General features: G+C 37.4%; 105 protein-coding genes and 2 pseudogenes (2 of these 107 cut by a window edge). 59 read left to right on the forward strand and 48 right to left on the reverse strand.

What is annotated here, in order from left to right; translation table 11 throughout:
• From mqo to ACY45D_RS10645, 6 genes and pseudogenes are all read left to right on the forward strand, one after another.
• Positions 1 to 310: the end of a malate dehydrogenase (quinone) gene (gene mqo / locus ACY45D_RS10620; RefSeq protein ID WP_463106721.1), read on the forward strand. 1,334 nt of this gene lie to the left of the window's left edge; only the last 310 of its 1,644 coding nucleotides appear in the window; its start codon lies off the left edge, out of view; the stop codon is at positions 308 to 310.
• A gap of 340 nt (positions 311 to 650) precedes the next feature.
• On the forward strand, positions 651 to 1,097 hold the full coding sequence (locus ACY45D_RS10625) for a PAAR domain-containing protein (RefSeq protein WP_463106722.1): 447 nt from the start codon (positions 651 to 653) through the stop codon (positions 1,095 to 1,097).
• A pseudogene (locus ACY45D_RS10630) lies at positions 1,090 to 1,377 on the forward strand (PAAR domain-containing protein); the annotation flags it as partial. The gene ACY45D_RS10625 and the pseudogene ACY45D_RS10630, both read left to right, overlap by 8 nt.
• A 770-nt stretch (positions 1,378 to 2,147) precedes the next feature.
• A complete protein-coding gene (locus ACY45D_RS10635) occupies positions 2,148 to 2,600 on the forward strand; it encodes a hypothetical protein (protein WP_463106723.1) in 453 nt (150 codons plus the stop codon).
• Between the two features lie 62 nt (positions 2,601 to 2,662).
• Complete coding sequence (locus ACY45D_RS10640; RefSeq protein WP_463106724.1) at positions 2,663 to 3,007, forward strand: DUF7079 family protein; 345 nt, start codon at positions 2,663 to 2,665, stop codon at positions 3,005 to 3,007.
• Between the two features lie 23 nt (positions 3,008 to 3,030).
• Positions 3,031 to 3,756 (forward strand): hypothetical protein, encoded by a 726-nt coding sequence (locus ACY45D_RS10645; RefSeq protein ID WP_463106725.1) that lies wholly within the window; start codon positions 3,031 to 3,033, stop codon positions 3,754 to 3,756.
• 86 nt (positions 3,757 to 3,842) lie between these two features.
• On the opposite strand, the gene ACY45D_RS10650 is transcribed toward ACY45D_RS10645, so the two are convergent.
• On the reverse strand, positions 3,843 to 4,058 hold the full coding sequence (locus ACY45D_RS10650) for a hypothetical protein (RefSeq protein ID WP_463106726.1): 216 nt from the start codon (positions 4,056 to 4,058) through the stop codon (positions 3,843 to 3,845).
• A gap of 119 nt (positions 4,059 to 4,177) precedes the next feature.
• On the opposite strand from ACY45D_RS10650, the gene ACY45D_RS10655 reads away from it, so the two are divergent.
• Positions 4,178 to 6,127 carry a hypothetical protein gene (locus ACY45D_RS10655; protein WP_463106727.1) on the forward strand — a complete coding sequence of 650 codons (1,950 nt, stop codon included), beginning with the start codon at positions 4,178 to 4,180 and terminating at the stop codon, positions 6,125 to 6,127.
• Between the two features lie 60 nt (positions 6,128 to 6,187).
• On the opposite strand, the gene ACY45D_RS10660 is transcribed toward ACY45D_RS10655, so the two are convergent.
• From ACY45D_RS10660 to ACY45D_RS10675, 4 genes are all read right to left on the reverse strand, one after another.
• Positions 6,188 to 8,827 carry a bifunctional aconitate hydratase 2/2-methylisocitrate dehydratase gene (locus tag ACY45D_RS10660; protein WP_463106728.1) on the reverse strand — a complete coding sequence of 880 codons (2,640 nt, stop codon included), beginning with the start codon at positions 8,825 to 8,827 and terminating at the stop codon, positions 6,188 to 6,190.
• Between the two features lie 306 nt (positions 8,828 to 9,133).
• Positions 9,134 to 9,403 (reverse strand): hypothetical protein, encoded by a 270-nt coding sequence (locus ACY45D_RS10665; RefSeq protein ID WP_296278135.1) that lies wholly within the window; start codon positions 9,401 to 9,403, stop codon positions 9,134 to 9,136.
• A 131-nt stretch (positions 9,404 to 9,534) separates the two neighbouring features.
• Positions 9,535 to 9,909 carry a hypothetical protein gene (locus ACY45D_RS10670; protein ID WP_463106729.1) on the reverse strand — a complete coding sequence of 125 codons (375 nt, stop codon included), beginning with the start codon at positions 9,907 to 9,909 and terminating at the stop codon, positions 9,535 to 9,537.
• 482 nt (positions 9,910 to 10,391) lie between these two features.
• Complete coding sequence (locus ACY45D_RS10675; protein ID WP_463106730.1) at positions 10,392 to 11,156, reverse strand: glutathione S-transferase family protein; 765 nt, start codon at positions 11,154 to 11,156, stop codon at positions 10,392 to 10,394.
• Between the two features lie 378 nt (positions 11,157 to 11,534).
• On the opposite strand from ACY45D_RS10675, the gene ACY45D_RS10680 reads away from it, so the two are divergent.
• From ACY45D_RS10680 to ychF, 8 genes are all read left to right on the forward strand, one after another.
• Positions 11,535 to 12,740: an SfnB family sulfur acquisition oxidoreductase gene (locus ACY45D_RS10680; protein ID WP_463106731.1), complete on the forward strand. Its 1,206-nt coding sequence runs from the start codon at positions 11,535 to 11,537 to the stop codon at positions 12,738 to 12,740.
• 43 nt (positions 12,741 to 12,783) lie between these two features.
• The gene (locus tag ACY45D_RS10685) at positions 12,784 to 14,028 is read left to right on the forward strand and encodes an SfnB family sulfur acquisition oxidoreductase (RefSeq protein ID WP_463106732.1); all 1,245 of its coding nucleotides are present in this window, start codon (positions 12,784 to 12,786) and stop codon (positions 14,026 to 14,028) included.
• Positions 14,028 to 15,494, forward strand: a complete 1,467-nt coding sequence (locus ACY45D_RS10690; protein ID WP_463106733.1) for an LLM class flavin-dependent oxidoreductase — start codon at positions 14,028 to 14,030, stop codon at positions 15,492 to 15,494. Before ACY45D_RS10685 ends, ACY45D_RS10690 begins: the two co-directional genes overlap by 1 nt.
• A 201-nt stretch (positions 15,495 to 15,695) precedes the next feature.
• Positions 15,696 to 16,559, forward strand: coding sequence for a MetQ/NlpA family ABC transporter substrate-binding protein (locus ACY45D_RS10695; protein ID WP_463106734.1), 864 nt, complete (start codon positions 15,696 to 15,698; stop codon positions 16,557 to 16,559).
• A 112-nt stretch (positions 16,560 to 16,671) separates the two neighbouring features.
• Positions 16,672 to 17,742, forward strand: a complete 1,071-nt coding sequence (locus tag ACY45D_RS10700) for a methionine ABC transporter ATP-binding protein (protein WP_463106735.1) — start codon at positions 16,672 to 16,674, stop codon at positions 17,740 to 17,742.
• The gene (locus ACY45D_RS10705; protein WP_463106736.1) at positions 17,723 to 18,382 is read left to right on the forward strand and encodes a methionine ABC transporter permease; all 660 of its coding nucleotides are present in this window, start codon (positions 17,723 to 17,725) and stop codon (positions 18,380 to 18,382) included. Before ACY45D_RS10700 ends, ACY45D_RS10705 begins: the two co-directional genes overlap by 20 nt.
• 165 nt (positions 18,383 to 18,547) lie before the next feature.
• Positions 18,548 to 19,249, forward strand: a complete 702-nt coding sequence (locus ACY45D_RS10710) for a haloacid dehalogenase type II (RefSeq protein WP_463106737.1) — start codon at positions 18,548 to 18,550, stop codon at positions 19,247 to 19,249.
• Positions 19,250 to 19,403: 154 nt separating this feature from the next.
• A complete protein-coding gene (ychF, locus tag ACY45D_RS10715; RefSeq protein ID WP_463106738.1) occupies positions 19,404 to 20,495 on the forward strand; it encodes a redox-regulated ATPase YchF in 1,092 nt (363 codons plus the stop codon).
• Between the two features lie 105 nt (positions 20,496 to 20,600).
• On the opposite strand, the gene ACY45D_RS10720 is transcribed toward ychF, so the two are convergent.
• Positions 20,601 to 21,131 carry an Mpo1 family 2-hydroxy fatty acid dioxygenase gene (locus ACY45D_RS10720; RefSeq protein WP_463106739.1) on the reverse strand — a complete coding sequence of 177 codons (531 nt, stop codon included), beginning with the start codon at positions 21,129 to 21,131 and terminating at the stop codon, positions 20,601 to 20,603.
• Positions 21,132 to 21,247: 116 nt separating this feature from the next.
• Between ACY45D_RS10720 and ACY45D_RS10725 the strand changes: the two genes are divergently transcribed.
• Together ACY45D_RS10725 and ACY45D_RS10730 are read left to right on the forward strand one after the other, a co-directional pair.
• Positions 21,248 to 21,943, forward strand: a complete 696-nt coding sequence (locus ACY45D_RS10725) for a Crp/Fnr family transcriptional regulator (protein ID WP_463106740.1) — start codon at positions 21,248 to 21,250, stop codon at positions 21,941 to 21,943.
• A 187-nt stretch (positions 21,944 to 22,130) separates the two neighbouring features.
• Positions 22,131 to 22,445 (forward strand): annotated as a pseudogene (locus ACY45D_RS10730) (hypothetical protein); the annotation flags it as partial.
• A 187-nt stretch (positions 22,446 to 22,632) separates the two neighbouring features.
• Here ACY45D_RS10730 and ACY45D_RS10735 read toward each other — a convergent pair.
• Positions 22,633 to 23,115, reverse strand: a complete 483-nt coding sequence (locus ACY45D_RS10735) for a hypothetical protein (RefSeq protein ID WP_463106741.1) — start codon at positions 23,113 to 23,115, stop codon at positions 22,633 to 22,635.
• Between the two features lie 102 nt (positions 23,116 to 23,217).
• Between ACY45D_RS10735 and ACY45D_RS10740 the strand changes: the two genes are divergently transcribed.
• The 6 genes from ACY45D_RS10740 to dapC all read left to right on the forward strand — a co-directional run bounded on the left by ACY45D_RS10740 (position 23,218) and on the right by dapC (position 30,487).
• Positions 23,218 to 23,955 (forward strand): AzlC family ABC transporter permease, encoded by a 738-nt coding sequence (locus ACY45D_RS10740; RefSeq protein ID WP_463106742.1) that lies wholly within the window; start codon positions 23,218 to 23,220, stop codon positions 23,953 to 23,955.
• Position 23,956: 1 nt separating this feature from the next.
• Complete coding sequence (gene ygaH, locus ACY45D_RS10745) at positions 23,957 to 24,298, forward strand: L-valine transporter subunit YgaH (RefSeq protein ID WP_463106743.1); 342 nt, start codon at positions 23,957 to 23,959, stop codon at positions 24,296 to 24,298.
• Positions 24,299 to 24,380: 82 nt separating this feature from the next.
• A complete protein-coding gene (locus ACY45D_RS10750; RefSeq protein WP_463106744.1) occupies positions 24,381 to 24,770 on the forward strand; it encodes a tautomerase family protein in 390 nt (129 codons plus the stop codon).
• Between the two features lie 140 nt (positions 24,771 to 24,910).
• The gene (gene purT / locus ACY45D_RS10755) at positions 24,911 to 26,131 is read left to right on the forward strand and encodes a formate-dependent phosphoribosylglycinamide formyltransferase (protein ID WP_463106745.1); all 1,221 of its coding nucleotides are present in this window, start codon (positions 24,911 to 24,913) and stop codon (positions 26,129 to 26,131) included.
• Positions 26,132 to 26,215: 84 nt separating this feature from the next.
• Positions 26,216 to 28,882, forward strand: a complete 2,667-nt coding sequence (glnD, locus tag ACY45D_RS10760) for a [protein-PII] uridylyltransferase (RefSeq protein ID WP_463106746.1) — start codon at positions 26,216 to 26,218, stop codon at positions 28,880 to 28,882.
• A gap of 435 nt (positions 28,883 to 29,317) precedes the next feature.
• Positions 29,318 to 30,487, forward strand: a complete 1,170-nt coding sequence (gene dapC, locus ACY45D_RS10765; protein WP_463106747.1) for a succinyldiaminopimelate transaminase — start codon at positions 29,318 to 29,320, stop codon at positions 30,485 to 30,487.
• Positions 30,488 to 30,743: 256 nt separating this feature from the next.
• Here dapC and ACY45D_RS10770 read toward each other — a convergent pair whose 3' ends face one another.
• Positions 30,744 to 31,115, reverse strand: coding sequence for a DUF4345 domain-containing protein (locus ACY45D_RS10770; RefSeq protein WP_463106748.1), 372 nt, complete (start codon positions 31,113 to 31,115; stop codon positions 30,744 to 30,746).
• 227 nt (positions 31,116 to 31,342) lie between these two features.
• Here ACY45D_RS10770 and ACY45D_RS10775 point away from each other — a divergent pair, with 227 nt between their 5' ends.
• The 3 genes from ACY45D_RS10775 to ACY45D_RS10785 all read left to right on the forward strand — a co-directional run bounded on the left by ACY45D_RS10775 (position 31,343) and on the right by ACY45D_RS10785 (position 38,145).
• Positions 31,343 to 32,554, forward strand: coding sequence for an efflux RND transporter periplasmic adaptor subunit (locus ACY45D_RS10775; RefSeq protein WP_463106749.1), 1,212 nt, complete (start codon positions 31,343 to 31,345; stop codon positions 32,552 to 32,554).
• Between the two features lies 1 nt (position 32,555).
• Positions 32,556 to 35,729, forward strand: a complete 3,174-nt coding sequence (locus tag ACY45D_RS10780) for an efflux RND transporter permease subunit (protein ID WP_463106750.1) — start codon at positions 32,556 to 32,558, stop codon at positions 35,727 to 35,729.
• Positions 35,730 to 36,087: 358 nt separating this feature from the next.
• Positions 36,088 to 38,145 carry a TonB-dependent receptor domain-containing protein gene (locus tag ACY45D_RS10785; RefSeq protein ID WP_463106751.1) on the forward strand — a complete coding sequence of 686 codons (2,058 nt, stop codon included), beginning with the start codon at positions 36,088 to 36,090 and terminating at the stop codon, positions 38,143 to 38,145.
• A gap of 133 nt (positions 38,146 to 38,278) precedes the next feature.
• Here ACY45D_RS10785 and ACY45D_RS10790 read toward each other — a convergent pair whose 3' ends face one another.
• From ACY45D_RS10790 to msrB, 4 genes are read right to left on the reverse strand one after another with little or no spacing between them, the layout of a single operon-like run.
• Complete coding sequence (locus ACY45D_RS10790) at positions 38,279 to 38,905, reverse strand: LysE family translocator (RefSeq protein ID WP_463106752.1); 627 nt, start codon at positions 38,903 to 38,905, stop codon at positions 38,279 to 38,281.
• 48 nt (positions 38,906 to 38,953) lie between these two features.
• On the reverse strand, positions 38,954 to 39,832 hold the full coding sequence (locus tag ACY45D_RS10795) for a helix-turn-helix domain-containing protein (protein WP_463109477.1): 879 nt from the start codon (positions 39,830 to 39,832) through the stop codon (positions 38,954 to 38,956).
• On the reverse strand, positions 39,832 to 40,314 hold the full coding sequence (locus ACY45D_RS10800; RefSeq protein WP_463106753.1) for a glutathione peroxidase: 483 nt from the start codon (positions 40,312 to 40,314) through the stop codon (positions 39,832 to 39,834). The genes ACY45D_RS10795 and ACY45D_RS10800 overlap by 1 nt, the downstream gene beginning before the upstream one ends.
• Positions 40,311 to 40,730 carry a peptide-methionine (R)-S-oxide reductase MsrB gene (gene msrB, locus ACY45D_RS10805; protein WP_463106754.1) on the reverse strand — a complete coding sequence of 140 codons (420 nt, stop codon included), beginning with the start codon at positions 40,728 to 40,730 and terminating at the stop codon, positions 40,311 to 40,313. Before msrB ends, ACY45D_RS10800 begins: the two co-directional genes overlap by 4 nt.
• A 229-nt stretch (positions 40,731 to 40,959) precedes the next feature.
• On the opposite strand from msrB, the gene ACY45D_RS10810 reads away from it, so the two are divergent.
• Together ACY45D_RS10810 and ACY45D_RS10815 are read left to right on the forward strand one after the other, a co-directional pair.
• Positions 40,960 to 42,390: a pyridoxal phosphate-dependent aminotransferase gene (locus tag ACY45D_RS10810; RefSeq protein WP_463106755.1), complete on the forward strand. Its 1,431-nt coding sequence runs from the start codon at positions 40,960 to 40,962 to the stop codon at positions 42,388 to 42,390.
• A gap of 441 nt (positions 42,391 to 42,831) precedes the next feature.
• The gene (locus ACY45D_RS10815) at positions 42,832 to 43,890 is read left to right on the forward strand and encodes a type II asparaginase (protein ID WP_463106756.1); all 1,059 of its coding nucleotides are present in this window, start codon (positions 42,832 to 42,834) and stop codon (positions 43,888 to 43,890) included.
• Between the two features lie 84 nt (positions 43,891 to 43,974).
• On the opposite strand, the gene ACY45D_RS10820 is transcribed toward ACY45D_RS10815, so the two are convergent.
• Positions 43,975 to 45,327, reverse strand: coding sequence for an esterase-like activity of phytase family protein (locus ACY45D_RS10820; protein ID WP_463106757.1), 1,353 nt, complete (start codon positions 45,325 to 45,327; stop codon positions 43,975 to 43,977).
• A 336-nt stretch (positions 45,328 to 45,663) separates the two neighbouring features.
• Positions 45,664 to 46,674 (reverse strand): tRNA (adenosine(37)-N6)-threonylcarbamoyltransferase complex transferase subunit TsaD, encoded by a 1,011-nt coding sequence (gene tsaD / locus ACY45D_RS10825; RefSeq protein ID WP_463109478.1) that lies wholly within the window; start codon positions 46,672 to 46,674, stop codon positions 45,664 to 45,666.
• A 146-nt stretch (positions 46,675 to 46,820) separates the two neighbouring features.
• On the opposite strand from tsaD, the gene rpsU reads away from it, so the two are divergent.
• A complete protein-coding gene (rpsU, locus tag ACY45D_RS10830; protein ID WP_001136722.1) occupies positions 46,821 to 47,036 on the forward strand; it encodes a 30S ribosomal protein S21 in 216 nt (71 codons plus the stop codon).
• Between the two features lie 38 nt (positions 47,037 to 47,074).
• Positions 47,075 to 47,521, forward strand: coding sequence for a GatB/YqeY domain-containing protein (locus tag ACY45D_RS10835; protein WP_463106758.1), 447 nt, complete (start codon positions 47,075 to 47,077; stop codon positions 47,519 to 47,521).
• Between the two features lie 142 nt (positions 47,522 to 47,663).
• On the opposite strand, the gene ACY45D_RS10840 is transcribed toward ACY45D_RS10835, so the two are convergent.
• The 14 genes from ACY45D_RS10840 to ACY45D_RS10905 form a co-directional block, all read right to left on the reverse strand.
• Positions 47,664 to 47,909, reverse strand: coding sequence for a GNAT family N-acetyltransferase (locus ACY45D_RS10840; protein WP_463106759.1), 246 nt, complete (start codon positions 47,907 to 47,909; stop codon positions 47,664 to 47,666).
• A gap of 237 nt (positions 47,910 to 48,146) precedes the next feature.
• Entirely contained in the window at positions 48,147 to 48,506 is a 360-nt protein-coding gene (locus ACY45D_RS10845) for a hypothetical protein (RefSeq protein ID WP_463106760.1), read from the reverse strand.
• A 106-nt stretch (positions 48,507 to 48,612) separates the two neighbouring features.
• Positions 48,613 to 50,058 carry a M48 family metalloprotease gene (locus tag ACY45D_RS10850; protein WP_463106761.1) on the reverse strand — a complete coding sequence of 482 codons (1,446 nt, stop codon included), beginning with the start codon at positions 50,056 to 50,058 and terminating at the stop codon, positions 48,613 to 48,615.
• Between the two features lie 95 nt (positions 50,059 to 50,153).
• Positions 50,154 to 51,122 carry a 2-hydroxyacid dehydrogenase gene (locus ACY45D_RS10855; protein WP_463106762.1) on the reverse strand — a complete coding sequence of 323 codons (969 nt, stop codon included), beginning with the start codon at positions 51,120 to 51,122 and terminating at the stop codon, positions 50,154 to 50,156.
• Between the two features lie 53 nt (positions 51,123 to 51,175).
• Positions 51,176 to 51,976 carry a hypothetical protein gene (locus tag ACY45D_RS10860; protein WP_463106763.1) on the reverse strand — a complete coding sequence of 267 codons (801 nt, stop codon included), beginning with the start codon at positions 51,974 to 51,976 and terminating at the stop codon, positions 51,176 to 51,178.
• Positions 51,977 to 52,028: 52 nt separating this feature from the next.
• On the reverse strand, positions 52,029 to 53,918 hold the full coding sequence (locus ACY45D_RS10865; RefSeq protein WP_463106764.1) for a M48 family metalloprotease: 1,890 nt from the start codon (positions 53,916 to 53,918) through the stop codon (positions 52,029 to 52,031).
• A gap of 139 nt (positions 53,919 to 54,057) precedes the next feature.
• A complete protein-coding gene (purF, locus tag ACY45D_RS10870) occupies positions 54,058 to 55,602 on the reverse strand; it encodes an amidophosphoribosyltransferase (protein ID WP_463106765.1) in 1,545 nt (514 codons plus the stop codon).
• Positions 55,603 to 55,626: 24 nt separating this feature from the next.
• The gene (locus ACY45D_RS10875; protein ID WP_463106766.1) at positions 55,627 to 56,220 is read right to left on the reverse strand and encodes a CvpA family protein; all 594 of its coding nucleotides are present in this window, start codon (positions 56,218 to 56,220) and stop codon (positions 55,627 to 55,629) included.
• Between the two features lie 4 nt (positions 56,221 to 56,224).
• Positions 56,225 to 57,229 carry a quinone-dependent dihydroorotate dehydrogenase gene (locus tag ACY45D_RS10880; protein ID WP_120383840.1) on the reverse strand — a complete coding sequence of 335 codons (1,005 nt, stop codon included), beginning with the start codon at positions 57,227 to 57,229 and terminating at the stop codon, positions 56,225 to 56,227.
• A 90-nt stretch (positions 57,230 to 57,319) separates the two neighbouring features.
• On the reverse strand, positions 57,320 to 57,799 hold the full coding sequence (gene gspM / locus ACY45D_RS10885) for a type II secretion system protein GspM (protein ID WP_463106767.1): 480 nt from the start codon (positions 57,797 to 57,799) through the stop codon (positions 57,320 to 57,322).
• On the reverse strand, positions 57,799 to 58,941 hold the full coding sequence (gene gspL / locus ACY45D_RS10890) for a type II secretion system protein GspL (RefSeq protein WP_463106768.1): 1,143 nt from the start codon (positions 58,939 to 58,941) through the stop codon (positions 57,799 to 57,801). Before gspL ends, gspM begins: the two co-directional genes overlap by 1 nt.
• Positions 58,942 to 58,979: 38 nt before the next feature.
• Positions 58,980 to 59,435 (reverse strand): SixA phosphatase family protein, encoded by a 456-nt coding sequence (locus ACY45D_RS10895; protein ID WP_463106769.1) that lies wholly within the window; start codon positions 59,433 to 59,435, stop codon positions 58,980 to 58,982.
• Between the two features lie 93 nt (positions 59,436 to 59,528).
• Positions 59,529 to 60,602: an NAD(P)H-dependent glycerol-3-phosphate dehydrogenase gene (locus ACY45D_RS10900; RefSeq protein WP_463106770.1), complete on the reverse strand. Its 1,074-nt coding sequence runs from the start codon at positions 60,600 to 60,602 to the stop codon at positions 59,529 to 59,531.
• Positions 60,603 to 60,676: 74 nt separating this feature from the next.
• Positions 60,677 to 61,252 (reverse strand): nitroreductase family protein, encoded by a 576-nt coding sequence (locus tag ACY45D_RS10905; RefSeq protein ID WP_463106771.1) that lies wholly within the window; start codon positions 61,250 to 61,252, stop codon positions 60,677 to 60,679.
• Positions 61,253 to 61,486: 234 nt separating this feature from the next.
• Here ACY45D_RS10905 and ACY45D_RS10910 point away from each other — a divergent pair, with 234 nt between their 5' ends.
• Complete coding sequence (locus ACY45D_RS10910; RefSeq protein WP_089605524.1) at positions 61,487 to 61,867, forward strand: putative periplasmic lipoprotein; 381 nt, start codon at positions 61,487 to 61,489, stop codon at positions 61,865 to 61,867.
• 84 nt (positions 61,868 to 61,951) lie between these two features.
• Here the strand turns inward: ACY45D_RS10910 and rhlB are convergent, their stop codons facing one another.
• Both rhlB and ACY45D_RS10920 read right to left on the reverse strand, forming a co-directional pair.
• On the reverse strand, positions 61,952 to 63,103 hold the full coding sequence (rhlB, locus tag ACY45D_RS10915) for an ATP-dependent RNA helicase RhlB (protein ID WP_463106772.1): 1,152 nt from the start codon (positions 63,101 to 63,103) through the stop codon (positions 61,952 to 61,954).
• 106 nt (positions 63,104 to 63,209) lie between these two features.
• Entirely contained in the window at positions 63,210 to 63,422 is a 213-nt protein-coding gene (locus ACY45D_RS10920; protein WP_004822370.1) for a cold-shock protein, read from the reverse strand.
• Positions 63,423 to 63,802: 380 nt separating this feature from the next.
• Here ACY45D_RS10920 and ACY45D_RS10925 point away from each other — a divergent pair, with 380 nt between their 5' ends.
• The 6 genes from ACY45D_RS10925 to ACY45D_RS10950 all read left to right on the forward strand — a co-directional run bounded on the left by ACY45D_RS10925 (position 63,803) and on the right by ACY45D_RS10950 (position 67,513).
• Positions 63,803 to 64,042, forward strand: coding sequence for a sulfurtransferase TusA family protein (locus ACY45D_RS10925; RefSeq protein WP_463106773.1), 240 nt, complete (start codon positions 63,803 to 63,805; stop codon positions 64,040 to 64,042).
• A 138-nt stretch (positions 64,043 to 64,180) separates the two neighbouring features.
• Positions 64,181 to 65,050, forward strand: coding sequence for an RNA polymerase sigma factor RpoH (gene rpoH, locus ACY45D_RS10930; RefSeq protein WP_463106774.1), 870 nt, complete (start codon positions 64,181 to 64,183; stop codon positions 65,048 to 65,050).
• 159 nt (positions 65,051 to 65,209) lie between these two features.
• Positions 65,210 to 65,575 carry a DUF423 domain-containing protein gene (locus ACY45D_RS10935; protein ID WP_463106775.1) on the forward strand — a complete coding sequence of 122 codons (366 nt, stop codon included), beginning with the start codon at positions 65,210 to 65,212 and terminating at the stop codon, positions 65,573 to 65,575.
• A gap of 45 nt (positions 65,576 to 65,620) precedes the next feature.
• Positions 65,621 to 65,818: a sulfur carrier protein ThiS gene (gene thiS, locus ACY45D_RS10940; protein ID WP_463106776.1), complete on the forward strand. Its 198-nt coding sequence runs from the start codon at positions 65,621 to 65,623 to the stop codon at positions 65,816 to 65,818.
• A 14-nt stretch (positions 65,819 to 65,832) separates the two neighbouring features.
• Positions 65,833 to 66,618 carry a thiazole synthase gene (locus ACY45D_RS10945; protein WP_463106777.1) on the forward strand — a complete coding sequence of 262 codons (786 nt, stop codon included), beginning with the start codon at positions 65,833 to 65,835 and terminating at the stop codon, positions 66,616 to 66,618.
• 190 nt (positions 66,619 to 66,808) lie between these two features.
• Entirely contained in the window at positions 66,809 to 67,513 is a 705-nt protein-coding gene (locus ACY45D_RS10950; protein WP_463106778.1) for a hypothetical protein, read from the forward strand.
• Between the two features lie 69 nt (positions 67,514 to 67,582).
• On the opposite strand, the gene ACY45D_RS10955 is transcribed toward ACY45D_RS10950, so the two are convergent.
• The 3 genes from ACY45D_RS10955 to ACY45D_RS10965 form a co-directional block, all read right to left on the reverse strand.
• Positions 67,583 to 67,903, reverse strand: a complete 321-nt coding sequence (locus ACY45D_RS10955) for a putative quinol monooxygenase (protein ID WP_463106779.1) — start codon at positions 67,901 to 67,903, stop codon at positions 67,583 to 67,585.
• Between the two features lie 60 nt (positions 67,904 to 67,963).
• Complete coding sequence (locus tag ACY45D_RS10960; protein ID WP_463106780.1) at positions 67,964 to 68,545, reverse strand: NAD(P)H-dependent oxidoreductase; 582 nt, start codon at positions 68,543 to 68,545, stop codon at positions 67,964 to 67,966.
• Between the two features lie 237 nt (positions 68,546 to 68,782).
• A complete protein-coding gene (locus ACY45D_RS10965; RefSeq protein WP_463106781.1) occupies positions 68,783 to 69,394 on the reverse strand; it encodes a glutathione binding-like protein in 612 nt (203 codons plus the stop codon).
• Positions 69,395 to 69,879: 485 nt separating this feature from the next.
• Here ACY45D_RS10965 and ACY45D_RS10970 point away from each other — a divergent pair, with 485 nt between their 5' ends.
• The 3 genes from ACY45D_RS10970 to ACY45D_RS10980 all read left to right on the forward strand — a co-directional run bounded on the left by ACY45D_RS10970 (position 69,880) and on the right by ACY45D_RS10980 (position 74,539).
• Entirely contained in the window at positions 69,880 to 70,572 is a 693-nt protein-coding gene (locus ACY45D_RS10970) for a LuxR C-terminal-related transcriptional regulator (protein ID WP_463106782.1), read from the forward strand.
• The gene (locus tag ACY45D_RS10975; protein WP_463106783.1) at positions 70,518 to 72,464 is read left to right on the forward strand and encodes a sensor histidine kinase; all 1,947 of its coding nucleotides are present in this window, start codon (positions 70,518 to 70,520) and stop codon (positions 72,462 to 72,464) included. Before ACY45D_RS10970 ends, ACY45D_RS10975 begins: the two co-directional genes overlap by 55 nt.
• A gap of 344 nt (positions 72,465 to 72,808) precedes the next feature.
• On the forward strand, positions 72,809 to 74,539 hold the full coding sequence (locus tag ACY45D_RS10980; RefSeq protein WP_463106784.1) for a sensor histidine kinase: 1,731 nt from the start codon (positions 72,809 to 72,811) through the stop codon (positions 74,537 to 74,539).
• A 60-nt stretch (positions 74,540 to 74,599) separates the two neighbouring features.
• On the opposite strand, the gene ACY45D_RS10985 is transcribed toward ACY45D_RS10980, so the two are convergent.
• The gene (locus ACY45D_RS10985; RefSeq protein WP_463106785.1) at positions 74,600 to 77,059 is read right to left on the reverse strand and encodes an ExeM/NucH family extracellular endonuclease; all 2,460 of its coding nucleotides are present in this window, start codon (positions 77,057 to 77,059) and stop codon (positions 74,600 to 74,602) included.
• A gap of 188 nt (positions 77,060 to 77,247) precedes the next feature.
• Here ACY45D_RS10985 and trmB point away from each other — a divergent pair, with 188 nt between their 5' ends.
• Positions 77,248 to 77,967, forward strand: coding sequence for a tRNA (guanosine(46)-N7)-methyltransferase TrmB (gene trmB, locus ACY45D_RS10990; protein WP_463106786.1), 720 nt, complete (start codon positions 77,248 to 77,250; stop codon positions 77,965 to 77,967).
• Positions 77,968 to 78,046: 79 nt separating this feature from the next.
• On the opposite strand, the gene ACY45D_RS10995 is transcribed toward trmB, so the two are convergent.
• The 6 genes from ACY45D_RS10995 to ACY45D_RS11020 all read right to left on the reverse strand — a co-directional run bounded on the left by ACY45D_RS10995 (position 78,047) and on the right by ACY45D_RS11020 (position 84,645).
• Positions 78,047 to 78,835: a fatty acid desaturase family protein gene (locus tag ACY45D_RS10995; RefSeq protein WP_463106787.1), complete on the reverse strand. Its 789-nt coding sequence runs from the start codon at positions 78,833 to 78,835 to the stop codon at positions 78,047 to 78,049.
• A gap of 131 nt (positions 78,836 to 78,966) precedes the next feature.
• Positions 78,967 to 79,743 carry a Rossmann-like and DUF2520 domain-containing protein gene (locus ACY45D_RS11000; protein ID WP_463106788.1) on the reverse strand — a complete coding sequence of 259 codons (777 nt, stop codon included), beginning with the start codon at positions 79,741 to 79,743 and terminating at the stop codon, positions 78,967 to 78,969.
• Positions 79,744 to 79,976: 233 nt separating this feature from the next.
• Positions 79,977 to 81,521 carry an OmpA family protein gene (locus ACY45D_RS11005; protein ID WP_463106789.1) on the reverse strand — a complete coding sequence of 515 codons (1,545 nt, stop codon included), beginning with the start codon at positions 81,519 to 81,521 and terminating at the stop codon, positions 79,977 to 79,979.
• A gap of 193 nt (positions 81,522 to 81,714) precedes the next feature.
• Complete coding sequence (locus ACY45D_RS11010; RefSeq protein ID WP_463106790.1) at positions 81,715 to 82,950, reverse strand: dihydroorotase; 1,236 nt, start codon at positions 82,948 to 82,950, stop codon at positions 81,715 to 81,717.
• Between the two features lie 16 nt (positions 82,951 to 82,966).
• Positions 82,967 to 83,983, reverse strand: a complete 1,017-nt coding sequence (locus tag ACY45D_RS11015) for an aspartate carbamoyltransferase catalytic subunit (RefSeq protein ID WP_463106791.1) — start codon at positions 83,981 to 83,983, stop codon at positions 82,967 to 82,969.
• Between the two features lie 302 nt (positions 83,984 to 84,285).
• Complete coding sequence (locus tag ACY45D_RS11020) at positions 84,286 to 84,645, reverse strand: hypothetical protein (protein WP_463106792.1); 360 nt, start codon at positions 84,643 to 84,645, stop codon at positions 84,286 to 84,288.
• Between the two features lie 451 nt (positions 84,646 to 85,096).
• Here ACY45D_RS11020 and rlmKL point away from each other — a divergent pair, with 451 nt between their 5' ends.
• Positions 85,097 to 87,301, forward strand: coding sequence for a bifunctional 23S rRNA (guanine(2069)-N(7))-methyltransferase RlmK/23S rRNA (guanine(2445)-N(2))-methyltransferase RlmL (gene rlmKL / locus ACY45D_RS11025; protein ID WP_463106793.1), 2,205 nt, complete (start codon positions 85,097 to 85,099; stop codon positions 87,299 to 87,301).
• On the opposite strand, the gene ACY45D_RS11030 is transcribed toward rlmKL, so the two are convergent.
• From ACY45D_RS11030 to epsC, 3 genes are all read right to left on the reverse strand, one after another.
• The gene (locus ACY45D_RS11030; RefSeq protein WP_463106794.1) at positions 87,298 to 87,771 is read right to left on the reverse strand and encodes a hypothetical protein; all 474 of its coding nucleotides are present in this window, start codon (positions 87,769 to 87,771) and stop codon (positions 87,298 to 87,300) included. The genes rlmKL and ACY45D_RS11030 overlap by 4 nt on opposite strands.
• 297 nt (positions 87,772 to 88,068) lie before the next feature.
• Complete coding sequence (gene clpB, locus ACY45D_RS11035; RefSeq protein WP_463106795.1) at positions 88,069 to 90,648, reverse strand: ATP-dependent chaperone ClpB; 2,580 nt, start codon at positions 90,646 to 90,648, stop codon at positions 88,069 to 88,071.
• A 403-nt stretch (positions 90,649 to 91,051) separates the two neighbouring features.
• Positions 91,052 to 91,960, reverse strand: a complete 909-nt coding sequence (gene epsC / locus ACY45D_RS11040) for a serine O-acetyltransferase EpsC (RefSeq protein WP_463106796.1) — start codon at positions 91,958 to 91,960, stop codon at positions 91,052 to 91,054.
• 329 nt (positions 91,961 to 92,289) lie between these two features.
• On the opposite strand from epsC, the gene ACY45D_RS11045 reads away from it, so the two are divergent.
• The 3 genes from ACY45D_RS11045 to ACY45D_RS11055 all read left to right on the forward strand — a co-directional run bounded on the left by ACY45D_RS11045 (position 92,290) and on the right by ACY45D_RS11055 (position 95,872).
• A complete protein-coding gene (locus ACY45D_RS11045) occupies positions 92,290 to 92,778 on the forward strand; it encodes a rhodanese-like domain-containing protein (RefSeq protein WP_463106797.1) in 489 nt (162 codons plus the stop codon).
• 177 nt (positions 92,779 to 92,955) lie between these two features.
• The gene (locus ACY45D_RS11050) at positions 92,956 to 93,888 is read left to right on the forward strand and encodes a family 2A encapsulin nanocompartment shell protein (protein ID WP_120383806.1); all 933 of its coding nucleotides are present in this window, start codon (positions 92,956 to 92,958) and stop codon (positions 93,886 to 93,888) included.
• Positions 93,863 to 95,872 (forward strand): family 2A encapsulin nanocompartment cargo protein cysteine desulfurase, encoded by a 2,010-nt coding sequence (locus ACY45D_RS11055; RefSeq protein ID WP_463106798.1) that lies wholly within the window; start codon positions 93,863 to 93,865, stop codon positions 95,870 to 95,872. The genes ACY45D_RS11050 and ACY45D_RS11055 overlap by 26 nt, the downstream gene beginning before the upstream one ends.
• Positions 95,873 to 96,103: 231 nt before the next feature.
• On the opposite strand, the gene ppsR is transcribed toward ACY45D_RS11055, so the two are convergent.
• On the reverse strand, positions 96,104 to 96,940 hold the full coding sequence (gene ppsR, locus ACY45D_RS11060; RefSeq protein ID WP_089605552.1) for a posphoenolpyruvate synthetase regulatory kinase/phosphorylase PpsR: 837 nt from the start codon (positions 96,938 to 96,940) through the stop codon (positions 96,104 to 96,106).
• A gap of 155 nt (positions 96,941 to 97,095) precedes the next feature.
• Here ppsR and ppsA point away from each other — a divergent pair, with 155 nt between their 5' ends.
• The 13 genes from ppsA to dnaB all read left to right on the forward strand — a co-directional run bounded on the left by ppsA (position 97,096) and on the right by dnaB (position 111,473).
• Positions 97,096 to 99,474: a phosphoenolpyruvate synthase gene (gene ppsA, locus ACY45D_RS11065; protein WP_463106799.1), complete on the forward strand. Its 2,379-nt coding sequence runs from the start codon at positions 97,096 to 97,098 to the stop codon at positions 99,472 to 99,474.
• 88 nt (positions 99,475 to 99,562) lie between these two features.
• Entirely contained in the window at positions 99,563 to 100,327 is a 765-nt protein-coding gene (locus ACY45D_RS11070; RefSeq protein ID WP_463106800.1) for an RDD family protein, read from the forward strand.
• Positions 100,328 to 100,633: 306 nt separating this feature from the next.
• Positions 100,634 to 101,695, forward strand: a complete 1,062-nt coding sequence (gene cyoA / locus ACY45D_RS11075) for a ubiquinol oxidase subunit II (RefSeq protein ID WP_463106801.1) — start codon at positions 100,634 to 100,636, stop codon at positions 101,693 to 101,695.
• Positions 101,696 to 101,698: 3 nt separating this feature from the next.
• Positions 101,699 to 103,690 carry a cytochrome o ubiquinol oxidase subunit I gene (gene cyoB, locus ACY45D_RS11080; RefSeq protein ID WP_463106802.1) on the forward strand — a complete coding sequence of 664 codons (1,992 nt, stop codon included), beginning with the start codon at positions 101,699 to 101,701 and terminating at the stop codon, positions 103,688 to 103,690.
• A 4-nt stretch (positions 103,691 to 103,694) separates the two neighbouring features.
• Positions 103,695 to 104,315: a cytochrome o ubiquinol oxidase subunit III gene (gene cyoC, locus ACY45D_RS11085; RefSeq protein ID WP_120383799.1), complete on the forward strand. Its 621-nt coding sequence runs from the start codon at positions 103,695 to 103,697 to the stop codon at positions 104,313 to 104,315.
• A complete protein-coding gene (gene cyoD, locus ACY45D_RS11090) occupies positions 104,312 to 104,638 on the forward strand; it encodes a cytochrome o ubiquinol oxidase subunit IV (RefSeq protein ID WP_171407784.1) in 327 nt (108 codons plus the stop codon). The genes cyoC and cyoD overlap by 4 nt, the downstream gene beginning before the upstream one ends.
• A gap of 6 nt (positions 104,639 to 104,644) precedes the next feature.
• The gene (gene cyoE, locus ACY45D_RS11095) at positions 104,645 to 105,523 is read left to right on the forward strand and encodes a heme o synthase (RefSeq protein WP_463106803.1); all 879 of its coding nucleotides are present in this window, start codon (positions 104,645 to 104,647) and stop codon (positions 105,521 to 105,523) included.
• Positions 105,524 to 105,648: 125 nt separating this feature from the next.
• Positions 105,649 to 107,748, forward strand: coding sequence for a hypothetical protein (locus ACY45D_RS11100; protein ID WP_463106804.1), 2,100 nt, complete (start codon positions 105,649 to 105,651; stop codon positions 107,746 to 107,748).
• A 15-nt stretch (positions 107,749 to 107,763) separates the two neighbouring features.
• Positions 107,764 to 108,507 carry a DUF3142 domain-containing protein gene (locus tag ACY45D_RS11105; protein WP_463106805.1) on the forward strand — a complete coding sequence of 248 codons (744 nt, stop codon included), beginning with the start codon at positions 107,764 to 107,766 and terminating at the stop codon, positions 108,505 to 108,507.
• A gap of 243 nt (positions 108,508 to 108,750) precedes the next feature.
• On the forward strand, positions 108,751 to 109,137 hold the full coding sequence (rpsF, locus tag ACY45D_RS11110) for a 30S ribosomal protein S6 (protein ID WP_010115947.1): 387 nt from the start codon (positions 108,751 to 108,753) through the stop codon (positions 109,135 to 109,137).
• A gap of 11 nt (positions 109,138 to 109,148) precedes the next feature.
• Positions 109,149 to 109,376, forward strand: coding sequence for a 30S ribosomal protein S18 (gene rpsR / locus ACY45D_RS11115; protein ID WP_004719336.1), 228 nt, complete (start codon positions 109,149 to 109,151; stop codon positions 109,374 to 109,376).
• A gap of 9 nt (positions 109,377 to 109,385) precedes the next feature.
• Positions 109,386 to 109,832 carry a 50S ribosomal protein L9 gene (gene rplI / locus ACY45D_RS11120; RefSeq protein ID WP_463106806.1) on the forward strand — a complete coding sequence of 149 codons (447 nt, stop codon included), beginning with the start codon at positions 109,386 to 109,388 and terminating at the stop codon, positions 109,830 to 109,832.
• A gap of 195 nt (positions 109,833 to 110,027) precedes the next feature.
• Positions 110,028 to 111,473 carry a replicative DNA helicase gene (dnaB, locus tag ACY45D_RS11125; RefSeq protein ID WP_463106807.1) on the forward strand — a complete coding sequence of 482 codons (1,446 nt, stop codon included), beginning with the start codon at positions 110,028 to 110,030 and terminating at the stop codon, positions 111,471 to 111,473.
• A 48-nt stretch (positions 111,474 to 111,521) separates the two neighbouring features.
• Here dnaB and ACY45D_RS11130 read toward each other — a convergent pair whose 3' ends face one another.
• Positions 111,522 to 111,944 (reverse strand): DUF4259 domain-containing protein, encoded by a 423-nt coding sequence (locus ACY45D_RS11130; protein WP_463106808.1) that lies wholly within the window; start codon positions 111,942 to 111,944, stop codon positions 111,522 to 111,524.
• A gap of 299 nt (positions 111,945 to 112,243) precedes the next feature.
• Here ACY45D_RS11130 and alr point away from each other — a divergent pair, with 299 nt between their 5' ends.
• On the forward strand, positions 112,244 to 113,317 hold the full coding sequence (gene alr / locus ACY45D_RS11135) for an alanine racemase (RefSeq protein ID WP_463106809.1): 1,074 nt from the start codon (positions 112,244 to 112,246) through the stop codon (positions 113,315 to 113,317).
• Positions 113,318 to 113,363: 46 nt separating this feature from the next.
• On the opposite strand, the gene ACY45D_RS11140 is transcribed toward alr, so the two are convergent.
• From ACY45D_RS11140 to ACY45D_RS11150, 3 genes are all read right to left on the reverse strand, one after another.
• Complete coding sequence (locus ACY45D_RS11140; protein WP_463106810.1) at positions 113,364 to 113,786, reverse strand: BLUF domain-containing protein; 423 nt, start codon at positions 113,784 to 113,786, stop codon at positions 113,364 to 113,366.
• A gap of 133 nt (positions 113,787 to 113,919) precedes the next feature.
• Positions 113,920 to 114,654, reverse strand: coding sequence for a peptidase (locus tag ACY45D_RS11145; protein ID WP_463106811.1), 735 nt, complete (start codon positions 114,652 to 114,654; stop codon positions 113,920 to 113,922).
• 107 nt (positions 114,655 to 114,761) lie between these two features.
• Positions 114,762 to 115,343 carry the 3' portion of a transglutaminase family protein gene (locus tag ACY45D_RS11150; RefSeq protein ID WP_463106812.1) on the reverse strand. It continues 198 nt past the right edge of the window, so 582 of the gene's 780 nt are visible here — the last part of the coding sequence; its start codon lies off the right edge, out of view; its stop codon occupies positions 114,762 to 114,764.

Below are 115,343 nucleotides of genomic sequence, written 5' to 3' on the forward strand. Positions count from 1 at the left end.
TACTGAAATTTTTGCTTCTAAAGATGGTTCTGTGACTGCATTGCTTGGTGCTTCTCCGGGTGCTTCTACTTCTCCTTATATTATGTTGAGTTTAATGGAGAAGGCTTTCCCTGAACAAGTGAAAGGTAAGTGGAATCCGAAGTTACATGAAATCGTTCAATCTTATGGGCAAGATTTGGGAACCAACCCTGCTCTGCTTGATCAAGTGCGTACTTATACCAGTGCGACTTTGGGTTTAAATTATACGCCTACTCGTAAAGCTGCAAATGATGCAACGGCAACAGCTCCTGCTGTAGCGAATGCGAATTAATCAGAATCTTGTGAGATAAAAAGATGAGTTATTGTGCTCATCTTTTTTATGATTTAGATTTCATTTAGACAATTTTTCATAGTTCTTTGCATAAAACTCCCTACATAATCATCAAATAAAAATGCTTTTTCCATTAATATAATCAAGAATATTATTTATTTTATCTACACTATTCATTATATATCCCCTATATAACTATCACCAAATAATTGAAAAATACCAGCAAAAAGCAATAAAACTACTTTTAAAACTGCCTGAAACTAAAATCCACTTATACCATAAGTGTGTATTTTATAATCATATATGTTAAGTTATTCTAAATTATATAGAGAGTATAAAAATGACCAAGCCTAATTTCTTACATGAATTACCCATTGAACAATTACATCAAATGTCTCAAGAGGATATTGATCAAACGATAAAAGCTGAACAACTTTATTGGCAACATAGACCTAAAACACTTTATTACCTCGCTGTAAATGGTGCTAAAACTAAAAATGGTGGCTTGGTTAAAGCAAGTACAACAGCATGTTTTATTGGGGGACTTGCTGTCGCTCGTGTAGGTGACGATGTGATCTATGCCGATGGAACAACATCTAAAATTGTTTCAGGTTCTGGTAAAGCTTGTCTGCTTGAAGGTATTTCTGTCGCACTTGTAGGAAGCCATGTAGAAAATGGCGATGAGATTGTAGATAGTCCTAATCATGCTGTAGCGATGAGTGTTTTTAAAGGTGATACACCACCTGATGGTTTTCTAGTTTTGCGTGGGGTTCACAGCAATGGCTAAAGGTTTTGCTATTCATAATGCGCCCACAACGCATGGCGGAAGAATTCCATCTACGCAGCAAAGAAGTTCTCAGATGGGGAATCTTTTTGTTCGGGCTGGCGATGGGCATTATTGCCCTCAATGTCAATGTTGGTCTACAGTCATTAAAAGCCATGATCACATCATTTTTGATGGTAAAGCTGTTGCTTATGCAGATGACTTATTGACTTGTGGAGCAAGGATTCTACCGCAACAAAGTCATGTTGTCGGTGATAGTCAGGGTACTTATTACAATCGGAGTTCTGCATTATCATCTAATTTGCAAACACTGAACCTGCAAGAAAATTTAACTGATAGTGCTGTTGACCCAAATAGTAAAAATAAAACCTATAAAATTTATACAATTACTAAATATTTAACAGCTAAAAAAATGGATGAGCTTAATGCGAAAAAATTAGGTGACGCACACTCACTTTCTGAAAATAAATTTTATATTTACAGACGAAATAAAGGGCTATCTGTTGTTTCAGAAGAAACCTTAAAACGTATAAATAAAGAAATAACTGTAAATAATAAATATTTAGAACAAGGTTTTGCGGTAATGAATGAGTTGTCACTTAAATATTATCCCAATTTCCAAGACAATGTGTACTTAGAATTCTGTGATAAGTTATTTTGTAATTCTTTGGAAAATATAAAAGACATCAAAACAGCAAAAAATGTTATTGATGAAATTAAAAATATTTATGGCGTAAATGTTGCTAATTCAGTACCTGAAACATATGCTCTTTATCATATTTATGAAGCTTTAGTTCCTAAAACAAATAAAGGGTATGGATATGATAAAATTCAACATTTTACTTATAATGTACATTCTCAATTCCATAAAGGATATATACCAACTAAAATAGCTCAGTGGACTGGAGAAGTTGTAGATATTGTAAAAGGAAAAGGGAGTAAAGAAATTCGTATAGATTCAGGCAATGATATGGATGCAAATAATGCGGGATTGGCATATGGAGCAAAGTTAGCGAAAAAATACAATGAAGGTATCCCTTATAGAGACAAAAAATGAAAAGTAAGATACAAGTTAGTTTGAGTTATACCATCATTGTAATTTTAACTCTTTATTGCATAGGTCATGAACATAGTTTGTATGAAGTATATACCGATTTAATGCTTTCTACTATTAGTGTAAGCAAGGCTTTTGATTCATTAGTTTTGTTATCTATTTTTTCGGTTTTTATACTTTTTTTGATTACTATTTTAATTATTTTTTTAATAAGAAAAGAGTCATTTAATTGGTTTCTAGGAGGAACCTTTCTAGTTCATCTTTATATTTATGGAAAAATTATTTTAGATCATCACCGATTGAAAATAAATCCAAATGATGGATTTACCTATCAACTGATATTTGAAAAATATGGTCAATTAATTGACATCATTTTGTTCATTCCATTATTAAGTACATTGATTTCTATAGTTATTGTATTAGCTTTTATCAGTCAAAAAGTGAAACTATGAATCATAATTATTTTAAGAGATATAGCCAGTGATACATTTGAAGAAGAAACAGAATTTATAAGATGGAAACTTATATAAATATTGAGGATTTATGGTTTTCTTTATCATTTTTATTTGTCGATAATGACATTGACTATGAAAAGATAGCAAGTGAAATATCACTATTTAGTATTGATATAATTGAATTTAATTTATTTTACAATGTTGCTCCTGCATGTGCCAATAATATAGAACAAACTATCCCTATTATTTGGTTTAGTTTTGATAGAAAAGAATTAATAGCTGATATAAAAAAACATGGCATCATGAGTAAAAATCAAATTACATTAAAAAGAAAACTCTCAGCGACATTATATAAATACAAATATAGGAATGATTGGAACGCACTAAGAAGCTATTTGAAATAGAATTTTCTCTACAGGCTCAAAAAATGAAAAATAAGATACAAGTTAGTTTGAGTTATGCCATCATTGTAATTTTAACTTTTTATTGCATAGGCCATCAACATAGTTTGTATAAGGTATATACAGATTTAATGCTTTCTAACATTAGTGTAAGCAAGGCTTTTAATTCGTTAGTTTTGTTATCTATTTTTTCAGTTTTTATACTTTTTATGATTACTATTTTAATTATTCTTTTAATAGGAAAAAAGTCCTTTAATTGGCTTTTAGGAGTACCAATCATATTTTTTTCGCTATCAAATGCTCATGCCAAAAATTTGTCTAACTGTATTAAGTCAAATAAAAACAAGATCTGTATTAGTGAAGCTGAAAATAGTTATGGAGAATCTGTATATCATTTATATGTAAATAATAGGAAATATCCTGAAATTTCTTATTATGACAATGCAACCATTCACAAAGTTGATTCCAAAAGATTCAAAATATTTTCCAGTTTTTCATCACAAGGAAATACAGGTATCACGACTACCCTTTCTTTAAAGAATGGAAAACCATTTATTGAGCGAATAAATACAGTTGTTAAACTCAATGAATCACCAGCAGGTGCAATAGAAAAGTGCCAAGTGAAGTTAAATAGTTATTTTTTGAAAAATATTAATCTCTATGTGGATGAATTAATTTTCGACCTTGAAAAAAGTGAAAGGCAGAAAAAATGCGCTAAAACAGTTAACACAACTACCCAAAAGCTGCTGTAGCGAAAGCGAATTGGCTATAAACTTGTAAAAAAAGATGAGCTAGTACAGCTAAGTGCTCATCTTTTTAGTCTTTTAGAATATGACCACTATTCTATGTCATAAACCCAATTTCTAGCTTGCTGATCTGTCGTAGTTTCACAAACATAGTAATCATGATCCCAAGCGTCTTGGTTAAAAATTTCCTTTTTAAAATAAGTCACTTGTTTTCTATTTTCAACACAAACAAAGCTGTCGCCTTGATCTTTGACTTGTGTTCCGTTAAGGAAGCCACCTATACAGAGGAATCGGGATTGTTTGGGCATTTAATAAACTTAATAATACATATCAAAAGCATATACTATAATTATTAAACTTAAGATTAAATAAGTCATTATAATAAAATCATCACATAACACCATGATCTCAAAATTAGTGAGCAAAAATGAATCAAGCCATTGAAAGTGAAATTAATTTTAACACCTTTTCATTTTATAAAAATCAGATAAAAAATGCCTTGGATATTTATAATGATAGAACATCTAACTTATTTTTGTTAAGAGACCCAATTTATAGTTTCTTCAGTGGACAGGAACTAGCTACAGAATGTTTTAACAAATATAAACCGACTGTCTTATCAGAGGGGCACCTTTACGAATTTTTAACACATAAAGATTTTAATAATTTTATTAGAAAAAATTATGAATCTTTCCATATATGGTTACGAGCTTGTTACTATTATTGGACAGCTCATGATCCTATGTGTAAACTAGGATCTTTAATTTTTCCATTAATCCAACATTTTATTAAGCCTTCTCAAACTATTACCTACCTTTTTCAATTACACACCTTACAATCTATAATTCATTATTTAATTGAGTACAAAGATCCTCTTTTAGATAAAGCTCATCAAATTCTTATTGAATATTTTCCTTCGGAAGAGGAATATGAAAATAAATTACAATGGGAACTTCCAATTTTACTTACACAAGATCTTATTTTATCCCGAAAACCAAATACTAAAGAAAACAATGACATACGCACAAAAAACATTCAGAGTATCAAAACTATATATGACGAAGGATCCGAAAATCTCACCAATGAAGGAAAAATTCAAATTTTACTCAAATTATTCTTCCATGAGCAATATTACGAGCACTCTTATCAGGCGATAATCAAAATTCTAACTGAAGAGGATATAATTAATACTATTAAATCAGGAAATACAGAATTTATTAAAAATATTTTCGCAACAGTTTTTGAAAAAGGAGATTATTCTAAATGTGTAACATTATTAAATTTAATTAATCAAAATGAAAATCAAGCCTCTTTTAGGAGTCAGCATGGAATCTTAATTCCAAATTATCAAAAATTTTCTTTATTGACAAACAACGAACAACTTAATTATTTTTCCCTAAATCAATACCCTAAGTACCAAAAACTCATCGGTATAGAAAATCGAGCTTTAACCTTATCTACAGTTTTAAAAGACGGCCCTTTAAATGTACTTTATGAAAATGTAGGAAAACCATATGGTTTTCCTAATAACGAATTTGATTTCTCTGAGTTTCTAGATTCAACTATTGATTGTTACTCTCTTAATTCAGATATTTACGATCAGCTCAACTACTTAACAATAGTGCCTTCTCATAGTCATCCACTTCAAGCTTCTCTCAACCATCTCGGCAAGTTAGCACCCATCATAAATTATTCTTTAAAAGAAATGAAGGAATTCCATCACAGCAAGAAATTTGCATTTTTGTTAAGTGAGAACGATTTAATGCCAGATTATGAAAAAAACTTCATTAAAGCTTATTTTAATGAAGATATACTCATCATTGAAAATCCTTCAGAATCTGAAATAAAAGAAATTCTTAATGACATTACCTTTACACACATATATATATCTGCACATGGAAACTATGAACACTCATCAAGACAAATAGATAGCTTAGAATTCAACCGAGGAAATATAATACCTGTCTCGGTTTTTGATAATCTTGATAATTTCAGTGAATACCAGCGCACTATTATTCTGAATGCATGTTCAGGGGCACATCAAGGAATTAATTTAAACTTTTTCCATAAAGGCATTGCATCAAATTTGTTAAAAAATCAATTCGTAGTTTTTTCAAACTTATGGCCAATTTCTTCCCAATATGCAGTAATTCTAGGAATTCTTTTAATATTTAATTTACACAACAATGATGATTTACGAGAAGTTTATCATAGTACTTTAAATACTTTAAAATTAGATAACTCAGTTATTTCTGAAACTTTAAAAATTTTACATCCTGCTTTTGAAAGTATTGTAAAAAAGATATCTGATAAAGATAAATCATTCGTAAAATTAAATGATTTTAGAAACTTAGGCGCATTTTGTCTATATAACTAAAAAATAAGGGCTGATTACTCAGCCCTTATTTTTACCTCAATTAATTTATTTTTCAATAAATTAGCTTAATTGAGCAGCAGCAATTTTCTTAGTATCAATGTCTTTAGCAGCATCTGTATACTCGCCCATCTTGTCGAAGTTCAAGTATTGGTAAATGTCAGCAGACATGCTGTCGATTTGAGCAGCATATTGCTGATATTCTTCAGGAGAAGGTAATTTACCCAATACCGCTGCTACAGAAGCAAGTTCAGCAGAAGCTAAGTAAACATTTGCACCTTGACCTAAACGGTTCGGGAAGTTACGAGTAGACGTCGATACACAAGTAGTGTTCGGTGCTACACGTGCTTGGTTACCCATACATAATGAACAACCTGGCATTTCAGTACGCGCACCAGCTTTACCATAAATGTTATAGAAACCTTCTTCCATCAATTGGTGCTCGTCCATACGTGTTGGTGGAGCCAACCATAAACGAGTAGACAATGAACCACCTGGTACTTTATCTAGTAACTTACCAGCAGCACGGAAGTGACCAATATTCGTCATACATGAACCAACGAATACTTCATCAATCTTAACGCCTTGAACGTCAGAAAGAAGTTTAGCGTCATCTGGATCGTTCGGGCAGCAAAGAACAGGTTCTTTGATGTCTGCAAGATCGATTTCATACACTTTCGTGTATTCAGCATCAGCATCAGCTTTAAGAAGTGATGGATTCGCTAACCATTTTTCCATGTTCTCAACACGGCGCGCCATAGTACGAGCATCGCCATAACCTTGAGAGATCATCCACTTCAACATAGTGATGTTAGAGTTCAAGTATTCAGCAACTTTCGCTTCAGAAAGTGTGATTGAACAACCAGCAGCAGAACGCTCAGCAGAAGCATCAGAAAGTTCGAATGCTTGCTCTACAGTTAAGTCAGTTTCCATTTCTGTTAAGTCGATTTCTAAAATACGACCAGAGAAGATGTTTTTCTTACCTTTCTTCTCTACAGTTAAGTCACCTGCTTTGATTGCATAGTAAGGAATTGCATGTACAAGGTCACGTAAAGTGATACCAGGTTGCATTTTACCTTTGAACTTCACAAGAACAGATTCAGGCATATCTAACGGCATAACACCAGTCGCAGCAGCAAATGCTACAAGACCTGAACCCGCAGGGAAAGAAATACCGATTGGGAAACGTGTATGTGAGTCACCACCAGTACCAACTGTATCTGGAAGAAGCATACGGTTTAACCAAGAATGGATAATACCGTCACCTGGACGTAAAGAAACACCACCACGGTTCATGATGAAATCAGGAAGCGTGTGTTGCATTTGAACGTCAACTGGTTTTGGATACGCAGCAGTGTGACAGAAAGATTGCATAACAAGGTCAGCAGAGAAACCTAAGCAAGCCAAGTCTTTCAATTCGTCACGTGTCATTGGACCAGTGGTATCTTGCGAACCAACAGTCGTCATCTTAGGTTCACAGTAAGTGCCTGGACGAACACCTTGACCTTCAGGAAGACCACAAGCGCGACCTACCATTTTTTGAGCTTGAGTAAAGCCTTTACCTGTGTTTTCAGGTTGAACTGGAACACGGAATAAATTAGATGGTGCAAGACCTAAAGCTTCACGCGCTTTAGTGGTCAAACCACGACCAACGATCAAGTTGATACGACCACCAGCACGAACTTCATCAAGAAGAACTGGAGTTTTCAATTCAGATTCAGCGATTTGCTCGCCTGCTTTGAACGCAGTCACTTTAGCAGCAGCGTGATCAATCTTAAGAACGATTTCGTCGCCCATGTTCATGTTCGCAACGTCGATTTCTACAGGTAACGCACCTGCATCTTCCATTGTATTGAAGAAAATCGGCGCGATTTTAGAACCTAAGCAGTAACCACCGTCTTTTTTGTTCGGGATGTGCGCAATGTCATCACCAAAGAACCAAAGCACAGAGTTCGTTGCAGATTTACGAGATGAACCTGTACCAACAACGTCACCTACGTAAGCAACTTGGTTGCCTTTCGCGATCAATTCTTTGATTTGGTTCAATGGACCAACTTCACCAGGAACTTCTGGGTTGATACCATCACGTACGTTTTTCAACATTGCATTTGCATGTAATGGAATATCTGGACGGCTCCATGCGTCTTGTGCAGGTGACAAGTCGTCAGTGTTGGTTTCGCCAGTCACTTTGAAAACTGTAAGTTTAATTTCTTCAGGAACATCTTTGCGGCTAGTGAACCATTCAGCATCAGCCCAAGATTGCATCACTGCTTGTGCATTGGCATTACCTGCTTTTGCTTTTTCAGCAACGTCATGGAACGCATCAAATACAAGAAGTGTTTTCTTCAATGCTTCTGCAGCTAGACCAGCAAGCGCAGCATCATCAAGTAATTCAACTAAAGGTGCTACGTTATAACCACCAAGCATAGTACCTAGTAAGTAAACCGCACGTTCTTTAGAAACCAATGGAGAAGTTGCTTCGCCTTTAGCGACAGCTGTTAAGAAAGCAGCTTTAACGTAAGCAGCTTGGTCAACACCAGCAGGAACACGATTTTCAAGCAAATCAACTAAAAACGCCTCTTCGCCTGCTGGTGGATTTTTTAATAATTCAACCAGTTCAGCAGTCTGAGCATCATCAAGTGGCTTCGGTGGGACTCCGAGTGCGGCACGTTCTGCAACGTGTTGGCGGTAAGCTTCTAGCACGGTGTTATTCCTCTTTTTAAAAAAATTACCTGTGAATTCCAGCTTGTCAAAAGCTTCACGGGCAATATGGACTGTCAAATTTTACTAAAAATCAAGTCAAAAGTTAATGCATACTTCGTGTTTATTCGTGATGACCATTATTTTGTAAATAAATATCTGTCACTCATGTTCAACACTTATTCCAGATTTAATGTCATCATATTTTATAATCTAACACCAAATCAGCTTTACTTTTAACGACATTTTGTAGGCATAAAAATGGCAACCTAAATGTTGCCATGCTTTTATCTATGAGAATATTCAACCTTAGTGGACTGTTGTGGTATTCATATAGTTCTGAAAATCATTACGGCATCCTTCAAACTTCATTTGCACTTCATCTTCATGCATCATGGCATGTTCTGCACAAGCAAAGGAAATTTTAACTTGGTACAGCTTTGCTTGCTCATCGATTGCTTGTTGAAAAAAGACCTGATCACCTAAGCTTAAGACATAGTGGCTTCCACTGATGACCACAACACCCTGTTCATCTTCTAAGAGCAAGTCCGCATTATGTAAATATGCTACTACTTCCATTTTACCGCTCCTTTGCTACTTTTTATTTTCTATTTCTATATTTTATATATGCTTTTCACTTTTTATGCTAATCATTTTTTGTGACTAAAGATATGTGATTTTTCATGATCTATAATATAAAAAACCGTTCATTAGAACGGTTTGTAATCGGGCATTTTTTTCGGGTCATGGGGTGTATTTAGACACTGTTCGAAAGCTTGTTGTTTAAATTTGCTTTGTACCGCATCTTTATCTGCTTTGAGCTCAGCATCAGGCATTGCATAGATTTTTTCTAGATATTTCGTCACAAACTGCTTGGTCATAGGGTCTGTAACTTTATTGGCATAATCAACAGCTTCTTTATGGGTAATACCATTCTGACGATCAAGTGTAATTGAACGCGCAGCATTACCAATACTGGTGCAATAACCCTTCCAAATTTCTTCAGGAGTTGCAGGTTTTTTCTCAGCACAACCTGCCATGAGTAACACTGTGCTAATTGCACCTAAAATTACGAACTTCTGCATTAAAAAATCTCCAAATCAGCCCTATCATACTTAATTTCTAGCGAATTTGAAGATTTTCTTACTCATCATCACAGCTTTAACTGATGGTGAATTTAATTTTTACATTAAAAAACAACTACTTAATACAATATCAACATAATATGTTCCCAACTATATGATACACGGAAACGTCAGTCGCATTGTTCGAGGCAGGACTACATCTGCAATATACTGTTTTTGCAATATATTAGATACTTGAAAATATTTGTCGAGTTGGCGACTGACAAATGGTTTTGCCTACTTTTCCCGTAAGAAAAGTAGGTCGAACCGAAGGTTAATCCTTACATCTGACTTTCAACGGTAAGACTCCGCTGTGCCTGATCTATCTTTTCAATAACGTACATCAGAATTTATCCCGAACTGACGTTACTTATTAAAATTCTAAATCACAATACTCACAATTCAGCAAAGGCTCGAACAATCTCTAAAACACCACGCCAGCTTTAAACACCACGCCAGTCAACACGTGCATTGCGTTCTGTTGTATATACTCTTTTGACGTACTGCCCCAATGGCAGATCTAATAAGTATTGCGTATATGCGGAGACTTCACTCGAAGTGGTTTCAGAGTACTCTCTTTCCCATGGTGTTGTAGGTAATTCTAATAATGGTGACAACATTGAACACACGGCAATATCTGCAAGTCCTAAACGATCACCGACTAAATATCGGCATTCATTTTCAATCAGTTTTTGATTTAGATCGACAATAATTTGATCCATAATCAGTTTTGATTCTTCAACTTTTTCTTTATTGAGTTGATAACTTTTCGACACTAAGGTTTTTAAAATCGGCTTTGAAAATTTCTCAAATTGGCGTAAATAGCCTTTTTCACCAATCATAATATCTAAAGATTCATCACTTTCAGCCAAAGCATGGGCAAGTCCCCAACGGCGTACATGTAATCCTAATTCATTGGCAATATGGTTGATTTTTAAAGCTTGTTCACGTAATACCGTATCTGAACGAAGTAAACGATGTTCGGGATAAATATCATCAAGATACAACGCAATTTGTGTTGAATCTGCAATGTATTGTTCGCCATCTTTAAGAATAGGGAGTTTATTTTGCCCTGTTTTTAATTGAGCAAATGCACGATGTACACCAGGAATTAAATTCTGCGCAACATAATCCAACTCTTTATGATCCAACAACCAACGTGCTTTTTCACAGAAGTGTGATAGCGGAAATTGGTACAACGTGCGCATGTAGTCTCCAAATTATTTTTTTAATCAGAACGTTAGAAAATTCCTAGTAATTCCGTGTACTTTAGACATTCATTGCTTAAATTACAATGTCCTTTTTATCCATTTACCGTGTCACTTGTTCAAAGATTTTATGCATTTTATATATCAGTTTATTTAAACGATATGCAGCAATGTGATAATCAACAGTATTACCCTGCTTCTTACATGCTATTAATTTTAAATAAATTATTAAAAATCATCATCTTAAATTATCATAATTTTTGAAATGATTTGCACTTTTTATTTTTTGATCATTTTTAGATAAGTAAAGCACAATACTTCGTTTAATTTTTACCGCAATATTGCTTAGCGTTTTGGTATCAACTGAATGGTGCCAATATGTCTAGTTTAAACTCATCTCAGCAAGCTTTTGTGATCGAAAACGATCAGCAGGCTTTAAATGCAGCTTACCAAGTTGCAGATTTTGCTTTGATTGAACGCAATCAACGTGATCAACTTCGTATTTTACCTAACGATGTGATTGAACAGTTTAGCCTAAAAGGATTAGGCGGAATTCGTATTGCCCAAAAATACGGTGGCGCTGCTATTTCCAATGTGACCTTGGCGCATGTTTTTCGTATTTTATCGAAAGCAGATGCCAGTGTTGGGCAAATTCCTCAGAATCAGTTTGGTCTACTCAATGCGATTGAAAGTATTGCCAATGAAAAGCAAAAACAATTTATTTATAACGAAATTTTAAAAGGTAAACGTCTTGCCAATGGCGGGCCAGAGCGCAATACAAAAGACAGTAAAACCATTGCCACACGTTTAGATCAAATCAATGGCCAATATCTGTTAAATGGTGAAAAGTTTTATTCTACAGGTGCATCTTTTGCGGATTGGCTTGCTATACGTGCCATCGACGCGATGGGTAAAACGGTTCTAAGTATTATCGATGCAAAAGCTGAAGGGGTTGAAATCGCCAATGATTGGGACGGTTTTGGACAACGGACTACAGCAAGTGGAACAGTCAAACTTAAAAATGTAGTGGTCAATCCTGAGTTAATTTTAGATGAAAAACCATTGGCTGACCCTCGTAAATATCGTGGTGCATATTCTCAACTGATCCAAGTTGCAATCGATGTCGGCATTGCTGAGGCAGCATTTGCAGACACCTTATCCGCAATTCATAAAGCACGTCCAATCGTGGATGCCAATGTCGAAAAAGCCAGTTTTGAAGCTTATACCCTACAAGAGGTAGGCAAACTCGATATTTTGCTCAATGCCGCAATCCTACTACTAGATGAAGCTGCTAAATATCTTGATCAACTTGATTCACAAGACATTGTCAGTCCAGAACAAGCCAGTAAAGCCTCGATTATCGTGGCCGAAGCCAAAGTCTATGCCAATGATGCAGCACTACAAATTTCAGAAAAACTTCTGGAATTAGGGGGTAGTCGCTCCAGTTTAGAAATTCACAATTTAGATCAACATTGGCGTAATGCACGTGTGCATACCCTGCATGATCCTGTGCGCTGGAAACACTACGCAATTGGTCATTTTTATTTGAATGGCACGCAAGATCAAAGACATGCGTGGATTTAATCGTCAGATTAAACAGACAAAACAAACATTCAAGGAAAATAACATGACAACTTATCAAGATATTCATAAAGTTCTAGATGCTGAAAATACAGCTTTTGCTCAAGCACATATTATCCAGTCCGATGCAGAAGCATTGGAAATTGCAGAACAGCTCAGTCAGCAATTTAAACTAAATGCAGTCTCGCGTGATACCGCACGTGAACTTCCTTTTGAAGAAATTGAAGCATTTAGCCAATCTGGTTTATGGGCAATCACCGTTCCAAAACAATACGGCGGTGCCGATGTATCCAGTCATACTGTTGCAAAAATTATTGCCCTTTTTAGTGGTGCAGATGGCTCAATTGGGCAAATTCCACAAAATCATTTTTATGCATTAGAAGTATTGCGTAATACAGGTACAGATACGCAAAAACAAAAACTCTACAGCGAAGTATTAAAAGGTGCGCGCTTTGGTAATGCATTATCAGAGTTTAAAACTAAGACTGCAGCTCAAAAGCATACGCAAATCACTCAATCTAAACGCAACAATACGCAAGGTTTTGAAGTGAATGGAGAAAAGTTTTATTGCACAGGTAGTCTTTTCGCACATCGTATTCCCACCCTTGTACGAGATGCCGATGATCGTGAATATTTAGCATTTATCCCATCCGATGCGCAAGGCTTACAACGCATAGATGATTGGTCTGGTTTTGGGCAAAAAACCACAGGCAGTGGCACGGTAAAATTTAATCAAGTTTTTGTAGCTGCAGAAGATGTGATTGTCTTTGATACAGCATTTTCAAACCCAACACTGGTTGGGCCTTTTGCGCAAATTATGCATGCAGCAATTGAAACAGGGATTGCAAGAGCTGCATTTGAAGAAACGCTTCAACATGTCAAACAAGCGCGTGCATGGATTGATGCCAATGTGGAACGTGCCGACCAAGATCCTTTAACCATTTATGAAATTGGAAAAGTGGCTGCGGATGTGCGTGCTAGCGAAGTGCTCTTAAAACAAGCAGCACAGTCTATTGATGCAGCAAAACCAGATCCTACTGCTGAAAATATTGCCAAAGCCTCTATAGATGTTGCCAAAGTCCGTGCGCATAGCACCGAAACAGCCTTGAAAGCCTCATCAAAACTGATTGAGTTGGCAGGTAGTCGTGGTAGCCAACGTGCAGATGGCCTAGACCGTCATTGGCGTAATGCACGTGTACATACACTGCATGATGCTTCTCGCTGGAAATATTATTTTATTGGAAATTATGTCTTGAACAATATTCTTCCACCACGTCGAGGAACATTGTAATGAGTAATAATATTCAAAATACTGAAATTCATACAGAAACGAACACAGAAATAAACAATTCCAAGAAAAAGATCCTGCTAAATGCTTTTGATATGAACAGTGTGGGCCATATCAATCATGGTTTATGGGCACATCCACGAGATGAGTCACATCGTTTTAATGAGTTGAGTTATTGGACAGATTTGGCCAAAACCTTAGAACGTGGTCTGTTTGATGGTTTGTTTATTGCAGATATCACAGGGACTTATGATGTCTATCAAAATGGTATCGATTTAACCCTTAGAGAATCAATTCAACTCCCAAGCCACGACCCTGCTACTTTGGTTTCTGCTATGGCTTCTGTCACAGAAAATTTAGGTTTTGGGATAACGGTGAATTTAAGTTATGAAACGCCTTATCAGTTTGCACGTCGTTTTGGCAGTTTAGATCATCTGACTCAAGGACGTATTGGCTGGAATATTGTCACAGGTTACTTAGACAGTGCTGAACGCTTAATCGGTCAAAAAGGTTTAAAAGACCATGATTTACGCTATGAACAGGCTGAAGAGTTTTTAGAGCTTTGCTACAAGTTTTGGGAAGGCTCTTGGGAAAATGATGCTGTCTTAAAAGATAAACAAAAACGTATTTTCACAGATCCACGCAAAGTGCATTCAATTCAGCATCATGGGCGGTTTTACCAAAGCGAAGGCGTATTTCAAGTTTCACCTTCTCCACAACGAACACCTGTACTCTTTCAAGCAGGCGCTTCACCACGTGGATTAGCTTTTTCAACACGCCATGCAGAATGTGTTTTCATTGGTGGAGATCACCCTGAAAAAATTAAACAGCAAGCCGATAAAATCCGTGAACTTGCAACTCAACAAGGTCGTAATCCTGAAGATATAAAAATCTTTGTTGGAATTACCGTTGTGACTGCTGAAACAGATCTCTTGGCTCAACAAAAGTTGGCTGAATATATCCGCTATGCAAGTCCTGAAGCAGGTTTGGCACATTACTCAAGCTCTGTGGGTATTGACCTATCTAAATATGCCGATGATGAAGCCATTCCTTACCAACAGACCAATAGTATTGCCTCTGTCAATCACAAGTTTAAGGAAAATAAAATCACACCTAATGACCTAAAAGCACAACATATTTTAGGTGGTCGCTACCCACTGATTATCGGTAGTGGTGAAACCGTCGCTAAACAGCTGATTCAGTTGATAGATGAAACGGGTATTGATGGTTTTAACCTAACACGTACCGTTGCACCTGAGTCACATCATGATTTTATTGATTTTGTTATTCCTGAATTACAGCAACGCGGTCGATTTAAAACAGAATACCACCAAGGTTCTTTGAGAAATAAAATCTTTAAAAATGGGGATCATTTAACGACGCAGCACCCTGCTGCTCATTTCCGATGTCAAAACGATAAAGATAAGCAACACATCGTAAGAGAAATAGCAGATAAGCAAAGTGCTTAATTGGTCTAAAAATAATTTTATTCACATTCATTTGTAAACGAAATTAGTAATTAATTCTCAATGAAAGTTCCCTCTCCTTTATTAAAGGAGAGGGTTAGGGAGAGGATTCTTAAAAGCCCCTCATCCTAACCTTCTCCCAAAGGGAGAAGGAATATATTGAACATCATTTTAAGGTAAAAATTAAATTTTAAGGGGTTATAGATGACTCAAACCAATTCAACTACTAACAATGCATCAAAGAATAAATTCATTATTCTTGGCATTGTCATTATTGCCGTAATTGCAGGGCTTTTCTACTGGAATCAACATAAAAAATCAGGCTCAGAAATCATCACCATTGGTATAAGCCCTCCCTTTGCAAAACCATTGCAAGTGGCTGTGGACGAAGCAAAGAAACAAGGGATCAATGTCAAACTGGTTGAATTTTCCGACTGGAATACACCGAATATTACGCTAAATCATGGTGATATCGATGCTAACTATTTTCAACATCAACCCTTTCTAAGCAACGCCTTAAAAGAGACTGACTTTAAACTTAAGCCACTCAATGTAGGTGTGGCAACACATGTCGGTTTGTATTCTAAAAAATACAATTCATTGGATGCTGTACCTGAACATGCTCGTGTGGTTATTCCCAATGATCCTGTGAATCAAGGCCGTGCCTTACTTTTATTACAACAAGCGAAATTAATCACATTAAAAGACCCAAACAACCATTTATCAAATCTGCAAGACATCACTGCTAACCCTAAAAACTTTAAATTTATTGAAGTTGAAGGCCCACAAACGGCTCGTGCTGTTGATGATGCTGATCTCGTGTTTAGTTACCCGCTGTACCTACGTCTTGCTAAAACCATCGATCCAAATAAAGCATTGTTATTGGATGATAATACCAATACTCGCTATGCCATTTTATTTGTCGTGAAAGATGATTATGAGCAAAAGCATCCTGAAAAAGCCAAGCATTTACAAGAATTTATTAAAATTTACCAAACTTCTGACAAAGTAAAACAAGCTTTGAATAGTGATATTGGTGCAAATCTTTGGTTTGCAGGCTGGAAGTAAAGATTAGAAATCATAGCTTCATGCCTTTCATTCATTCTGTACAGCTCTGTAATACAAATACGGAAAATAAAAGAGTGAAAGGTATTTAAACGAATAAATAAGGATAATTAAAATGGCGAGTTTCGGGTCACAGGTCGATTTTTCAGTCCCACATATCAAAATTCGTAATTTGAATAAATATTATGATGGGCAAGATCAACAGATACATGCATTAAAGAATATTAGTCTCGATATTCCGCAGGGTAAGATTTTTGGCATTATTGGAAAAAGTGGTGCAGGAAAATCATCGCTTATTCGGACATTAAATGGTTTAGAAAAAATTTCTGAGGGCAGCATTCACATTCATCAACAGGATTTATCTGCATCCAATCACGCTGAGCTTATTCAAATTCGGCAAAAAATTGGCATGATTTTTCAGCATTTCAATTTAATGTCTGCCAAAACGGTGTGGGAAAATGTCGCCCTTCCATTAAAAATAGCCAATGTCGATAAAGCTGAAATTGAAAGCCGTGTAAATGAAGTTTTGCAATGGGTTGGATTAGGCGATAAAGCACACAACTACCCTTCGCAACTTTCTGGTGGTCAAAAGCAACGTGTCGGTATTGCCCGTGCCTTGGTACATCATCCTGAAATTTTACTCTGTGATGAAGCCACCTCAGCACTTGACCCTGAAAGCACCTCAGTCATTTTAGCTTTATTGAAAAAAATTAATCACGAATTGGGCATTACCATTGTTTTAATTACCCATGAAATGCAAGTCATTCGTGAAATCTGTGATCAGGTTGTAGTGATTGAACAGGGTGAAATTGTGGAATCTGGGCAAGTTTGGTCTGTATTTTCTCGTCCTGAACAGAAAATTACCCAAGAGTTGTTAAATCTAGAACAACTTGATCTACCTTTTTCTGTAGATACTGAATTACAGGATGATTCAACGCATAGCATTTTAAAACTACGTTATGAAACGGATCCGAGACATTCACCAGACTTAACGCAAATCTTTCAAATTTTTGAAAAATCTGTACATCTGTACCAAAGCCATATCGACAATATCCAAAATCATGTGATTGGTCATTTGATCATTGCTACAGCACAAACAGATTTAGATATCCAATCGCTTCGAGAAAAATTAAAACATCAAATTGCACAGATAGAGGTATTGGGTTATGCACGACCAACTCATTGATTTACTGTTGACTGGTACGATTGATACCTTATTGATGGTCGGTGTATCTGCCTTTTTTGCTTTTTTAATTGGTTTGCCTTTGGCCGTGATTTTGGTGAATACATCTGAACAAGGTATCTATCCTTCTCAGAAAATAAATCATATTTTAGGCTCTATTATTAATATTACACGCTCTGTTCCATTTTTAATTTTAATGGTTGCCCTCATTCCTCTAACACGTTGGATTGTAGGAACAAGTTATGGGGTTTGGGCGGCTGTAGTGCCTTTATCACTTGCTGCCACACCTTTCTTCGCCCGCATCGCTGAGGTTAGTTTACGTGAAGTCGATCAAGGTTTAATTGAAGCAGCTCAGGCGATGGGATGTAATCGTAAGCAAATTATTTGGCATGTGCTGTTACCTGAGGCTTTGCCGGGTATCGTGGCTGGATTTACAGTCACCATTGTTACCATGATTAATTCGTCTGCGATTGCGGGTGCAATTGGTGCAGGTGGTTTAGGTGATATTGCCTACCGTTATGGATATCAGCGTTTTGATATGCAAATCATGTTTGCCGTTATTGTGGTCTTGGTTGCATTGGTCATGATCATTCAAGCTTTTGGTGACCATTTAGCAAGCCAGTTAGATAAAAGGAAGGTTTGAGTAATTTAAGATCTTTTTTAGAAGCAAAGCCATGTTTAAAATAAACCAGTTTTTTATTTTAAACATCCGCTATTCCCATAAAATAAAAAACGCTATATTCGATGTAGATAAATACCCCCTCTTCTTACTTAATATCAAAATTAAAAGATAATTGGATAAAAAATTATGCGAAATTTGAATGATATCAAAGTACTTGCTTTTGATGTATTTGGTACTGTAGTCAATTGGCATTCATCTATTGTTCAAGAAATCGATAATTTAAATTTAGAGATTGATTCAAATCAGTTTGCATTAGATTGGCGTGCTGGCTACCGCCCTGCAATGGATAAAGTGTTTTCAGGCGAACTACCATGGACATCTATAGATGATTTACATCGTTTAATTTTAGATGAATTATTGGATAAATATCATATTCATAGTCTAACTGAAGCACAAAAAGTTCATCTTAATCATGCATGGCATCGCCTAACACCATGGAAAGATACTGTTTCTGCATTAGAACAACTCAAAGAAAAATATATTATTTGTACACTTTCGAACGGAAATATTCGCTTACTCGTCGATATGGCGAAAAATGCAAAACTACCATGGGACTATATATTCTCAGCTGAAAACTTCAAAGCGTACAAGCCCTCACCTCAAACCTACCTAGGTGTTGCCGAATTACTTGATGTCTTGCCTAGTCAAGTGATGATGGTTGCCGCACATCATTCTGATTTAGAAGCAGCACGTTCATGTGGACTATTCACAGCTTATATTGAAAGACCTTATGAGTATGGCTCATCCCAATTAAAAGACATCAGCCCTTGCGCTGAAAATGATCTGCATGCTACAGACCTTTTAAACTTGGTTCATTTATTAAAATAATAATGACCCAATGAATAAACCCATGGATACCAAATCAGCAATTTAAACCTAGATCATGACGATCCATTTAAAACTTGTACCTTAGACCTGACTTTGTCATGGCTTTCATGTAAAATCAGCGACAATTTTTATATAACACGTTGTGAGTTACTTCATGGGTTTTAATTGCGGTATTGTCGGCTTGCCGAACGTTGGTAAATCTACACTTTTCAATGCATTGACTAAAGCTGCTATTGCTGCGGAAAACTTCCCATTCTGTACCATTGAACCAAATACAGGCATCGTACCTGTACCTGATCCACGTTTAGACAAATTAACAGCCATTGTAAAACCGCAACGTGTCATTCCAACCACGATGGAATTTGTAGACATCGCAGGTTTAGTTGCAGGCGCATCTAAAGGTGAAGGTTTGGGTAACCAATTCCTTGCAAATATCCGTGAAACTGATGCTATTGCTCATGTTGTACGTTGTTTTGAAGATGAAAATGTTATCCATGTGAATGGTAAAATTGATCCATTAGATGACATCGCAACAATCAATACTGAACTTGCACTTGCAGACTTGGAAACTGTAACCAAGGCAGTCACACGTTTAGCTAAATCAGCAAAAAGTGGTGATAAAGAAGCGCTTGCGACTAAAGCTGTATTAGACAAAATCTTGCCATTACTAGATGAAGGCAAACCTGCTCGTGCTGCTGATTTAGATGATGATGAGCGTAAATTGGTTCGTGGTTTTGGTTTAATGACTTTAAAACCAACCATGTATATTGCGAACGTTGCAGAAGATGGTTTTGAAAATAATCCACATTTAGACGCTGTTAAAAAATTAGCTGCTGAAGAAAATGCGATTGTTGTTCCTTTATGTAACCAAATCGAAGCTGAAATTTCACTACTTGAAGATGAAGATCGTGCAGAGTTTCTTGAAGCTTTAGGAATGGAAGAACCAGGTCTAAACGTGGTGATTCGTGCAGGTTATTCATTGCTTGGTCTGCAAACTTACTTCACGGCTGGCGTACAAGAAGTACGTGCTTGGACAGTTAAAGTTGGCGCAACTGCACCTCAAGCAGCGGGTGTGATTCACACTGACTTTGAAAAAGGCTTTATTCGTGCTGAATGTGTAGCTTATGATGACTTCATTCAATTTAACGGCGAATCTGGTGCAAAAGAAGCTGGTAAATGGCGCTTAGAAGGCAAAACTTACGTGGTTCAAGACGGCGACGTTCTACACTTCCGTTTTAATGTTTAACTCTTAGATAAATCTTTTCAATAGATTTGTGAGATAAAACAGAAAAAAATGCCCTGATCATTCAGGGCATTTTTTTAATCTTTGCATAGCATTTGAATCACCAGTTTATACATGTGCTACTTTGGCATCCATTTCAGCACGTTGCTTCTTCGCAGCTTCTAACATTCTCGCTTGTAAATCTTTACGCAAACCCAGTAGGAATACGAACTCAGCCAAAACAAATAAAGGGCCAATGGCTAATCCAACAAGATCATCAACAAATGCAGGTTTTTTCTTTTCATAAAAATGCCCAACAAATTGGAAGACCCAACCCACGACAAAGATGCCAATACTTAACATTAGCCAAGTACCCGTACCCATCTGAGCAATTTTATATGCAAATGGATACGCAATCGCAAAGATAATCAACATGAGAATACCGAAGATTTTATCGAGGCTTAAATAATAAATTATACTTGCCACAATCAACACTAAAGCAAGTGTGAACTCAAAACCTGCAACCACGATCCCTGCTCTAGCGGTTAAACATATAATTGAAAATACAATCATAGGAATACCAATAAAATGTGTCATCACATTTTTATGATCTAGATGGTACGCAGCATATTGACTCAGTAACTGCTCAAGCTTTGACATTTCAATCGTCCTTGTAAAATACTTTTATTCAATATATAAAAAAAACCAGATGTAAGTTGTCGGCTAAGTGACAATTACAAATAATTGATTTTTAAGACTCACCATAAGGATTGAATGTGCTCACGGAAACGGAACTCAGCGTCTTACAAAATAATGTATGGTACTCACAACTACCGAGTCTATTTCAAGATTTTATTGTCAAACACGCAACACACTTATATGTAGAACGCGATCAAGCTATATTTCATCATGGCGATACTTTTGATGGGATTTACGCTGTCATTCAAGGCAAAGTCCGCTTAGGTTATATAGATATAGAAGGTAATGAATCCATAGCAGCCATTGCTGAACCGATTATGTGGTTTGGTGAAATTTCACTGGTTGACCAGCAACCTCGCTCACACCATGCAATTGCATTAGAAAAAAGTACCATTCTAAAAATTTCGAGTATCGCTATTGAGGAAATACTTAGACAGCATCCACAGTTTTGGTTTCATATTGCACAATTAACCAGTCAAAAATTACGTATCGCCTTTCTTGAACTGATTGCGATTCAAACCTTAAACATCAGTCAAAGACTGGCTCAACGACTGCTTTTTATTTTGAATGGCTATGGCAATCATGTGCAAATTGAAAACCATATTATTCATCTATCACAAGAGCAATTGGCCCAAATGCTGATGTGTTCAAGACAAACCATTAACCAAGAATTACACTTATTGGAACAACAAGGTATTTTAAAAATTGCCTTTAGAAAAGTAGAAATCCTTGATATTCAAAAGCTTCATTCATTGGCGTATTCAGCAATGTAAGTATTGAAAATAAATCACGCGAAAATTATTCTATTAAAAAATGATGGTGAACATTAAACCAAGCTTAAATAACTGGAATTTATAATCATTTTCATCATTAAAATATACAAATGATCTATTCCGCTTTACATAAAATAGATTTATATTTTTGTTTAGGCGCCGATGCCATGATACCAAAGATGAAAATATGAAAAAAATCACAACACTTGTTACCGCTGGACTTTTCACACTACTGAGTGCTTCAGCTTTTGCATGTCCGAAAGGTACAACGCTGGTTGGTGGAACTGGGCCAAACCATAAAGGTGGCTCATGTGTAGCGGCAAATGGTGCAACTCAGAAAGCGAAAACCGAAACAACAAAAGCCAAAGCTGATGCAACAAAGGCCAAAGATAAAGCAACAACCTCTACAAAAACAGCAACAGACAAATCTAAAGAAACTGCCCTGAAAGCAAAAACAGAGACAACGTCTAAAGTGAAAACTGAGGCTGATGCAAAAACCAAAGCAGCAACCCAAACAAAGGCAAAGGTAGAAACAAAAACTCAAATGACCAAAGATGCAAAAGACAAAGCTGTAAAAACTGCTTCAACAAATCCTTTGAAACCTTGATTAATATAAAATCAGTGATCAAATAAAATGGCGAAATTAGAATTTCGCCATTTTTAAAATCAATAAATAAGAAAACACAAAACTAGAAAAGATTAGTATTGGCTTTGGTATTACCTAAACTCGGGTGATCTATTGCATCTTTACACTGTGCTTTGTCACGTTCATATTCTTGTTGAGTTTTGACAAGTTGTCCATCTTTTTCCAATGTCGCTCTCGCCCACGAATCTAAACTGGTCAAAGCTTTACGACACAAAGCATATTTTCCTTCAGTCACAGAATCCGTCATTTTGACATTGATACGCCAGTCTGTACTGAGCTTACGCACAGGTTTACGTACATTTTCCTGAATCAAATTTAATTGTTTACGATATACAAATGGATCAACTTGGTTCATTAGTTTCCAAGCTTCATTGGCATACGTCGTTGCATCATTGGTCAGTTTAGGCGCAGTTTTAATCTCGACTTTCTCTTTAGGTTCAGTGGATGAATTACCACAAGCTGATAAAGTTATCGCACTAATCACCAAGCTCATACTCAATAAAACTTTCGACTGAATTGCGAACATCAAGTTACGCCTAAATAAACATTTCGGCACTATGCTATTAAATTCAGGTAAAATACACAATCTTGATTTCGTTTTTGTTTTATTCCCTCGCTTAGGTGTATCGTGTCCAAACACAATTCTCCAGTCGTTGCTGCTGGTTTTTGGCAAGGCGCTAAAGATAGTCAAGCCATTATCTTTACATATTTACCTGTGTCTTTTGCTTTTGGCGTTTCTGCAACACAATTCGGTTTTAGTGCATGGGAAGCTTTATTTCTATCCTGTTCGATGTATGCAGGAGCAAGCCAATTCCTAGTCGTTGCACTTTTAGGCAGTGGTACTTCGATTTGGATGACAGCACTCACTGTGATTGCTTTAGATATTCGTCACGTTTTATATGGCCCTGCATTGCAAAATTTAATTCAAGACCGTTTAAATATGAAGAAAACGGCGATTTGGGCGTGGGGACTTACCGATGAAGTTTTTGCTGCGGGCATGATTAAACTGTCACAACGTCGCCAAGAATGGTCAGAATCATGGATGCTTGGACTGAGTCTATTTAGTTGGCTATCATGGGCACTCGGTTCATTTTTAGGTGGTTTATTTGCAGATCAAGTCAGTCATCTACCGCAATTTTTACAAGCCGCTTTGGACTTCTTACTGCCTGCTTTATTCCTAAGCTTCTTACTTGCAGCCTTTGAGAAAAAATATACTTTTGTGGTTGCTGTATCTTTAATCGTTTCAGCGATCGCATGTTATTTTATCAATATGTCTGCTGCAATTTTTATCGGGATTGCGTCGGGTATTTTGGCAGGGTTATTTAAATATTATGTCCTCAAACAACATGATGAAGTGAGTGTTTAAGATGGATTTACACATTATATTGGTTGGGATATTGGTCGGTATTGCAAACTTTGCTTCACGTTTTGGGCCATTCTACGTGATTCAAAAAACGCAAAAAAATACGCAGAACCGTGGTGCAACGTGGTTAAGAATCGCTTTAAGTAGTATTGGCATTGCAGCGATTAGTTCGATGCTTATTGTTGCGACCCTGCCACCTTTAATTGAAACACCGAATAAAAGTGTCGCAATGTTGGTTGGGTTTATTGTCCTCACTGGACTGTATTTTAAGTTTAAACGTATTGTTTTAGCGACGTTAACAGCAGCTTTGGCCTATGGTTTGGTTTATACCTATATACCGCTGTAATCAAATAAAGTCTTTCGTTACTATTTTCAATTTAAAAAGCATGAGGGATAATAGGTATTGATTATAAATAAAGAAAAATATCATGTCACAAATCAAAATTTATGCATTAAATGAAACAATTGCACAACTTAGAATCAAACTTTCAAATGCCATTCATGAAGCACTTGTCGAATCTTTGGCATACCCAAAAGAGAAAATATTTCAACGTTTCATTCCTTTAGAAAAAGAGAACTTCATTTATCCTGCTGATCGAAATGATTTATACACCATCATTGAGATATCAATGTTCGAGGGTCGTTCTAAAGAAGCAAAGAAAGCATTCATTTTAAAATTGATTGAAAATATACACTTACAATGTGGTATTGGTATCAATGATATCGAAATTACTATTTTTGAAACACCCAAAGAGAATTGGGGAATACGGGGTCAAAATGCGGATGAACTGGTATTGAATTACAAAGTGAATGTCTAAACAGAACACTATTTTTAAATGCAATTACTATATCTACTCTGCTGTTAGACAATATCAAGATTTTATCTCAATTCCCCCTTAACACTCGCCCTAGTTCTGCTATGCTTAAACCTTATAAATTCTAAGCATGGAAGAATCGCATGAGCGTCACAATTGGTACTCCACTTCAACCTTCAGCTTTTAAGGTCTTGCTTTTGGGATCGGGTGAATTAGGTAAAGAAGTGGTCATTTCCCTACAACGTCTTGGTGTCGAAGTACACGCTGCCGATCGTTATGAAAATGCACCAGCCATGCAAGTTGCGCATTTCTCTTATGCCTTAAATATGGCAGATCCTATAGAATTAAAAGCACTCATAGAAAAAGTCAAACCTGATTTAATTGTTCCTGAAATCGAAGCCATTGCAACTCAAGTGCTTGTTGAAATAGAACAACAGAACATTGCGACCGTCATTCCTTCTGCAAAAGCGGTTAATCTCACAATGAACCGTGAAGGTATTCGTCGTTTAGCAGCTGAAGAATTAGGCTTACCGACATCTGCTTATCGTTTTGCTGATACCTTAGAAAGTTTCCGTGCTGCATGTGATGATATTGGTTATCCTAACTTTGTAAAACCAGTGATGTCTTCATCGGGTAAAGGTCAATCTCGCGTTAAAGAATTTTCTGAAGTTGATGCGGCATGGGAATATGCTCAAACAGGCGGTCGTGTCAATCAAGGCACCGTCATTGTTGAATCACAAATTGATTTTGACTTTGAAATCACACTGCTCACAGCCCGTTCTAAAAATCCTGAAACAGGTGTAATTGAAACCTCATATTGTGACCCTATTGGACATCGTCAAGATGCAGGCGATTATGTTGAAAGCTGGCAGCCTCAACAGATGACCGAAGCAGCGTTAACTGAAGCAAAACGTATTGCCAATAAAGTGACTGTGGCACTGGGTGGCTGCGGTATTTTTGGGGTAGAACTGTTTGTAAAAGCAGATAAAGTATGGTTTAGTGAAGTATCTCCTCGCCCACACGATACAGGTTTAGTCACGCTTGCATCACAATTCCAAAGTGAATTTGAATTACATGCACGTGCAATTTTAGGTTTACCTGTAAATACACAACGCCATAGTGTTGCTGCGAGCGCAGTCATCTATGCGGGAGTAGATGCAAGTAATCTTTCTTATTCTGGCTTGAATTTTGCTTTGCAAAATCCAAATACAGATTTACGTCTTTTTGGAAAACCTGAAGGCTTTAAACGTCGCCGTATGGGCGTAGCAACTGCACGCGCTGAAAATACAGATAAAGCACGTGAACTTGCTTTTGAAGCTGCATCAAAAGTGACTGTTCATTTAGGCACTGCTGACATTTCATAAATGCTTTGCATTATTGGCTAAAATTGAAATGATTTTAGCCAAACGCCCAAAAGAATTAACCCATAATTTTCGGACAATATCTCCATGATCAACACCTCTCCTCTGTTGGAATATGTAAACGATAATCACGACATTCAAGGCATTACCCAATGGCGTAGCATTGTCGAACAACAGTTAAATGAGGCTTTCGATCATGGTTCTCCAATCCGAGATATTATTCGCACACGATCAAACTTGATCGATCAGGCTTTAACTTTTCTTTGGAATCATGCTGAGCTTGATCAAGAGGAATTTGGTCTTTTTGCAGTGGGTGGTTATGGGCGACGTGAGATGTTGCCGTATTCCGACGTCGATATCATGGTGCTTTCCAAAGATGAATTGACCAAAGCACAAGAAAAAAAGGTTACCTCATTTATCTCATCACTTTGGGATGTGGGGAATTTCAAACCGGGGATCAGCGTTCGCTCAATTCCGTCATGCTTTGAACAAGCCACCAATGATTTAACCGTTGCAACAACCCTGATCGAAGCGCGTTTAATTACAGGTGATCAACATCTTATTAAATGGCCTAGACGAATTGTTTCACAAACGTGGACAGATCGAACATTCTTTGATGCCAAGATGGATGAGCAAGCTCGTCGTTATGCTCAACATAACAATACCGAAAGCAACCTAGAACCAGACATTAAAAATGCACCGGGTGGTATTCGAGATATTAATCAAATTGGTTGGATTGCCAAACGACATTTTCGTGTTAATCGCATTTATGACCTCGTCCACTTAGGTTTTATTTCAGAATTTGAATTGAGTGTTTTAGAAGATGCTGAAAATTTCCTTTGGGAAATTCGTCACCATTTACATCGTTTAACCAAACGTGATGAAAATCGTTTATTGTTTGATTATCAACGTGATATTGCTGCAAAATTTGGTTATAACCGTGAGGATGACCATCATCCAAACTACCCAATTGAACAGTTCATGAAACGTTACTATCGAACTGCGCAACAAGTCAGCACACTCAATGAAATGCTATTGGCATATTTCAATGAATCAGTCATCACACCACGTTTGCCTAACTATGAACGTAAAATCGAAAGTATTAATGAACATTTTAAATTGGTTGATGGCAAACTTGCCGTTCAACATCATAAAATTTTCTCTGAAAATCCAAGTGCAATTTTAGAAATTTTCTATTTATTGGCGAACCGTCCTGAAATTGAAGGAATCCGTGCACGCACTTTAAGATTGTTGACTTTAGCTGCAAAACGAATCGATCAATCTTATCGTGCGAACCCAGCCAATCAAGCTCTATTCATGGCGATTATTCGTTCACCGCATCGTTTATATGAAACCATGGTTGCAATGAAACGCTATGGTGTATTGGGCAATTATATTCCTGCTTTTGGTCAGATTTTGGGGCTAATGCAATATGATTTATTTCATATTTACACAGTAGATGCGCATACTTTATTACTGATTCGAAATTTAAATCGTTTTAAAGAACCTGAATTTGCAAAAGATTACCCTGTCGTAAGTTCAGTCTTTCAACGTTTAGTCCGTCGTGACATCGTATTTTTAGCCGCATTATTTCATGACATTGCCAAAGGCCGTGGCGGAGACCACAGTGAGCTAGGTGCAGAAGATGCAATTGAATTCTGTCAGGCACATGGCTTTACTGAACGTGAATGCAACTTGGTTGCATGGCTGATTCAAAACCATTTATTGATGTCGATGACGGCGCAGAAAAAAGATATTTCAGACCCAGATGTTGTTAAAGCATTTGCTGAAAAACTCGGTGATATGGAGCATCTAGACTATCTCTACACTTTAACAGTGGCCGATATTAATGCGACTAATCCAAAACTTTGGAATACATGGCGCTCTTCTTTGATGCGTCAATTGTACACACATGCTCGTGATGTGATTCGTTCAGGTCTAGAACGCCCTGTCGATTATCAAATGTTAATTGAAGATACCAAATTCTCTGCAAGTGAAGTACTGGTCAATGAGTTTCCACTAGAGCAAGTTGAAAAAGTTTGGCAAGAACTTGGGGATGAGTATTTCCTCAAAGAATCGGCAGATGAAATTGCATGGCATACTCGCGCCATTTTACAGCACGGCGACAACCCTGCACCATTAGTACTCATGCGAGCGCACCGCAAAGCAGCACAAGATGCTGTACAAATCTTTATTTATACACAAGATCAACCCAACTTATTTGCGACCACTGTTGCAATCTTGGATCGTATGAATTTGGATGTACAAGATGCACGTATTATCACAGCAACCAAAGCCTTTAGTTTAGATACTTATGTGGTTTTAGACCGTTTTGGTACACTTCTCACTGATCCAGAACGTGAACAAACAGTAAAAACAGCTTTAGTCAAAGCGATCAGTGAATCTGATAAATATCCGGGTTTAATGCAACGTCGTATTCCACGTCAATTACGCCATTTTGACATTGAAAATACCGTTGATATCACACTCAATGAAGCCTTGGGTCAAAATATGGTGGAAATTTCGACACTAGACCAACCCGGCTTGTTAGCACGTATTGGTGGGTTGTTTATGATGCAAGGATTGGATATCCACTCTGCTAGAATTGCCACACTCGGTGAAAAAGCAGAGGATATTTTCTTTGTCACTAAAAAAGATGGTAAACCACTGAATGATGAAGAAGTCGAAGTCTTTGCTGCAAAATTAAAAGCAGCATTGGATGAAGCTTCTAGTCAAATTTTTGGTCAGCATTAAAGCTTTTTAATTCAAACTTAATAAGCTTATAAATAAATTTCGATACGCGTAAACGTCATTCGCAACTTGTTTAAGACATGAGGAATATATTCCGCAAGATTTGTAATAGTATGTTTCTACGGTACATTAATCAAAAGATGGTAGTGAACGAGCTTTGCGGTGAGGAGCAATGTTCCGCAAGACGGTTTTCTTGCGAAGCTCCACTTCTCATTTTCCGAAAGTCTTGCGAGATATTATCTCTCAGGTCGAGCCTGAACAAGATTGAAATATATTTCAGGCGAAGTGCAAGACGAAGTGGGCTAATCCCTTCATTTAAACGTTAGATGTAAGACTCCGTCGCAAAATATCTAATTTTCCTTCGAACTTGATGGATATTCTTTAAATAAGTAATATCGATTAATTTCATAATCAAACATTAATCGTGGTAATTGTTTCATGAACTCGAGTTTGTCTTTATTACATCCTTACCCTTTCGAAAAGTTAACTCAACTTTTTAAGGATGTGCAACCTGCAGATTTACCACTTATTCCATTATCGATTGGTGAACCAAAGCACCCTGCGCCTGAGTTTGTTAAACAAGCGATTATTGAGAATTTTCAACATCTTTCCACCTACCCCAACAGTAAAGGCTTACCTGAACTGAGACTCAGTATTGCCCATTGGTTAACACGTCGTTTTAAACTCAATACCATAAGTGCGGAAGATCATATTCTCCCTGTTACAGGTACACGTGAAGGAATTTTCTCTTTTGTACAGGCTTTGATTAATCGTGATGATGCGCCTTATGTGGTCATGCCAAATCCTTTTTATCAAATATATGAAGGAGCAACGCTTTTAGCAGGTGCTCAACCGTATTTTATTAATTGCACTGAAGAAAATCAGTATCTTGGCGATTTTGACTCAGTTCCTGCTGAGGTTTGGGAAAAAACAGCATTATTATTTGTTTGTACGCCGGGGAATCCTACAGGTGCGGTACTTTCAAAAGAACAATTAAAAAAGCTAATTGCACTTTCAGACCAGTATAATTTTGTTATTGCTTCTGATGAATGCTATTCAGAATTATGGTTTGATGAGGCACCTATAGGCTTACTGGAGGTCTGTGCTGAATTAGGACGTGATGATTATAAAAACTGTATCGTTTTTCATTCTCTATCAAAACGTTCTAATCTACCTGGTATGCGCTCTGGTTTTGTTGCAGGTGATGCAGCATTACTCAAACCTTATTTAAAATTCCGTACTTATCATGGCGCGGCAATGCCAGTTCAACATCAATTGGCTTCAATTGCTGCATGGGATGATGAAACACACGTTGAAGAAAATCGTAAGTTATACCGTGCCAAATTTGATTTATTTCAAAATGAATTAGGTGGTTTATTGCCTTTACAAAAGCCTGATGCAGGTTTTTATTATTGGTTAAAAGTAGATCACGATGAAAACTTTGCAAAATTGTTACTGGAGAAAGCCAATATTAAGGTTTTACCGGGACGCTATTTATCACGTGATACTGAACAAGGTAATCCGGGTGAAGGTCATGTGCGTATGGCTCTGGTTGCAGATATTGCGCAATGCGAAGAAGTTGTTAAACGCTTAAAAGCGATTTTATAGTGCTTATTTTGATTGTCTAATTCTGAAAATAGGTTGACACTCATTTTCAATAAAACGCTCGATGTACCTCATTGGGCGTTTTCTATTTAAATCACTTGTTTATCACCAAGCAGTAACGCATATACCAACTAAACGTCCACCCCATAATAATAAAATGAATATGTACTCACATACTTTTTATTAGACCGTTTGACTGCCTTCATCGACACATACTTAATTATTTCAATGCTATTCAATAACTTGCTATTTTTTAAAACTAAACCTCATCATTTATACTGTAAATTAATGTCCCTGCTAAAACGGTTTCCAACGCACAAAATAATAGTGGCACTTGTGTTTGCGGCTTTTCAATCAAGAAAGAAATCACTCGCCCCGATGCCATACCGACTAAACTCGTTGCAATTGTCAATTTTATACCTTTTTCGATTTGTGGGTAATGCTGACTAGCCATCAATAGACCGGCGACTGTAACACCAAAACCACCATAAACTGCTCGGACTTCATTCCGCATATCCGCATCAATATATTTTAGCCCAAAAGTGTTTACAATCATTGTAGGCTTAACTAAAGCCACAACACCCATACCTGCAAAGAAACTGGCATTTAACAAACAGAATTTCTTTTTCATAGGAAGAATATCCTTTTTATAAATTAGAGTATTTACTCTAATTTAATGTTTAGATAATTTTTTGTCAATTTTTTTAAAAGCATATCGTTACCATAGCAGCACAACAATCTTTTCTGATTGGGTAAAACCTACATTTGTATAATTTTTTTTTGTTATCAATTGCGCTTTCACCATTCGTTTAAATCTTCGTCTATACTTAGCCATCAATTTAAATTGACTATGGAAAGATGGCTTCTCAAACTCCCAAGAAAATAAAGAAAAAGGTTTGGTTCATTTTGGCAATCGCGATTGTATTGCTGCTTGTTGGATTACTTCTGTGGAAAACAGGTTCTTCAAACAAAACAGCTGCATCAGAAAAACCAAAGAATACAGAAACAACAGAACAAAAAGCTGCACTGACAGTAACCGTCATACAACCAGAACAACAAAACTGGAAGCAAAATTTTACTGCAAATGGCAATATTGCTGCATGGCAAGAAGTCGTCATTGGAAGTGAACTTTCAGGACAGAGAATTAGCAAAGTCTATGTCAATGTCGGGGATCAAGTTAAACGTGGTCAAGTTTTAGCTGAAATTAACAGTGAAAGTATTCGCGCAGATCTCGCTACAGCTAAAGCCAATTATGCAGAAGCTCAAGCTGTACTTGCAGATGCCAGTGCGAACAATAAACGCTTTCAGCAGTTGAAGAATACTGGTGCAATTTCAGCTCAAGAAGTCACTCAATATCAGACCTCACAAAATACTGCACATGCTCGCTTAGATGCTGCCAAGGCCCAAATTGATAGCAATCAGTTACGACTGACTCAGACTCGAGTCATTGCACCTGATCATGGTGTGATTTCTGCTCGTACTGCGACTGTCGGTTCATTGGCGCAAACAGGACAAGAAATGTTCCGTTTAATTCGTGATGATCGTCTGGAATGGCGAGCAGAAGTTACGTCAACAGATTTATATAAACTCAAACAAGGCATGACTGCTCAAATCATTTCACCAGATCCATCACAACCGACCGTCACAGGTACTGTACGTATGATCGCCCCGGTGATTGATCCGCAAACGCGTTATGGATTGGTTTATGTTGATCTTCCGACTACAGATGCAGTTCGTATGGGGATGTTTGTCAAAGGTTCCTTTGATTTGGGTGAAAAGCCTGCTTGGACGCTCCCGCAAACGGCGTTACTGTTACGTGATGGTTTTTCTTATATTTTTATTGTGAATAAAGACAATCGTGTTACACAACAAAAAGTAACGGTTGGACGACGTTTAAATGATCGTATAGAAATTCTGGATTTGCCAAGCAACAGTACAAACAATAATACAAACATCAACGTTGTTGCATCTGGTGTCGGTTTCCTAACAGATGGTGATCTCATCACAATTGGTCAAAATATTCCAGATACGCCACTCAGCAAGCAACTTGTGAATACTCAGGAGAAATAAGATGAATTTCTCCGCTTGGTCAATCCGAAATCCAATTCCGGGTATTCTACTTTTTATCATGTTGGGGCTTGCTGGTTTATTATGCTTCCATTGGATGAAAATACAGCAATTCCCTGATATTGAATTGCCCATGGTCACCGTAACCGCAGCTTTACCGGGTGCTGCTCCACCACAACTTGAAACTGAAGTTGCCCGTAAAATTGAAAATTCAATTGCGACTTTACAAGGTTTAAGAAATCAATACACCAATATTCAAGATGGCGTGGTAACCATTACTGCCGAATTTCAGCTTGAAAAACCATTACAAGAAGCTGTTGATGATGTGCGAAATGCAGTATCACAAGTTCGCTCAGACCTGCCTGCTGACTTACGAGACCCGATTGTCAGTAAGATCAATCTTTCAGGTTCTCCTATTTTAACCTACACCATTCAATCCCCTCGTATGGATGAAGAAGCGCTGTCTTGGTTTGTAGATTACGATATTTCACGTGCCATGCTGCAAGTCAAAGGTGTCGGTGCAGTTGCACGGGTTGGTGGCGTAACGCGTCAAGTTGAAGTCGAATTAGACCCTGAAAAACTATTGGCTTTAAATGCAACAGCCACCGATATCTCGCGTCAATTACGTCTAGTTCAACAAGATGCTTCTGGTGGTCAAACTAAAATTGGGGGCAGTGAACAATCTATTCGTACCATTGCAACGGTAAAAACAGCCGCAGAAATTGGGGCAATGGATATTGCACTCAGTGATGGTCGACACATTCGCCTAGATCAAGTTGCAAATATTCGTGATGGTATCGCTGAACGTCGTTCTGCTGCTTTATTGAATGGCGTGCCTGTCATTGGCTTTGAAATTACACGGAGTAAAGGTGCAAGTGAAGTTGATGTTGAAAAAGGTGTCACTGTTGCTTTAGAAAAGCTCAAAGACAGCCACCCTGACATTAAAATTGATGAGGCCTTTAACTTTGTCAATCCTGTGGTCGATAATTATAAAGGCTCGATGTCTTTATTGTATGAAGGTGCCCTTTTAGCCATTTTGGTGGTTTGGCTATTTTTACGTGATTGGCGTGCAACATTGATTGCAGCGACGGCACTGCCATTATCAATATTACCTGCTTTGATCGGTATGTATTACTTAGGTTTTACCCTCAATACAGTGACATTACTAGCATTGTCACTGGTTGTCGGGATCTTGGTCGATGATGCCATCGTTGAGATTGAAAATATTATACGGCACTTACGCATGGGTAAAACACCCTATGCTGCCGCCATGGAAGCTGCTGATGAAATTGGTCTAGCCGTAATTGCAACAACCTTTACATTGATTGCTGTATTTCTACCGACTGCATTTATGAGTGGTATTGCTGGCAAATTCTTTGTGCAATTTGGTTGGACTGCTGCTTTGGCCATTTTTGCTTCATTATTGGTCGCACGATTACTGACGCCAATGATGTCAGCCTACATTCTCAAACCATGGATTAAAAAAGAACAACTTTCTGAAAATGATCAGATTTTAACTGAGCAAAGTACAGCCCCCTCTCAAGATGCAGGTGCAATAGCATTGGCACATGACCGTGCCCATGATGGTCGAGTGATGAGCACTTATATGCGAATGGTCACGTGGTGTTTAAACCATCGCTGGATCACCATTTTAAGTGCAATTGCATTTTTTATTGGCTCTGTGATGTTGATTCCATTGCTACCAACAGGTTTTGTTCCACCACCTGATACTGGACAAACTCAAGTCAGAGTTGAACTCACTCCCGGTTCACAGTTTGCAGATACTTTAAAAGCAGCAGAATATGCACGCGTGTTAATTAAAGATCATCCTGAAATTAAGAGTGTGTATACTACCATTGGAGGTGGTTCTGCTGGTACAGATCCATTTGCAGGCGGTGCTTCTAGTGAACCTAGAAAAGCCACTTTGACCATTCAAACTACAGATCGCTCAGACCGCTCACTCAGTTTACAAGAAATTGAGAATGAAATAAGACAGCGCTTAGCACCCCTTCCGGGCGCTAGAATCCAAGTTGGAATTGCGGGAAATAATAGCCAATATCAAATTGCACTTTCAGGTGATGACCCTGATGCATTGGTTGCGACTGCTCGGCAACTTGAACGTGAAATTCGCACAATTCCAAATATTGGCAGTATTACTTCAAGTGCTGCATTAATCCGCCCTGAACTGGTGATTCGCCCAGACTTCGCGAAAGCGGCAGATTTAGGGGTCACCACTTATGATATTGCTGAAACATTACGTATCGCTACAGCTGGTGATTTTGATCAGAACTTAGCCAAGCTTAACTTGTCTCAACGTCAAATTCCTGTCGTGATTAAGCTTCCCTTGTCTGCACGTCAGGATCAAGATTTAATCAAACGCTTGATGGTGAAAGGCAGTCAAGGTCCTGTGATGCTAGGCACAATTGCTCAAGTAAATATTGAAAGTGGCCCGTCTCAAATTGACCGTTTTAACCGTTTACGTAATATTAATTTTAATATTGAATTAAATGATCAACCACTTGGAGATATTGCAGCTAAAGTCGATCAATTGCCGACCATGCAAAAATTACCACCAACTGTGAAACGAACCAATATTGGTGATGCTGAAGTGATGCAAGAACTTTTTGCAAGTTTTGGTTTAGCGATGTTGACCGGTGTACTATGTATTTACGTGGTTCTAGTCTTATTATTTAAGGACTTTTTACAACCCATTACCATTCTTGTTGCCCTACCTTTAGCTTTGGGCGGTGCATTTGTACTGTTACTTTTGGCAAAAAGTAGTTTTTCGATGCCAAGTTTGATTGGCTTGATTATGCTGATGGGAATCGCCAGTAAAAATTCTATCCTATTGGTGGATTACGCCATTATTGCAAGAAATGAAAAAGCTTACTCGCGTATGAATGCCCTGCTGGATGCTTGTCATAAACGTGCTCGCCCGATCATTATGACGACATTGGCAATGGGTGCGGGAATGTTACCGATTGCTTTAGGTATTGGAACAGATCCTAGCTTTAGAGCACCAATGGCTATTTCTGTGATTGGTGGTTTGATTACCAGTACATTCTTGTCGTTGTTGGTGATCCCTGTGGTCTATACATTTATTGATGACATTAACCAAAAGATTCATCACTTAAGAAAACCTAAATCTGATTTACAAGCTTCAGCCCATGAGTCTTAGTCTTTGTGAATAATGGCTTAGGTTAGAAACGCTCAATCACAATACCAGTCAATCCATTGGCTGGTATTTTTTAAATTTCACATAAAAAATAACTATAAATTTACCGTATTAAATCTTGCTATTTTCAATTCTAATGTTTGCTTTTTAACAGTCTCCTTTAGCGCATATAAGCTTCATCATCTCGTTAATTTTACCTTTTATAAAAAATAATCAATTGATTTATATAATCTAATGAAAGAATTTTTAATAAATTAATATTGATAATTATTATCATTATCAATTGCATTTATATTTTTACCTCGTTACAATGCGCAACAATCTCTCCACAATCCACTCGTAATTTAAGTTGCGTATTAACATGAATAAACAATTAATATTTAAAACATTGTCTATCTCAGTAATCACTGCGATGTCCCTTTCTACCCATGCAAATGAGACAACTGAGGATGCTGTGCAGTTGCAGACCATCGTTGTAACAGCAAGCAGCCAAGCTGTAGATATTAAAAAAGCACCTGCAAGCATTAGTGTGATTACAAGTGAAGATATAGAGAAACAACCTGTAGGTAGTCTTGCAGAATTGTTGAGTAAAGTTCCCGGTGTAACAGGTGGAATCAGCCCCTCTGGTGATGGTTCTAAAATTAAACTTCGTGGTTTACCAGACAATTACACGCTTATTTTAGTCGATGGTAAGCGTATGGGTTCTTCAAGAGATACCAACTATCGTCCAGATTTAGGTCGTCAAGATTTAAATTGGATTACACCTGATATGATTGAGCGAATCGAAGTTGTTCGTGGCCCTATGTCCTCTTTGTATGGTTCTGATGCAATGGGTGGTGTTATTAATATTATTACCAAGAAAATTCCGGATGCTTGGGGAAGTCATGTCACTTTAAACTACACTCAACCAACCACTTCTTCTGATTTAGGTTCTTCTTTTCAAACAGGTTTAATGGCTGCTGGTCCTTTAACAAACAGTCTTGGTTTACGTCTCACTGCAGGCATAACTGAGCGTGAAGCAGATAAAAAATATGAGGCAGGTAAAGGTACAACAGGCGCTCAAGACCAAAATTATAATGCAATGCTGCATTATCAACCGAGTGATCAACACGCATTTAGTTTAGAGCTTGGTCATAGCCTACAAAAAAATGAAAAGGGTTCAAGAATCAATGCAACAACAGGTGCAGAACAAACAACAAGTTGGGGCGCCAATGAACTTGAACATAACTCGTATAGTTTATCCCATGAGGGTAAATGGGCAATTGGTACATCTAAGCTCAATGCCTATTACAACGATTATGACTCAAGTGTCTCCGACTCTACGACTAAATCGAATGAAATGATTGTTGAAGGTAATTTAACCATACCTTTTAAATCTATATTTGAACAGGTTGTAACGGTGGGCGGACAATGGAAAAAACAAGAATTGACCAATACCGATACGATTGGAACTTTGCCTAATGGAAGCTGGAATGGCATCAGTTATACCGATCCTAAAGTTGATAATAAAAACTGGGCAATATTTATTGAAGACAATATTTCGCTCTTAGACAATCTAACGTTAACTTTGGGCAATCGCTTGGACCATGACGATAAATATGGTACCAAGAATAGTCCACGTGGTTATTTGGTTTATAACCCGACAGATGATTTGGTCATTAAAGGTGGTGTTGCAAAAGGTTTCCGTGCACCTACAGTCAAAGAATCATCTCCTGGTGCAGCAACTCAGTCTGGCGGAAATGGTTGTAATGGCTTAAAAGGTCAGACTTGGTATGATGAAAATGGTAAACCACATATCTATACCAGTGGTGGTTGTTATATGACTGGTAACCCAGACCTCCAACCTGAAGAAAGTACCAACTATGAAATTGGAGTCAATTATAGCGGTTTCGGTAGTGACTTAGGTTTAACGCTATTCCATACAGATTTCAAAAATAAGATTGCTTATTCTCCTTTAGGTTATTATCACGGGACATGGTTTACTCGTAATGAGAATATTCAAAATGCAGTGACCCGTGGTCTTGAAATGGTTGCAAACTTCCCTGTTCTAGACAATCTAAAATGGAATAATAATGCAACATATTTCTTGAAAGCCAAAAACGAAGATACAGGCGCTGTTTTAATCAATACGCCGAAATTAACCGTGAATTCAGCATTGAATTGGCAAGCTATAGATTCATTAAATATTGAATTAGCTGCCCAATACTTAAGTAAGCAGTATTTAACAGAGACGACAAAAGTATCTACCATGCAAAAAGCGCATACCATTGTCAATTTATCGAGTAACTATCAAGTAAATGATAAATTAACGGTTCGTGGCGGTTTTACAAACCTATTCGACAAGAAATTGTCAAATGGTGGGGATGCCTATCTTGTTGAACGTCAGAAAATATTTGTTGGTGCAACGATTAAGTTCTAAAGCTTTTATCACATATATTATGATTGAGTATCCATTTAATCATGCCATTCAAGTAATTAGTTGAATGGCATCAAAACTAAAAAAATAAATTTTAGATAAATACATTTAAAAGCCATGAATTAAAAATGATTTTCTAATTAGAAACAAATAACACGATTGAAAAAGTTAAAAAGCAGACTCCTGAAAGGCAATATAAATATTTAATATATCGTTTCAGCCAAAGCATATAGGATTCCAAGCTTAATAACTTAACAATACCTAAGTTCCAAAACAGCACAACCGCAACCATCCACACACTCACAGATAAATTCTGTACTAAATTATATTGGGGATAAATCAATATCACTAATGTGCAATAAAACATAATATTTTTTGGATTTAGCAAACTTGAACCCAAACCAAGCAATAAACTTTTCCAATGTGCAGTCTCGACTGCACAAGTAACAGACTGACTCAAATAATCGTCTGAAATACTTTTAAACCGTGTCGCATAAAAACATTGAAGTGCCAAATAGGCTAAATATAAAGCTCCCGCATACTTTATATACAGCAAAATTCTCATATCAATTTTACCCAATAAAAATAAGCTTAAATAAATACTTAATAATATTATAGCATTACCACATGCAATGCCGATGCAAACCAACTTTGCAGCATTCGTCCGTTTTTGCATCAATGTTTTCAGAATGAGGAAAAAATCGACCCCAGGTGTGAGTAATGCTATAAAATGGGTCATCACTATTGTTAAAAATAATGTCATAAACATTCCCTCTACGTTGGGAATAATTTAGATAATCTTTGTTTTAAATTATTGTATAAAATTGCGTGAGCTAATTATTTTTGAATATTTCTTGGGTGTTACACCTGTAAATTGTTTAAAAACGCGATGGAAGTGACTTTGATCAACAAACTCCAACTCATACGCTAATTGAGCGATATTATAATTATTTTTCAGTAACTTTCGCGCATAATTTATTTTCTTATTGAGCTGATATGTATGCGGTGTTAATCCAAAATAATGTTTAAATAAACGAATTAAGGTATATCTACTCATATTCATTTTTGCAGACAAAGTCTGTAATGATAAGTTTTCAATATCTTCTTCAATACATTCAATGAATTTAAGTAAAAATTGCTGATAATAGCCTGAATGATCTATTTTCTCCAAGTCAAAACTGGGTAATAAAATACTGATTAAAATTTCAATTAAATATTGTTCTTTCTCAATGATAGAAATTTTTGGATTAAATAACATCGTATTTAAATTGGTAAATGCATTATAAAGCAATGAATTATTGATAATAATGGGTTTTAATTGCGGTATTGACGTATTAAGCAAGGGGCTAACTATTTGATGATCAATAATAATGTCTTGTTTTAACTCCTGTAAAAGCTGAGTTAACCATTCTGCATCAAGATGCATCATTTGGTAGCTCCAAGCTTTGTTTGGTAATGGATTGCAACTATGCTCTACATGTGCAGGGATCACAACAAGACTACCCGCTTCTATTTTTTGATCTTTTGCAAAAAAGCTAGAAAAGTGACTTATTCCACAATCAACTGCACCAATAGAAAACGTCGAATGACTGTGCGATTTATAACAAATTCGACTTTGGCATGCCCTACGTGTTTCGACATAGGGCATTTCCAAATCATTCCAAAATTCAACAATGGAATCCAAATCAATTATCCAGCTAAAGCATTTTCAATATCTTTTTCAATATCTTCTGGCTTCGTTGTAGGTGCATAACGATTAATCACTTCACCTTTTTTATTAATCAAAAACTTAGTGAAATTCCACTTAATTCCATTACCTAATATTCCTTTACTGTTATTGGTTAGGTAGCGGAAAATCGCATGTGCCTCAGGGCCTTTTACATCAACTTTGGCAAACATTGGGAATTTAACCCCATAATTACGTTGGCAATATTCTCCAATTTGCTCATTTGAACCTGGATCTTGCCCGCCAAATTGGTTACAAGGAAAGCCAAGCACTTCAAAGCCTTGGGTATTATATTTTTCATGAAGCTTTTCTAAGCCTGCAAATTGGGGGGTAAATCCACATTTACTTGCAGTATTTACGATCAATAAAACTTTTCCATCATAATCAGAAAAAGATTTATTTTCACCCTCTAACAATTCAGCTTCAAATTGGTAAATATTGGTCATGGATAGGTTTCCTCATCGCCTTTTTCTTCTGTTTTTAAGTCTAAAGAAGCTGAATTTACGCAATAACGTAAACCCGTAGGTTGCGGGCCATCTTCAAAAACATGCCCTAAATGTGCGTCACAATGATGGCAAATAATTTCCGTTCTTTGCATACCATGTGATGTATCGTCTTGTTCTTCTACAACCGCAGAATTAACAGGTTTATAAAAACTCGGCCAACCACAACCGCTGTCATATTTATTTTCTGAGGAAAATAATTCTGTACCACAACATCGGCAAACATAAGTTCCTTGTTGCTTGGTGTTCCAATATTTACCAGTAAAAGCAGGTTCAGTCCCCTTTTGTCGAGTGATCTTAAACTCTTCTGGTGTTAACTCTCTTTGCCATTCTCGGTCTGTTTTATTAAGCTTTCCCATGACTACTTCCCTTTCTATCTTGCTATTTAAAATAGGATAATTCCATATTTACGTGATTCATCTTAAAATTTCTAGTCTTTCGTTAACAATTTACAAAAGATTAATAATTCTCATAAAAGCAAAAAGTAAGCAAATATACAAAAATTGGTAAGCATTTTTATTCATCCGATGCTTTTTTGTGAGCAAGTTTAATGTTACTCTTATTGGCATTCTTGCTTAGGATTAAAAAATGTCGCAAAAAAAGAGCGTTATTTTTAAACATCTACTGCCTGTGATTAAACAATATCAACAGGTAGGATATACGCATGAAAAAATTGTTGCTTTACTCAGAGATGAACATGATCTCGATCTTGTAACAACTGAAACATTTAAAAGTTATTTATACCGTTATGCAAAAGTGACCTCCACTCTTTCCGAGAACATCAAAATGCCGAACACTCTCCAAACCCCACGCGAAATAAAAAAATCGTCTAAGCTCGAGCATGTTTGCTACGACATTCGTGGTCCTGTGTTACGAGCAGCCAACGAGATGGAAGAAGCGGGTCATAAAATTATTAAATTAAATATTGGGAACCCTGCCCCGTTTGGTTTTGAAGCGCCTCAAGAGATTATTAATGATGTGGCTTTAAATTTACCCAATGCTGTAGGCTATACAGATTCTAAGGGAATTTTCCCTGCACGTAAGGCAATTTGCCAGTACTATCAACAAAAAGGCATTTTAGATATGCACGTCAATGACGTGTATATCGGCAATGGTGTTTCTGAACTGATTGTGATGGCAATGCAAGGTTTATTGGACGATGGCGATGAAATGCTGGTTCCAATGCCTGATTATCCACTATGGACTGCCGCAGTAAATCTTTCAGGTGGTACAGCTATTCACTATAAATGTGATGAAGAAAACTTCTGGTATCCCGATATTGCTGACATGGAAAGTAAAATCACACCCAATACTCGCGGTGTTGTGATTATCAATCCAAATAACCCAACAGGTTCTGTTTATCCACGCCATGTCCTTGAACAGATTGTTGCTTTGGCAAAAAAATATGATTTAATTTTATTTGCTGATGAAATTTACGACAAAATTATCTATGACGGTATTGAGCATGTTTCTGTAGCGGCTTTAGCTGGCGATCAACTCTGTGTTTCTTTCAATGGCTTATCTAAAGCATACCGAATTGCAGGTTATCGCTCAGGCTGGATGGCAATTACTGGTGATAAATCACGTGCTGTGGATTATATCGAAGGTTTAGACATGCTGGCTTCAATGCGCTTGTGTGCTAACCATCAAGCCCAGTATGCGATTCAAACAGCGCTCGGTGGTTATCAGTCTATCAATGATTTAATTCGTCCGGGTGGTCGTCTATATGAACAACGTAATATCGCTTGGGAAATGTTGAATGATATTCCTGGCGTTTCATGTGTAAAACCTGAGGGAGCGATGTATTGTTTCCCAAAACTTGATCCTGAAATTTATCCAATTGAAGATGATGAAAAATTTATGTTGGATTTTTTAAAGGCAGAAAAAGTCCTTCTTGTTCAAGGAACTGGTTTTAACTGGCCGACACCTGATCATTTCCGTGTGGTGTTCTTGCCTGCTGAAAATGAATTACGAGAAGCAATGAACCGCTTAAGTCGATTCTTGGCAAAAATTCGTTAATGGCTTAATCCGCTTTAAAGTGAAAAATACATAAAAATAGAGAAAGGCATTCAATTGGTTGGATGTCTTTTTTTATGCAGAATAACGTATAAATTATGGGAAAATAATATTATTCTTAGCCCACGCAAATTACAGCTCATTGATATAAGTATTTTAAATTGAGCGCTTTTTATTTTATAACTTTAGAAAATAACTTGGCCATAAAGCTATAAACCATTCACATCTTCAGGTATTTTAAAATAATCAATGCCTTTAAATACAAACGCTGCTTATAAAACACGCAATTTAAAATCACGAAAACTACTACATTATAAATTTGAATGATTAATAAAAAAATTACATTTTCAAATCAGTATAGGCAATTAAATACACTTTATATTAAGTTAAAAGTGGAACAAAAATTGCTTAAAAACAGCAATAGATTTCTTTTAAGGATGATTTATGAAAAAAACATTTACGGCTCTCGCCCTTTCTATCGGTTTAATCTTACCCATTTCATCATTTGCTAAGAGCAATGTTGTGGTAGTTGCTACAGGCGGTACGATTGCAGGTGCTGGTGCAAGCTCAACCAATAGTGCAACCTATACTGCGGCAAAAGTTCCAGTAGATGCACTACTCAATGCTGTGCCTCAAATTCAAAATCTTGCAAATGTAACAGGTGTACAAGCCTTACAAGTTGCATCTGAAAGTATTACAGATAAAGAATTACTGACGATTGCCCGAAAGGTCAATGAACTGGTTAAAAAGCCTGATGTAAACGGTGTGGTGATTACTCACGGTACAGATACCTTAGAAGAAACGGCTTATTTTTTAAGCTTGACTGTGCATACTGATAAGCCGATTGTTGTGGTCGGTTCAATGCGTCCACCTTCAGCACTTTCTGCTGATGGCCCTTTGAATTTGTACAGTGCAGTTGCACTAGCTGCTGCTGATAGTGCAAAAGGCAAAGGGGTGTTTGTGCTGATGAATGATGACATTTTCGCAGCACGAGATGTAAGCAAAACCATCAATATTCATACGGATGCGTTTGCAAGCCAATGGGGTGCTTTAGGAACATTAGTTGAAGGTAAGCCATACTGGTTTAGAAATGTTGCTAAACGTTTTAATAATAACTCTGAGTTTAATATTGAAAATATTCAGGGTGATGCACTACCTTTAGTTCAAATTGTGTATGGCTCGGGCAATATGCTGCCAGATGCATATACAGCTTATGCAAAAGCTGGTGCTAAAGCGATTATTCATGCTGGAACAGGTAATGGTTCTGTTGCCAATTATATCGTACCAACACTGAACGAATTACAACAGCAAGGTGTTCAAATCATTCGCTCTTCACGTGTCCCACAAGGTTTTGTATTGCGTAATGCAGAACAACCTGATGACAAATATGGTTGGGTGGTTGCACATGATTTAAATCCACAAAAAGCTAAACTTTTAGCCGCTTTAGCACTGACCAAAACCAAAGATGCCAAAGAAATTCAGCGTATTTTCTGGGATTACTAAGCCCTGATTAATTCAATTTATTTGGATTGAAAATACACAAAAACCGTTCATGGATATGAACGGTTTTTTAATTCAGCAGAAAAACTATTCGATAGATGTTAAATCTAAACGATCAATAATATAAAGCGTATTCGCATCAATCACTTTTTGATCACGATCCAAATACTTTTGCTCAAGAACACCATCTGTCTCAGAAAATGCATAGTCATCATCATTTAAAATTGCTAAATGCTGTTCATCAATGACCCATAAACCTTCAACTTTATCATGCGGATATTGTAATCGTTCGACCAAATCTACAACCAGTGCTTTAGCGACCGGATAAATATCATATTGCGCAAGACCTTCCCATCCTTTTTCTAAGACATACTGCTCTAAAGTTTGCCCTTCTATTAGCAATCCTAAATGCTCATCCTGTTTTAATTGTTCAGTTTCTTGCACAGATTCAAGCTCAGTGGCTTGCTTTAAATCAATTTTATAAACACGTTTAAACGCTTGCGGATTATCTTTATAGAAATCATCATCGCGCTCTGAGACTAAAAAGCTGTTGTTATTGAGTGCCACTATTGCGGTATTGGAGTGCACTGTTGTATTGGCTTCTTGACGATATAAATATTGCGAGGCCTGTTTTGTTTCAAGATCAATCGCAACTATACGTGTTAAATCTGAATGGATTACAGATTTATTGGGATTACTCATCGTAGATTGCATAATACCGACCAACTTTTTCTGATCAGGGGTAATGGTTAAACCTTCCATTCCTCGATTTTGACGTCGATTGGCATATTCTAAAGGTAGTAAATAACCAGATTTGCGACGACCATCCTGTTCATAAGCATTAATTCGATCTATTTCAATACCTTCAGCATTAAAATGTACAATATGTGGACCATATTCATCACTCACCCAAAAAGTACCATCTTTTAGTGCGACCAAACCTTCTGAGTCTAGGCCAAATTCATCTGTTCCATTTTGCAAAATTTGACCATTTTGATCATAAGCAATTTCTTTGGTTGCCCCAAAATGTTGATTTGGCAAACCTGTAATGGTTTTACCTGTCGGATCTTTAAGTAGAATTTCTTTTATTTTGTAAATACTGCCATCTGCCTGTAACTCAAACAAACCAATCTTAGGGATATAGCTTGGATCTAAAAATATTTTTCCATGATCTCCATTCACATCATAAGTTGTATTTGGCCCACGGTCTGTCAATGCATAAAATTGATGTTTTTCAGTTGGGTGTGCCGAAATTTCCGAACCAAAACCACCACAATGAATTTCAATAAAATGACCTGGTTTTGCACCATCTGGGATATTGTGAATGTTTAAAATATCGTAAGGAAGACGGACACCTTGAGAAAATTTTTTATATAAATTGTCGGATGGATAATTTCCAATGTCTTGCTGATTCATTTGATCGAATTCTGAATTTTTCATTGTTTACTCTAATTTAATTTTAATCTTTTTTATCATATATAAATCTAACAACAACCACACTTGTACATTTGTGAATACATCTATAAAAAAGGAGGCTTTCGCCTCTTTTAATAAAATTTTTTAATAGATATCTTGAAAAGTCAAAAATGATCGAAAATTCCTTCTCCCTCTGGGATGAGGAATATTGTTCCGCAAGAGGATGAGGGAGATTTATCATATAAATCCTCACCTTCTTGCGCGTAATAACGCTTATCCTTTTAAATGAAAGAGAACTTCCATTATAAATAAATGTTCAGCACAACTCACCCTTATGCGAAACCAATCAAAAGTTCAATATTACTCAGGTTTAGTTAACTCAGTCATCGGCCAACGTGGTGTAGTCGTTACAGACAGCCCATCATTTTGCCCTGCTTTTAAACGTTGATACCCTGCAAATGCAATCATTGCACCATTATCAGTACATAAAGCAGGTTCAGCATAATAAACTGTACCTTTAATCTTTGCCAAATCAGCTTCTAGGCGCTCACGTAACCTTTTATTGGCACTCACACCACCTGCAATAACCAAACGTCTTAAACCTGTTTGTTTGAGCGCTTTTACAGACTTTTTCACCAAAGTATCAACCAAAGCTTCTTGGAATGAAGCTGCAATATCTGCATCCCGTTGTTCTTCGCCTAATTTTTTAAGTTGCACTGAAACTGCAGTTTTTAAGCCACTAAATGAAAATTCTAAACCTTGATGCAACATGGGACGTGGGAATTCAAAAGCCTCTTTATCACCTTGCTCTGCTAATTTTGAAATATTTGGCCCGCCCGGATACGGCAATTTCAACATTTTAGCAACTTTATCAAAGGCTTCACCCGCCGCATCATCAATTGATTCACCGAGAATTTCATACTCGCCAATGCTATGTGCCGCCATCAATTGTGTATGCCCACCAGATACCAACAAAGCGACAAACGGAAATTCTGGAGGATTTGCAGATAAAAGTGGCGCAAGCATATGACCTTCCATATGGTGTACACCAATTGCAGGTTTATCCAATGCAAAAGCCAACGTACGACCAAATAAAGCACCTGTCATCAGCGCCCCCATTAAACCTGGTCCTCGGGTATAGGCAATCGCATCAATCTCAGATTTCTTTACACAACTTTGCTCAAGTAGTTGATTCATTAAAGGAATTAGCTTACGCACATGATCACGTGATGCAAGCTCAGGTACAACACCACCATATTCTGCATGCAATTTAATTTGACTATACAGCACCTGTCCTCTTAAGCCGACTTCACTATCATAGAGCGCCAATCCTGTTTCATCACATGAAGTTTCTAAGCCAAGAACGATCATTAAACTGCCTTTTACACATTTGGAAATATTGCTAACAGCATTATAGACTTGTGGTATGAGATGTAAATGAGTAAAATACTGCACTTCACTTGTGATCTTGGGTAATTCGACCCGAGATCTTATCCATAACTTAATGAGGATTCTTCATGCCACAAGTTAAATTGAAAGAAGGCGAACCAGTTGACGTAGCTATCCGTCGTTTCAAACGTTCATGCGAAAAAGCGGGTGTTTTAGCAGACGTTCGTAAGCGCGAATTCTACGAAAAACCAACTCAAGAACGTAAACGTAAAAAAGCTGCTGCTGTTAAACGCTACCAAAAGAAATTGGCGCGTGAATCAGTACGTACTACTCGCCTTTACTAAGATTAATTTGTGATTGATTGACTAACTGGACCATAAAAATGACTACTTTAAAAGACCAAATTACTGAAGTTTTGAAAGCAACAATGCGTGCTAAAGAAATGGATAAGTTAACGGTCATTCGTAGTCTCCAGGCAGCAATCAAGCAAATCGAAGTCGATGAGCGCATAGAGCTTGATGATAGTCGAGTTCTTGCGGTCATTGAAAAGCAAGTCAAACAACGTAAAGAATCGATTAAAGCCTTTGAAGGTGCTAATCGACAAGACTTAGCTAGTAAGGAACAAGCCGAGGTTGAGATTTTATCTCAATTTCTACCAGCAGCTATGACTGAGGAAGAACTTGATTCAATCATTGCGCAAACAATTACTGCGCAAGAAGCTACTAGCATGAAAGATATGGGTAAGGTGATGAATTCTCTACGTCCGATCATAGCCGGACGTGCCGATCCTGCACAAGTTTCTGCGAAAATTAAAGCAAAACTTGGCTAAGCCCAGATTATAAAGTCTTTATTTGTTTGGTTTGGTCTGTTTAATTTTTCATTTAAAACTATTTTGCAATGAAATGGTTTAGAACGATTAAATAGTCCAAATTATCTCAACATACTCCTTTCTATCTACTCTCCTATCTATTTTATTTCTTTTTATTTTCAATTACATAATAACAGATATCTTTCCATGTACCATCTATTGGGTTTTGTACAGATTGATATTCAATGTCTAATAATTCAAAATTTACTCGTTCACACAAATGACGCGCTGGACTATTTTCCAGATCCACATACGCTTTTAATTGTTTAAAAGACCATCTTATAAATAATGCATCTACAAATAACGAAAGCGGATGTCGCATATAAGCCCTACCCTTGATAATGGGCATTCGCCCAAAAACCGATAGAGGCTTTATTTTCATTCAATTTATTTTATGAATATCAATTACACCAATAAAAGCATTATTTTGTTTTAAACGGATTGTGAATACAAAATTCTCATTCATCAGTAGTGTCGATATCAATATCTTTGGCATCAGATTTTTGAACAATACTTAGAATAATCTGTTCATTTTCAATTTAAAATTGTGTTAAATCCATAAGGTCACACATTTATGGTTTAGCTTTTAGTACAGATTACACTGAATATTATATTTTTTAAGAATCTGCATTTCAGGTGAAACCATCACTTTATCAATAATATTTTGCTTCGTCACAGCCATGAGAGATGGGGGTAAATCTGCACGATTTGCATCTGTCGTCTTATACATATCATCGACATATTTTTGAATCATTCCGCAGAATTGGGACTGCTGTTGTGGACTAAATTGATTGGTTTGCGGATCTAAACTACGTAAAAAAAACTTCATGTCTGCATTGTATTGGTTTGAAATTCTTTCTACATCACGTACATAACGCTCAGATACGCCCGCCATGATTTGACTTGAAGAGAATACCAATATCATTGCCACAAAGATTTTTTTCATTTTCAATCAATTACATTCAACAAATATATCGAATAAATTTTAACTTTTTAATTTCAAAATAAACAGTTAAATTTGTTTAATTGGTCAATATTACAGATAAAGAGCCTTAGATTTTTAACCGACGTTCTTGTTGCATCGTTTTTAATCGCACATCTATCTTAGCACTCATCGCATTGTTCTCTTTGGCCAACCGTTGCGCATGCAATAAAGACTTAATTGCATTTTCTTCATCCCCTGTCCAATATTGAACTTCAGCTCGATTACGCAATACATTCACCGTTCGCATTGGATTGGTTTTATCTAAATTGGCAGCTTGCTGTAACAATTGCCACCCACTGATATCCCGATCATTTTTATGAATAAAGCGACTCACCAGTTGCTCTGCTTCTTTAGGTTTATTTTGGCGAATATACACGTCAGCCAATTTATAGCTGAGCGCACGATTTTCTGGTGTTACTCTTTGTTTAGATATGATGGTTTGATATGCCTCATTGACTTTATTCTGACCTAAATAAATATCAGTTTGTATCAATGTCGTTAAAGTATGTTCCGAATTGATCTTTTTGGCTAAATTAAGCTGAATTTGAGCATTGGTATAATCGCCCTGTTTTAAATAAAACTCACTTAATGCCAGTATTCCAGCAAAATAATTTCTCTGTGCTAAAACCTGTAACTCTCGCTCATTGGTTTGATCTGATACCACAGCGGTATACCATTTGATGGTTTCAAACTCTTGCTGATCATGACTATACGGCACTCGAGGGAGTTGATTAGCACGTAATCTCGCCTCACTCATACGTTCTGTAGTCAGTGGATGCGTTAACCAAAAGTCAGGTAAAAAACTTAAACGGCTGGTGGAACGATGCATGGTTTCAAAAAAATCTGCCATACTTTCAGGGTTATAGCCTGCACCATACATAAATTGCATACCAATTCGATCAGCTTCACGCTCTTGGTTACGGCTATAGCTCAGTTGCTTCCCCATCAATGCAGCTTGTGTTCCCATCATGACTGCTCCACCCACATCACCATCTGCCTTTGAAGCAATGACCGCCCCAGCAATAATACCCGCCAATGCAAGCAAGCTTTGCCCTTTAAAATCCTCTTGTGAACGACTGTAATGACGTTGTGTAACATGAGCAATCTCATGCCCCATCACACCTGCAACTTCATCCATTGTTTTAGAAGATGTCACCATACCTGTATTTAACGCAAATAAACCACCAGGTACTGCAAATGCATTGATTTGTTGATCTTTGACTATAACCAAACCAATTGGCTCCCCAAGCTGGGTTTGACTTAATATCCTAGAGAAAACCATCATAAATTGATCTTCTAGCCACGGATCTTGCAAAATTGGCAACTGATGTTGAACTTGACGATAAACTTTTTCACCAATCATTTTTTCTTTTTGTTGGTCAATAAAACCTATACCACTTCCAATTTCAGGCACTTCAGCTTGTTGTGAAGTGCTTGAACTAAAGGAAAATTCATCGGCTAAGCTTAACGAACTGCTTAGACAAAGGCATAGGCTCAATAAAGTCTTATTCAAAGGAATGCTCAATCATGGCTAACATATCGAATATAACATTGAATTTAGAACAAATTTGCAATGAAGTGTTATCTTGTTTTAACCAAAACTCAGCATCAATTAAAATTTGAATTGACCAAATATCGTGGTGTACGATCTTCCAAAGCATCCACCAAATTTTGATAAGCCAATTCAGCCATTTTCTTTCTCGTTTCAGCTGTGGCTGAACCAATATGCGGCAAAGTCACGACATTATCGAGTTGAAATAATGGAGATTCTTGCAGTGGTTCTCGTTGATAAACATCTAAGCCTACTGCAAAAATTTGCTTTTGTTGTAACGCTTCAATCAATGCTTGCTCATCTACAACCGAACCCCGTGCAATATTGATAAATACGGCATGTTTTTGCATGAGCGCAAATTCTTTTGCACCCATTAAAGCCTGAGAATCATGATTTAAATCTACAGCAACAACAACAAAATCAGACTGTTGTAACAATTCTTCTAAGCTTTTATATTGCGCGTTTAGTGGTTGTGCTGCTTCTAATTTTTCACGGCGGTTATGGTAAATAATATTCATATTAAAGCCATAAAAACCACGCCGAGCAATCGCTGCACCAATATTTCCTAAACCAATAATGCCTAAGGTTTTACCAAAAATATCCTGACCAAACTGAGCACTTCCAACAGTACGCTTCCACTCACCCTGTTTAGCCCATTGATCTAAAGATGGTACTTTTCTCGCAGCACTCATTAACAATGTAAATGCTAAATCCGCTGTCGATTCTGTTAGCACATGAGGCGTGTTGGATAACCAAATTTTTTTCTGATTTAAATATTGCAGATCATAATTATCATAGCCAACACTGACAGATGAAATGATTTTAAGTTTTTGTGCAGGCTCAAGATTTGATTCATTCAATAAACGTCCTGCACCAATCATGGCATCGGCATCGACAACTTCTTGACGAATCTGTTGGTTAATATCACCCGCCTTAGGATTCAATACCACCACTTGATAACGGGACTCTAAACGTGCTTGAATGTCTTGATCAAATTGACTAAATACAATAACTTTTTTACGCATATCCCTTCTCTATTGCTTTTAAAACACTGACTTCTTAATAGCGTCCTAAATCCCTAATTCACTCTATTTTGCATAAATTGCCATAAGCGGCGTTTTAAAATGGGTTGATCTATCATCTCTTGTAAACTTGCTAGTTGAATAATATCAGTAACTTTTACATGTGGAAGTTGCCCAAGGCTTATCACTTGACGTTCATTTTTCAATGCATCAATAAAACCTTGAATATAAATATTTGCACCTTTTCCATCTTGCAGTTGTAACATTGGAAATGGCCACTTCAATTCATAATATTGCCCAACAATCGCATGTTGAATATTCAACCAAAGTTTAAGTTGGTCTGCTGTGAGTTGGGTACAATTCACTAAAATCACACAGCTTGCAATACAAAACGCTTGTATTTCGAATGGCTCTAATTGAACCGAAGGCTCTATTTGATCATCAATTCTTTTAGAAATTTGTGCTGTAGTGGAAGTCTCATTCTGTTGTGTGACTTGAATATTATTCTTTAATAAAGAAACTTCAGCTTGTTGTATTATGCTGGTTTTATCGGTATGAATTGAATCTTGTTTGGTAGATGGTTGAATTGGTTGATTTTTCTGAATATGAGATAAATCAAACTCAACAACACTGGTTTGCTCCAACGAAGCTGTCTCATGAAAACCAATATCACGATACATATTATTTTGATATAGACGTGTTTGCACATCAGACCGTGGGATCCACAGATCAATTCCCATTGCAGCCATTAAACTGCGCTGATGTTCTTGCAAATTCACACTCATCACGGATTCAATATATTCGATTTCAACCACTATTTTAACGATCTTTTCATCATTTTGCTGAGCTTCTGACAAGAAAATAGCCAAATGCTTTAAATTTATGCATAGATGCGGAGGAATGAACCAATCACATAATCATCACGCTATTTTTCTTATGCATTTGATCTACAATTTCAGCTGTCGTAAAACCAAGCCGCCAATACAACAACTCTAAAACATCCAATTCATCTTGGGTAATAATACGATCATTCCACAAACAAATTTCTGCTACACCTAAGATACTTAAACGATCACGCAATAAAAGCCCTGCAATATCATTCAAAATTTCCCCTAAATCTATAGGTTCATCAGAAATTTCTTCAAACAACTCCAGTTCTGTCTTTGATAATACCCGCTCAAGAATTTGATAACGCACTTCAAGTTGATTTGCACTGTTGATTTGCTGGACGTGCAATAAGGCGTCAATTAAACGTACAATTTGTGGTTTCACCGTTTCTAGTGATGAAGGGGTATGCATCGGCAACAACTGCAGCTCTGATTTCACACGTTCAATGAGCAAGGCATCGAGTAGCCCAATTTCCCCATCTTCTTGAATAATCTTGGCAAGCTTAGTCACAAACTGCCTCGCACTCGTTGCAGGCATATTACCTAGATTTTCACAAGCATCATGGAAAATTTGAATATGAAACCGACCATCTATATTTAATAATGAATCGACAATCGCACGACTCACTTCGGCATTAGATGGAATAAATTCACGATATTGACGAATCATTAAAATCGCCACCATAACTTCTCGAGAGCCTGTTGCCGTCTGCATCGCTCTTTGAATTAAATCGGGACGTTCAATTTGCCGACGTACTTCAGGATTTAATGGCTTGATCGCATCATTTAATGCAAAACTAATTGGCGATAAACGCAATAGTGGCAAAGGTTGCGGAGAAACCCATGGGTTATACACCTCACCACTCGACTCCTCTAAAGGTCGCAATAAACTAAATAAAGGCTGATTTCGTAACTTCTTTAAATTTTCCAGTTGTAAATCTTGCAGTAATGTCGGGTTTAACTCATAAATCCGATCTTCAATACTCGGATGAATATTCAACCAACTTTGTGGACTTAAAGAATTCGCAAAACACATATGCGCAATCGCTTCCGAATATTCACTGTGGATTTGTGAACCCGCATGGTGTACGTAAATACGCAATAAAGTTTGCACATTGGCATTATTGAGCAGCAACTTTTTGGTTTTATAATCATTATAAAAAGTACGCCCACCGAGAATAAAATATTTAGTTAAACGATTAACCAATATTCCCATACTTCCGATTAACCAAATTACACCACCAACAGCAACAAAACTGGTTTCAAACTTATGCTGTGTACGATTGGAATAACGATTATAACCCTGCTTGGCAATCTTACTTCCCAACTGACTAAAGGTGGTTAAACCACTATATAAAATTTTCAACCGTGTGTTTTCTTTGGCCTCACCAGACAAAATTTGATTAAACTCATGTCCCAATAATCCGTAGAGTTCTAGTTCATCTAAATTTTGCAATGCCCCCCAAGTCAAGATAATAACCGTATCACGAGGGTGGAAACCCGCTGTAAGCGCATTAACCCCCACCTCATCAGGAAGAACATAAAGTGTAGGCGGTTCAATTTCAAAAGTTTTTGCCAATTTATCTGCTAATTTTAATGCCACGCTTTCTTCTGGCGTACTTTCAATTTGACTTAAACGTCGTGCTCTTAACTGCTTTGCTAGAGAATGCCCACCTGAACGAAACACGTAAAATTCATAAGCGATTGACCACCCAATCACAATCAATAATAACCCAACAAAAAAAGGGCTTAAATTATGCCAAAAGATAGATTGTTCAGGTTTGAAATAGTTAATCAATAAACCCAAAACGGTATTGAGTATAAAAATCGCCAAAATGACCGCCAGTAAGCAAATGCTTGCAGTCCATAATATGTTCTTATTTTTAATCAAATAATGATTGACATCTTTCAATGTAAATTTCCTCATTACATTGCTAAACAATCATAAATGAAAAAAGCAGGAAATACCTACTTTTCTCAATGTGCTTTTTATTCAAACCGCTTAAAGCATGTACTAAACATACTTTAAGCACAGCATTGAATTTAAATACTTACATCTCTTCTTTAATACCACTTAAATCAACAGATGCGGCATCGATATTGACATCAATATAGCCATCTTTTTGCTTTTTCGCAGTATCACTTCGGCTTTGTTCAAGGTCTGTTAAATATTGCTCATCAATATCACCTGTCACATAAATACCATCAAATACAGAACAATCAAAATCCTGTACTTCAGGGATTTTCTTGGTGCGTACCGCAGCAATAAGATCATCCAAATCTTGGAAAATTAAACGGTCTGCACCGATAATTTCTTGGATTTCATCTACAGTACGATGCGATGCAATCAACTCTGCTTTCGCAGGCATATCAATACCATAAACGTTTGGATATTTCACCATTGGCGCAGCTGAAGCAAAATACACTTTTTTTGCACCTGCATCACGTGCCATTTGAATGATTTCATTACAGGTTGTACCACGTACAATGGAGTCATCCACCAGTAAAACATTTTTACCTTTAAACTCTAACTCTACAGGGTTTAACTTTTGACGTACTGATTTTTTACGTTGCTGCTGACCTGGCATGATGAAGGTACGACCGATATAACGGTTCTTCATAAAGCCTTCACGGAATTTAACGCCGAGAATATTTGCCAACTCTAAAGCTGAGGTACGACTGGTGTCTGGAATTGGAATTACAACATCAATGTCATGCTGCTCACCCCATTCACGTAGAATTTTATGTGCCAAAGTTTCGCCCATTTTCAAGCGTGCTTTGTATACAGATATCCCGTCAATGGTTGCATCTGGACGTGCAAAATAAACGTATTCAAAAATACATGGACGGTAACGAGGATTTTCAGCGCATTGTTGCGAAAAGAAATTGCCTTTGGCATCGATAAATACCGCTTCACCTGGTGCAATATCACGTTCAACCTTAAAACCTAAAGCCGTGATTGCAACAGATTCAGAAGCAATAACGTATTCTTTCTCACCATTTTCCGTTAAACGTGAACCGTAAATGAGTGGACGAATACCATTCGGATCACGGAAACCCACTAAACCATGGCCAGTAATCATGGCAACCACACCATAAGCACCCTTGCAACGCTCATGAACACGTTTTACCGTATGGAAAATGTCTTCTGGTGTAGGGGTTAATGATGCAGATTTTTGCAACTCATGTGCAAAAACATTCAATAACACTTCTGAGTCTGAATCAGTATTCATATGACGTAAGTCAGTTTTGAATAAATCATCATGAATATCAGCAGCATTGGTCAAGTTACCATTATGTGCTAGCGTAATCCCATAAGGAGAGTTTACATAAAATGGTTGTGCTTCAGCACTACTTGAAGATCCCGCAGTAGGATAACGCACATGGCCAATACCATAATTACCTAACAAAGCACGCATATGGCGAGTATGGAATACATCACGTACCATACCGTTGTCTTTTCTCAAAAACAGCCGCCCATTATGGCAAGTTACGATCCCAGCTGCATCCTGCCCACGATGTTGTAACATCGTTAAAGCATCAAATAACATTTGGTTCACAGGTGCTTTACCGGCTATACCAACAACTCCACACATAACTACCTCGCAGACCAGCTAGGACTAATAAAACGGATTCTTTGTTGAATGCGCTGATTTGTCATCATTTTCTAAATTTGATGATGAATCAGAATCACTCACAGAAGTATCATCAGGACGATCTTCTGAATGTATATGATGCAATGCTTCATTGGCTGCATCTTTAGAAATTTCAGATGCTAAAGGCGCAAATGGCAATAAACTTTGGATAACTTTGGATTGCTTCCACGTTGGAGAGCTTTCAACCCAAGGCCCGATTCCTTGCATTGTTATGAGGACGATAAACAAACCTTTCAAGGTGCCTAACGCACTTCCTGCTAAACGATTGACTGGGCCAAGTTTTAACGTTTTCAAAATTGAGTTGAGTAATGCTGTTACAACCCATGTTAGAACAATAATCACCAAGACAATAAATGCAAATGCTGCAATTTTCTGCACTACAGGATCTTGACTGAGCGCAGACATGGAAGGCGCAATGATATTTGCATATTTGGCACCAACAATCAGTGCAAATATCCATCCTATCAAGTTCGCAAAGGCTTTCACGAATCCTTGTCGCAAACCGTTTAGCCCTCCAATGAGCAAGATAATCAGTAAGATAATGTCTAAGGTGTTCATGTTTTTATGTCATAGCATTTACACAATCTTGAATTAAAGTAGGACCTGTATAGATCATACCACTATAAATCTGAACTAAAGTTGCGCCTGCTTGCTGTTTTGCAACAGCTTGTTCACCCGCTAGAATTCCACCTACGCCGATGAGTGGCACTTCACCTTTTAACTGTTTTGAAAACTCAGCCAAACACGCTGTACTTTTCTCAAAGACTGGCGCACCTGACAAACCACCAGCCTCATCACCAAAGGCTAGGCCTTCAACACCCTCACGGGACAACGTTGTATTGGTAACGATTAGACCATCAATTTTAAACTGTATAAGCTGAGATGCAATAAATTGAATATCAGATTGCTCAAGATCAGGAGCAACTTTTAACACCAATGGCACATAATGCTGATGTTCTTCAGCAAGCTCCAGTTGGCGTTTCTTTAATGTTTCGAGCAATTCAGTTAATGCATGACCGCTTTGTAAGGAGCGTAAATTTTTGGTATTCGGTGAAGAGATATTCACTGTGATATAAGAAGCGTAATTATATACTTTTTCTAAGCAGATTAAATAATCAGAAACTGCATCCTCAACTGCTGTGGTCGCATTTTTTCCGATATTGATGCCAAGAATGCCTTTAAATTTAGATGCTTTAACATTCTCAACCAATTGATCTACACCATCATTATTAAACCCCATACGGTTAATAATGGCTTTTGCTTGAGGAATACGGAAAAGTCTAGGTTTAGGATTGCCCTCTTGCGGTTTTGGTGTAATTGTACCGATTTCGATAAAACCAAAACCCAATGCAGCTAAGGCATCGATATATGCACCATTTTTATCCAAACCCGCTGCCAATCCAACAGGATTTGGAAACTCGATCCCCATACAGGTGACTGGTTTTGCAATAACAGGTTGGCGTATCGCACCCATTTTATGGGCAGATTTAAGCATGGATAAGGTGAGTTCATGTGCACGCTCAGGTGCTAAAGAAAATAACAACGGGCGGGCAAGTGAATACAACATATCTATAAAAGTCTACTGCTTTTTAAGTTGCCACATTATAGGCACAGTAACTTGAAAAGGCTATGCTTGAAGCAGGTTTATTTTCAATGCTTATTGTACTGTCGCTGTTAATTTAATCTGAGCACCTTCTTTCAGCAACTCGAGTTTTTCAACACTGACACCCATTTGCGCAAGTTGGGTTAAAAAGTTAGCTAAAACTGCATAATTCTGATGTTGAGCTACAATTTGCAATTGCTCACCAAGCTGTTGCGATGCAACAGAAAGCCCCTGCTGCTGTGCGACTCTTTGTATTTTGTCCGATGTGGTCAGAGCCAAATCATCTGTAGGCTTCATAGTAACAACATTACTCTGCATCCATACCACAAGATCTTTCATTTCATTTAAGCGAACTTGTTGTTTCTCCGCAGCCTTGTGCATAAACCACAAAGCAGAACCCACAGCCACAACGATGACAAAAACTGTGGTAAAAATCACCATTACTTTTTCACGCGGAGACATTTTATCTAAATGATCAGAAATTTTTTCAGACCACATATCTAAGCGATTTTGTACATTTTCCATTGTCTTCATTATTGTATTTTCACCAAACCGACTACACTTGAACCTTGAGTTTGCACACTCCCCAATTCAGCTTTAAAGCCTTGTTCATTCAGCTGTTTAACCAAAACTTGTAGGGCATCTGAAGATTTTGCAAGCAAATCCATATTCAAGATCGCATTGTCATAATTCACACGATTAGCAATAATTTGATGCTGCATCAAAATTGGACCGACACGATTAAGCAATTGTAAAGCCTGAGTATTTGCAGCCTGACTCAGTGCTAATTTGTTTTTAAACTGACGCTCAACAGATTCTTCCGTGATTCGCTGTTCATTTGGAAACCATTTTTTATATTGGTCAACCGCGATTAAAGCCGTTTGATCGGCTACTTTTTTCAGTTTAAACCAACGTAGTGCATCATAACTGAGCTGCGTCACAATCAGTGCTACCAATAATATTGCACATGCCTGCCAATAACGTGAAACGCCCGCACTTTCCTGCTTGGCTTTAGGAAGTACATTATAAGGATGCTGTTTTGGCTTTTTAATTTCAACAAACTGATAATTAAATGCTTCACGATGATCCGTTGTCGCTACAGCAAATAGACTCATGGCTTGTTCATTGGTTAATTCACTGTATTTATAAGTCTTATTCTGCTCTGCAAAATCAAGATATAAACCTAAATCATCAATTGAATTACCCAAAAATTCATTTTCACGAATCAGCAATTGACCATTGATATTGGCTAAAATACTTTGCCCAACTTCTGGCACTGGCAAAATTAAAAAATCGGGCAATAATGACACAATTTTAACGGGGATCAACGACAGTGAATGCTGCATCGTCGTTACCGTATATTGATTAATCCCAAGCACAGAAACCTGATCAGGTTGTTGAAAATGTGAAAAAACCTTCATCTGGTCAATTGGTAAAATCACATATTCTTCTAATAAATATTTAATACCATCTGCACCCAACTGTTTATATTGGGTTTTATTAAATTTCTGCTGAAGAATTTGCACTTCACGGCTCGGAAAGAAAACAACCGCTTCTTCGCCTTGGTAAAGTTTAATATCTTGAATTAATTGTTCCAGACTCGAAGATTTAGTCCAATCATCCCCTCTAGACCACTGCCAAACCCCATTGGCCTCAGGCATCCATAAGTACAACATCTATCGTATTCTGCCGTTCATTTATTTTGTTTATGCTTTTATACAGTTGGAATAAAGGCTTTGGTTTGCGTTGAAAGCCCATGAGCAATCACGCTTTGTTCATACAATCGTGCTTCTGCCAAGGCAAAAGGATGAAAATGTTCGTGTGTTAATTGCTCTGCAATATGCGCAACAACATTCATATGACACACCACCACAATACTTTCAAATGGGAGTTGTGACAACCACTCAATCGCAAGTTTCGCATCATCTTCAGGTTTTATTTTGTCACAGATCAACACAGGAACATCTGCAAAATACTTTTGTATATGTGCCAAAGTTTCTTGTGCTCTCAGCAAAGTACTCACCACAAACACATCAGGCTGAACATTATTTTTAATAAACTCAGCTGTTTGCTGTGCTTGTAAATGCCCTCGTTCCGTCAAAGGACGTTTACTGTCCACACCATTGATTGGCGGTGCTGCTTCACCATGACGCACTAAGCTCAGTTGCATAAGATTTCCCTATTTTATATTGCCCTGATTATAACGATGCTTTATGACAAATCCACCGTTATCATTCAGAATACTGTCTGCTTTTTATACGACTCACACTTCATTATGTGGCAATACAAACTCTACATCACTACGATGCCCATTTTTCATTAAAGACACAGCAATATTCAATGGTGGAGCGCCTTCAAAAATCACTTCATACAATGCCATCGTAATAGGCATATACACATCAAGTTCTTTCGCACGTGCATTCACCTGCACAATGGTATTGATCCCTTCTGCGGTCTGTCCAAGTTCAGTTGTCGCTTGTTCCAATGTTTTCCCAGAACCCAAAGCGAAACCCACTTGATAATTACGACTCAACGGACTATTACACGTTGCGAACAAATCCCCCACACCTGATAGACCTAAAAAGGTCAACGGATTTGCCCCTAATTTTACTGCAAAGCGGCTCATTTCAGCCAAAGCACGCGTTAAAATCATACTTTTGGTATTTTCACCAACTTTATAAGCTGCTGCCATCCCCATTGCGACGGCATAAATATTTTTCAATGCCCCACCCAACTCAACACCATGCACATCATCACTTGCAAAAACACGGAATAACGCACTATGTAAAGCTTGTTGCACTGCATAACGAACCAATTCAGACTCACTTGCAATCACTGTTCCAGCTGGCTGACCCGCAACAATCTCTTTGGCTAAATTCGGCCCAGAAAGCACCCCGTATGGGACTTCTGGTAATTCTTCATGAATAATATCACTCATAAAACTGAATGAATTTGCCTCGATTCCTTTGGTCAAAGAAATCACAGCTTGAGCCGTAATAAACGGTTTAATTTGGCGTAAAACATCTCGAAATGAATGACTCGGAATCGCCACAAAAATAATATCACGGTCACAGACCGCTTTTTCTAAATTAGATTCAGCACGCAAGCCCGTTTCTAACTGAAAATCAGGTAAATAGCGCTTATTGACATGCGTTGTGTTGATTTCAGCAGCAATCGCTTCATCACGAATCCAAATCATGGTATCGCAGCCATTTCGTACAGCTGTATTTGCCATTGCTGTCCCGAAACTGCCACCACCGAGAACAGTCACTCTTAACGCCGTTTTTTGATCAACTGCGATAGGCTCAACTAAATCTTTAAATTGTAAATCTGACATTATTGTTATCCCAAGGATTCAATTTTTTAAAAAGCTTTTTAAAATATTACTTTCAACGTATAGCGCGTGCTTATTTATACACGCCAAAATTCAACATACTGTTTTATATCAATTTCAGAACGTGGTGCGATTTCCTTAGCTGCTGTACCGACGTAAATAATTCCAGAAATCAGATCTCGCTCAGCCAGCCCAAATGCTGATTTTAATAATTTAGATTCCACCACAGCCCCACTACGCCACATGGTTGAAAAACCTTGAGCCTGTAGCGACAGTAAAAAGTTTTCAATTGCAGCACCAGAACTTAAAGTTTGCTCAAAAAACGGAACTTTTGGATGATCTTGGAATTTAGTGACAGCAAGGACTAACAACGGCGCTCTGAAAGGATGGTTTTTCACACGATCAATTTGTGCAGCATCCAATTCACCTAAATCAGCAACAGCATTTGTCAAAAGCTCACCAAAAGCGACTCGTTGCTCGCCTTCAATCACAATAAATTGCGTTGGTTTAAGCCGATGATGATCAGGTGCAACCAAAGCCGCCTTAAATGCAATATTGAGTTGCTCATGTGTGGGTGCAGGTTCAATTAATTGTCCAATCGATTGGCGTTGATGGATATTGTCATGCACTGCTTTAAAGTTCGAATCTGACATTGACCTTTCTATTACCCATTCCATTTTATTCATCCACAAGATTAGCATAATCTAAAATCATTACGCTATCTCAGCTAAGCTTTACTTGGGCTACTCGCTTGTTTTTTCACATTGAAACAATATAAAAAAGCAAATTTTATACATGATTTTCAATATTTAGCTGAATGTATATGTTCCAATAACAACTTAAGCTATTTCTTTTAATGGCGTTTTTACTTGAGTTTGAGAATGAATATGAAAAAATTAACAGCAATTCTAGCCTTATCTACAACAGCATTGTTTTTAACGGCTTGCGCCTCAAATCCAACCCAAACTTTAGCAATCCAAAAAGCAGATAATCAATATGAAGTGACTGGTTTGGGTAAGACTCAAATTATTGCTAAAAATAATGCGATTGTTGCTGCCAATAAAACCTGTGGCAAAAAAGCAACACCTGTTGTAAACAATGAGAAAACTGAATATAACGGTGCCTTAAAAGGTGTGGTTGATGAAGAAACTGGCAAAATGATTACTGCAGCAGCAGGTGTATTAGGCTCAGTGATGGGTAAAAGTAATGGTATAGAAAAAGATACCGACTACCAAACCACACTCACCTTTAGCTGCAAAGCAAATTAACTTTTTGAATTTGTCTGTCTAGTCTTAAAAATAAAATCCCCTTTTTAAAGGGGATTTTTTAAAACCATTTGGATCATGTACGATTTAACAATAACCATCCAAGCGAGTTAAAGGCAGCTTTTGACCAATCGCCTTTTCAATTTCTGGTAAATAGAAAGCATCATCCTCAGATAAGAAGCTAATACTTACCCCTTGGGTACCCGCACGACCTGTACGACCAATACGATGTACATAATCATCTGATTGTTCAGGTAAAGTGAAATTCACGACATGCGACACACCATCTACATGAATCCCACGACCAGCAACATCGGTTGCAATCATAATATTATGCTGACCATTTTTAAATTGATCTAACATTTTCAAACGCTTATCTTGTGCAATTTCACCTGAAAGCATAACCACTTTATAACCATCTGCTTTTAAATGATCATATAATTTACGTACTTGGTCACGACGATTTGCGAAAATCATAACCTTTTCAATCGGTTCATCCGCTAAAATCTGACGCAATAACTTATACTTATCTTTCTTCTCAACCACATAGACACGTTGCTCTACGTCAGCATTGGTTTTCTTCTCAGGTTCAATTTCAACCGTAACAGGTTCAAATAACCACTGCTGTGCAAGATTTAAAACATCATAACTAAATGTTGCAGAGAACATTAAAGTTTGGCGTTGTTCCTTGCGTGGAGAAAAACGCACGATACGCTTTACCGATGGAATAAAGCCCATATCCAGTAAACGATCGGCCTCATCAATCACCAAAAATTCAATTTGATCCAACCAAACTTCTTTTTGTTCAGTAAAATCAATTAAACGACCTGGTGTTGCAACCATAATATCGACGAAATTCTGATTGAGTTGTTTCTTCTGTTTGTCGAAATCTACACCACCAACCAGTGTCACAACATTCAAATTGCTATATTTCACTAAATCTTTAGCATCATTTTCAATTTGAATAGCAAGCTCACGTGTTGGCGCGAGAATCAGGGCACGTGGTTCACCACGGAACCGTTGTTCTTTTATTGGATTATTGAGTAAATCATTGATAATACTCACAAGAAATGCAGCAGTCTTACCCGTGCCTGTTTGGGCACGTCCAATCGCATCATGACCAGCTAAAGTATATTTCAACACTTTTTGCTGAATCGGGGTCATTTCTTTAAACCCTAAAGCATCAATCGCTTGTTTAAGTTGCGGATGTAAATTAAGGGTTTCGAAACCTGATGACATAAATAGGAGCTCTAACTGTAGGCACTTTAAATTGCGACCATTATAAACAAAAAACGCCCCAATTTATCAAAAATTGGAGCGCCACTTAAATTTTAAAAATTTAAGATTAGTCTAAAGGCTGAACTTCTTCAGCTTGAAAACCTTTTTGACCTTGAACAACACTGAATTCAACGCGTTGACCGTCACGAAGTGAACGATGACCGTCACCTTGAATAGCACGGAAATGAACGAATACGTCATCACCGCCTGCGCGTTGGATAAAGCCGAAGCCTTTAGTGTCGTTGAACCATTTAACTACGCCTTGTTCACGAGCTGTCATAAGTTAATCCTCAGTTATTAAGAAAAAGGGACCACCCGGTGTTGCAAACAGCAGAGCAAACAAAGTTTTAAAATATTTTGTAATTTCAAAGCTTGTAATCATTCTGTAAAACTATTAACAAAATCCCGGTTACATCCATTTGTAATAGGGTCTAAAACAACAATTGTTTCTGATAAATCCTAAATACGCAACGAGCTTAACATGGGTTTATGACAATTAATAGAATTTTTTTAGATAAATATGCCCTATTTTCTGCTTATTTTTTACCCCGCATAAATTTTTAGGTTAATTTAATCAGTAATATGACAAATCTGTTGGGTAGTTTTACGATTTTTGCTAGACTAGAGCACTGTATAAATAAGACAGCTTTCAGAGTAAAAATGACGGATGCTTTAGCTAGAGTACCTATAGAAATAGATAGCATGGGTAAACCTTGTCCCATGCCTTTGCTCATGTTGAAACGTGCATTAAAGACGGCTGAACCACATCAAGTATTTTTACTCAAGTCATCTGACCCACATAGTGAAATTGATATTACCCGTTATTGCACAATCAACCACTTGTCGTGTCAATTCACTCAGCAATCTGCAACAGAATTTCATTACTTAATTGAATCTTAATTATTTTCAATTAAAATTTAATTTTGCAAATTTGCATAAAATTTTACATTTCTATACCCAAATTTCCTTACTTATGTATGATATTCGAATTAAGATGAATACATCTGTATTAGAACGTAATTCCTATAAGGAGAACACATGAGTGACAGCAGCAATCAATTGATGCCCCTGTCCTTGTCTGCACCTGGTGTAAATCTTGGTGCATATATTAGCACTGTAAATCAGATTCCAATTTTGACAGCTGAACAAGAAAAAGAGTTAGCTGATCGTTATTTTTATGATCAAGATTTAGATGCTGCAAAGATGTTGGTGATGTCTCACTTACGTTTTGTAGTTCATATCGCCCGCAGCTATGCAGGTTATGGTTTACCTCAAGGGGATTTAATCCAAGAAGGTAACCTAGGATTAATGAAAGCCGTTAAACGTTTTGACCCAAACATGGGGGTACGTTTAGTGTCCTTTGCCGTGCATTGGATTAAAGCTGAAATTCACGAATATGTGATTCGAAACTGGCGTATTGTCAAAATCGCAACCACCAAAGCACAGCGTAAATTATTCTTTAACTTACGTAGCCTTAAAAAATCAAGTAAGAAACTGACGCTCGAAGAAGCAAAATCAATTGCCAATGATTTAAATGTAACTCCCGAACAAGTTTTAGAAATGGAAGGTCGTTTAACTGCCTATGATGCTGCTTTTGAAGCGCAAGGTGATGATGACGATGAAGGCTCAACCCATGTTGCACCAGCGCTTTATTTAGAAGATAACCGCTATGATCCAGCTCGCTTGGTTGAGGAAGAAGACTACGAAAACCAAAGTACTTCTGCCCTGCATGATGCGATGGAACAACTAGACGACCGTTCACGTAATATTTTACAACGTCGTTGGTTGGATGATGATAAGTCAACACTGCATGAACTCGCTGCCGAATATAATGTATCCGCAGAACGGATTCGTCAGTTAGAAAAAAATGCCATGGATAAAATTAAAGTAGCGATGTCATCGAACTAAATTTTCAATCGCAATTGTATATAGATTAAATAAAAGGGCTAAACGCCCTTTTATTTTGCTTTAAATTTTGCCAAATCTTTATTGTTCATAGATTTTGCCTTTAATCCCGCTTCGAAATTGTGTTAAGGTTATGCGCAAATTTATGCGGATGGTTGGCTTATGTGGATCGCAATTTCAGCCTTAAATTTAGCTGTTGCAGTCATCTTAGGTGCATTTGGTGCGCATGGTTTAAAAACACGAGCAACCGAAGCACAATTGGCATGGTGGCAAACCGCAACAGACTATTTTTTCTATCATGCATTGGGTCTTTTGGCTCTGGCTATACTGAGTAAAGTGATTCCACAGCTTCCAATTAAAACCAGCTTTTGGCTGATTCAAGTTGGTATTGTATTGTTCTGTGGTTCTCTCTATATCATGGCATTAGGTTTACCACGTGGCTTAGGCGCAATCACACCGATAGGTGGTGCTTTGATGATCGCAGGTTGGTTAATGTTAGCGTGGAATGCTTTCAAATACGCAAAGTAAATATTTTTAAAAACATTATCATTTGCTCTATTGAATGGAATTTATATGCAAATTTTCTTAAATGGCGAGTCTAAAGAAACCACTTGCCAAAATCTTTTGCAACTTATTCAAGAACTTTCATTAGAAGGTAAACGATTTGCTGTCGAAATGAATGAAATGATCATTTCCAAAGGCAAATTGGAACAGACCCATATTTCTGAACAAGATCGTATTGAAATTATCCAAGCTGTCGGTGGCGGCTAATTCGGAGCTCTCTCATGCAAGATTCCCCTCTCATTATTGGTTCTCGTACCTTTCAATCACGCTTACTGGTGGGAACTGGCAAGTATAAGGATATGCAAGAAACTGATGCTGCGATTCAAGCCAGTGGCGCTGAAATCGTGACAGTGGCAATCCGTCGAGTCAATATTGGACAAAATCCTGATCAACCGAATTTACTCTCGATCATTCCACCTGAGAAATATACAATATTACCCAATACCGCAGGTTGTTTTGATACCAATAGCGCTGTGCGTACTTGCATGTTGGCACGTGAGCTACTCGATGGTCATAACCTTGTTAAACTTGAAGTTTTGGGAGATGAGAAAACCCTTTACCCAAATATAACAGCGACATTGTCAGCGGCACGTACTTTGATCGATGATGGTTTTGAGGTGATGGTTTATACCTCAGATGACCCGATTGTTGCACAAGAGCTTGAAAGCATGGGCTGTGTTGCAATTATGCCTTTAGGTAGTTTAATTGGTTCAGGTTTAGGTATTTTAAACCCACATACCATTTCTATTATTAAAGAAAATGCCAAAGTTCCTGTACTTGTCGATGCAGGTGTAGGCACTGCAAGTGACGCCGCTATTGCAATGGAATTGGGCTGTGATGGAGTATTAATGAATACAGCAATTGCTGCTGCACAAAACCCAGTGCTGATGGCATCTGCAATGAAAAAGGCGGTTGAAGCTGGACGTGAAGCTTATTTAGCAGGTCGTATGCCACGTAAACGTATGGCAAATGCAAGCTCACCTGAAACAGGTTATTTCTTTAAATAATTGCCATGACCTAAACATGCTATGCCAAGGATTCTTCGGAATCCTTTCAAATAGCGAATTTTATTGAAACACCTGCAAAAGTTATCTGAAAAACATTAAAATCGACTTTAAAAGATACTCTAAAAAATATCCCTTTTGATAGGGATGAATTTAATCAGCATTTTAGTATTCAATATATAGGAGAGAAACCATGAGTATTTATAAGCATTTGCTTTTCTCCACGATTTTAGCGACTGGCTCAAGTTTGGTCTTGGCAGATTCTAATATCAAATCTGATTATCAATCCTTTATTCCCAAAAACTGGAAAGTTCTAGAAAAAGCACAAGGTGATTTAAATCACGACCATATCGCTGATTTAGCCTTAATCATTGAAGATACTGACCCGAAAAATATAGTCAGCAATGACAATTTAGGCAGTTCTAAACTCAATATCAATCAGCGAAAATTATTAATCCTCTTTAAAAATAGTCAAGGTTATCAGCTCATTGCAACCAATACATCACTTCCTAGTGAAGGTGATATAGAGTCGCCCTGTTTGGCTGACCCATTGGGTGAGAATGATCCATTGGAAATTAAAAATGGTCTGCTTAAAGTCAATTTACACTATTGGCTAAGTTGTAGCTCTTGGTATGTCACTAACCATAGCTATACTTTTCGATATCAAAACCAAGCATTTAAACTGATTGGCTATGATAGTGATGATTTTCACCGTGCTTCAGGTGCGATCACCGAACAAAGTATTAACTTTCTCACAGGAAAAGTTAAAAACACCTCGGGTGGAAATGAATTTGCTGAAGGTAATCAACCCATTGACGTAAAATGGAGTAAACTTAAAAAAACCTACTCACTTCGCTTAGAACAAGTAAAATTTAATGAATATTCTGAATTTAAATAAAAATATAGCCTCAAATGAGGCTATATAAAACGTCGCACTACATGATCCATAACCATTAGATAAAGAGCTTTAAATAAAAAGACCTTTTTCTAGAATGCGTATCTTTACATCTGCCACATCATCTTTAACTTCCGCTTGATAAGCCTGCATATGCGCTGTTTGCATATGGGCATTTAAGTGCTCCATACTTTCCCAATATTCCAACATAGTAATGACATTGTCATCTTTAGCTTGCATCTCTACATTAAGATTGGCGTCTACAAGCAATTCATAACCATGACACCCTTGTTCTACCAAAACAATGGGGGTAATTTTTTCAAAAGCATGGATCACTTTTGTTTTATGTTGCTGTCCTTCATGCACACGGATTTCAGCGATAATCGTTAACATAGGATATTCCAATTTAGATTTTTATCATTAAATAACAATAGAATGCTTAACCAATATGGTTTAAGAAAATACCTTTATTAAGTGATCACGATATTGATCTTCATAAAAAGGCACATTCGGTTGTTTAATCACATCGTTGGCGATAAACGTATCCAAAGTTTGCATACCTAAAAATTGGTTAGCTTTGTGAAAAGGTAAATAAACACCATCCACCCCTACACCATGGAAAAATTGTTCTGGATCATCAAAGGCTTGCATCGGGGCATTCCATGTCAAAGACAACATATATTTTTTGCCATGAATCAAACCACCTGAACCGTATTTTTTCTCAGCATCTGAGCGTGTACGACCATCACTGGCATATAAACTGCCATGTCCTTCGGTGAAAACATCATCAATATATTTTTTGACTGTCCAAGGCGCACCCATCCACCAGCCTGGCATTTGGTAAATTACAACATCGGCCCATAGGTATTTTTGCACTTCTTCTTGAGCATCGTAATCACTGTCAGCACGTGTTACTTGAATGGTGTGACCAAGATCAGACAATACCGACTCAGCAAGTACAGCCAAAGTATCATTTAATTCGCCATTTGAATGTGCAAAGGTTTTAGCGCCATTTACAATCAGGATGTTGCTCATTTTTAATCTAACTCTATTTATCAATGACGCAACTATAGCGATTATTTTTATTGTTAAAAATGCAAGTTTAAGCAAATAATTGTTGATTAAAAATCAATAATTGTTTTGATTTTATGAGCCGATCTTAATTAAAAAAATGGAGCACTAAAGCTCCATTTTCAAATCATCTAAAGCTGAATCAATTTAGCTTCCTAAGCCCCTAGCTTATTAGATGCTTTATGATTACTTTTATATCAATTAAGGAATCAAACCTTCATCACGCATTGCAATTTGTACAGATTGACGTTCAGCAACTTTATTGCGTAAAGCAACAATATTTGTGAATGGTGTAAGATCATGATGAATTGCATTTGACCAATTTGTCAGCACAAATAAGTAAGCGTCTGCTGGGCCAAATCGGTCATTCACCAAATAATCATATTCAGATTCACCAAGATAATCATCGATATAACGCAACATTTTATCGATCGTCTCATAACCTCTTTGTTTTTCTTCTTCTGTTACTGTAGGGACAAAGAAAACAGCATATTCATCATGTAATTCAGAGTTTAGATAACCCAGCCATTCCAACACTTTGGCACGTCCTAAGCCTGATGGAGGAATTAAATCCTGTTTTGGATCATGCTGTGCAATGAATGGAAGCACAGCAACATTCTCAGTTAAAACCAAACCTGGATTGATTTCCAGTGCAGGGACATATCCTTTTGGATTGATTTCGTAATAGTCTGCCCCTTTTTCTGTTTTATGGGTTTTTAAATCTACACGCTCTAAATCAAAATCAACATTAATTTCGTTGAGTAAAATATGGGCAGCTAAAGAACATGCACCTGGGGAATAATACAACTTCATATCTAATCCTTGTTATATGACTGTTTCAGTTTTAAATGGCTTATGGAGCAATTTCAAGTTTAAAAACGTGAAAATTGCAAATAAGCGTAAAATTTATTTATAAATAAGATACAACTTGAATATTCAATAAAATGAATACTTTTTCAAGTCAAAGTTGTCTAAATGTTGTTTTAACATACACATCTTTAAAAATGATGAAAACTTTAAAAAATACGCAGAAAAAATGAAGTTTTTGGTACATTATTTATACAATTTTAAATTGTGAAATTTGCTACAAAAATAAGCCAAAAAATTGTTAAATTTTTCTCACAAATTAACCATATCAATGTCTATTTATCAATAAAAGTGATTTAATTAGAACATATTAGCACAACATTTTTTAGAAAAACTTACGTTTCTGAATAAAAATACCTATTATCAGGTATAGCAAAACTTGCCAATACCTGAAAAAATACACAAATAAACATTGATGAGTTTTTTACATCATGAACAATGAGTTAAGTTTACCTGTTCCTGTCATCATTGTAGAAGACGAACCTCTGATACAAAAAAGACTCACGGATATATTAATCAATATTGGCTATTCAATATCAGATTTATATTTTGCGCAAAATTTAGCTCAAGCCAATGTGCAACTACACCTTTATTCAGCATCCTTTGCACTTGTAGATTTAGGTTTACCTGATGGCAGTGGGATTGATTTTATTGAAACATTAAAAAACTATGATCCAACCATCACTATTCTTGTAATTTCAGCGTGGAGTACCGAAGATTCTATTCTGAATGCATTAAGTGCAGGTGCGACAGGTTATGTCCTAAAAGAAAGAGATGATTTGGAAGTATCATTATCTATACGTAGTGTTTTACGTGGTGGCGCACCGATTGATCCATTTATTGCTCAGAAAATTCTAAAACAATTACAATTTAATGAAAAAAAATCTGTTAATAAAAGTTTAAGTGATTCAAAATTAACGAATAATAATGACGTTCTTTCAAAACGAGAATCGGGAATATTAGAACTCGTCGCACAAGGTTTAAGTAATAAAGAAATTGCTGATCAACTGACATTATCACGATACACAGTTGAATCTCATATTAAACATATTTATCGGAAACTTGCAGTATGCAACAGAGCCAAAGCAATCGACACTGCCCGAAATCTTGGAATACTCTATTAGTATTACACTGCTTTGTTTTTATTTGTATTCTTTGCAGTTTTACACAAAATTTGTTTGCCGAAACATTATTAGAAACTGATTTTAATAACCACAATAACCCATGTACTGTAAAAATTTTAACAACGCAAGTGGTTAAAGCGGATGAAAATTTAGCAAAAGTCCCCAAACAAGGCTGGCAAGATGTCCAGTTACCTGATAACTGGGAAACACGTTGGCCTAACTATTCAGGATCTGCTTGGTATCGCATTGTTTGGGAATATCAATGTCTTGAAGGCCAAGAAAACCGTCCTTTGGCTTTACTGATTGACCGAATCATTATTGCAGGAATTGTATATAGTAATAATGAACTGATTTGGCATGATAAATCTTTGGTCAAACCTTTATCACGTAGCTGGAATATGCCACGTTATTGGGTTTTGCCTTCAACGTCATTAAATGATGGTCGTAATGAAATTTTAGTCAGAGTCGTTGGTGTTGCCTCGCAAAATTCAGGTTTGGGAACAGTGAATATTGGTAATGTTGAGAGCATCAGCAATACACATGAAAAGCTCATGTTCGAACGTAGAACACTCTATTTAGTCAATTTACTGATTACCTTTGTTTTTGGGACAACCAGCTTTTTAATTTGGGTATTTAGACGTCAAGAAGTTGCTTTTGGCTGGTTTGCATTAAATTGTTTTTTCTGGTCACTGTTTATTTGTAATGTACTGATTACTGAACCTTTTCCATTTACCGACAGTTTAATCCATTCACGATTGAATCTTATTTTTTTAGTGGCTTATGCCTACACACTTTGCTTATTTGTATGGCGATTTGCCAATATTATATTTGTCACCTTAGAAAAAATTCTGTTTGCACTAACCCTTATATTTACTGGTGTTTTACTCTTTACACCAAAACACTATCTCGTGTTTGCGCTGAGTAGTGCTTTTTTCTATAGCATTTTTATTTTTATTGCCAATTGTGTTTTTATTCAATGGATTGCATTTAAAAAACGTAAATTTGATATTTATTTACTTGCAGCGGTCTTCTTTTCTTTCATTATCATTGTTTGCCATGATGTGTATTTACTATATTTAAAACAATACAATGAAATGATGTGGACACCTTTTGCAGCACCTATTACCAGTTTAGCAATTTCTTTTATTCTCGCTTGGCGTCTTGCGAAAAATATGCGTCATATCGAAAAGTTTAATCGAACATTAAAAGAAACGGTAGAAACAGTCACTTTTGACTTAGAACAATCCTTAGAAAAAAAACATCAACTAGAAATAGATAATATGCGCTTGCAAGAACGTTTAAATCTCGCGCATGATTTACATGATGGTTTAGGCGGTTCAATTGTTCGTTCAATGATTTTATTGGAACATTCAGAAAAAGTTGAAAAACCTCAAGTCATGTCCATGTTCAAACTCTTACGAAATGATTTAAGGCAAGTTATTGATTCAGGTTCTAGCGTAGGTGCAAAAGTCCCAGAAAGTCCGATCTTGTGGGTCGCACCACTACGCCATCGCTTTGTACAATTATTTGAAGAAATGGATATTCAGTCCACTTGGACGCTTGCCAATCATTGGAAAAATATCCCCCATCCTCTACATTGTTTAACGTTATCCCGTGTTGCCGAAGAAGCGCTGACCAATATTGTGAAACACAGCCAGGCTACAAAAGTTGAGATTTCGCTAATTGAAGATGACAACCAAAAACTCATTTTAGAAATAAAGGACAATGGTCAAGGCTTTATTGTGACTACCGTTCAACAAGGTTTACATGTCGGCTTACAAAGCATGCAAGTCCGCGTAAAAAGAATTGGAGGCGAGTTTGAGATTCATTCGAAGACGGGCTTAACCGTGATTCGTGCGACTGTGCCGTACAAGCCCAGAGGTACGGCATAAAACGAGCCTAAACTTTCATACAATAAATAACAATTCATCCATTATTTCCATAAATTGTGTATATTATAGACAAAACGTGATAATAATCATATTTCATTGATGCCAAACAGTCATACAACTTAAGCATTTTCAAGACTTTTACACCTCTGGAGAAAAGTTAAATGCCTAAAGATCAGCGTTATATAAAATGTAGCTTATACCATTGGATAATCTACATCAGTTTCATTACGCTATCTTTCTTTGTCATTCAACATGTATATGCCGATGACATCACGTCCCAAGAAAACACAAATTGCCAAGCTTTAATTTCCGCCATACACGTCATCAAATCTAATGCGAATAATATGAGTGAATTACCCCAATCAGGTTGGGTGAATGTCCTCACTCTGCCTGATTATTGGGATAAAAGATGGGAGAACTACAATACAAGTGCTTGGTATAAAATCACTTGGCAATATCAATGCCCAACTAAACAGAAACACACACCTATCACGCTCGTCATTCAAAATATTAATATGGCTGGAGAACTCTATTTAAATCATGAGTTTCTTTGGAAAGATCAAAATTTAAAAGAACCACTTTCACGTAGTTGGCATACCCCTCGCTATTGGGTCTTGCCTGCTTCGAGTTTAAAACAAGGTACAAACTATCTTTGGGTTAAAGTCATAGGGACTTCAACTCAAAAGTCAGGTTTAGGTCAACTTTTCTTGGGTGAACATTCCCAAATGAAGAAGATTTATGATCGAAATTTACTTGAAAAGCGTATTTCACCTGTCCTGAGTTTTATTATTAACTTCATTATGGGCATTTTTTGCTTGATGGTTTGGGCAGTTAATCCAACAGAAAAAGCCTTTAAATGGTTTGGTTTTGTGGGAATAGGTTGGATGATCTACGTATGGGGAATGATGCGACAAGAACCCATATTTGGTTTAGCAAGTATCAATTTAGATCGTATTTGTATTTCTATTTTTTGTTTTTCCACAATATCAGGTTGTATCGCTGCTTGGCGACTTGCCAATAAAAAATTTCCATATATCGAATCGATTTTATTCATTTGCTGTGGCTTAGCCATATTCTGTATTTTCTTCTTACCTGAGCAATATACCCCTAAGTTATTAAATTTTATCTTTATTAGTTGTGTGATTATTTTCTTATTAAAATGTCTAACTTATCCATTTATCGCTTATCAATCAAAATTAAAAGAGACCTACATTTTAGCTGTTCAATATTTAATTTTTATTCCTATCGTGATTAATGATGCAATTTATATCATGACATTAAAAGGACACATTTTGTCGCCCTACACCTCACCGATTGGGACCTTATTAATTGGTTTTATACTTGCGTTCAGACTTGCCAATAATGCAAAAAGTATTGCTCATTTTAATCAAACACTTGAGAAGCGTATTGTTGAGGCTAAAAATGAACTTCTCAGCTCATTAAACAATCAACATCAACTGGCTTTGGAAAATGCGAAATTACAAGAAAGAATCAATCTTTCACATGATCTACACGATGGCTTAGGCGGTTCCATCTCTCGCTCAATGATGTTACTTGAAAACAATGATCACATTGAAAAAAAACAAATGCTGTCAATCTTAAAATTATTGCGCAATGATCTACGTCAAACCATCGATTTTGGCTCATGCCTAGATACAAAGATTCCTAAAAACCCTATTCAATGGGTCGCCCCTTTACGACATCGTTTTGTGCAAATGTTCGAAGAGTTTGGTATTCAATCTAAATGGATATTGGGTGAAAGCTGGCAAACTCAGCCGACTGCACTACAGTGCTTAACCATGGCACGTATTGCCGAAGAAGCATTAACCAATATCATCAAACATAGTCATGCAAGCCAAGTAGAATTTTCCCTTACTGAAAATGAACAATTTTTAATTTTAAAAATTTCCGACAATGGTATTGGCTTTGATCCTGCTCAAGTAGAGGCAGGGTTACATGTTGGATTACACAGTATGCAACAACGAGTCAAACGACTTGGTGGACGATTTGAAATCGACTCGCTAGCGAATCAAACATTATTAAAAGTGAGCATTCCATTTTCTTTAGCGACATAAAAAAGAGAAGTGCTGACACTTCTCTATTGATGCTTTTGATTTTTAATAGCAAGCCACAAACTATTTTTTATGACGTCTCAGTGTTGAAGTAACTGTTAAGAATATTAATCCCAATACAGACCATAAACCTGTACTACCACCACTGCTACGTTTTGCATCTGCCTCTGTAGAATTTGAATCATTCAAATCAAGATCGACAATCACTGGATCATGGTCCGATGATCGAAATGCATCAGCATTATAAAATGCACTGATTTGCTCATCGGTTTTATATTCTTCATTGTAGTCCAATGCAGTAGGTTCATCTGCATTGATATGCCATGCAAAAGCACGTTTAACCAGCGGATAGAGACTTGAGTCTGCAATCGCATGATCCAAATTGCCTGCGCCACCATTGCCATTTGCATCACTTGCCACACCAAAAACATAGCTATAAGCCGTTTTCCCTTGTCCAATTTTTTCATCATTGAGCAATGTTTTATAGTTGGCTTTTTCCAATGCCAAAATTGGGTCTTCTTTGGCATAACTATTCATATCACCCACCAATAAATAGTTAGGCTTCTCAACTTTAGTTGGATTGGTTGCGATCCATTGTATTAACTTTTGTACAGCTGTTAAACGTGTTTGATTCCAACACCCCTGCCCATCACCTTGATCTGCATCTGCCAAAGTCTTGTCTTCGGGACAACTTCCTTTAGATTTCAAATGATTTGGTACAATAGTAAAGATTTTTCCACCTGATAAAGCTTGGAAACTTTGCGCCATTGTGACCCGATTTTTCTGAGTTAAATCATCATAAACTACAGCTGCACCTACAGATTTTACTCGCTTGCTGTTATAGATAATCGCTACAGCAATCACATCTGTTCCTAATTTTGCAGTATTTGGTGGAATAACATATTTCCAATCTGCACCTAAAGCTTTGGTTAAGTAAGCAACTGCACTATTTTCAGCATAACCATTATTTGCAATTTCCATCAAGGCAAAGACATCAGCATCGATGGTTTTAAGCGCATTCACCGTTTTTAAATGCTGACGATTAAACTCTGAAACAGTATTGGCACCACGGTCAGGTTTGACCCCAATTAAAGGCGAATTGTCATAATTGAGCACATTAAATGCAGCTACACGGGTTTGTTTTGTTTCTTTTGTAATGACAGTTGATTGACGTAGATTGGTATCGCTTACAAGCTCTGGTGTCTTATTTGGAATGGGTTGAATACGCCATGCATTGAAGCGGTATTCTAAAATCCCTTCTACATTTTTCAGTTGATAGCCTGTTCTTAAGGTATTTAATGCATTAAAACTTTGCGGCAACCACGGCGTTCTATTTTGATTGTTATAACCATCATCTAAAATAATTTTTGACAATAGATTCTGTTTTGCCAAATTGACCGCTTCAACTGACTTGGCAGGATATAAATTCGTTGGAATATATAGGCGTCCTAAACTGAGCGATAATTCTCCAAAACGTCCATAATTGTAGTTTTCACTGACTGTTAAGGTTTGCGGTATTTTTACCAACATACCTTGGTAACGCTTAGGTGCATGACCTTTTACATCGGTTAAGCTTGAGAATGGTAATTGCAGTGGCGTTGCACTCACAAGACTTGCAGCTTGCATATTACAGGTTTGAATATTACTGCTCAGCTGATCAATTTGTAATTGGTTTTGGTAGGTTGTTAAACGCCCTTTAAGAATGACTTCCTCACCAACTTTCCCACCAGTGACAGTGCTTCCAGCAGGTAAATAAACAAAGATTGCATTACTTAAATCTGCTTTGGCTTTGCTGTCAGGTGTTTGAATATATAAACCCGAAAAACCATTTTCATAACGATAATCTGCGGTAATGACACCTCTAATCACATATTGTTGATCCTGCGCTGCTGTTGGTAAGTCGGCGATAGGTGTATCCACAGTGCTACAACTGACTGAAGTTAATGGCGGAAGCGTTGTTGCATCAGTCAAATATTGATTGAATGCATTGCGCTCTGACCATTTAGACCACTCATTGTCTAAATCAAATGAAGCAGACAGATCGATTGAGGTCACATCATTTTTGCTTTTAATTCTGCTTAGGCTATTTTGATAACTGGTGATCGCTGTCCCCCAACCGTTATTTGTAGGTTTTTCTCCAACTCTACCAAAACGGTCAATTGACGTACCTTTGTATAACAGCACCAAAGTATCATCACCATTGAAAGATAAACCCGCAACTTGATTCACTTTATTACCAATCTCTGCTTGAAGTTCTGAACGACCCACAACAAATTTAGCCTTACTGGACAATGAACCTTGTAAAGTTACAGAAAAACTTTTACTGGTTGATCCATTACTAAATTGTTGAATTTCATAATCAGATAAATTGACAGCATTACCATCAGGATTATAAATCTCCAAGCCCTTACGGTTTGCTGTACCATCAATATATTGACTAAACATCAACTGTGCATAGCTTGAAAATGAACAACCCAATAACGCTAAGCTTAGGCATAAAGAATGTGGTTTTAATATTTTCATAATTTTTTTAACGTTTGTTGAAATTTAAAGCAGATTAATTTTTATTAATGACAGCATGGTGAATATTTTATGACAATTTAACATTTATACATCATAGATTCAATTTATCTAAAGATTGGATAAAAAATTTGACTTGCCTCAATCAGGTCTTACAATACGCCTTTTAGATTTTTAGTATTGCCAAAACGATGTCAAACGATCAAATTGAAGCACAACAAGTTGTAGATTTAGATAATTTACAAGAACACCGTGAAATTGTGACATTTATGCGCAGGTCTGCTCCGCTAAATACATCACAACGTACTGCGCTTGAACAGCATCGTGATTTAATTTTGGAATACCCTGTTGCTGATTTACGTCAACATTTTGAACACCCTGAACGCCCACTGACGGTTGAAATTGGCTTTGGTATGGGCCGTTCATTGGTGCTTATGGCAAAGGCTAACCCTGAACGTAACTTTGTTGGTATTGAAGTGCATGTTCCGGGTATTGCTCAATGTGTGTATGAAGCTGGTATGGCTGAAGTCAAAAACTTACGTGTTTTAGATGCAGATGCGATTCAAGTACTTCGTGAAATGCCTGACAATAGTATCAACACTATTCAATTGTACTTCCCTGATCCATGGCAAAAGAAACGTCACTTCAAACGTCGTTTTGTTTCACATGACCGTATGCCTTTGGTTGAAGAAAAGTTGGAAATCGGTGGAACTTTCCATGCTGCAACAGATTGGGAACCGTATGCTGAGTGGATGCTTGACGTTTTGGATAATCGTCCACGTCTAGAAAACTTAGCAGGTAAAGGCAATAGTTATCCACGTCCTGAATGGCGTCCTCAGACTAAATTTGAACGTCGTGGAATAGAATCGGGTCACAAGATCAATGACTTTATTTTTAAGAAAATAAATTAACCCAACGATTTGAGTTTCAACATTACGCAAAAGCTGCAACATAGGTTGCAGCTTTTTTATAAGCTAAATCATCATAAAATCAAAAAACTTCCCGAATCTCGACACTTGGATCATATTCATCTAAACGTTTTGCCAAAATATGTAAATGTCGTGTCGGCACAGCGGGAAATAAATGATGCTCCACATGGTAAAACATGTTGTAAGTCACGACGCGTTTAAATTCATTACGGACTGTCCGAGCCATATAAACATGATCTTCTGTATCGTGATGTACTGTCCAAACAGCAAAAAAAGCGGTCATGCATTGACCGATGAGCATGACGATAAAATGATATTTTAAAACAGTAACATCGAAGAACATAAAAACGGCGATTAAAACAATAATATTGGCAAATAACTCAGCGATCATCCATTTGCGTTGAGTTGCTGTACCCACCTCAAAAGCTTTTTTATGCAACATCACAGGGAAAATTGGCCCAAACAGTAAGGCTTGCCACCATTTCATTCTTGCACTTTTGGCTTCTACATCTTCATCTTGCATACAATGTTGATGATGGCGCAAGTGATTAATCTGCACTGCATGCATTGAACCCAACATTAAAATACTTAAAATAAACATTGCCCAATGCGTATTTTCTCGACTGATCCCTAAGGCAAAATGAAATGCATTATGAACTTGGCGTAGCCCAGTTAAAAAGAACATGAAGGAACAAAAGAGCGCTGGAACATACCAAGTCTGCTGAGCAAAAAACAATGATAACAATAACCAAGGAAGTGAAATAAGCAGTTCCGACCAAACATCTTTTGGGTTCAGTTGAACCAAATCCTTCCAATCAACTTCTTTTAATAATCTTTGATGAATATTCATTTTATCGTTAATTATTTAATTTTGAACCCGTTCAATATATAAACAACAATCTCAATATTCAAGCTGTTTTAAATTTTGTCGGTGATCAAACTCGATTTTGATTTACCCAATAAATGATGCAATCTACGCTATTAAGATGATTGCCTCGTTTGAATACCTTGGCTCAATATCTCATACACTTGTTTTAAATCCTGTCGTCCTGCATTTTCTAGCATATTCATATGCATATTGAGGATATTCTGATCACCACGCATCGCAGGGCCTGTTTGCATTGCTTTAGGATTATTTTGTGTCGCTTTACTGGCTGTTTCTAAAATTAAAGGATACAGCAAACTAAAATCGACCTGTTCAGCATCGACCACCTGCTTTGCCATGTCATAACAATAATTACTGAAATTACAAGCAAATACCGCAGCCAAATGTAAACTTAAACGTTGCGCAGAATTGTAGGTATAAACGCAATTGCTTAGGCTATTTGCAAGTGCAGTTAATATTTGCAAATCCTCTACTTGTGTTGCTTCTACAAATAACGGCGTATTCGACCAATCAATGTCACGTTCCAAACTAAACGTCTGCAAAGGATAAAATACACCTGAGCGTGCATGCTGTTGACTCAGTACATCCAAGTGAGTACTTCCTGAAGTATGTACAATCAGCACATTTTCAAGATAGGGACTAGTCTTTTGAATGACGTCTGCAATTGCTTGATCACTCACAGCAATGATGAGTAAATCAATATGATTGTCAAATTGTGAATAATTTTGAATGGCTTGCGCATGGCATTGTTCAGCCAGTTCTTGTGCATGTACGATATCACGACTAAAAATTTGTATGATTTGATGCTGTTTTGATAGTTGCTTAGCGAGGTGATGAGCGACACGGCCTGAGCCAATAAAACTGATACGCATATTCAATCTAAATACTCATCGAGCTTAATGACTTTACAGCATGCCAATAAAAAGCACATGAATCAACGTGTTCCAAAATATACTTTTTATAAATCACTCAAAATAGATCGAAAGGATATAAATCCTTGATTCACATTTAATCTGAATCAAATCATTTATCGAATAAATAAACTAAACATGCAAATTAAAAAAGCCCTTAATCGATTAAGGGCTTTCTCTCTATAGAAAATTATTTATTGTTTTTTCTCAATACCTTCTTCAGAGACTTCACGGGTAATACCTGTTTCAGTATTGGTCACTTCAAATTCAATACGTCTATTTTTAAATTGCCCTTCTTTGGTTGCATTATTCGCTACTGGATTTTCTTGTCCAAAACCTTGCGCCAATAATTTGTCTGGAGAAACACCCTTACTCATTAAATAATCTGCAACAGCTTGTGCGCGTTTTTGTGATAAGACTTTATTGGCATCTGCATTACCCACTGAATCTGTATAGCCTTTAATGAGTAACTGTACATTTGGTAAATGATTCATGAGTGCCGCAGCTTGATCGAGAATCGGTTTATTCACATCTGGAATTGAATTTGAACCACTCGCAAAATTGATGATTTGCATGTTCAATGCTGTCGCGATATCTAATGCACGTGCTTTACTTGGGTCAATCCCTTGCAATGCCTGTTTCGCTTGATCAATACTAGATGAAACCGCCTCACTTTCACTTAATGGTTGTTGCACCACAACATTGATATCTTTGACTAAGGGTTTAATCTTTTCAGCCAACGCTTGTAATGTTGCTTGATCTGCGCCTTGTAACAAAATTTCATTCCCTGTCCAAGTCAAAGAAGCATTTGGAATACCTTTCACTAGTTTCAACACACTCACCAAAGAGTTTTGATCAATTAATTCAGCATTGAACGTTTGGCTTGAATCGATACCACAACCGACGCTATGACTAAAAATTTGTTTTACTTCATTCTGTAAAGCTGTCGTGAATTCTTCATTTCCAATTTTGGCTGAGCATGTTACAAGTCCACCTTGCGGGTCTGTGGTAATTTGAAAATGTGCAGGTTGCTGAGCAGTTGCAGTCGCCTGATTAAGCGGTGCGGTTGCATTATCATCATTTTTACAGCTTCTTAATAATAAAAAAGCCAAAAGGATTAAAATTAATAAAGCAATCAAGGCGGTTAGAAAAAGATTTGATTTTTTAGGCTCTGATTCACTTGTCACTTGATGATTTGATGAAGGCTCTGGTGGTGCAGGTGCGGCAACAATAGGTTCTACAGGTGGTGTAGGAATAATCGTTTCAACCGCAGGTGCAGCTTGAGCTTGCGAAGCAAAACCTAAGCCCGCAACACTAAGACCAATTGCCGAAAACAACCCTGACGCCCATGCTGGCAATGCCGCTTCAATATTTGACCATTGCGATTTAATTAAATCAAAGATTACGATTTTATCATCTGTACCTGCTTGATCTTCAAGTAAAAATAGCGTCGGTGAAATAGCATGATTTAAAGTTTTTTCAATTTCATTCGGTGGGGCATCACCACCAACCAATCCTAAAAAATCACTAACTGACTCTGAATTATGATTAAACACATCGCTTAAACGTGGATTCAAACTTTGCTGCAATGTACTTATTAATTCAGGTTTAGATTTGAGTACCGTGAGTAAAATAGGATAAAAAGCAGCAAGCGCACCTATTTTCTCGTCTTGAAACTGGTTATCACCCTGTAATAATTTTGATGTCACTTTTTCTTTTAACAGCTCAATAATATTCATAATACTGAACACTCCTGTGTCATTGTTGTTTTGTAATAATAGAATCAGTTATTGACCGTTTTTATTCTAGTTATTAAGTAATCAGATTTATAATAGTTTTTTGTAGTTAAAACATATTCTCAACACGACATAAAATAATGTATAAAAAAGCCAGCCGAAGCTGACTTAAATCGATAAAAATATACAATCAAAATTAAGCAATAAAAGTTTGAATCACTTTACCACGAACTTTTTGATTAATTAACGGCGTATTTTTACCCTGAGAAATAATACTTTCTTTAGAAACAATCCATTCTAATTCAGGATCAACCAATATCCATCCAGACTCTTGACACCAACGATCTACCATATTGGCAACTTTTGCAGGAGCAAGGGTCACTTTTTCAACCCATTCCAAAGGCTCAAAAACACCTTCATTGACCAACTGCACACCAAATGGGACATAAGTATCAAATGCGGTCATTCCAGGTAATGTTTCTGCAAATGGCGCAAGTTTTGCTGAACTGCTTAAAGGCTCATGGTGCGTACAAATTGAGTCAATCACACCATCTTTTACACCTTGACGTAATAACGCTTTATCCTTTTCAGCACGTAGCGGCGGGCGCACATGTGCTAAAGAATTAAAACCATCAATCAACTGATCGGTAAGATGTAACTGATGCATTGCAACATCTGCTGTTACAGCCAAACCTTTCTCTTTGGCAATTTTAATCAGTTCGACAGATGCACCTGCTGAAATAAGTCCAAAATGTGCTTTGACACCCGTCATTTCAACCATCAACAGATATTTAGCAATGGCAATGGTTTCTGCAATTGCAGGGATCATCGGCAAGCCTTGACGTGATGCAACAAAACCTTCATGCACACAACCATCTTTAGCAATCTGAGGTTCTTCTGGATAGAACACAACAGTCATGTCTAAACCTGCTGCATATTCCAATGTGCGAATCACCACATCGTCATTTTCAAAAGACGCATAGGCATTTGAAACAGCCGTACAACCACCCTTTTTCAAACCTGCCATATTTGCAGGTTGTTTACCATTTAAACCCTGTGTTTGCGCACCAATCACCTGTAAATAGATACCACCATCGAGCATGGCTTTTTCAACAAGCCCATGGATCAAAGCACCATTGTCTTGCACGATTGGTTTTGAATCTGGTGGTGTAATAACATGTAAAATACCATTATCACGCGCAGCTTTACCTTCAGACTTTAATGTTCCATGTTGTTGTTGTCCCGGCTCACGCAAACGGGCGCACAAATCAACCATGGTTGGCATTAACCATTTGCCTTGACCATTCACCGTTTCAGTTACGGCATCTGAAGCAGCAACGATCTTCCCATTTTCAATATAAACTGTTTCTACGCTGTCAGTTTTTTTGATCGGATCTAAGACACGTACATTTTCAATTTTTACAATACTCATGACTTTATCTCTCACCTTAAACTGCAATCGCTTCTAACAAACCTTTTTCTTGTAACTGACCTTGCATTGATAATGCTAATACAGCCATACGCACAGCAATACCATTGGTCACTTGCTGAAGAATCACCGACTGTGGCCCATCTGCAATACTTGAATCAATTTCTACACCACGATTCATTGGCCCCGGATGCATCACGATACAATCTGGTTTTGCCATTGCCAAACGTTCTTTGTTTAAGCCATACATTTTGTAAAATTCAGCTTGAGAAGAAAGTGCTGGGGAATCTATACGCTCATTTTGAATACGTAAGGTAATAATCACATCACAGTCTTGAATGCCTTGTTCCATATGATTAAACAAGCGCACGCCTTCACCAAACTCGCTAAAACCCAACGGTAAGAGTGTATTTGGCGCAATCACACGAATATCTTTGCATCCTAAAGTTTGCAACGCAGCAATATCAGAGCGTGCCACACGTGAATGTTTAATATCACCGATAATGGCAACGCTCATGTCTTCAAATTTTTTCTTGGTTTCACGGCGAATGGTGAGCATATCCAACATGGCTTGGGTTGGATGCGCATGACGTCCATCGCCTGCATTGATGATTGCAACATGCGGGCAAACAGTTTGAGCAATAAAATGCGCCGCTCCAGATGAAGAGTGACGCACCACAAAAATATCTGCGGCCATCGCTTCAAGGTTCCAAAGCGTATCACGCAATGTTTCCCCTTTTGAGGTGCTTGAACGGGCAATATCAATATTTAAAACATTGGCTGATAGACGTTTGGCTGCGGCCTCAAAAGTTGTTCTGGTACGTGTAGAATTTTCAAAGAACAAATTCATCACTGTACGACCTTCTAAAAGGTTATTGGTAATGAGTTGATTTTGGTCATTAAAAAAGGACTGTGCAGTGTCCAATATTTTTGTAAGTGTTTGTTTGGAAAGACCTTCGATGGTGAGGAAATGTTTTAAATGTCCATCTTGGTTGAGTTGAATCTGACTCGGAGTATGCAATGCCGCCAAGTGCATGAGAGATTCCTTACATGTTAAGTTAAGGTATTATACAGATTTTATTTTTCTTTGGCAGATGAAGATTTAGACAAATAATCATTATTTTAATACTATGAAATAAGTCATTTATATTCAATCCATTAGATTTATTTTAAAATTTATGAATGCCTAATAGAACAATGAAGCATACTCCATAGATGATCGTGCAATACACCTAAAAAATATTGCATCTATACCAATGCTATCCATTGGTTTGATGATTTTAAATACCTTATATTGCTCTAAATTACAGAAATCTAGAGCTGTATAAGAATTAACATTTATCTCAATGCACCAATATAGTGATGTGAAACTTGCGCACGGTAAATTTCTTCCTCAGTTGCACCAGAAACATATTCTTCTTCATCTTGAGTGGCTTGCATTGTTCTTACCGATTCTACAGGTATTTCAGGTTCTTCCTGATCGAGTAAATGCTGTAAGCGTAAAGCATGTCTTTTTAATTCAATGTCTTGGGTTTGCAAAGACATATCGACAACATACTGGGCATAGCTTTTATTTTCGACCAAATACATCACATCAATCACACGCCCTGCGACACGTCTTAAGCGTGCTAAAATCAATGTCGCAATTGAAAAAGCTTCTGAATGTGCTTCAAAACCATTAGGAGATACTGTTTGCATAAAAACCCCAAATAAATTAAGTTAAATTTCAATTAAAAAAAACAAATCAATTTACGAACCAACACGGTAAGCTAATAAGCAAATTGCATACCAAAAAGTAAAAACAAACAAATTTTCAAAATAATATTTATATAAATTTTATATACTTATTAGTTTTATTTAAAATACTGGATCATTCAAAAACTCATTAAGCTATTCAAGGTTATTTTCATATCTAGGATATAAACAGATTTTACTTACTGCTTTTAATGTGACTTATTGTGTATTCTAAAGGATATAACAGGTTTCATTACACGTATTGTAACGGCTCAATTTCAGCTGAATGTTTTCAATCCTCTCTAAAATTAAGCTGAATTCTCCAAAAAATTCCTATTCCTTGATCAAACCTCAAGTTTTCGTCATCAAAATACGTTAAAATATTAGATTGCTTTACAGTCTTTGGAAATTGTTCATGAATTCGAAACCACGTCTTTCTACATATTGGGTCACCTGTGCGGATGGACTAGAAACCTTACTACAAGAAGAAATTGAAGGTTTAGGTATTCAAAATATCGAACGATTCCCCGGAAGACTCGTTTTTAAAGGCAAATTAGAAGATGCTTATCGCATATGTATGTGGTCTCGTCTTGCATCACGTGTGCTTACACCGATTCATGTACATGAGCTTGATTTTACTCACGATGCTCGTGATGTCGCCGAAGAGCTATATGAAGGTGCGATCAACTTTGATTGGTCTCTTATTTTTGCACCACAAAGTACGTTTGCAATCCGCTTGCATGTAGAACGTGATATTAAGGTCAATACGCAATTCGCCACTTTACGTGTAAAAGATGGTGTGGTTGATTCATTTATGGAAGCTGTGGGTAAACGCCCAAGCATTGACATTAAACAACCTGAAATCACTTTATATGTCCTTGCAGGTAAAACAGAACATACTTACTGTTTAGATTTATCAGGTGACTCATTACATAAACGTGGCTATCGCCGTTTTATGACAGATGCACCGATCAAAGAAAACCTTGCTGCTGCCATTTTGCAAAAAGCCAAGTTAAAACAACGTCATCCCGATATTATTTTAGATCCAATGTGTGGTTCTGGTACATTCATCATTGAATCCCTCATGATTCTAACCGATCGCGCACCGGGTCTGGTTCGTCGCTTTGGTTTTAATGGTTGGAATGGGCATGACCATGAGTTATGGATGTCGATCAAAGCTGAAGCCGCTGATCGCCATCAAAAAGCTCTAGAAGGCGAATTACCTAAATTTTATGCTTATGATGCAGATTGGGAAGCCGTTAAAGCCACAAAACAAAACATTATCGCCGCTGGTTTTGAACAACAACTTGATCAAATTCAAATTGAAGAACGTACTCTAGCAGATTGGCCAGATTTTCAAGCTGAAGGTAAAACTTCGTTTATCGTCACCAACCCGCCTTATGGTGAGCGTTTAGGTGAGAAAGCTTCGAATCGTGCTTTATATCTTGGTTTGTCTGCCCTTTTACAAAAGAATTTTCCAAATCAATATGCTGCGGTGATTGCAGCGGCTGTTGAGCAAGCTGACGTTTTAGCCTTGAATAACCCACAAATTTTACGTTTGATGAATGGTAAATTACCTATTTACATTCGTTTCGGCGATATTAAACCTGCGACTGTGGTGAAGCCATTCCTTGAAACATGGCAACCTCAACAATTTGAAAAAATTGAAGGTGCAGAAGACTTTACCAATCGTTTGCAGAAAAATATGCAAGCTTTGAAAAAATGGGCTGTAAAAGAAAATATCTATTGCTTACGTCTTTATGATGCTGATTTACCAGATTTTAATGTTGCAGTTGACTTGTATGGTGATCGTTTACACGTACAAGAATACGCTCCACCAAAAACCATTGATCCTGAAAAAGCAAAAAAACGCTTTAACCTTGCTTTATCCTCTATCCGAGCAGTGACAGGTTTAGGTCGTGATGCGATTTTCATCAAAACACGTGCTCGCCAAGAAGGCAAAACTCAATATACCAAACAAAGCACCGCTTCTAAACGCTTTATCGTTCAAGAAGGTAAAGCAAAAATACTGGTCAATTTAACAGATTATTTAGATACCGGCTTATTCTTAGATCATCGTCAAATGCGTTTACGTATCGCTGCTGAAGCAAAGGGTAAGCATTTCTTGAATTTGTATAGTTATACATCTACTGCAAGTTTACATGCCGCTTTAGGTGGTGCTGCAAGTACAACCAGTGTTGATTTATCCAATACTTATTTGAATTGGTCTAAAGAAAACTTTGTTTTAAATGGTTTAACTGTAGACCATGCAGATGAACAACATCAATTCTTCTCAAGTGATTGTTTTGAATGGTTAAAAGAAGGTCATGAACAATATGACATGATCTTTATTGACCCGCCTACATTCTCTAACTCTAAAAAGTTTTATGGTACCTTTGACGTGCAACGTGACCACAATTCACTATTAAAACGTGCCATGAACCGCTTAACCACTGAGGGTACATTGTATTTCTCAAATAACTACCGTGGTTTTGAAATGGATGAAGAAGTTCAAGCCATGTATGACGTTCAAGAAATTACCAATGAAACGATTGGGCTAGATTTCAAACGCAATACCAAAATCCATAGAGCATGGAAAATTAAACACCACCCTGTTTAATGTCCTACAAAGCCAACACCGTCAATTTCATGACCGATATAGATCGTAACGCGATCATCGGTTGTGATTCTGACGTCATGGCGTTGGTATGGGTTATAACCAATCTCTATAAACTTATATTTTTCATAAGGTTTTAGATATTTATCTGTTGCTTTATTTGAATTTGGATCTTTTTTCTGCCATTCATAATCCGTCAATACTGTAGAATAAATTTCATCCTTTTTGGCTTTGTCTGATTGTTGCTTAGCAATTTGTTGCTGCACTTTATTTTGTTCTTCTATTGGTTGTTGCAAGTCTTGTTTAACTGCACTAATAATAATCGGTGATAGTTTAGCCATGCCATCCGCCTGATTAGACAAACTATCATCATCTAGTTTGCTTTTCGCATGTGCTTGCGATACCCCTAATGCAAGTAACATTACCCATATAACTTTTAAATAATCAGACTGTTCCATATTATTGATCAACATGATCTACTTTCCTTTTTTTATTATTCCTGTACAAAAAAGTACCAATTTTTATCAGCTGTTGCAATAAATTGCTGAAAAACCCGATAATAGGTAAATTTATTATTTAAATTTTACTACACAATGTATCTATAATTCACTACAAAACAGTTCGAAATGTTCTATTCACGTTTAAGTCTTAATATCGCAACATGCTCAATCCGATCTCTGCTGTAATCAAGGTCATACCTCGCTCTACTCACTTAAATATGAAACACAAAAAAACCTAGCCGAAGCTAGGTTTTCTAATTAAGTCATGAATTAACTTAATTTTAATTTTCCAAAGTTCAAATGACCATCCTCAGCACTAATCAAAATGGTGTCTCCTACAATAAAGTCACCTGCTAAGATCTTTTGCGCCAATGGATTTTCAATCTGTTGTTGGATTGCACGTTTTAATGGGCGCGCACCGTAAACAGGATCAAAACCAGCATCGATCAAAATATCAAAGGCTTGATCATCAACTTTCAAACCAATATCACGATCATTTAAGCGTGAGCGTAAACGATCCAATTGAATATCAGCAATGCCACGAATTTGTGATTTTTTCAACGAATGGAAAACCACCAATTCATCAATACGGTTAATAAACTCTGGACGGAAATGTTGAGATACAGCATTCATCACTGTTGCACGAACGTCTTCATCACTCGCACCTTCACCCAACTCACGTACATCATTTGAGCCTAAGTTTGACGTCATCACAATCACCGTATTCTTAAAGTCAATCACTCGACCTTGTGAATCCGTTAAACGACCATCATCCAAGACTTGCAGTAAGATGTTAAATACATCTGGATGTGCTTTTTCAACTTCATCAAATAACACCACGCTATACGGTTTACGGCGCACGGCTTCAGTTAACACACCACCTTCTTCATAACCCACATAGCCCGGAGGCGCACCCACTAAACGGCTAACTGAATGTTTTTCCATAAATTCAGACATGTCGATACGAATCATCGCATCATCACTGTCGAATAAGAAATTCGCCAAAGCTTTGGTTAACTCAGTTTTACCTACACCTGTCGGCCCAAGGAATAAGAATGAACCACTTGGACGGTTTGGATCAGATAATCCTGCACGTGAACGACGCACTGCATTGGAAACTGCAACCACGGCTTCGTCTTGCCCAACCACACGATTGTGTAAAAACTCTTCCATATGTAAAAGTTTTTCACGTTCACCTTGCAACATTTTCGTTACAGGAATACCTGTTGCCGCACTGACCACTTCCGCAATTTCATTTTCAGTGACTTTGGTACGAATCAATTTAGGTTCTTCATTCGTTTCAGCCACTTCTTCTTCATTCAAGCGTTTTTGTAACTCTGGAATGATGCCGTATTGCAAACGACTCGCTTCAGCTAAATCACCTTCACGTTGTGCTTTTTCAAACGCTGTACGCGCTTTATCTAACTCAACCTGTGCTTGATTGGTGCCATCAACTAAGCGTTTTTCTGCAATCCACACTTCCTCCAAATCGCTATATTCTTTTTGCACTTCTTCAATTTGTTTCTCAAGATGTGCAACCTCGGCTTTACTCACAGAGTCCGCGTCTTTTTTAACCGCTTCCAACTGCATTTTCAATTGGATTAAACGACGATCTAAACGGTCTAATGGCTCAGGTTTTGAGTCAATTTCCATTTTGATCCGTGATGCAGCTTCATCAATTAGGTCAATGGCTTTATCAGGCAATTGACGGTCTGTGATATAACGATGTGACATTTTCGCAGCAGCAATAATCGCTGAGTCTAAAATTTGCACACCATGATGCGTTGCATATTTATCTTTTAAACCACGAAGAATCGCAATGGTATCTTCTACACTAGGCTCATCCACCAATACTTTTTGGAAACGACGTTCCAAAGCAGCATCTTTTTCAATGAACTGACGGTATTCATCTAAAGTCGTTGCACCTACACAACGTAACTCACCACGTGCCAATGCAGGTTTCAACATATTCCCTGCATCCATTGCACCATCGCCTTTACCAGCACCGACAAGGGTATGTAATTCGTCAATAAATAGGATGATTTCACCATCATATTTTGCCAAATCTTTCAGCACTGCTTTTAAACGTTCTTCAAACTCACCACGGTATTTTGCACCTGCCAGTAATGAACCTAAGTCAAGTGATAAAACACGTTTACCTTTCAGACTCTCTGGCACTTCACCATTGACAATACGTTGTGCTAAACCTTCAACAATCGCGGTTTTCCCCACACCCGGTTCACCAATTAACACTGGGTTATTTTTAGTACGACGTGATAAGACTTGGATCGTGCGACGGATTTCTTCATCACGACCAATCACTGGATCAAGTTTGCCTGACAATGCACGTTCGGTCAGGTCAATGGTGTATTTATTTAACGAATCACGTTGATCTTCATGGTTATTTGCCATAACTTGTTCGCCACCTCGAATGTTTTCAATTGCTTTGCGTAGTTTGTCAGTCGTTACACCTACGCTACTTAATAATGTCTTGGTTGTACCTGTTTCAGCTAAAGCCAATATCACCCAGTCGGTTGATAAAAACTCATCTCCTGCTTTTTGTGCAAAACTATCTGCCAAATTTAAAGCACGCACGGCTTCAGGATTAAGGTTGATATCCCCTGTTGGATTACTCAACGTTGCTGCATTATTTAATGCTTGTTGCAGTTTATTTTTTAACTCAGGTAAGTTCGCACCTGATTGTTGTAATAAACTTAAATTAGAGGGTTCTTCTAATAATGCAGATAGGATATGAATACCCTCAATTGCAGTATGGTCTTTACCCATCGCTAAAGATTGAGCATCTGATAAAGCTTGCTGTAGGCGGTTCGTAAATTTTTCAAATCGCATTCTTGTTATTCCTCACAACAAATTCTGTACTTGAACAATAAATGGGAACACTTTTTTTAATTTCAATGATAATATTAAATTATTTTTATATTTTTCAAAAACTTAATTGACTTTAATGGAGACGAAAATCAGTTATAACATGGGGGCTGATCTATTCTTTTTCAAGCCAGTGATTCTGAAAAATAAGAGATTTAATGTTATCCTTTTCAAGTTGTTTATTTATACTTAGAGTAAGCAAATTAGAAATATTTTAGAATAAGAACAATGTTGAATTTAGGTAACTTTTTGATCAATTTCGCTCGAGTTCAATTGATCAGCACATTAATTTAAAAATATGTGAATCGTGTCATCTTATATGAAGCTTGTAGGTGATTTCACGATTCTAAGCATTTTTATCTACCTTTTATACCTGCGACTTCGTTGCAGAACTTTGAGAAACGGCACTGTTTGGTGCAATACTTTGAGTAATCCAAACATTTCCACCAATCACAGCGCCATGCCCAATCGTAATACGTCCAAGAATAGTCGCCCCTGCATAAATCACCACATTATCCTCAACGATAGGATGACGTGCATATTCCTTTTGCAAACGTCCTGACTCATCCACTTCAAAACGTTTCGCCCCTAAAGTGACCGCTTGATAAATGCGTACATTTTTACCAATCACACATGTTTCTCCAATCACAACACCTGTTCCATGATCGATAAAAAAGCCTTGTTCAATTTGAGCGCCGGGATGGATGTCTATACCTGTTTTAGAATGTGCAATTTCCGCAATTAAACGTGCTAATAAAGAGAGATCTTTTTTATAAAATTCATGTGCAATCCGATGATAAATAATTGCAAAAATCCCCGGATAGCACAGCAAAACCTCATCCACACTACGTGCCGCAGGATCGCCATCATAGGCAGCGATTACATCGGTATCTAAAAGACGGCGTAATTCTGGCAATTTTTGTGCAAATTCACTGACCATGCTTTGTGCAAGCACCTCAATCACATCGGCATTTTCATGATGTTTTTTGTATTTATAATCATAGGTTAAATTCAGTTTGACCTGCTCTTGCAAAGCATATAATGTTTTTTCAAGCGTATGCGCAATATAGAAATTTTCACTTTGTTGACGCAAATCAGGTGGCCCCAAACGCATTGGAAATAGAATACCGCACAAGTCATTCATGATTTTTTGAATTTCTTCTTTCGACGGTAATTCTCTCCCGCCAAAATCTTTGAGACTTTTTTGTCGTGTACGCCACTCATGACGTGCTTGCTGTAATTCTGCGACGATATTTTGAATATTCCACTGGGTCATTGGTTTGCCTGCGTTTTAATTCTTTATTCAATTCTGCTCTCTAAATCTTATTTTATTCGCACAGATTTAGATAAACATTGTTTGTATATCCATATCTCAAATTTGGATTTAGCTTTTTAAAACCATTTTAAAATCGTCATTTAAAACAACAATAGACGAGCCTACTCCAGTCTAAACAAAATTCCGCCTCTTTCCAAAAATAAGAATATGCAATGCAATTTTTATTCATTTTCAATATATAAATAATCATTATATTTAATATCAACTTCTCAAATATATTATTTCAAATTCAGAAAAGCTTTTCCAAGAATTTGATTAAGGTGTGTCACATGAATAGCGTAACTCAAATTAATTTTATCCAATTGGATGACGGCAAAATCAAACAAATCTTTGAACAAGCCAAACAACGCGTTGAAGACCATTATCTCGAATTTACAGGTACTGTTTTACCGCATGAGGCATGGGCATTATTTCAAACTGGACATGCAGCCATCGTAGATGTGCGTACCAATGAAGAACGCAAATTTGTCGGCTATGTAGAAGATACCATTCACATTCCATGGGCGACTGGAACTGCTTTAAACCGAAATCCACGTTTTGCCAAAGAACTCGAAACTAAAGTTGGTAAAGAGAAAACTATTCTGCTGCTCTGCCGTAGTGGTAAACGCTCAGCTGCTGCTGCCAATGTGGCATTTAATGCAGGTTTTGAACATGTTTATAACATCGATCAAGGCTTTGAAGGAGATCTTGATGAGAATGATCACCGTGGCGTATTCAATGGTTGGCGCTTTCATCAACTGCCGTGGAAACAAGAATAAAGTTTAGGTGTTTCATCACTTAGATCGCGATGTTTAGCGCACAACGCTAAACCTTTCATTTACTCACAATTCAATTTTATAAAACTTCAATGCTATGGAGAGGATCAGTATTGCCGAAAAAACATAAATTTAACTTCAACCTTCTTTCATTTTCATTATTTTAGGATTTGTATAAAAATGGCTAAACACCAAGAAGTCGCTCGACAATCTTTAAGCGATCAAGCTGCTCGTCAGTTAGCGAATGCAACAAAAACCGTTCCTCAGCTGTCTACAATTACACCACGCTGGCTGACACATTTACTGCAATGGACACCTGTTGAAGCAGGGATTTATCGTGTTAACCAAGTGAGCAATACCGATGATATTCAAGTAGCGTGTACACAACGTGATGAAGCCACCCTCCCACAAACTTTTGTAGATTATGAATTAAATCCCAGAGAATACTTTTTAAATGGCGTATCTACGGTCTTAGACATTCATACCCGTGTTTCTGACTTATATAGTAGTCCACATGATCAAATCAAAGAACAATTGCGCTTAACCATTGAAACGATTAAAGAGCGCCAAGAAAGCGAACTAATCAACAATCCTGAATACGGCTTACTTGCCAGTGTTGCAGATCAGCAACGTATTTCAACATTAACAGGTGCACCGACTCCTGATGATTTTGATGATTTACTGCGTAAAGTTTGGAAAGAACCCGGATTCTTCCTTGCACATCCTGATGCGATTGCAGCTTTTGGTCGTGAATGTACCCGTCGTGGTGTTCCGCCACCGACCGTGAGTTTATTTGGTTCTCAGTTCATTACTTGGCGTGGTGTACCCCTTATTCCATCGAATAAAATTCCTGTTGAAGATGGTAAAACCAAAATCATTTTGTTACGTGTCGGAGAAAAACGCCAAGGGGTTGTTGGCTTATTCCAACCGGGGCTTGCAGGTGAGCAAGCGCCGGGCTTATCGGTACGCTTTATGGGAATTAATCGGAATGCCATTGCTTCTTACTTAATTTCTTTATATTGCTCTTTGGCGGTATTAACTGAAGATGCCTTAGCTGTACTTGAAGATGTGGAGGTAGACAAATATCATGACTATCCAACAACATACAAATAATATAAATCCAACCGATTCCGTATCTGCAATTGCAGATGCACCTTTTAGTGAGTCAGTGATGACGCAATTGGCAGCAGCATTTTTCTCTGCTTTGCCAAAACACAATCCTCAAGGGTTTAATTTGGATTTACCTGAACACGCAAACCAAGGCATGAGCCATCCACCTCAGCCTAAAGATCCTGTGGCAGCATTGAGTGGACGTATTCCTGCGATTGTGCAACAAAGCAATCTGAATCCAAACTCGAATCAACCTTATATCGAACCAACAGCAGACCATCCTGAACGTAGAATTTTATCGTCTACGCCAGTGATCGGTGGTGCGCACAATCCAGACCCATCTGCGCTTTTAAACCGTTTACATATTCCATCAAATAGCAGTGCGTTAAAATCTGTAAATCCATTGCATAGCCAAGGTCTTGTACAGAACTCACAAAATACGGCAACAGGATCATCTGACTATTATTTTCTAGATATTGCAAAACCAGACGCTACAGATTTAAGTATTCAAACCACACCATCACCTAACTCTCTGTCTGCTGATGGTTACTTTGACAACTATTTTGATAGCCACTTTAATAACGACCATGTTGATAACTATCATGTCATTCAGGATCATCAGCTCAAAGGCTTACTCAAAGATCGCAATGATAAGCCTGCAACTACAGAATCTGGTTATTACTTTGCAGATCCCTCGAATTTTAACCTGTCGCAACAACATAAAAATGTGCAAATCCCTGCGACTCAACAAAGCTATCAACCGATTGATATTTTGAAAATTCGTAGGGATTTTCCAATCTTACAAGAACGTGTGAATGGTAAACCATTAATCTGGTTGGATAATGCTGCAACAACGCATAAACCACAGGCTGTAATTGACCGCATTTCTTATTTTTATCAACATGAAAATTCGAATATTCATCGTGCTGCACACGAACTTGCTGCACGTGCCAGTGATGCTTATGAACATGCGCGTCATGTTGTCGCTCGTTTTATCGGTGCACCATCCGTTCAAAATATTATCTTTGTACGAGGTACGACCGAAGGGATTAATTTAATTGCAAAATCATGGGGTAAGCAAAATATTGGCAAAGATGATGAAATTATTATTTCGCATCTGGAACACCATGCCAATATTGTTCCATGGTATCAATTATGCCAAGAAACAGGTGCAAAACTGCGGGTCATCCCTGTTGATGATTCAGGGCAAATTCGTATTGATGAATTTATAAAATTACTTAATCCTAGAACCAAACTGGTTTCAATTACCCAAGTTTCAAATGCATTGGGTACGGTCACACCCACTCAGGAAATTATTGCTTTAGCACATGCAGCAGGTGTTCGTGTACTCATCGATGGAGCACAATCGGTTTCACACGTGCCGACCAATGTAGCGACTTTAGATGCAGATTTCTTTGTATTCTCAGGTCACAAAGTTTTTGGTCCAACTGGAATTGGTGCAGTCTATGCAAAATCTGAATTATTAGAAAGCATGCCCGTTTGGGAAGGCGGCGGCAATATGATTCAGGATGTTACTTTTGAAAATGTCATCTACCAAGCTGCCCCGAACAAGTTTGAAGCAGGTACAGGGAATATTGCAGATGCTGTGGGTTTAGGCGCTGCTTTAGAATATGTAGAAAGTATTGGAATCCACAATATTGCACGTTATGAACATGACTTACTTGAATATGGACAACATGCTTTGCAAAGTGTTTCGGGTTTAAAACTGATTGGTACGGCATTAAACAAAGCCAGTGTGATGTCCTTTACCCTCGCTGGTTATGAAACAGAAGAAGTTGGTAAAGTTTTAAATCAATACGGAATCGCTGTACGTACAGGCCATCATTGTGCTCAACCCATCCTGAGACGATTTGGCGTAGAACGTACAGTTCGTCCTTCTTTAGCTTTTTATAATACCACTGAAGAAATTGATATCTTGGTTTCAGTTTTACATCAATTACGCCGCACGAAACCTTTTAAGCCCTGATTTCTAAATACTTGCTTCAAGGATCATCAAATTTCTAAATAGTAGCCTAAAAAACAATCAAAATGATGCATGAATTTTGATGATTTTTCATCCTTTTATTTCTAATTTTGAATGGCTAAATGATCTGAGAATAAACATATCAATCACATAAAAAAGCAAAAAGGCTGAATCCAAATTCAGCCTTTTGTCATTACATCAAAATTACAATATTACCTAAAAATTTTAGCTGATTTAGCCAATACGACGCTTTAAACCTGTCATTTGTAAAACACGAGTAGAAATTTCTTCAATTGACATTTCTGAGACATTCAAGTACTTAATTCCTTCCGAAATATAAATGCCTTCTACGGCACGGAGCTCCATCTGGCACTGACTAAAACTTGCATAACGGCTATTGGCTTTACGTTCCGAACGAATAGCAACAAGGCGTTCAGCATCAATCATTAAGCCAAATAATTTGTGTTTATGTTCTTTAAGTACCGCAGGCAAACGGTTATCGTCTAAGTCTTCTTCGGTTAAAGGATAGTTGGCAACACGAATTCCAAACTGTAATGACAAATAGATCGAGGTCGGCGTTTTGCCTGAACGCGATACGCCAATCAGGATCAAATCTGCTTTGTCATAATGACGTGTTCTTGCCCCATCATCATTGTCTAAAGCGAAATGAACAGCATCAATACGGGCTTTATATGACTCAGAATCGGTCACCGCATGGGTCTGTCCGACTAAAGTTGTAGGCGGTGTACCTAAAACATCAGACAATTTACTAATAAGCCCTTCAAATACATCAAGATTTACTGCATTTGCAGTATTAATAATATCGCGTGCATAAGGGTCAACTAAAGTATCAAACACCAAAGGTTGTTGTCCGTCTTTTTCGGCTCTTTTATTGATTTCTTCGACGACATTCATCGCCGCTTCCTCAGACGTTATATAGGGAATAATATGAATATCAAACTTTACATGAGGAAATTGCGCTAATAATGAATGTCCAAGCGTTTCAGCAGTGATCGCAGTACCATCAGAAATGAAAAAAACGCTCCGCTTTATTTGGTTACTTTCTGACATTAAAATTCTCCTCAAAAATTTGTCTTAGCGATGTATAATCTTTATAGTAACCCCCATCTTACATGACTATCACTTAGTTGAATCAAAATGCTAAGTTTTTTGTTATAATTTCATGCCAAGATAGTGATTAATACTGCAAAAGTGGAGTAACAACTTTGGAAGCACGCGTAATCGGTCTGGAAAAACTAGGGAAACACGACGTTGAGATCGTGGGCGGTAAAAACTCTTCACTTGGGGAAATGATCAGTCATTTAGCAAATGCTGGCGTATCTGTACCGGGTGGATTTGCAACGACTGCAGAAGCGTATCGCGAATTCCTTGAACAAAGCGGTCTTAATGCAAAAATCAATGCTGAACTTGCAGTATTGAATGTTGATGATGTCAATGCACTTGCTGAAACTGGCGCAAAAATTCGTCAATGGATCGTAGACACTCCACTTACAGCAGGACTTGAAAAAGAAGTTCGCGAAGCTTTCGCTGCACTTTCAAATGGCAACCCTGATATTGCAGTTGCGGTTCGTTCATCGGCAACTGCTGAAGATTTACCAGACGCTTCATTTGCTGGACAACAAGAAACTTTCTTAAATATTCGTGGTATCGACAATGTCCTTATCGCAATTAAAGAAGTTTTTGCTTCACTTTATAATGACCGTGCTATTGCTTACCGTGTACACCAAAATTTTGCGCATGACGTTGTTGCGCTTTCTGCGGGTATTCAACGTATGGTTCGCTCTGAAACAGGTGCTGCCGGTGTCATGTTTACACTCGATACAGAATCTGGTTTCCGTGAAGCTGTATTCATCACTGCCTCTTATGGTTTGGGTGAAATGGTTGTACAAGGTGCAGTAAACCCTGATGAATTTTATGTTTCTAAGCCATTACTAAGAAATGGTAAGCATGCTGTTATTCGCCGTAATTTAGGTTCTAAACACCAAAAAATGATTTATGGTGATGAAGGTGCTGCGGGTAAATCTGTTGTTGTTGTAGACGTAGAAAAAGCAGATCGCCAACAATTTGCACTCAATGATTTAGAACTTCAAGAACTTGCTAAACAAGCGTTAATCATTGAAGAACATTATGGTTCTCCAATGGATATCGAATGGGCGAAAGATGGTGACGATGGTCAAATCTATATCGTTCAAGCACGTCCTGAAACTGTAAAAAGCCGTGAAAATGTCGGCACAATGGAACGTTACCTGCTTAAACAAAAAGGGACTGTACTTTGTGAAGGTCGTTCAATCGGTCAACGTATCGGTTCAGGTAAAGTACGTATTGTTACTTCTATTAAAGAAATGGACAAAGTACAAGAAGGTGATGTTCTTGTTTCAGACATGACTGATCCTGACTGGGAACCCGTAATGAAACGTGCTGCTGCGATTGTTACTAACCGTGGTGGTCGTACTTGTCACGCTGCAATTATTGCACGTGAATTAGGTGTCCCTGCGATTGTGGGTTGTGGTAATGCAACTGAAGTCTTGACTGACGGTCAAGAAGTAACTGTTTCATGTGCTGAAGGTGATACAGGTTTCATCTATGAAGGTTCGTTGGATTTTGAAATTCAACGTAATTCAATTGAATCTATGCCTAAGCTTCCGTTCAAAATTATGATGAACGTCGGCAACCCTGATCGTGCATTTGACTTCGCTCAAATTCCAAATGAAGGGATTGGCCTTGCACGCCTAGAGTTCATCATTAACCGTATGATCGGTGTGCATCCAAAAGCATTGTTAAACATCGACAGTCTGCCACGTGAAACTCGTGCTGCTGTGATGGCACGTACTGCGGGTTATGCATCTCCAATCGAATTCTACGTTGAAAAACTGGTTGAAGGTATTTCTACGCTTGCTGCTGCATTTACTGATAAGCCAGTGATTGTGCGTATGTCTGACTTTAAGTCAAACGAATATGCAAACTTGATCGGTGGTAAGCTTTACGAGCCAGAAGAAGAAAACCCAATGCTTGGTTTCCGTGGCGCGAGTCGTTATGTATCTGATAACTTCCGTGACTGCTTCGAATTAGAATGCCGTGCATTGAAGAAAGCACGTGATGAAATGGGCCTAACCAATATTCAAATCATGATTCCTTTCGTACGTACTGTGACTGAAGCGAAACGTGTCATTGAATTATTGGCACAAAATGGCTTAAGACGTGGTGAAAACGGTCTTAAAGTCATCATGATGTGTGAGTTACCGACCAATGCATTGTTGGCTGAACAGTTCCTTGAACATTTTGATGGTTTCTCTATCGGTTCAAATGACTTAACTCAGTTAACATTGGGTCTAGACCGTGACTCTGGTATCGTTTCTCACCTGTTTGATGAACGTGATCCAGCTGTTAAAGCATTACTTTCTATGGCAATTCATGCTTGCCGTAAAGCAGGTAAATATGTTGGTATCTGTGGTCAAGGCCCTTCAGATCACCCTGACCTTGCAAAATGGTTAATGGAGCAAGGAATTGAATCTGTTTCACTTAACCCTGACTCAGTTTTAGATACTTGGTTCTTCTTAGCTGAAGAAAAGACTAAACAAGTTTAATAAAACGTGTTAAAAAAGACCCTCTCGTAGGGTCTTTTTTTCATCTACGATTTTTGTATGTTTGGATTTATTTTGAGAATTTAGTTTTATGCAGATTTACTTGGCGAGAAATAATCAACAAGCTGGGCCATATACCATTGAACAACTCAATCAAATGCTTGCGAGCCAACAAGTCTTATTGACTGATTTAGCTTGGCATCAAGGCATGACTGAATGGAAAGCGCTTGGTGAACTTACACAAGGTCAGCTTGTATATACACCTGTTGGATATGTTGCGCCATCAATCATCACACCTGAAAGTAACTATCAGAATAGTACCATTCAAAAAGTCAGTGTAGAAAAAAAAGCACCACAAGAGCTGGCTAGCTTTGGCTCACGGATCTCTGCTAAATTTTTAGATCTTCTACTATGGCTACCTGCAGCAGCGATTCCTTCATTCTTTTTAGAACCGAATCAAATTACGCAACTCAATGCTTTACAGCAAAAAATGCAAAGCAGCACCAATTCAAATCAAATGGTGCAATATCAACAAGAGTTGCTCAATTTAATTCCTGTAGAAGCGTGGCAAAGCGTTTTCTTTTACGTCATTATCATGTTAGCAGTACAAGCTTTTTTGCTTGCTAAATCTGGACAAAGCCTAGGTAAGAAAATAGCAAAAATTAAAATCGTGGATGCCAACACAGACGAAAAAGTAAACTTAACTCGAGTTTTTCTCGTGCGAAGTGTCGTTTTCATCTTCTTGAATATGATCTTCATGCCATTTATTACAATCATCGATCATGCTTTCGCCTTTAGCTCAAAACGTCAAACGTTGCATGACAAATTAGCCAAAACCAAGGTCATAAAGCAATAAAATTTGCAGATATTATTGGGGGATGATTGATCATCCCTTTTTATTTCCATAATATTGATTTTAAAAATAAACATACTGATCGGTCATTAATTCCGAGTAAAAAATTTGGTTTTTATAACAAACATTTAAAGCAACGTTATCTATAGATAAGTTTGTCTAGATGAGGCATAATGCCCTACAACGTAGCGGTGTCAGATCATTGAGAATGTTTATTATTTGTAAATAATAGTCATTTTCAATCATGCGACACTTTAATCGCTATCCCATATTTAAATAGGGAATGGGACTCTTCACCGAGGTTGTAAAATGAGACAAACGATTTTAGCTGTATTGTCTTTATCTACGCTAGCTGCGCTCTTAACTGGGTGTGGTGGTGATATGGTACTTCTAAACTCTAAAGGTCCAGTAGCTTCAGGTCAAAGTGACTTGATGATGAAAGCGATCTATTTAATGCTTTTGGTGGTGATTCCATCAGTTATTATGGCATTGTGGTTTGGTTGGAAATATCGTGCGTCAAATAAAGATGCAGACTATAAACCTACATGGGCACACTCTACTGCAATTGAAATTGTAGTTTGGGGTATTCCTTGTATTATTATTGCTATTCTTGCGTATTTAACATGGTGGGGCTCACATCAATATGACCCATATAGACCATTAACAAATGCTCAAGGTGAAATGGAAGACCATTTAAAAATTCAAGCCGTTGCTGAACAGTTTAAATGGGTATTTATCTATCCTGAACAACAAATAGCTACAATTAACGAAGTTCGTTTCCCAGTCAATAAACCGATTGAATTTCAAATCACTTCTAACTTTACAATGAACTCATTCTTCATTCCAAAGTTAGCAGGTCAGGTTTATGCTATGGCGGGTATGCAAACTAAATTGCACATGCTTGCAGATCAACCTAGCCCAGTTGAGGGTTATCGTGGATTCTCTGCAAACTATAGTGGCTATGGTTTCACTCAAATGCGTTTCAGAGCGCATGCAGTGTCTGACGCAGATTTCAACACTTGGGTTGAAGCTGTTAAAGCAGGCAAAGGTACTTCAATCAATCCAGAAGCAGTTCAAAAAACTGTTTTAGATCAAGCTGAATTTGCCACTCTCAAAGATGGTGACCGTTCTAAACATCAGATTGAAGCAATGGTCAACAATGCTCATACTCCAGAAGAAATAGCACTTGCACATGAAGCTGAACGTAAAGGTCCATTCCCTACTAAGCCTCACGTTGTGACTTATTATTCTTCAGTAGAGCCAGACCTATTCAAGCGTATTATCAATACATACATGAGCAACTACCATGGTGCAGACCATGCAGCAGCTGAACATGCATCTGTTGAACACACCGCTGCTGTAGGGGAATAAGACATGTCTTTGTTATTAGGTAAACTCAACTGGGATGCGATCCCTAAAGAGCCTATTGTACTTGTGACCATGGTTATTATGGCTCTTGGTGCAATTGCAGTTTTTGGTGGTATCACCTATTTTAAAAAATGGGGCTACCTCTGGAATGTATGGTTTAAATCTGTAGACCATAAAAAAATTGGTATCATGTATATTTTTGTATCAGTCATCATGTTGTTACGTGGTTTCGCCGATGCAATCATGATGCGTCTTCAACTGTTCCTTGCAAAAGGTGGCGGTGAAGGTTACTTACATCCAGACCATTACGATCAGATCTTCACCGCACATGGTGTAATCATGATCTTCTTCGTAGCAATGGGTCTTGTTGTGGGTATGATGAACATTACTGTACCTCTTCAAATTGGTGCACGAGATGTTGCTTTCCCATTATTAAACTCTGTGAGCTTCTGGTTATTTGCTGGTGCAGCAGGTCTGATGATGGCTTCACTTGTATTAGGTGAATTTGCTGCGACTGGTTGGATGGCTTACCCTCCTCTTTCAGGCATTCAGTATTCTCCTGGTGTTGGTGTTGACTATTATATCTGGGCGCTACAGATTTCAGGTCTAGGTACACTTTTAACGGGTGTTAACTTCTTTGTTACCATCATTAAAATGCGTGCACCTGGTATGAAACTGATGGACATGCCGATTTTTACATGGACTGCACTTTGTACAGCTGTATTAATCATCGCGGCATTCCCAGTATTGACTGCAACAATTGCAATGTTAACTCTTGACCGCTACTTCGGTTTCCACTTCTTCACCAATGAGCTTGGCGGTAGCCCAATGCTTTATGTGAACTTGATTTGGACATGGGGTCACCCTGAAGTATATATCTTGGTATTGCCTGCATTTGGTCTTTACTCAGAAATCGTTTCAACATTCTCTCGTAAAACATTGTTTGGTTACAAATCAATGGTATATGCGACTGTTGCGATTACGGTTCTTTCGTTCGTTGTATGGCTTCACCACTTCTTTACGATGGGTGCAGGCGCGAATGTCAATGCCTTCTTCGGTATCATGACAATGATCATCGCGATCCCGACTGGTGTTAAAATCTTCTCATGGTTATTCACCATGTATAAGGGCCGTATTACCTTTACATCACCTATGTACTGGACACTTGGTTTCCTTGTGACTTTCGGTATCGGTGGTTTAACAGGTGTATTGATGGCCGTTCCACCAGCAGATTTCCTTGTTCATAACTCTTTATTCCTTATTGCTCACTTCCATAACGTTATTATCGGTGGTGTGGTATTTGGTCTATTTGCAGGTATCACTTTCTACTGGCCGAAAATGTTTGGTTGGAAGTTAAACGAGACTTGGGGCAAAGCGTCTTTCTGGTTCTGGTTCTTCGGTTTCTATTTTGCATTCATGCCGTTATATATCCTTGGTTTCATGGGTATGACACGTCGTTTGAATACTTATGACAACCCAGAATGGGACCCGTACCTTGCAATCGCATTATTTGGTGCAGTTCTTGTTGCAATTGGTATTGCATGTTTCATCATGCAAGTCGTCGTAGGTTACCTACAACGCAATGAAAACATGGATCATACTGGCGATCCTTGGGATGGTCGTGTCCTTGAATGGTCGACTTCATCTCCAGCTCCATTTTATAACTTTGCTGAAATTCCAAAAATCAATGGTATTGATAGTTTCTGGAATGACAAAGAAAATGGTGTAGCGTATGCACGTCCTGCGAAATATGAAGATATTCATATGCCAACTGACCGTGCTGCAGGTTTTGTCATTGCAATGTTCATTACTGTTATGGGCTTCGCTTTAATTTGGCATGTTTGGTGGCTTGTTGTAGTAACTTTCCTTGCAGCTGTAATCAGCTTCATCGTAAGTTCATTCACTAAAAAAGTGGATTACTATGTCCCTGCTGCCGAAGTAGAACGTATCGAAAACGAGCGTTATGCTTTACTTGAAAAATACTTGAAGAAGGACTAAAGACATGACTGAAGTACTTCATCACGACAACCACGGACACGACGAGCATCATCATCACGATGATACAGACATCACCGTCTTTGGTTTTTGGACATACTTGATGAGTGACTTGATTTTATTCGGTACACTCTTCATCGCGTTCGCTGTATTAAGCAGTCATATTCCGCCTGGTACTCCAAGTCCAAAAGAGTTATTTGGTGAGTCTTTAGGTTTCGTACTTGTTGAAACTTTTGCTCTCTTGATCTCTTCTGTAACTTTTGGTTTTGCGGTTCTTGCTTCATACAAGAAAAATGTAAATCAAGTTCTATTGTGGTTAGTGATCACATGGCTCTTCGGTGCTACATTTATTGGTATGGAACTTTATGAGTTCAATCATTTAGTTCATGCTGGTCATGGTCCTAGCCACAGTGCGTTCTTATCTGCGTTCTTTACCTTAGTTGGTACGCATGGTATCCACGTAACTTCTGGTCTTGTATGGATGATCGTGTTGATGATTCAAATCAAAAAATATGGTTTGACTCTTCCTAACACTCGCCGTCTTGCATGCTTAAGCTTGTTCTGGCACTTCCTAGACATCGTTTGGATCTGTGTATTCAGCGTCGTTTACTTACTAGGAGCTTTATAATGAGTCATGATCATAATGCTGCTGGTGCATCGCACGGTAATATCAAGCAATACACAATTGGTTTTATTCTTTCAGTTTTACTCACCATCATCCCATTCGGGATGGTGATGAGCGGAATGACTGGCGGTGTAGTTGTTGCAACTATTGCGATTACTGCGATTGCTCAGGTTCTTGTTCAATTAGTATTCTTCTTGCACATGAACTCATCTTCTGAACAGCGCTGGAATGTGATTGCTTTTATCTATACGATTTTGACCATTGCAATCCTTCTGATTGGTTCTGTTTGGATCATGAACTACTTACATTCAAACATGATGCTCTAGGGTGTCATGTTGAAGAAATATCTATTCCTGACTAAACCAGGAATTCTCTTCGGTAACTTCGTTACCACTTTGGGCGGCTTTTTCTTAGCCGCTCAAGGTTCAGTAGATTTCCTATTGCTTCTCATTACCCTTCTTGGAACAACACTTGTGGTTGCTTCAGGTTGTGTTGTCAACAACGTCATTGACCAAGACATTGACCAAAAAATGCAACGCACAATGAATCGTGCCCTTGTCAAAAAAACCATCAGTCCTACAGTTGCTTTAATTTTTTCTGCAGTACTGGGTTTGATTGGCTTTGCTTTGTTGTGGTTTTTTGTCAACGCCTACGCTTTTGGCTTTGCAGTACTCGGTTTTGTTGTTTATGTGATTTTTTATAGTCTTTGGAGTAAACGTACCACCATTCACCAAACAGTGATTGGCAGTATTTCTGGCGCAAGCCCTCCTGTCATCGGTTATACCGCTGTTTCTAACGAGTTTGATGTTGCTGCATTATTGCTTTTTTTAGCTTATGCACTTTGGCAAATGCCGCATTCTTGGGGAATTGCAGTTTATCGTTTTGATGATTATAAAAATGCGAATATTCCAATTTTGCCTGTTGCACGTTCTATATATCGCACAAAAGTTGAAAGCTTAATTTATGTGTTGTTATTTGCTGCAGTTTTAAATGGTTTATATTGCTTTGGCTATACCAATATTTTCTTCTTAATCACCTTTAATGCACTATGCGCCTACTGGGTGTATTTATCCATCATCGGTTTTAAAGCAGAAAATGACCAGCTTTGGGCGAAAAAATATTTCTTATATTCTGTGATTTTAATTACCGCTTTAAGTTTTAGCTTTAGTTTTAGCTACATCTCCCCTGCACCACATTTACCGCTTTTCTAAAAAGATAGAGTTCAACTCTATCTTTTTTTATTTCTCAATTTCTTTGCTTTAATTGTTGTTTTCTATTTTTCTGATTGCATTCCCTTGTTATCATCTTACCAAGAATTACAAATTTTAAGCCCATTATGAAATCTAAAAAATCATTCCTCTATACCGTACTATTCGGTTCTGTTTTACCTTTATTTTCATATAGCTCTGCTGTATATGCAGGCGTTGAAGATATTTGTAGTCCTGACTTTAGCATGCAAGGCAAAGTATATTCTGATTGTAGCAATTTACCCGTATTCGTCCCTGCCAATGATAACCATAGCAATATAGTCTTATTACTCAGTGACCTTGGTTTAGCCAATATCGAACCCTATCAAGGTGATCAAAACTTGTGGGATTCAACTTATGCGACTGTACCGTTTGATTCCACGACCTTAACCAGTATGGCTAAAAATAGAATCTCAAATCATCGTACACAATTTAAAGAAGTAGATAGTTATTATGATGAACGCTGCGCAACCTTAGCGAGTGGACAAATCAGTTTTATTGAGCAAGTCAAAAATAATAAAAATCTTTCTACTGCAGAAAAACAAACTTTGATCGCTGAACGTAAGAAAATCTCTGAATGTAATAATAAAATTCCACTTCTGTCTGTTGACCCGCAATGGTCAGCCACTGCTCGCCAATACGCTTCTTATTTAAATGCAACGATTGCTTTTTACAATACTAACTTTTCTACAGCGACTAAGATATATTCAGTATTAAGCACCGTTGATGATGCATGGTTAAAAGAAACCTCTCAATATATGCTCATTCGTTCAAGTCTGAATATGGCTTATGCGACTGGAACAAATCAGTATGGCAATGTAGATTTAGATAAAATCAATCAAAACCTGCTAAAGCAATTCCTAGACAATATCACCAGTTATTTAAAGCTTTATCCAAATGGTCAATATGCGGCTAGCGCCCGAGGCTACATGCGTCGTGGTTTTTGGCTGACAGGTCGTCAAGATTTACTAGTCAATGAAATTGTGTGGCAAATACAAAATCCTAGATCTAAATACTATAATTTAGATGTAAGTCAGCTTCCTGCGGAAATAGATCGCCGTGTATTTGGCAGCCAATACTTCAATATCAAACATTTAAAAGATCCTTTCTTTTTGGCAACTTATGATTTGATGCAAATGCGAGAATCATCATCGGAAAACTATAAACCAATCACGTGGTCACAGCTGAGTGCGCAAAAAGACGATTTCAAAACTCAACCTGAGCTATTTCAATATTTACAAGCTGTACATCTTTTTTATGTTCAAAACAAAACTCAAGAAGCTTTAAATTATTTGCCGAAAAACATTTCTGTCGCAAATAACTATCTCCAACTCAGTCAGGTCTTTTTGAAAGGACAAATTTTAGAGAAAAGTAATCCAACTCAAGCTGAACAATATTGGTCACAATGGCTTAATCAATCAAAAAATACCTATCAACGTGGTTTATTTGAAACTGCGCTGTCAAATCATCTCAATACTAAACAAGACCTAAATGCCTTTATTGGTAAAAATCCAACCATCAAACAAATCAACTTACAAAAACGCTTTATCATTTTCAAAGCCAATGAAGCATCTTTGCAAAAAATCATACAAAGCAACGAGGCAAACCTAGACCAAAAGCAAGCTGCAATTTATACCTTATTAAACAAATCCTTAGTGCATAGAAATTATGCCTTATTTAATCAGTATTATAAATATTTACCGAAAGATGCAGCACAATATAAAAGCTATGAAGGCGCCGAAAAACTGAAGAACAAACCACCATTCGCAGACTTTATTTGGAATGGTTCAAATATCACCACACAACTTAAATGTTCAGATTTGATAACACTCACCAGCCAATTAGAGAAGTCTCCGACAGATCCTTTTTTGAATATTTGTATGGGTGAATATGTTCGTAGTGGACAATATGGGCTACCCTACCAACTGAATGAAGAGAATGATCTTAGTTCATTTCAAGGAAAGCCATTTACTCGTGGGGAAATTTATAAAAAAGTAATTAAAAATGGCTCTAAAGGTGATTTGCAGGCTTATGCACTTTATCGTGCAATCATGTGTTATTCACCAAGTGGCATTAATGATTGTGCTGACCAAGAGGTTGCAAAAAGCGTGCGTAAACAATGGTATGACCAAATAAAAAGTGATTATCCAAATACAACTTGGGCAAAATCTTTAAAATACTATTGGTAATCAGGTGATCCATTGATGTTTAAGCAGATTTGTTCGGTTCTGATTACTATTAGTTATACGTTGAGTTTAATTGCCTGTCAACCGAGTCAATCTGCATCATCAGCTTCATATCATATAAATGCCAATGATTATGATGCCTTTTGGATTTGGGGCGGGATTAAATCTGCGCCCTATTTAAATAAAGCCAAACAAGTTTACATTCTACAAGGCGAAATCAGAATTGATGAAACTTCAAAACAATCGATTCTGATTGCTCAAGGTGTTTCAGTACTCAACATTCCACATCAGAAAGTATGGTTGGTCTTTCGCAATCATCATTTGAATTGGCAAAACCACGAATTAGATAAAATTCTAAAGCGTGTTCGACAATGGGAAAACTCAGGTAATCATATTCAAGGAATTCAAATAGATTTCGATGCGAGGACTAAAAACCTTCATGAATATGGCTTATTTTTACAACAACTTAGAAAACAGCTTCCTCAGCAATATCAACTCAGTATTACCAGTTTAATGGACTGGACGAATATTCAGGATAAACAAACACTTAGGCTATTTCGTGATAATATTAGTGAAATGGTTATCCAAACTTATCAAGGTTCGACGACAATTCCCAACTATCAAATGTATCTGAAAAAAGTCTCAGCAATGAAACTGCCCTATAAAATAGGCTTGGTACAACATGGTGAATGGGATCGGCAACTTAAATTTGAGAATGACCCGAATTTTAAAGGCTATGTGGTGTTTTTATTGCGACAATAATGAATGATTAACGCCCATAATATTCAACTCACAGTCATCTGTTATCAACAACAATTCAGCTTAGAATAAAACGGAAATAAAAATCTGAATATTAAATTGTGTTTATAGCTAAACTTTCCTATAATAAGCCCTCGCAATTTTTGCGGCACAATCCTGTTGGCTTTTTAAGTTAACGCCGATTGTGACTCCTTGCTTCGATCTTTCTAATAAGGTTGGGGCTGCATAAACCGTAAGGAGCTGACAATGCGTCACTACGAAATCGTAATTCTGGTACACCCAGACCAAAGCGATCAAGTGGTAGGTATGGTAGAACGCTATATCTCTCACATTAAAGATGCTGAAGGTCAAATTCACCGTCTTGAAGATTGGGGCCGTCGCCAATTGGCATACCCAATTAACAAAATTCACAAAGCGCATTACATTTTGATGAACATCGAATGTAACCAAACTACGCTTAATGAATTAGAAGAATTGTTCCGTTATAACGATGCAATCCTTCGTAACGTTATTATTCGTCGTGAAAACGCGATCACTGAAGAGTCATTATTGGCGAAAAGTGCTGAAGAAAAACGCGCGCGTAAAGCACAGCGTGAAGAAGCACAACACGCTCAAGACTCTGCTGAAGCTTAAGGAGAACATCAATGGCACGTTTTTACCGTCGTCGCAAGTTCTGCCGCTTTACAGCTGAGAACGTTACGTACATCGACTACAAAGATATCGACACTTTAAAACAGTACATCACTGAAAATGGCAAGATTGTTCCTAGCCGTATTACAGGTACTAAAGCTCGTTATCAACGCCAATTAGCACTTGCAATCAAGCAAGCTCGCTATTTAGCATTGATTCCTTACACTGACAATCATAAGTGAGGTTGAGCCGTGGATATTATTTTATTACAACGCATTAAAAACCTTGGTAAATTAGGCGATAAAGTATCAGTTAAAGCTGGTTACGGCCGTAACTTCCTTATCCCTCAAGGTAAAGCAGTTGCAGCGACTGAAGCGAACACTGCTGCTTTCGAAGCTCGTCGTGCAGAACTTGAAAAGCAAGAAGCTGATATTTTAGCTGCTGCTCAAGCACGTGCTGACCAATTGAACGAAGTTAACATCGTGATCACTGCTAAAGCTGGTGACGAAGGTAAACTATTCGGTTCAATCGGTACTCGTGACATCGCTGACGCGTTAACGAATGCTGGTCTTACTGTAGACCGTGCTGAAGTTCGTTTACCGAACGGTGCGCTTCGTCACACTGGTGAATTCAACATCGCAATCCAATTGCACCATGATGTTGTTGCAGAAGTTCTCGTTACTATCGTATCTGAGTAATTTCTCATCAAAAAAAGAGCATGCAATCGCATGCTCTTTTTTTATCTTTACGATTTAGCATTTCACTGTGTTTTTATTATTTCACTTGAATAATACGCCCTTCTTGCGCATTCTGTTGTACACTTAAATAGATCGATGTAAAGTTTAATCAATATTGTTTTTATTTTACTAACCATTTAAAAATCAAGGTTTTATATGTCTCAGGCTACCGCCAATGCTTCTACAAATACTTTTAAAGCTGACGCAAAAAATAATGAAAATGCGCAGTTAAAGGAATTTCGTACGCCACCTCATAACTTGGCGATTGAACAAGCTGTACTTGCTGCATTGATGACCGTTGCTGAATCCTTTGAACAAGTCAGTGATGCTTTAAATGAAAATGATTTTTATGCGACACGTCATAAATACATTTTCCGTGCAATTGAAAAACTTGCACAAGAGAACTCGCCTTATGATGCGGTCTTGGTCAACGACTGGTTAATCAAACAAAACCTACTCGATGCAATCGGTGGTGAAGAATATTTGATGCAGTTGATGGCAGATTCACCTTCAAGTTTCTATAACCTTGAAACCTACGCCGGAAAAATTAAAGAATTTTCAACACTCAGAAGTATGATTAAAGTCAGTAATGAAATTCTGCAAAATGCCTATGACACCAAAGGTCGTGATGTCAGCGAAATTTTAGATCTTGCTGAAACCAATATTTTCTCAATCGCAGAACAACATAATAACAACGCCAAAGCCCAAGGGCCAAAACCCATTACCTCGGTTGTTGCCGATGTTTTTGATAAGTTAAATGAACTTTCTCAAATGGAAGGCAATATCACAGGTTTAACCACTGGCTTTATGGAGCTAGACAATAAAACCTCTGGGATGCAAGCAGGTGACATGATCATTGTCGCGGCACGTCCATCGATGGGTAAAACTACTTTTGCGATGAATTTAGTCGAAAGTGTTTTATTTAACTGTGACTTACCTGCTTTGGTATTCTCCATGGAGATGCCTGCAGATTCGATCGCAATGCGTTTGATTTCTGCCTACGGTAAAGTTCATCAAGGACATTTACGTGCTGGTAAATTAGATGGTGATGAATGGTCAAAAGTCACTGGAACAATTTTACAGTTGCAAGAAAAGCATTTGTATATCGATGACTCCTCTGCCCTACCACCAACTGAATTACGTGCGCGCGCTCGTCGTATTGCCAAACAGCACGGCGGAAAACTCGGTTGTATTATGGTCGACTATTTACAGTTGATGAAAGTACCTGGTATGGGCGATAACCGTGTAGGTGAAATTGGTGAAATTTCTCGATCACTTAAAGCTTTAGCCAAAGAAATGATGTGTCCTGTCATTGCACTTTCTCAGTTAAACCGTTCTCTAGAGAACCGTCCCAATAAACGTCCAGTCATGTCAGATTTGCGTGAATCTGGTGCTATCGAGCAGGATGCCGATTTAATTATGTTTATTTACCGTGATGAGGTTTATAACAAAGAATCCAAAGAAGCTGGAACAGCAGAAATTATCATTGGTAAACAGCGTAATGGCCCAATTGGTACCGTTCGTTTAGCTTTTGAAGGGCAATATACTCGTTTCAGTAACTTGTCGCCTGAGTATTATGCCCAGTATGAAGATGAAGAATAAAATTCTTCCACATCAATTCATCGAATCATAAAGAAGAGATTTTAAAATTCAAACTTTTGAACTTAAAGTCTCTTTTAATTCATATATATTCAGTATCCATTGCTCATAATCATCTGAATCTCGCCACAGCTCATCCAATTCTGAATTTTCACTGGTCAATAAATCCAAGGCACGAATTGCTTTGGGAATAAGTGCATAATGGGTTTTATTTTTATTCTGTTCTAACCACTTTTCTATGGGTTCAGGATAATCGTCTTCTTCCCCGATAGCATCAGCAAAAGATTTTACCAAAACATCGGCCGCGGCATGTGCAACACAACCAATATCAGCATCAATAAATTCTTCTTTTGCCATCTCTATAATTTGATTGAAAGCATCTTCAATCACCACATAACCATCACCTTCTTCAAATTCATAAGCCCAATCACTGGCAGTATCATTTCCAAAAGGTTCATGTGACCATGCTCCCATATTCCCCTCTCAAATAAATGTATAAAATTGAATATAAAATGTACGATTTTGTGTAAAAAATAAAGTTCTATATTTTTACAAATTATGTGCAACTCAAATTTATATAATAGGTCATGCAAATTTTATCGATACAAAATGTGATCTTGATTCAAAACACAAATGTTTATATTTATTTGAGCTTGATCGGTCTAGAATATTCACTGTTTTAATGTAGTTCTACACATTTAAAACCTTTCTTTTATTCACAATCTCAGTTTTAAGCACAATTCAATATTTGTGTTCCCAAAGGAGTAACTAGGGTGCGTCAAGCAACAGTTTATATTGACAGTGAAGCACTGCAATATAATTTAAACCGTGTCAAACAACTTGCCCCAACCGCTAAAATTGTAAGTATGGTCAAAGCCAATGCTTATGGACATGGAGTAAAAGACTGTTTAGCCGCCTTAAGTTCAACAGATGCCTTTGGTGTTGCCTGCCTACAAGAAGCTTTAGAAATACGTGAATTGGGTTATTTACAACCCGTCACATTAATTGAGGGTATTTTCGATGCAGATGAGATGACAACCGTCATTGAAAATAACTTTGAGATTGTTGTACATCACCCAGTTCAAGTTGAATGGTTACTTGAACACAAACAACAATATATAGCCAAAGACTTAAAAGTATGGGTAAAACTCAATAGCGGTATGAACCGTTTAGGTTTTAAAGAATCGAAAATTATTGACGTGGTTCATTCGCTGAAAGCACATGGTTTTACTTGTGTTTTAGCGATGCATTTCGCCAATGCAGATGCTGAAAACCATCCGTTAAATGAACAACAAAAGCATCAATTCCTACAGGTAAAACAAGCCTGCGAACCGATTATGGCTTCATGTTGTAATTCTGCGGCTATCTTTAAATGGCCTGAACTGAATTTTGATTTTGTTCGTCCGGGTATTATGCTTTATGGTGCATCGCCATTTGCAGACAAATCTGCACATGACTTAGACATTCAGCCTGTGATGACTTTTACTGCTGAAATTATTGCACTGAATCATATTCAAGCGGGTGAATCTGTTGGTTATGGCTCAACATTTATTGCTGAGCAAGCAATGGATATTGCAATTGTGTCGATTGGTTATGGTGATGGTTACCCTCGTGCCTTTCTAAAACAGAATTATGTATCCATTCAAGGACAAAAGACCCGTGTCATTGGTCGTGTTTCGATGGATATGATTGCTATTGATGTAACAGATTTACATGCACCTTTAGGCACAGAAGTTGAATTGTGGGGCAAAAACCGCTTAGTCGATGATGTTGCTGAGGCAAATGGTACCATTGGTTATGAATTATTGTGTCGTTTAAGCACACGCCCAGTCCGTAAACAGCTTTAATCTTGGCAATAAAAAAATCCAAGCACATGCTTGGATTTTTAATCATTTATACTTCGACCTGTTCAATGTCATACAATAAAGCTAATAATTCAGATACTTCATCATCTTTCAGATCTAAGGGTTGAAAGCTGTCATAGCCTTTAGCATTAAAATATTGCTGAATTTGGCTATTGCGTCTTACATATTTCATTGACCATTGTGAAAAATGCCCACCATCAACCAAAGCCGTTGTTTTAAATCGTTTGATTTGATGATGTCTTGGATCACGCATCAACTTTTCAAATAAAAACTTTATTGAAGCGTCTTCACCCTCTAAACACTGAAAAAAATATTGATCTGCAAAATACAAAACACCATGAATATCATGCTTGGTATTAAAATTTCGAGCTTCATTTAAGATTTCTCTTAAATCATTTAAAACCTCATGCTCAGATGATGTGGTACGACTTGCATAACATAGCTGAATCATTTATGTATTTTCTCAAATATATTTTAGCTGCTTTATGAATGACATAGTCTAAATTAAATTGATGGTTAATACATCTTATTAATCTACGAATATAAGAAGCAAAATTAAATAATTTCAAATACTGTTTGAAATATTACTTGAAATAATCATCCGTAGGTTTTGGTAAATCCTGTAAGCCTTTTTTTAATGTCTCAGACCATTGTTTACTAATATGTTGAAAATACGGATCATCTTCCGTAATTCTTTTACCACTTGGACGTGTCAAAGAGTCTTTTAAATAGATCATCGCATCCAAAGGCAAACCCACAGAAACATTTGAACGTAACGTCGAATCAAAAGAAATTAAGCTACACCGCAATGCCTCATCTAAAGGCATATCATAACTCAGTGCGCGATCTAAAATTGGTTTTCCATACTTACTCTCACCGATTTGGAAATACGGCGTGTCACTGGTTGCAGAAATAAAATTCCCTTGCGGGTAAATATTATAAAGCTGCATTTCTTCGCCCTTGATTTGACCACCAACCAATAAGCTACAGAAATAATTACTTTGTTCCTGAGTATCACTCGTGACATCTGCGATCACTTTGCGCAAGGTTTGCCCAACCAAGCCTGCGACCTCAAACATTGTATTTACACTGTATAAGTTAGGCTCTTGATTGAGTGTAAGATGATTTTCTAAATGACCAATGACAGCTTGCGTGGTCGCCAAATTTCCAGATGTTTGAATACAAATAAATCGTTCGCCTTCAACCCCAAAAGTATAGAGCTTTCTAAAAACAGAAATATGATCTACCCCTGCATTGGTTCGTGTATCACTAATGAACACTAAACCCTGTTTGAGTCTTAAAGCACAACAATATGTCATGGAACTACCTTTCACAGCATCTAAAAATTCAAACCCACGGATGGTCTAAAAATATGGTTTTATAAATACAGACCCTAATTTAAGCACATTATTTACCATTCAATTTTTCAACATGCAAGTACTTGAACAATCGAGTACATGGTTTCAATACCACCTTGTTCTCTTACGCCTCTTACGGGTGCAACATCCCAATAATCACGTCCAATTGCGACATAAACATGTGATTCTGGTCGGAAAATTTGATTACTCACATCACCGACATGCCACTGATCATCTAAAAAGAACTCAGCCCATGCATGACTAGCCAAATGGGACTGATTCTGAACATATAAATACCCAGAAGCATAACGAGCAGGGACAGCTAGTGCCTTCGCCATCGCGATAAATACATGGCTATGATCCTGACAGACACCATGACGCATTGAAAATGACTCCATCGCAGTATGTGTTACCGAAGTGCGCGCTGTGGTATACGGCATATAATTCAGCAATGCTTCTGCCAATTTCTGAAAATTTGCTACAGTCAGTTGAGGTACATAGTGCTTTGCAAACGCCAACATTTCACTATTACATAAAGTCGTTGTGGTCGGCTGTAAAAATAAAGCGGGTGATAACGCGTTTGTCACACCAAACTGATTTTCAAAATTCACCTCTACAATCCCTTGCGCCATGATCAACATTTGCTGATA

The organism is Acinetobacter sp. BZX-2, from assembly GCF_055179795.1.

Excerpts from the sequence above, each read along its gene's own strand:
- ACY45D_RS10625 (WP_463106722.1), top strand. The coding sequence starts at position 651 with ATGACCAAGCCTAATTTCTTACATGAATTACCCATTGAACAATTACAT.
- ACY45D_RS10635 (WP_463106723.1), top strand. The coding sequence starts at position 2,148 with ATGAAAAGTAAGATACAAGTTAGTTTGAGTTATACCATCATTGTAATT.
- ACY45D_RS10640 (WP_463106724.1), top strand. The coding sequence starts at position 2,663 with ATGGAAACTTATATAAATATTGAGGATTTATGGTTTTCTTTATCATTT.
- ACY45D_RS10645 (WP_463106725.1), top strand. The coding sequence starts at position 3,031 with ATGAAAAATAAGATACAAGTTAGTTTGAGTTATGCCATCATTGTAATT.
- ACY45D_RS10650 (WP_463106726.1), bottom strand. The coding sequence starts at position 4,058 with ATGCCCAAACAATCCCGATTCCTCTGTATAGGTGGCTTCCTTAACGGA.
- ACY45D_RS10655 (WP_463106727.1), top strand. The coding sequence starts at position 4,178 with ATGAATCAAGCCATTGAAAGTGAAATTAATTTTAACACCTTTTCATTT.
- ACY45D_RS10665 (WP_296278135.1), bottom strand. The coding sequence starts at position 9,403 with ATGGAAGTAGTAGCATATTTACATAATGCGGACTTGCTCTTAGAAGAT.
- ACY45D_RS10670 (WP_463106729.1), bottom strand. The coding sequence starts at position 9,909 with ATGCAGAAGTTCGTAATTTTAGGTGCAATTAGCACAGTGTTACTCATG.
- ACY45D_RS10675 (WP_463106730.1), bottom strand. The coding sequence starts at position 11,156 with ATGCGCACGTTGTACCAATTTCCGCTATCACACTTCTGTGAAAAAGCA.
- ACY45D_RS10680 (WP_463106731.1), top strand. The coding sequence starts at position 11,535 with ATGTCTAGTTTAAACTCATCTCAGCAAGCTTTTGTGATCGAAAACGAT.
- ACY45D_RS10685 (WP_463106732.1), top strand. The coding sequence starts at position 12,784 with ATGACAACTTATCAAGATATTCATAAAGTTCTAGATGCTGAAAATACA.
- ACY45D_RS10690 (WP_463106733.1), top strand. The coding sequence starts at position 14,028 with ATGAGTAATAATATTCAAAATACTGAAATTCATACAGAAACGAACACA.
- ACY45D_RS10695 (WP_463106734.1), top strand. The coding sequence starts at position 15,696 with ATGACTCAAACCAATTCAACTACTAACAATGCATCAAAGAATAAATTC.
- ACY45D_RS10700 (WP_463106735.1), top strand. The coding sequence starts at position 16,672 with ATGGCGAGTTTCGGGTCACAGGTCGATTTTTCAGTCCCACATATCAAA.
- ACY45D_RS10705 (WP_463106736.1), top strand. The coding sequence starts at position 17,723 with ATGCACGACCAACTCATTGATTTACTGTTGACTGGTACGATTGATACC.
- ACY45D_RS10710 (WP_463106737.1), top strand. The coding sequence starts at position 18,548 with ATGCGAAATTTGAATGATATCAAAGTACTTGCTTTTGATGTATTTGGT.
- ychF (WP_463106738.1), top strand. The coding sequence starts at position 19,404 with ATGGGTTTTAATTGCGGTATTGTCGGCTTGCCGAACGTTGGTAAATCT.
- ACY45D_RS10720 (WP_463106739.1), bottom strand. The coding sequence starts at position 21,131 with ATGTCAAAGCTTGAGCAGTTACTGAGTCAATATGCTGCGTACCATCTA.
- ACY45D_RS10735 (WP_463106741.1), bottom strand. The coding sequence starts at position 23,115 with ATGTTCGCAATTCAGTCGAAAGTTTTATTGAGTATGAGCTTGGTGATT.
- ygaH (WP_463106743.1), top strand. The coding sequence starts at position 23,957 with ATGGATTTACACATTATATTGGTTGGGATATTGGTCGGTATTGCAAAC.
- ACY45D_RS10750 (WP_463106744.1), top strand. The coding sequence starts at position 24,381 with ATGTCACAAATCAAAATTTATGCATTAAATGAAACAATTGCACAACTT.
- purT (WP_463106745.1), top strand. The coding sequence starts at position 24,911 with ATGAGCGTCACAATTGGTACTCCACTTCAACCTTCAGCTTTTAAGGTC.
- glnD (WP_463106746.1), top strand. The coding sequence starts at position 26,216 with ATGATCAACACCTCTCCTCTGTTGGAATATGTAAACGATAATCACGAC.
- dapC (WP_463106747.1), top strand. The coding sequence starts at position 29,318 with ATGAACTCGAGTTTGTCTTTATTACATCCTTACCCTTTCGAAAAGTTA.
- ACY45D_RS10770 (WP_463106748.1), bottom strand. The coding sequence starts at position 31,115 with ATGAAAAAGAAATTCTGTTTGTTAAATGCCAGTTTCTTTGCAGGTATG.
- ACY45D_RS10775 (WP_463106749.1), top strand. The coding sequence starts at position 31,343 with ATGGCTTCTCAAACTCCCAAGAAAATAAAGAAAAAGGTTTGGTTCATT.
- ACY45D_RS10780 (WP_463106750.1), top strand. The coding sequence starts at position 32,556 with ATGAATTTCTCCGCTTGGTCAATCCGAAATCCAATTCCGGGTATTCTA.
- ACY45D_RS10785 (WP_463106751.1), top strand. The coding sequence starts at position 36,088 with ATGAATAAACAATTAATATTTAAAACATTGTCTATCTCAGTAATCACT.
- ACY45D_RS10790 (WP_463106752.1), bottom strand. The coding sequence starts at position 38,905 with ATGACATTATTTTTAACAATAGTGATGACCCATTTTATAGCATTACTC.
- ACY45D_RS10800 (WP_463106753.1), bottom strand. The coding sequence starts at position 40,314 with ATGACCAATATTTACCAATTTGAAGCTGAATTGTTAGAGGGTGAAAAT.
- msrB (WP_463106754.1), bottom strand. The coding sequence starts at position 40,730 with ATGGGAAAGCTTAATAAAACAGACCGAGAATGGCAAAGAGAGTTAACA.
- ACY45D_RS10810 (WP_463106755.1), top strand. The coding sequence starts at position 40,960 with ATGTCGCAAAAAAAGAGCGTTATTTTTAAACATCTACTGCCTGTGATT.
- ACY45D_RS10815 (WP_463106756.1), top strand. The coding sequence starts at position 42,832 with ATGAAAAAAACATTTACGGCTCTCGCCCTTTCTATCGGTTTAATCTTA.
- ACY45D_RS10820 (WP_463106757.1), bottom strand. The coding sequence starts at position 45,327 with ATGAAAAATTCAGAATTCGATCAAATGAATCAGCAAGACATTGGAAAT.
- tsaD (WP_463109478.1), bottom strand. The coding sequence starts at position 46,674 with ATGATCGTTCTTGGCTTAGAAACTTCATGTGATGAAACAGGATTGGCG.
- rpsU (WP_001136722.1), top strand. The coding sequence starts at position 46,821 with ATGCCACAAGTTAAATTGAAAGAAGGCGAACCAGTTGACGTAGCTATC.
- ACY45D_RS10835 (WP_463106758.1), top strand. The coding sequence starts at position 47,075 with ATGACTACTTTAAAAGACCAAATTACTGAAGTTTTGAAAGCAACAATG.
- ACY45D_RS10840 (WP_463106759.1), bottom strand. The coding sequence starts at position 47,909 with ATGCCCATTATCAAGGGTAGGGCTTATATGCGACATCCGCTTTCGTTA.
- ACY45D_RS10845 (WP_463106760.1), bottom strand. The coding sequence starts at position 48,506 with ATGAAAAAAATCTTTGTGGCAATGATATTGGTATTCTCTTCAAGTCAA.
- ACY45D_RS10855 (WP_463106762.1), bottom strand. The coding sequence starts at position 51,122 with ATGCGTAAAAAAGTTATTGTATTTAGTCAATTTGATCAAGACATTCAA.
- purF (WP_463106765.1), bottom strand. The coding sequence starts at position 55,602 with ATGTGTGGAGTTGTTGGTATAGCCGGTAAAGCACCTGTGAACCAAATG.
- ACY45D_RS10875 (WP_463106766.1), bottom strand. The coding sequence starts at position 56,220 with ATGAACACCTTAGACATTATCTTACTGATTATCTTGCTCATTGGAGGG.
- ACY45D_RS10880 (WP_120383840.1), bottom strand. The coding sequence starts at position 57,229 with ATGTTGTATTCACTTGCCCGCCCGTTGTTATTTTCTTTAGCACCTGAG.
- gspM (WP_463106767.1), bottom strand. The coding sequence starts at position 57,799 with ATGAAGACAATGGAAAATGTACAAAATCGCTTAGATATGTGGTCTGAA.
- gspL (WP_463106768.1), bottom strand. The coding sequence starts at position 58,941 with ATGTTGTACTTATGGATGCCTGAGGCCAATGGGGTTTGGCAGTGGTCT.
- ACY45D_RS10895 (WP_463106769.1), bottom strand. The coding sequence starts at position 59,435 with ATGCAACTGAGCTTAGTGCGTCATGGTGAAGCAGCACCGCCAATCAAT.
- ACY45D_RS10900 (WP_463106770.1), bottom strand. The coding sequence starts at position 60,602 with ATGTCAGATTTACAATTTAAAGATTTAGTTGAGCCTATCGCAGTTGAT.
- ACY45D_RS10905 (WP_463106771.1), bottom strand. The coding sequence starts at position 61,252 with ATGTCAGATTCGAACTTTAAAGCAGTGCATGACAATATCCATCAACGC.
- ACY45D_RS10910 (WP_089605524.1), top strand. The coding sequence starts at position 61,487 with ATGAAAAAATTAACAGCAATTCTAGCCTTATCTACAACAGCATTGTTT.
- rhlB (WP_463106772.1), bottom strand. The coding sequence starts at position 63,103 with ATGTCATCAGGTTTCGAAACCCTTAATTTACATCCGCAACTTAAACAA.
- ACY45D_RS10920 (WP_004822370.1), bottom strand. The coding sequence starts at position 63,422 with ATGACAGCTCGTGAACAAGGCGTAGTTAAATGGTTCAACGACACTAAA.
- ACY45D_RS10925 (WP_463106773.1), top strand. The coding sequence starts at position 63,803 with ATGACGGATGCTTTAGCTAGAGTACCTATAGAAATAGATAGCATGGGT.
- rpoH (WP_463106774.1), top strand. The coding sequence starts at position 64,181 with ATGAGTGACAGCAGCAATCAATTGATGCCCCTGTCCTTGTCTGCACCT.
- ACY45D_RS10935 (WP_463106775.1), top strand. The coding sequence starts at position 65,210 with ATGTGGATCGCAATTTCAGCCTTAAATTTAGCTGTTGCAGTCATCTTA.
- thiS (WP_463106776.1), top strand. The coding sequence starts at position 65,621 with ATGCAAATTTTCTTAAATGGCGAGTCTAAAGAAACCACTTGCCAAAAT.
- ACY45D_RS10945 (WP_463106777.1), top strand. The coding sequence starts at position 65,833 with ATGCAAGATTCCCCTCTCATTATTGGTTCTCGTACCTTTCAATCACGC.
- ACY45D_RS10950 (WP_463106778.1), top strand. The coding sequence starts at position 66,809 with ATGAGTATTTATAAGCATTTGCTTTTCTCCACGATTTTAGCGACTGGC.
- ACY45D_RS10955 (WP_463106779.1), bottom strand. The coding sequence starts at position 67,903 with ATGTTAACGATTATCGCTGAAATCCGTGTGCATGAAGGACAGCAACAT.
- ACY45D_RS10960 (WP_463106780.1), bottom strand. The coding sequence starts at position 68,545 with ATGAGCAACATCCTGATTGTAAATGGCGCTAAAACCTTTGCACATTCA.
- ACY45D_RS10965 (WP_463106781.1), bottom strand. The coding sequence starts at position 69,394 with ATGAAGTTGTATTATTCCCCAGGTGCATGTTCTTTAGCTGCCCATATT.
- ACY45D_RS10970 (WP_463106782.1), top strand. The coding sequence starts at position 69,880 with ATGAACAATGAGTTAAGTTTACCTGTTCCTGTCATCATTGTAGAAGAC.
- ACY45D_RS10975 (WP_463106783.1), top strand. The coding sequence starts at position 70,518 with ATGCAACAGAGCCAAAGCAATCGACACTGCCCGAAATCTTGGAATACT.
- ACY45D_RS10980 (WP_463106784.1), top strand. The coding sequence starts at position 72,809 with ATGAGTGAATTACCCCAATCAGGTTGGGTGAATGTCCTCACTCTGCCT.
- ACY45D_RS10985 (WP_463106785.1), bottom strand. The coding sequence starts at position 77,059 with ATGAAAATATTAAAACCACATTCTTTATGCCTAAGCTTAGCGTTATTG.
- trmB (WP_463106786.1), top strand. The coding sequence starts at position 77,248 with ATGTCAAACGATCAAATTGAAGCACAACAAGTTGTAGATTTAGATAAT.
- ACY45D_RS10995 (WP_463106787.1), bottom strand. The coding sequence starts at position 78,835 with ATGAATATTCATCAAAGATTATTAAAAGAAGTTGATTGGAAGGATTTG.
- ACY45D_RS11000 (WP_463106788.1), bottom strand. The coding sequence starts at position 79,743 with ATGCGTATCAGTTTTATTGGCTCAGGCCGTGTCGCTCATCACCTCGCT.
- ACY45D_RS11005 (WP_463106789.1), bottom strand. The coding sequence starts at position 81,521 with ATGAATATTATTGAGCTGTTAAAAGAAAAAGTGACATCAAAATTATTA.
- ACY45D_RS11010 (WP_463106790.1), bottom strand. The coding sequence starts at position 82,950 with ATGAGTATTGTAAAAATTGAAAATGTACGTGTCTTAGATCCGATCAAA.
- ACY45D_RS11015 (WP_463106791.1), bottom strand. The coding sequence starts at position 83,983 with ATGCACTTGGCGGCATTGCATACTCCGAGTCAGATTCAACTCAACCAA.
- ACY45D_RS11020 (WP_463106792.1), bottom strand. The coding sequence starts at position 84,645 with ATGCAAACAGTATCTCCTAATGGTTTTGAAGCACATTCAGAAGCTTTT.
- rlmKL (WP_463106793.1), top strand. The coding sequence starts at position 85,097 with ATGAATTCGAAACCACGTCTTTCTACATATTGGGTCACCTGTGCGGAT.
- ACY45D_RS11030 (WP_463106794.1), bottom strand. The coding sequence starts at position 87,771 with ATGTTGATCAATAATATGGAACAGTCTGATTATTTAAAAGTTATATGG.
- clpB (WP_463106795.1), bottom strand. The coding sequence starts at position 90,648 with ATGCGATTTGAAAAATTTACGAACCGCCTACAGCAAGCTTTATCAGAT.
- epsC (WP_463106796.1), bottom strand. The coding sequence starts at position 91,960 with ATGACCCAGTGGAATATTCAAAATATCGTCGCAGAATTACAGCAAGCA.
- ACY45D_RS11045 (WP_463106797.1), top strand. The coding sequence starts at position 92,290 with ATGAATAGCGTAACTCAAATTAATTTTATCCAATTGGATGACGGCAAA.
- ACY45D_RS11050 (WP_120383806.1), top strand. The coding sequence starts at position 92,956 with ATGGCTAAACACCAAGAAGTCGCTCGACAATCTTTAAGCGATCAAGCT.
- ACY45D_RS11055 (WP_463106798.1), top strand. The coding sequence starts at position 93,863 with ATGACTATCCAACAACATACAAATAATATAAATCCAACCGATTCCGTA.
- ppsR (WP_089605552.1), bottom strand. The coding sequence starts at position 96,940 with ATGTCAGAAAGTAACCAAATAAAGCGGAGCGTTTTTTTCATTTCTGAT.
- ACY45D_RS11070 (WP_463106800.1), top strand. The coding sequence starts at position 99,563 with ATGCAGATTTACTTGGCGAGAAATAATCAACAAGCTGGGCCATATACC.
- cyoA (WP_463106801.1), top strand. The coding sequence starts at position 100,634 with ATGAGACAAACGATTTTAGCTGTATTGTCTTTATCTACGCTAGCTGCG.
- cyoB (WP_463106802.1), top strand. The coding sequence starts at position 101,699 with ATGTCTTTGTTATTAGGTAAACTCAACTGGGATGCGATCCCTAAAGAG.
- cyoC (WP_120383799.1), top strand. The coding sequence starts at position 103,695 with ATGACTGAAGTACTTCATCACGACAACCACGGACACGACGAGCATCAT.
- cyoE (WP_463106803.1), top strand. The coding sequence starts at position 104,645 with ATGTTGAAGAAATATCTATTCCTGACTAAACCAGGAATTCTCTTCGGT.
- ACY45D_RS11100 (WP_463106804.1), top strand. The coding sequence starts at position 105,649 with ATGAAATCTAAAAAATCATTCCTCTATACCGTACTATTCGGTTCTGTT.
- ACY45D_RS11105 (WP_463106805.1), top strand. The coding sequence starts at position 107,764 with ATGTTTAAGCAGATTTGTTCGGTTCTGATTACTATTAGTTATACGTTG.
- rpsF (WP_010115947.1), top strand. The coding sequence starts at position 108,751 with ATGCGTCACTACGAAATCGTAATTCTGGTACACCCAGACCAAAGCGAT.
- rpsR (WP_004719336.1), top strand. The coding sequence starts at position 109,149 with ATGGCACGTTTTTACCGTCGTCGCAAGTTCTGCCGCTTTACAGCTGAG.
- dnaB (WP_463106807.1), top strand. The coding sequence starts at position 110,028 with ATGTCTCAGGCTACCGCCAATGCTTCTACAAATACTTTTAAAGCTGAC.
- ACY45D_RS11130 (WP_463106808.1), bottom strand. The coding sequence starts at position 111,944 with ATGGGAGCATGGTCACATGAACCTTTTGGAAATGATACTGCCAGTGAT.
- ACY45D_RS11140 (WP_463106810.1), bottom strand. The coding sequence starts at position 113,786 with ATGATTCAGCTATGTTATGCAAGTCGTACCACATCATCTGAGCATGAG.
- ACY45D_RS11145 (WP_463106811.1), bottom strand. The coding sequence starts at position 114,654 with ATGACATATTGTTGTGCTTTAAGACTCAAACAGGGTTTAGTGTTCATT.